Genomic DNA, 115343 nt, shown 5'->3' on the forward strand with positions numbered 1-115343 from the left:
AGGCTGAAGCTATCTTTATAGTGATGTTGAAATATGGAAAACCCAGCCCACTATCAGGCACATGTTTCCCACATTCCAACATCTTCAACAATTATTACTGACACAGTTTATTTTACAGACCCTGAGATTATACAAAGGATTTCGTTCAAATAATGCTCGTTTAAATGTGGTAACAGTTACGCCTTCGATAAGAGTCCTCGATTTTACAGAGTGTCGTTTGATTACACTGTCGAGTACTTCTTTAAGATCCTCCTGTTCGTCCTTCCAATCCTCATCTGTGTAATCCGCTGTAGTATCCTCATCTTCCTCCGCATCGTCAGCCTCGTCTTCTCCGAGCATAGCGCTTATCATCTTGTCTACCTGTCGTTCTTGTGTTTCTACCGCTGATTTTACAAAGTCTAAATCGTCCGCCGGATTAAACGAAATTTTGAACCCTTCAATTTTTGAAGAGTCAGAATATTCTAGTCTTAGGGAATCTGGCCGCAGACTGAAATACGTCGTTACGAGTTCATCATTGGTCTTTGGTTTATCAAGGGATAGTGCGACGAGGCTCTCTGCACTGAACTTGAAGTACGGAACGTCTGTCACAGAGATGCTATTAAGAAGTGAGCCAGGCATGCTTTGCTGTATTGTCCAATTTATACTACTGGGCCGTATTAAAAGAAAATTAAGATTCGGTTCAAAATAAGCCTCTTTTGTGTCGGGTACAGCGCCTTTTTTAATCTCGATGTCATTGACGTTAAATGATACCGTGACCCTGTCTGTTTTTGAAATTAGCTTCTCGATTATCCATGGAGCATCTGTCCCGAGGACACTTGAAACGATTGTCATCACCAGTCCACCTAAGAGTGTGCTCGTTGAGATGGCTAGCCAGTTTTTTGTTTTTTTGTTTTTTGTCATTTTGATCAGCAATAAAATAAAAAGCCCATCCCGTCAGTCGCAGCAACTGACGTGGATGGGCTCATTACTTAAATATAATAAAAAAATTAATGGAGAAAAATAGGCGTCGGGATTGAAGTTTTAGACCTTGTGCATGCTATAATTTAGTGGATTGTCAGCTATTCACAGCTAGGATTATGATACTGAACAAGTTCGTTCGGCTCGTTCCGGTAGCGCCATGAAAGTAATCTTACTCTATGTTGCCGGAATCTTGCTAGCGGATAAACCTGTCGTCATTGCCAGTGGTAACGAAGGCCTAGCTTATAAACGAAATCACCCCCAAATTCTCATCTCCAGCCTTTTTATAAAACTCCTTCATCGCTACAAAATATTCCAATAGATATTCCTTTCCGTCTTCGCCTTCCCAGATTTCCGGATAGACGCCGTGGTCGGTCATTTGTTGGCCGTCGTAGTGTTGGGACAGGTGGTCGGCGGTTATTTTGTCGAGTTCTTTGTTTAGTTTTTTTACCTGGTCGGGGGTGATGTATTGGGCGGGGCCATAGCCCATGTCCTGGTCTTCGCTCACGGTTTTGTCGCCGAACACGACCCAGGCCAGCGGGGGAGCGGCTTCTTCAATTTGTGCGAGGGTGAAGCCGGTGATGGCATAGAAAATTCCTTCCCAGGCTTTGTCGAGGTAGAGGAGGCCTTCAATTCCGCTTTCATCGTCGGCATACACTTTCTCTTCCAGCAGTGTGGGGTTGTTCAAAATGTCTTTCAGTTCTTTTTCTGTCACCTGCAAAAGGTTGCCGATCATGCTCATGGTATTTCTTGGGTTTTGGTTCTCAAATAAATTACTATTCCAGGAGACTGCAAAGATAAAAAAAGTGCGAAATGAACAAACCAATATGGTTAGATAAATAAACTAATTAAATTAGTTGACTTGCGTGCCGCCAGATCCTTCTTTTACAGCATGAAAATGGCAGCGCTGGGCCCGGGCATGTATAAGATCAGGCGGAAGGAGTATCAATCGGGTGGGAACAAGGCGGGACGCAAGAATGTGAACACCATCCACCTGCTCACCGTGCGCGGCGTGGGCGACGGGTTGCGCTATCACATCGACCACGATCCGTTTGGCGCGCATCCCCGCGACATGAACCTTCTTGACGATTACGAAATTGTGAGCCGCTACGACGGTCCACCCCAGATCGACCACTGCCTCATCACACTCACCTTCACCGACGCTGCAGGCGACACCTTCAACTTCCAGGTGAAAAGCCTGTGGACGTTGCGCGCGTTGATGGAGTCGATGGAGTTTTTGAAGAAGCCGTTTGATTTTGTGGTGCGGAAGCGGAAGTGAGTGCCTCTTAGGGGTTGGTTTTGAGAAATGTACGAAACAGAAATAGATTAAACAGGATCGCTGAAATGGCGACGCTTAACGATAGCGATTTGAAGCATTGCCAAAAAGATCCAGTTGCCGGAAAAGCGTAAAATTCCGCGGTACTTTATTATGCTTCCTCCATCACTTTGATCAGCTTGTCAATTTTCTCCAGCCGTGGAATGAATTGTGTTTTCACAGCGCGTTTGTTCAGGTAATAGATAACCACGCTCAGCCCGACAATGCCTGCGCTGGTCTTCATTATTTTGGGCAGACGTCCGGCCACGCCGGGCCCGAGCACGAACAGGATCATGAGGATCATGGCGGGCAGGATGTACCAGTAGAGAATGTTGTCGAGCATCTGTTTTTGGATGTTCAGGTATTCTCTTGACTTGTACAGGTATTGCAGGTAGGTTTCGGTGAATGCCGTGGGTTTGTGTTTCCGGGCGCTGCGCAGGCGGTAGATCACGTAGATGCCCCACACGATGATGAGCACCGAGGCAATTTTGGTGAGCACAAACGGGAAGTGATAGGCATAGTAGGCAAACACGGGCATGCCCAGAAGTGCGGCGATCTGTTCGGCCCAATCGCGGGTTTTTATCTTCCGGTGAAAGGTGTCCAGGTTCGATTGCACGTCGATCATCAGGCGGGATTTCTCAAACTTCACACGCTCCTGGTTGGGCGACGACTGCCAGATTTTTACCAATTCATCCTCTATCATGACCTTTCGATTATACAGTTCAGTAGTTTGTCTTTGATTCTTTTCACCATCACGGCCACGTGATTTTCGGTGAGGCCGGTGATTTCTGAGATTTCCCTGTAGGGCAATTCCTCCAGATACAATGTGATGACGGCCCGGTCGGCATCGTTGAGTTTTTTTATGCAGGCCCTGAGTTTGATGAGCCGTTCGTGATCTTCGGTGTGTGGTGCTTCGGGTTCGATGTTTTCGATGGTGATGCTGTCCATCTTCAGAAACCGCGTTCGCTTTTTTTCCTGCTTCGACTGCAGCCGAAGGCAAACGTTGAGTGTGATGCGGAACATCCAGGTGCCGAGCGATGCCTTTTCCTGAAACGAGGGCATGGCTTGCCAGATGTTGATGACGGCTTCCTGGAAAAGATCTTTTTTGTCGTCGGCATCTTCGGCATAGACAGAACAAATCCTCAGCAGCTTTTGCTGATGCTGTTCCAACGCCCTGAGAAAGGTGTTTTCAAGTTCCTGATCCATGTGCATGTTTGGTCCTTACCTTCTTGGTGACAGGAGGGTGGAAAATATGACAAGTAATTTAATTTTTTTTTATTGAAGTGGTGAGGGGAGGTGTAGTAAGACGTGGGCGTCGCGAACGACGCATAGTCCCGGGGCGGAGACTATGCTGCTGCGTGGTGTGAAGGAATTGTGGGTGATAAGTGGGCAGTGTGAAAGATAGTGAGACTATGCTGCGATGCGGGGAGTCACAACGTGACTTTCGCGCCAAGCTTTTCGGTTGCGAAAGATTTGAATTCGGTCAGGCGGTTTTCGCTGATCAGTTTGCGGAGGGGGAACATTTCTTTTTTGGATGAGGCATAGGTTATATTCACCACGATGCCGGTTCTTAGTGAGTTGTATATGAAATAGATTCCGACACAAGGGATCAAAAGGAAAAGCATCATTTTCACATACCGCTCGGCGTGTTCTTTGTTTGCCAGAATGTCGAACGTGCGGAAGCTCAGGTATGTGCCTACGCCCACGAGTATGGTTCCGATCAGCAGAATGATCCACCAGTTGTAGAGTTCTTTTCTTTTTTCGAAGCGCATCGCGTTTATCTGGCTCCAGCGAATGGTTTTGTAGTTGAAGCCGCTGCGCAACAAGTGAATGCCGTGGTCGGTAATTCCAAACTCACCGGTTTCCAATAGATAGTGGCTCATGGCATGCTTTCTTTATGTGAATCGTGTTTCGTCGAATCGCCGGGCGTTTGCGAAGGACGCCAGCCGTTTGGCGAAACGTTGAATAAAGATACAGATTTCAGCATGCTTTGATAGGGCGACGCTGGAAAATTTCGTACTGAGCTTTTTTTGCTCAGTACGTGAATTGCTCCAGCACAATGCGGCCATCTTTCACTTCATAGAGCATGATTTGATTGATCACTACTTTGCCATGGCCTTCCACCGTGATGTCAACTTCGCGGCCCACCGCAAAATGATTGCCACCCACAATGGGGGTTGTGGTCGACAATTTGTGAACCTCCTGCACACGGGCCACCCAATCTTCGCCTTTTTTTCGCACGGCACTTTTGCCTTGAGCATCTTTGAAGTAGGGCGAGTCGGCGGGCTCAACACTTCTCACGTTGTCGGCAAACAATTCGTCCTGAATTTCGAACCACATTTCTTTTTGGGCCAGGGCGTTGAAACGATCGGCCACCTGCTGGGTAGTGAGCGTTTGTTTTGTTTCGGTTGTCATGCGAAGGTTAGTTGTTTTTGTTGTCCAGTTTGTTGTTTAATAGCGTTTCCAGTTTTTTCAATTTCGAAACCCAGAATTTGTCGAAGTAGGAAATGAATTCCTGGAGCTCGTTGAAGCCGTCTTGCTTCAGTATGCAATAGCGTTCGCGGCCAATGTCCTGGATGGAGATGAAGCCGGCGGTGTGCAATATTTTCACGTGCTTCGAAACGGCGGGGCGGCTCATGTCGAAGTTGTCGGCCAGGTTGTTGATGGTGAGGCTGTTTTTCGAGAGCAGCTTCAGCATCTTGCGCCGGCTCGGGTCGGCAATGACCTGAAAGGTGTCAAGCGTGGGTTGTGCCATGTTGTGTGGTGTTTATGTAATTGGCCATTTTCTGCAGGTTTGTGAGCCAGCCGTTCATCATGCCTTTGTAGATGTCGTGGTTTTCGGGATCCCGGAAGCCGCTGTGTTCGAGGTGAAGTTCGGTGCCGTTGGCGATGGGGCGCAGCGTCCATACCACAAGGGTGTCGAGTTCAATCTTGCCGTTGCCGGGGCCCGCCTTCCAGGTATAGGACAACTTTTTGAAGGGAACAATTTCCAGCACCGTGCAATGCATAATGCCGTCGATGTTGAGGCTGGGGATGGGGTTTGTTTTGAATTGAAACGCATGACCCACGATGGGCTTGAAATCGTTTTTCATGAGCCACTGCGCCATCAGGTCGGGGTCGGTCAGAAATTGCCAGACTGCTTCCGGCGGATGGGAAAAGGTGAAGGTGTGGTTTATGCTGTGCATGGATATGTAATTTTTAAGTTACGTAAATGTATGGGTAACTTTTGAGTTACACAAATGATTTTGAGGAAATGAACGGCGTGGTGCTTCTTTTGAAGATTAAACCCTCTGTTCGATGGAGGCCGGTACCGGTGATGATGGAGCCATAAGGATTGCTTCGCGGCCCTATCGAATGATTGCGGCCTGGAGTCATTCGGGGCGCGGCCGGACATTCATCCGGCGTTGTGGTGGCTCAACTCCGTTTCGTGTTGCTTGGCTTAAATGCCCTTTCGTGGCAGCGCAAACCTTCTATTTTTAGGTACGCTAATGCAGACCCTATGGAAGTTCTGAGGTTCATGTTGTTTAACAGGCTTACAAATTCCTATCTCATTTCGGACCACCGGTTTTTGCGGTGGAACAAACGGCTGCAGACTATGGCTGCGGAGATGGGGTTCACGCCTTCTATTTTTATTCCCTATCTGGTGGTGTTCATGATTCCGCTGGTGCTCTTTGCGGTGAGCCCGATCCCCAAACATTTTGGGGTGCTCGAATTTTTGAGCCTGGTTCCGTTCGGGCTGTTGGTGATGGCGCTGATGAACAAGGATTTTTTTAATGGCCAGAGCGTGGTGCACCGGCGATTTGGGTATTGTGTGGTTGATATTAAAACGAATCAACCGGCCGGTCCTTTGAAATGCATGTTGCGGAACGTGACCAATCCGTTGTGGCCGATAGAAGCTATTTTTGTTTTGGTGAATCCCCGAAGACGACTTGGTGATTTTATAGCCGGGACGATGCTGGTTGATGTTACGCCGTCTGATCCGGAATTGATTCTGGATGAAATCCGGAGTGCGAAGTTTGATAAACAGACGGTGTTGACGTTGTTGTGTTCGATTTTTTGGGTGGTAATTTTTATGATCTCGTTTGATCCGCGGATGCGGTTTTGGTGAGCGATCTTTTTGACCGGTGGTATCGGTTCGCGACAACCTGAATTTCTTGGACCGGGTGATAATTTTTTTTTAATTTCTGAATGTGTCGTTCCATTGATGCGTGGATCGCTGCTCGGGGTGAGTGTGCGTGGGTGCCAAGGGGGGATTGGAGATCGATTTGGGGTGTGCTGTGGCACTTAAGGTAAATGTGGTTTTGAAAAAGCCGCCGGCAGAGCCCGGCGGCTGTCATGTTTTTTTGGGGTGATGGGATTTGTGTTTGGTGTGTGGTGAATATTTTAAGCGCGCTTAGCGATTTTAGTTTACGGTTTGGGTCTTTTGTTCTTTGAGGGTTGGGTTGCCTTTGCCGGTGTTGATTAGGTTGGCGAGGCTTTGCTGGAGGTATTCGGCCCATGCTTTGGAGCAGTCTTTGAAGCATTCAATTTGGGGGATGAGGCCGAGGTGGGTGAAGTGGATTTGGGTTTTGTTGTTGTGCTGGGAGATTTCGAACGTGATTTTGGTTCCGGTCCATTCGTCTTGGTCGGCAATGAAGTTGAGGGTGCTGTGGGTGACGAGCCAGACTACTTTTTTGTCGGGCACGAGTTCGATCAGCTTTTGTGTTGACACGTGGATGTCGTCGAAAAAGCGAACTGTGAATTCGTCGTTTAGTTTTTGGGAGTTGCCTTCCAGGTTGTCGGTCCACCATTGGGTCACGTTGTTGATGGCCGTGAAAGCTTCGTGCGGGGTGGCGTTCACGGTTATGGTTTCGGCATAGTCTTGTTGTTTCATTTTTGAGTTGGGTTTATGATGTTTATCTCTAAGCGCGTTCGCGCTTGTGTTTTTGCCGATGGGCATTGCCTTTGCAAGCTCCGGTGTGGCTTTGTCTCACGGCGAAAGCTTGCCCCGACTGTTGAGATTGCAATCATGCCGGGGCAGGCTGTTTAGCTGCGGGTCAGGAATTTTTCTTCGTGTTTGGTTCGGGGTGGTTTGCTTTTGCCGTTGGGCAGGCCTTTGCCGGTGGTGATGAGGGCTTTCAGACTTTTCTGGATGTATTGCGTCCAGCCGTCGCGGCAAACGTCATAACATTCGTATTCCGGAACCAGGCCGATGTGGGTGAACACGATCTGGGTTTTGTTTTCCTTCTGTGAGATCTCGAAGGTGATGGTTGTGCCCGTCCATTCGCTGCTGTCTTTGGTGAATTTGAAGAAGTTGTTTTTGACAAGCCAGCCAACCTTCTTTTCAGGAACCAGTTCCACTACCTTGATCTGGCAACGGTGAATGTCTTCGTACTGATAGTTGAACGCTTCGTTTAGTTTGTTGGTGTTGCCTTCAACGTCTTCCGACCACCAGCCGCGAACGTTGGTGATGGCGTTGAATGCTTCCAGGGGCGTGTTGTCTACCAGAAGGGTTGTGGTGAAATCTTTTGTGGCCATACGTGTTTTTGTTATTGTGTTGAAGTGCGTTTGTTTGTCAGGGGTTCTTCTTTGGAAAGTTGGGGTTCTTCATCACCTCGTCTATCTGCGCGGTGTGGCGGATGCTGTGGGCGGTCATGAGGAGAATGGTTTGGTAGGCGTCTATTTTGCCAAAGGGGAAATCGTTGTAGTGGTTTCGCAGGTCGTCGGTTGTGGTCTTCAGGTAGTATATGTTGTTGTCGCGCGCGGTTTTGAATTCGCGGACAATTCCATCGAACGATCCAAACTTGCCGTTAGGCACAAGCTCGGGTTCTGCTTTTCGTTTGGTGCTGCGGTCCGAAACCATTTTCACGATGTCGATGTCTGTCACCTTCACTTCGCTTCGTTTGGAGGGATCGGCGGGTTCTTTCAGGCTTGCTTGCGACTGGGCGAAGATTTTTGTTTCGGAGGTGGCAATATGTTCCAGGCACTCTGCTATCGACCAGCTGTTGGCGTCGGCTTTGAAGTTTAGTTGCTCCGCCGTGAGGCCGTTCACCTTCTGAAGTATTTTGTCTTTGTTTTCCTGAAGCAGGTCGACGGCGTATTTTCGTTCTGCACTGGTGAGGCGTGTATCGGGGACGATGAAACTCATGGACAGAACAGCAACTGTGAGGAGAAAAAATTTGATTGTTTTCATGCGCGATGGGGCTTTGTGATTTTTTTGTTGTTGGAATTTTGATGTTGGTAAAGTTCAAATGTACAGTCTTGATAGGCTTGTTGTAGGGTGTGATTCAGACGTTGTGCTGGGTTGATTTGGACAAGCTATCCGGATAGCTTTGTTGAAAAAAAATACCATGAAACAGGTGATCATCGTTGTTCCCGAAGGGAACGCCACAAATCTGAGCAGCATCACAGGCTCGTTCGAAATTCTGAATGGTGCCAATGAATACTGGAAGATGATGGGCCACGCGTCGGTGATGGACATTCGCCTTGCGGGCTTTGTGCCGGAGTTGAAAATGGATGTCGGTTTCTTTTCGGTTTTTCCGGTGAACATTGGCGACGTGAAGAAAGCCGACCTTGTGATCATTCCTTCTGTGTCGTCTGATTTTGAGAACGTGGTGAACAGCAACGGCAACCTTGTGGACTGGATTCGGGAGCAGTATAAAGGCGGGGCCGAAATCGCCAGCATGTGTGGTGGCGCTTTTTTGCTGGCGGCCACGGGCCTGCTGGACGGGAAGAGTTGTTCCACGCACTGGAATGCCGCGGCCGATTTCAGACGATTGTTTCCCAATGTCGATCTTCACATCGACAAACTCATCACCGTGCAACACGGCATCTACACCAACGGCGGCGCCTTTTCATTTTTGAATCTTATCCTTTTCCTGGTGGAGCGATACTTCGACAAAGAGACCGCCGTCTTTTGTTCCAAGATGTTTCAAATCGACATGGAACGCGCATCGCAATCGCCCTTCGAAATTTTCCAAACCCAAAAGAATCACGGCGACGAAATGATCTGCAAGGCGCAAACGTACATCGAAGAAAACCTGAAGGAAAAAATATCCTTCGAAGCGCTGGCCTCCATGCTGGCCACAAGCCGGAGAAACTTCGACAGACGTTTCATTAAAGCTACGGGCAACACCCCGGTGGAATATTTGCAACGCGTGAAAGTGGAAGCTGCGAAGCGAACGCTGGAGAAGGGAAGGAAAACTATTTTTGAGGTGATGACGGAGGTGGGCTATTCGGATGACAAAGCGTTTCGCGAAGTGTTTAAGAAGATCACGAGTTTGTCGCCGTTGGATTATCGGGCGAAGTATAATCGAGTAGGGGCAGGGGTTGGTGGTTATGTTTGAGAGATGATGTGAATCATTTCGTTATTCTCCCCACACATGATAAATTTCCATTTCCGTATTCTCGTTTCCTAAGATCACAAAGCCATTGATGTCTGTTGAGTTGTCTGTTCCGGGTTCAATCGTCACCCAGCCAGTTTTGAATCTGTAGATTTTTGTGTTTGATTTTATCCAACGTGGGAATTTTTCATACATGGAGATTTCATGCTGTGTCATTGCGTGACTACTATCGGGTACGTTGTTGGAATGCTCTGTTTTCGAATTGCCCGAAGGATACTCCAAACTATCAACCAGGACCCATCCGTTTTGTTTTGCAAATTCGATGATTTCGTCTGTGTCGAATGCGCTTCCCTTATTCGATTTCCAATACATTGCCCTATGCCCACCGTAGGGTCCTTGGTCATTAATTGATTTCTGTTGGAACTCCTTTTTGAAATGCGCCCAAAAGCCACTTGGAGTCGCATTACTACATGCGAAGAGCATCATCAGAAAAGCGGGCAGGGCAGTTTTGCTCAATGTTTTTTCTGTTTTATGATAACGGTTCGAAGGGGCTGGTCCACGTGCAGGTCATACACAAATTTTCGACTGGCCTTCAGACGGTGGCCGATGTCTAAGCGGAGCGCATGTCCTTTTATACTCCCTATGTTTATTTGAAGATGTTGTAGTTCGCGGCTATTATTTTATACTCGGGCAGAATCTTTTCATACAACGCTTCGTCTACTTTTTTGAGAGAATTGAGGAGCACGCCGATGCCCGAGTCTTTCATGGTGACGCGTTGGGCTTTGATGTCTTCCATTTTGGTTCGGATGGTGGCTTCCAGTTTTCGCAGTTCTCTTTCCGTCATTGCCGTAAGGGTTTGGGCTGCAAATTAGTGAGTTATGATTCAATCTAATAATGCTTGGCAAAACTTCGGTGATGGAATGTTAGATAAGGATGTTAGAATGAGGATGTGGTAATTGCACGCCGGGCATAAGTAAAAAGGAGGAGTCTACGGATAGACTCCTCCTGTTATAGATGAACATGTTGTGATAGTCACCCTGCTGCGAGGGTTTTGTATCGCATCTTTCTCAAACCGTCACCGTCACGCGCAAGAATGTGGCGGGAATGGAGGTGTTTCCTCCGGTGCCTTTGTTCTGGGTTTCGAAAAGTGTTTCCAGTTCGCGTTGGAGGTCGGCGGTTTTGCCGTTTTTTTCGGCGGCGTCGAAGGCGTTCATGGTGGGACCGTAGTAGTTTTTGAAGCGGTCCACAAATTGGGAAGGCGAGAAGGGTGCGTTGAAGGTGTAGGTGTCGCGGGTGCAGGAGATGTTTTCTTTGGGTACGCCAGCGCTGGCGAAACGTTCCACCACGTTTGTTTCTACGCCCCACAGCATCGGGCTGATGAAGCCGTCGGGGGGTGGCGGTGTGTAGGCGGAGCTGATTTTGAGTATCTGGGCCACCAGGGTGGGGTCGCCCGGAATCCAGTTGCCCATCACGATGCGGCCGCCGGGGCGGGTCACGCGCACCATTTCTTTGGCGACGTCAAGCGGGCGTGGCGCAAACATGGCACCGAAGATGCTCACGGTGAGGTCGAAAGTGTGGTCGGGCAGGTCCTGTAGGTTGGTGGCGTCGCCTTCCTGGAACGTACAGTTTTTGAGGCCTTCTTTTCTGACACGGGCGTTTCCGGCTTCCACCAGGTTGCTGGCAATGTCTACGCCCAGCACATTGGCTCCCGATTTTGCCGCGGGTATGGCCGTGGTGCCGTCGCCACAGCCGAGGTCGAGCACGTTAAGGCCTTTGGTGATGCCCAGTTTTGATACCAATTCGGCTCCGCTTTCGCGCATGGTTTCTGCCAGTCGGGTGAAGTCGCCCTTCTCCCAGAGTTGTTTGTTAGGATTCATCTGTTTGTGATTTAGAGAGTTAATTTTTTTGACAAAGCTAGTCACTTTGCCGGTAGGGCGTTTTACTGTGCGGTCCATTGATATGCCCAGACGGTTCATTTGTTGGTTTTTATCTGTATTTTTAGGATGTGTTGCTTCGTTAGCCTGCGGGGTTGACGATTTTTTTGGCCATCTCTCTGCAACGTCTATGGTAAATTTCTATGAAAGGGTTCTGCTGAACCCGAGCTACTACCGGCAGTTCAATTGCAGCGATTCGCTGATCACGGTTTTTAATTGCCCGCTCGAAGCCCGCCTCATGAAGTCGCGGTTTGCCGATCTGTGGACACACTACAACTACCTGTTTTATGTGATCGACGGAAGGAAGATCTGGCACACGGCGCACCAGGCCTACGACATCGGCAAAGAAACCTGCGTGTTTGTGCGGAAGGGTGCCTGGATCTTCGAGAACTTTCTGGACAATGGCTTTTGCGTGGTGCTGTTTTTTATCCCCGACGATTTCATTTGCAAGACGCTGAAGGCACGGTCGCGTCCTTTGCAAACCACTACCCGCCACATCCCACCCGTCATGATCCTCGACAAGAGCGACACCCTGTCGGCATTCTTTCTTTCGATCTCGTCCTACTTCAGCGAGGCGCACGAGCCCGACAGTTCGTTGCTGGAACTGAAGTTCAAAGAACTTATCCTCACCATCGCCGGCAATCCCAACAACGCGGAGCTGGTGTCCTACTTCTGTTCGCTGCTCGACGAGCCACAACATGTGTCGCTGCAGCGGGTGATGGACGAAAACTATTGTTTCAACCTGAAGCTGGAAGAGTATGCGCAGCTGAGCAACCGAAGCCTGTCGACGTTCAAGCGAGACTTTCAGAAGGTCTACAAAACTGCTCCGGGCAAATGGCTATTGGAGCAACGCTTGAATCATGCAGTGCGCTTGTTGAGGGAGCGTCACAAGACTATCAGTGAGGCTACGTTCGAGAGCGGGTTTGAAAGTGTGTCGCATTTCAGTCGTTCGTTCAAGGAACGGTTTGGTGTCACGCCCTCTGCATTCAGGCAGGAGGGGTCGTTGCATTCTTAACTGCTGTAGAGTCTCTGCGAGTTTCTCGTACGAGTTTTGCGTAGGCGTTTTGCTTACGATTTTCATCAAAACTTACTTCTGCGATATAGCGTCGACGATTACTTTATTACAAGGGTAAATGAGGAATGTCAAGCGTATCTATTCTTCGAACATAAGTCTATTCTGATTTGAATCTAAATCTATCGATGCTTCGTTGTATGTGCATAGTCAATTCAAGTCATGTGGGTTTACGGTAAGTTTCTTTTAATTCACACATCAAATTTATGCCAGCGGTGGAAAAGTTTGGCCAGCGAGAAGCCATTGCAATCGTTCGCGTCTGTTGTTGATAGAAGGTTATTTGTCTGGTACACCATCTTTATCTACATTTGACCACCCGATGAAGAAGTTTGGTTTTTTTCTTTCGCTGATACTAGTCCTCTTGAGTGGCTTCAACACCCTGTTGGATGCTCATGTGGATCGCGATTGTGACCTTGCTTCATCAGAACTTTCCCAGACTTTACGAATTTCCACAGAAGATGCCGAGTGGCCGAGGCTGATCTTTGATCGCGCGGCTTCCGACAGAGAGCGTCACGTTTTTAAGGCCCATGCCGAGCGGGAAGCCGAAGAGGAGGAGAGAGACGAACACGAGTCGATCTCCCCGAAGAAGAAAAAATCCGATAGCAGCCACTACCTCATAGCGATTTCAGGCAGCCCTGCGCCCGACGCTTTTATCCGTGTTCATCAAGAAGGCCTGCCGTTTGGGAAGGACCTTTCGTTCGCTTCGTTAACCAAGCGATATCTCGTATTCCAGGTTTTCAGGATTTAGTATTCTAGTCCCCCGACCGGCCAGCGATCTGCTATCCGGTTTTTTGGTACACCATTTTTGCTATCACAGCCGATTGTTTTTTTTGCCAGCGGCGCATGTGCGTGTATCGTGAAATAGCCTTTCAATTAGTCCTATATAAATCCCCGTCGTTAAAAATTCAAAGTTATGATGAGTAAAAATCTCATGTTCATGTTGGCCAGTGTGTGTGTTTTACTAAGCTACACAGGCTGCCATTCGAAGAAAGAAGAGAAAGAGGAGGCGACAGAATTTTTGGTCACCAATCCTTTAAAGAGAGACACGATCGTTACCCGCGAGTATGTGTCGCAAATCCGGTCCATTCAACACATCGAGCTGCGTGCCCTGGAGCGCGGCTATCTGCAGAAAATTTACGTTGACGAAGGTCAGTCTGTGAAGCAAGGGCAGCTTATGTTCCAGATCATGCCCATGCTCTATAAAGCCGAGTTGCAAAAGGCCGAAGCCGAAGCCAACTTTGCCGAGATCGAGTATAAAAACACCAAGGTGCTGGCCGATAGCAACGTGGTGTCGGCCAACGAGCTGGCCATGGCCCAGGCCAAGCTCAACAAAGCAAAAGCCGAACTTGCCCTGGCTGCCGTGCACCTGGGCTTCACCGAAATTCGCGCACCGTTCAATGGCATCATGGATCACTTCCAGGTGCGATTGGGAAGCCTCGTGGATGAAGGCGACCTGCTCACCACCTTGTCTGATAACAGCAAGATGTGGGTCTACTTTAACGTGCCCGAAGCCGAATACCTGGAATATAAGAGTCACGCCAGAAAAGACAGCCTGATCAAGGTGCAACTGATGATGGCCAACCAGCAGATGTTCCAATATCCGGGCGTGGTCGAAACCATTGAAGCAGACTTTAATAACGAGACGGGAAACATCGCGTTCCGCGCCACATTCCCCAACCCGAACGGATTGCTCAGACACGGCGAAACAGGAAATATCCGCATCGAACAACCCATCAACAATGGCCTGCTCATTCCGCAGAAGGCAACGTTCGAAGTGCTCGAAAAGAAATATGTGTATGTAGTGGATAAGGACAACGTGGTGCGGTCGAGAGAAATTACGATCGCCGCCGAGTTGCCTCACATTTTTGTGGTTCGAACCGGTTTGACGGCGGGCGACAGAATTCTTCTGGAAGGATTGCGCCAGGTGCACGAGAACGAAAAGATTGCCTGCAAGATGGTGAAGCCGGATTCGGTTATCTCGCACCTGGAGTTGTATGCCGAATAATCACATCCTAAAAAGCAGAACACATGTTTAGTAAGTTCATACGCAGACCGGTATTCGCTATTGTGATATCGATCGTCATAATCTTTGTGGGGGTGTTGGCTATCAAGAAGCTTCCCATCTCCCAGTTTCCCGACATTGCGCCCACCACGGTGAACATTTTCATCGCCTATCCCGGCTCGAGTGCCGATGTGTTGGTGAAGTCAACGCTCATCACACTGGAGCAGGCCATCAACGGTGTTCAGGACATGCGCTACATTGCCACCGATGCCACCAGCGCCGGTGAGGCCACGCTTCGTATCATCTTTGAGCCGGGGACCGACCCGAACGATGCCGTGATCCGGGTGAAGACCCGCGTGGATCAGGTGATGCCGCTGTTGCCGTTGCTGGTGCAACGCGAAGGGGTTATCATCACCCCAATCCAGCCGAGTATGTTGATGTATGTGAACCTCTACTCGAAAGAGAAGAGCATGGACGAAAAATTCCTGTTCAACTATGCCACGGTGAAGATGATTCCCGAGATTCAACGCACCAAGGGCGTGGCCCGTGCGCAAATATTGGGTAGCCGTCGCTATGCCATGCGCGTTTGGTTAAACCCCGAACGCATGCGTGCCTACAATGTGTCGGTAGAAGAGGTGATGGATGCCATTGGCGAACAAAGTATTATCGGTCGTCCTGGCCGGATTGGTCAAAGCTCGGGTATTGCTGCGCAGTCGCTTGAATATGTGCTTACCTACAAGGGGCGCTACAACAAGCCGGAGGAATATGAGAGTATCATTATCCGCGCCAATGCCCAGGGTGAAAGCATTCACTTGCGCGACATTGCCACGGTGGAGTTGGGTAGCGAGTTCTTCGACATCTATTCCAACCTCGACGGTCGTGCGTCTGCCGCCATCGTGTTGAAACAAAACTACGGAAGTAATGCCAGCGACGTTATCGAAGAAGTGAAAGCGAAACTCGAAGTGATGAAAGAGTCGTTCCCTCCCGGAATGGACTACAAGATCAGCTACGACGTTTCTCAGTTTCTCGATGCGTCTATTGAACAGGTAATAGAAACTCTGCGCGATGCCTTCATCCTGGTGGCCATTGTGGTGTTTGTGTTCCTGGGCGACTGGCGCTCTACGCTGATCCCCATCCTGGCTGTGCCGGTGTCGTTGATCGGTGCCTTCTTTGTTATTCAGTTCTTCGGACTTTCCATCAACCTCGTAACCCTCTTCGCCCTTGTGTTGGCGATCGGCATTGTGGTCGACGACGCGATTGTCGTCGTCGAGGCGGTCCACGCCAAAATGGAAGAGGAGCCGAACATCACGCCGTATAATGCGGTGAAGAAAGTGCTGGGTGAAATCAGCGGTGCCATCATCGCGATCACCATGGTGATGGTGTCGGTGTTTGTGCCGATTTCATTCATGTCGGGTCCTGTGGGAACGTTCTACCGTCAGTTCTCGATCACCATGGCCAGCTCTATTGTGATCTCGGCCCTGATCGCCCTCACGCTCACGCCAGTGCTTTGTGCCATGTTGCTGAAAAATCACCATGGTCATCCCAAGAAGAAAAACATCCTCACCAAGTCGCTCGATGCCTTCAACAATAGTTTCGAAAAACTGACCGGCAAATATGTTTGGTTATTGAAACTGATTGTGAACAGACGCGTGGTCACCTTTGGTATCCTGTTGTTGTTTTGCGCGGGCATTTACTACGAAAACAAGATTGTGCCATCGGGCTTTATTCCCAACGAAGATCAGGGAACAATCTATGCGATCATTCAAACACCTCCTGGTTCCACCCTTGAAAAAACAAACCAGGTGTCGCAACGACTCCAGAAGATTTGTGAAAAGATCGATGGTGTGGAGTCTGTGTCGTCGCTGGCCGGCTATGAAATCATGACCGAAGGCCGGGGCTCCAACGCAGGTACCTGTTTGATCAACCTCAAGAACTGGTCGGAACGCCATCACACCGTGAAAGAGATCATGGAAGAACTGGAGGAGAAAACAAGAGGTCTCGGCGCCGTAGTCGAATTCTTCGAACCTCCTGCCATTCCCGGCTTTGGTACATCGGGCGGTTTCTCCATGCGTTTGCTGGACAAAACCACCGACACCGACTATCACCAGTTCGACCAGATCAATAAAGAGTTCATGGAGAACCTGGGCAAGCGCAAAGAGCTTACCGGCTTGTTCACCTTCTTTGCCGCCAACTATCCTCAGTATGAACTGGAGATCGACAACAACCTGGCCATGCAAAAAGGTGTGTCTATCGGCAAAGCGATGGAGAACCTCAACATCATGATCGGTAGTACCTATGAGCAGGGCTTTATCAAGTTCAACCAGTTCTTCAAGGTCTATGTTCAGTCCGATCCAAAATTCAGAAGACTGCCGTCGGATCTGCTCAGCCTTTTTGTGAAAAACGATCAGGGTGAAATGGTGCCTTACTCGGCCTTTATGAAACTGAAGAAGGGTCAGGGGCCGAACGAAATCACGCGCTTCAACTTATACAACTCGGCGGCCATACAAGGGCTTCCGGCCAAAGGCTACACCACGGCCGATGCCATTCAGGCCATTCGCGAAGTGGCGGCCAAGACGTTGCCCAAGGGCTACGACATTGCGTTCGAAGGGTTGTCGTATGACGAATCGATTCGCGGCAACGAAGCGGTGTATGTATTCCTGGTGGTGTTGCTGTTTGTGTACTTCGTGCTGGCGGCACAATATGAAAGCTTTATCATTCCGTTGGCGGTGGTGTTTTCGCTTCCCGTCGGGGTGTTTGGTTCGTTCTTTATGCTGAAGATGATGGGACTTGAAAACAACATCTATGCGCAAGTCGGGTTGATCATGCTCGTGGGCTTGCTGGGTAAAAACGCCGTGCTTATTGTGGAGTTTGCCGTGCAGAAACGGCAACAGGGAGAAACGATTCTGAATGCGGCGATCGAAGGTGCGCGGGTGCGTTTCAGACCTATCCTCATGACGTCGTTTGCCTTTGTGGCAGGGTTGATACCGTTGATTATTGCCACGGGCGCAGGGGCCATCGGTAACCGCACCATTGGTGCATCTGCCCTTGGCGGTATGTTGTTCGGAACCATCTTTGGGGTGATCATCATCCCCGGCTTATACTTTATTTTTGGTAGCCTGGCCGATGGTCGCCATCTGATTAAACATGAAGACGAAGATTCGTTGACCGAAAACCTGGTGCACCAAATGGACACCTTCCCCCAAACCGAAGAAAATGACCAACATGCGTAAGAAGAGAATAGTTATGTATCTGGGGATTGTATGTACGTCCCTGTTATACACCGCGTGCACGCTACCCTCATCGTTGGTGCCGCGCGCAGAAAACAAAAGCACACCGCCGGCCTACTACGCATCGAAAGATACGGTGAACACGGCCTCGGTGAAATGGAGAGAGTTTTTTACCGATCCCTATCTCGCCGCCTTGATCGACACGGCCCTGAAGAACAACCAGGAGTTTAACATCATGGTGCAGGAGATCAACATCGCCAAGAACGAGATACGCGCCCGCAAAGGAGAGTACCTTCCGTTTGTGGATATCCACGCCGGTGCCGGTGTTGAGAAGACCGGACGCTACACCCGCCTGGGTGCCGTGGAAGAAACCGACGAGATTGCGCCCGGCAAAGCCTTTCCCGATCCGCTCACCGACATCATGGTGTCGGCAAATGCATCGTGGGAACTTGACGTGTGGCGGAAGCTGCGCAATGCCAAAAAATCGGCTGTGCTGCGTTATCTCTCTACGGTGGACGGCAGAAACTTTATGGCCACCAACCTGATTGCCGAAATCGCCAACTCATACTACGAGTTGGTGGCGTTAGACAACCAGCTGGAAATTCTGAAACACAACATCGACATTCAGCAGGACGCGTTGGAGATTGTGAAGCTGGAGAAACAGGCCGCGAAAGTGACCGAGCTTGCCGTGCGCAAGTTTGAAGCCGAGGTGCTCAAGAACCAGAGCCGCCAGTATTATATCATTCAGCAAATTACGGAGACCGAAAACGAGATCAATTTTCTGGTGGGAAGATTCCCGCAGCCCGTGCCCCGAAACTCTCAGGGGTTCACGGCCATGGTGCCCTATGCGGTTCAGGCCGGCATCCCGTCGCAGTTGTTGGCAAACCGTCCCGACATCCGTCAGGCCGAGCAGCAGTTGATTGCATCGAAGCTGGATGTGAAGGTGGCAAAGGCAAATTTTTATCCTTCGTTCCGCATCACCGCCGGCATTGGCTATCAGGCCTTCAACACCCACTACCTGTTTCAAACACCTGCGTCGATGTTGTATTCGGCCGCGGGAGAGTTAGTGGCACCGTTGATTAACCGGAATGCGATAAAGGCATACTACTATTCTGCGAATGCCAAACAGATCCAGAATGTCTACAATTATGAGCGCACCATTTTGAATGCCTACATCGAAGTGGCCAACCAGGTGTCGAACATCAGCAACCTGGAGAAGAGCTATGATCTGAAAGCAAAGCAAGTGCAGGCCCTCACGCAGTCGATCAACATTTCGACCGGCTTGTTCAAGTCTGCCCGTGCCGACTACATGGAAGTGTTGCTGACCCAACGCGATGCCTTGGATTCGAGATTTGAATTGATTGAGACCAAGATGCAGCAGATGCATGCCGTGGTAAACATCTACCGCGCGCTTGGCGGTGGCTGGAACTAAACGATATCGCCAACCTGAATAGAGAGGGGTTTTAGGGTTCAGGGGAAGCGAAAGCCCGCAGGTCGAAAGGCTTGCGGGCTTTATTTTTTTGGTGGTTTGTCAACCGGTGATCAGATCACACCAGGAGCGTAGCACAAATTCCTCCGGCCACAATGAGCCAGGCTGCGGCGAGAATAAAAAATACCTGCGCGGCCTTTTTGTCTTTGGGGCGTTTAACGAGTCCAATCACCAGGAGCAGAAACGGTGTGCCAAAGGAGAAGAGGAGGGCAAGGATGATTAAGGTTGCGAGTCCGTCCATAGGGGTTCGGTTTGTAGTTTTTGAAGGCGTTCTCTTTTTTCGTCGCGATAGAACAGGTTCATCGTTTCGAATGGAATGATTTTATAGTCTTTGTTCACAATGTGCACACACGATTTTTTGACAGACCGCACATCGAAATTGTAGGCGTCTATGAATTGCATGATGATGACGCGGAACAGGTTGTTGTAGCTTAGTTCGGGCGCATGAATCTGCGGCAGGCAACACAGCAGCGAATGCAGCTTTTCGGTGGCGCCCTCAATAGAGTTTCCGGTGCTGAACAGGTTTATCATTTTGCTGTGAAGTTGTTCGTCCTGTTCGTAGACGATGGTGTTGCGGCTGTTGTCGAGCAGGTCGGCGGGGTTGACGTAGCGGGTGAGCGGAAATACTTGTCCGCTCAGCTTCAGGGCATAGCCCATCACCAACGCGTCGGGATTGCATGGCACGGGAATGAGGTCGTCGGCATTGAAGACGTCTGTCTGTTCCAGAATTTTTCTCCGCACTTCGGTGAGCGTGATGCGGTCGGTGAGCGTATCGAAATTTTCGAGTCGCCCGGCGATTTGTGTGGGTTGCAGGGTGACGCCGCGCACACAGGGTTGCAAGAGCGCAAAGTCTATGATCTTGCCGATCTCGTCGTCGTTGAGATTTTTTTGAATGGTCACCACCAGGGTAGTCGACAGGTTGAGGGCATTGAGGTTTGCCAACGCCTGTTCGCGGATGGAGAGGAGATTGGCCGCGCGCATAGACTGCAACACTTCCGGGCGGAACGAGTCGAACTGCAGGTAGATCTCGAAGTCGGGTGCGTAGGTGGCCAGGCGTTTTGTGAATTCGAAATCCTTGGCGATGGTGATGCCGTTTGTGTTCAGCATCACGTGTTTGATGGGCAGCGACTTGGCGTAGTCGAGAATTTCGAAAAGTTGTGGGTGCAGGGTGGGTTCGCCACCGCTGATCTGGATCACGTCGGGCTCGCGTTCGTTGGCCACCACGGCGTCGAGCATTTTCTTTACTTCCTCCAGGGTGCGGTGGCGTCCATAGGTGGGCGAGGAGCCGGCGTAGCACGTGGGGCACGTGAGGTTGCAGCGGTCCGTAATTTCCACCACCGTGAGACAGGAGTGCTGCTCGTGGTCCGGACAGAGGCCGCAGTCGTAGGGACATCCGAAATGCGTGGATGTGTTGAAGGTGTAGGGGGTTTCGGAAGGTTTGTTGTAGTTCCGGATGTTCTTGTAGTAGGGTACATCGTCGGCAATAAGAACTTTGGATGCGCCGTGTTCGGGGCAGCGCTTCAGCATATACACCTTGTCGTCTTCGAAGACAATTTTGGCATCGATGCGTTTCAAACACTCCGGGCACAGGCTCAGCGTGAAATCATAGTAGGTATACTTTCGGGTTGGCATGCGACAGGGTTGTTAACGTTCGGCGGTAGTATAGAAAGCAAATAACACAAAGCCATTGAATGGTGCTCAGTCCCAGGAAAAAGAAAACATTCGGCTTGATAAATTCGAGGAGAAACCTGAATCCGAAATAGCAAAGCATAAAGAGTTTGAATAGAAGTCCGTTTGGCATTTTCTTCCGGCGATAAAGTCTATGCAGTGCCAGGAACAATATCGCTAAAAATACAAGCTCATACAATGCCAGGGGATGGCGTTTCAGTCCGTCGCCCAGATTCATGCCCGTGATGAATGTGGTGGTGGTTCCATAGGTAAATTCATTCGTGCCCGACAAAAAACACCCGATGCGGCCAATAAATATTCCCACGATGATGGGCAGCGTGAACAGGTCGCCCGATGATTGTTTTTCGCCAATGATGCGCTTGGCTGTTTCCACCCCCAGCAGGCCGCCAAACAATCCGCCCATAATGGTCTTGACATTGAAGAGAACAAGCAGGCTGACGTTACTGAAATCGACCAATGGATTTTCCAGAAATCCCACCACGCGCGACCCCAGCAGTGCACCAAGGGAAGCGCCGAGAATGATGGTGAGCCGGTTGGCCGAAGGAATGGGATCGGTTGTTTGTTTTTTCAGGAAAACATAATAGCGGTAGCCCAAAAAGAAAGCCACATACTCAAGGATCAGGTGAACGTTGATAGTCCAGCCCGCCAGTTGGGGTTCGAACGGAATTGACAACAAGGCTTTCGTTTAGTGATCGGTTGCCAAGGTAGTGATTTGCTTCTTCGTGCGCATGCGTTTTTTTTGTAGGTTAGCAGCCTGTTAAAACAACACGACATTAAAACCAACTGTATGATCGCCACCCTTGTCCATGTGTTTGTGAAACCGGAATTCCGCGAAGCGTTTGTTGAGGCTACGCGCGCGAATCATGAACGGTCTGTTCAGGAGCCGGGCAACCTGCGCTTTGATATTTTACAGGATGCAGGCGATCCGGACAAGTTTGTCTTTTATGAAGCTTACGCGAGCGAACAGGCTGCGGCCAACCACAAGGAAACCGAGCACTACAAAGTTTGGCGCGACACGGTGGCTTCCTGGATGGCCAAGCCGCGTGAGGGCGTGAAACATCAGATGCTGTTCCCGGTTTCTAACGCCTGATGCCATGGTGGATGCTTTTGCTATTGCGGCTACACCACAACTTCACTTCGGTGCAGGCAAACTTTCCATACTTCCCTCTCTTGTGAAGACCTATGGAAAAAAGGTGGCGCTCATCACCGGCGCGCATTCTTTTTTGCAGTCAGAACAGGGCACAAAACTTCTGGCGCTCTTGGCCTCACAAGGTTTTGATGTCTCTCTTGTTTCGATCGCGAAAGAACCCACGCCCCAGCTGGTCGACCATGCTGTTGAACAATGTGTGCGCTTTCAGCCGGATGTGTTGGTGGCCATTGGCGGAGGCAGCGTGCTCGATGCGGGCAAAGCCATTGCGGCTATGGTGCCGTTGCAAGCGGGAGTGAAGGATTACCTGGAAGGCGTGGGCACAAAAAATCATCCCGGTGTGAAGGTGCCGTTTGTGGCTGTTCCCACCACGGCAGGAACCGGAAGCGAAGCCACCAAGAATGCTGTGATTTCGGAGATTGGTGAGCATGGGTTCAAGAAATCACTACGACACAATAAGTTTGTGCCCGATGCGGCTATTGTTGATCCCGCACTCACATTGTCGTGTCCGCCGTCGGTAACGGCGGCAAGCGGCGTGGATGCGTTCACTCAACTGTTGGAGTCTTATCTGTCTACTCAGGCCAATCCCGTAACCGATGCGCTGGCGTATGAGGGGTTGAGGCGAATTGCCCATTCTCTTTTGAAAGCCTACCGCGAAGGTTCGGACCTTGACGCGCGCACAGACGTGGCGTTGGCTGCCTACCTTTCCGGGGTGACACTGGCCAATGCGGGGTTGGGTGTGGTGCACGGTTATGCATCGTCTATCGGTGGCTACTTCGACGTGCCGCACGGTGTGGTGTGCAGTTCGGTGATGGCCGCCGCGAATGCCGTAACGGTGCGCAAGCTGCGCGCAACACATGGCCATGATGAAGCCCTTTCAAAATATGCCACTGCCGGAAAAATATTCTCGGCCATCGCGCATAAGTCAAACGACTACTACATCGACTTTCTGTTGGACCTCATCGCCCAATGGACCCGCGACATGAACATTCCGTCGCTGCAGACCAGCGGCGTGCAGCGCGATTATTATGAACGCATCGCTGCGCGCACCGATAACAAATACAACCCTATTGCGCTTGATGCCAGCGAACTGATGGAAGTGCTCACACTGAGCTAGTCCGTCACAATTCTTCGCGCGGTGTGGGCTTGCGTTTTTCGAGCTCTTCTTTTGTTATAGATTTCGATTTGGCATCTTCCGGACGTTTGCCGGGCGAGGGATGCGTTGAAGGGTCCATGTCTTGTGGCGGTTGAGGCGTATTCACATTGTGGCCTTGCGATTTCTTTGACGGATTTTCCTTTTTAGCTTCTTTCATGATCGATTGTCGTTAGTGTGACACAGTAGCTACCAGGAAATTCGTGCCGGAAGGAGAACGGTCGGGAAGCGGGCAGGAGCGGCGATGGGGTGAGGGAGTATGTCGTCAGGTGTGTAGTTTATACTCACCCCGCGCTACACGTTCACCATGTCGCGGGCGCGATCCAGAAACACCACTTGTTTGGGATTGATCATGATGGCCGCCTCGTCGTAGCGCATCCATGCCCCGCGATCCACCTCGGGAGCCTCTATGAATTTGCCGGAGCGAGGTGGCCACTCCAGCGTGAAGGTGTTTGACGAAACACCTTGTGCGGCGTCCCACGCGCCAAAGAACAGCCAGGCATAAATGGTCTTTCCGCTCTTTAGTTTTGTAGAGCCCAGTGCATGAAAAGGAGGTGTGGGTTGGATACCGGTTTCTTCGAAGAACTCCCGTTGTGCTGTGGCTTCGGGGGCTTCATCGCCGTCGGGCAGTCCTTTGGGGATGCTCCACACACCTTCGTTCTTTTTTGCATAGAAGGGTCCGCCCGGATGCACCAGAAAAAATTCCAGATGCCCGTTTTCTTTCCGGCACATGAGCATGCCTGCGGAGACTAATGCCATTTTGTATTTTCTTTAGGATGATGGTATGATGTTATAAACGAATAGTGGACGTGAGGCACTACTTCTATTTCTTATGGCCCAGCAAATATAACACCACACCAGGCCCGGACTTTAATCGTTTGATTTCCCAGACGAACGTATCCTTGTTTTGGAGACTGTCTACCAGCGATTGCATTTCGCGCACCGAATAGGTTCGCAGTGCCGACACAATGCCGTCCCACCAAATGAAGAGCGGCACCAGGGGAATGAAGTATGTGAACACTATGCGGCCGATCCGGAACGGACGAATGAACGGCGTGACCAGCAACACCGTGATGGGTGAGAAAAGCATGGCCACCACACTTTGCACGCTGCGCTCCTGTGCTTCGAAGATGGCAATGGGACTGCCCGTGTCGACCGCGTTCTGTAAGATCTGTTGTGCCTGCTCTGGTGTGAAATGATGGAACGATAGAAACTGTGTGCGAAGGCCCACAAGGTTGGTCGGCACGTTGAGCGCATTTACCGGATGTTCTTCGTAGCGAAAGCAGGGAAGTTTGGCTGCCGTATAGCGAAAGGCATCGAGGTTGGGAAAATAGTCGGTGAGCACAATGTCGATGTCGGGGCGTCGCGTCATCAGATGTTTTGCCAGACGCACCAGTCCGCCACCACCGCCCGACGCGAGGTCGATAATGGTGTTGCCGCCGCTGTGATCCAATCCTCTTTCAATGACGGGCACAACGGGCTTGAAGAAATCGGAAAGGTTGGCGAGCGTTTGCAGGAAATCGGTCATGTAGTTCCGGAGAAATTCGGGGAACCAGGGGAAGTCTTCAAATTCAAAAGCGTGGATGCGCGACATGGCAACTGGTTTTAGTTTTTGGCGTGGCATGGAGGGATCAATGTCCTGCCTTGTTAAAAATACAGGTTGCGCCATTCCTTTGCAACGGCAAAGCTATCCTGGTTTGGTGTGCAACTGTTGCTGCGTCAGATCTTCAAAGTCCTAAAAACTAATGTGAAAAAGAACTATTCCCTATCCGATCAGGGTTTTATAACCGTAAATATTCCTCCTAACTTTGCCCTGCATGACACTACACATAAAAAACATGGTCTGTAACCGTTGCATCACTGTGGTGGACCAGGAACTTACCAAACTGGGTTTGCATGTCGACAAGATCGCGTTGGGCGAAGTGAGCCTGAAAGAAGAAAACCTCTCCGAATCCCAACTGCACCAACTCGACGACGTGCTGGTGCGCAACGGCTTCGAACGCATCGACGACCGCAGGGCGCGCCTTGTAGAGAGCCTGAAGAACAGCATCATCAAACGCATTCACCACAGCGACCGTGTGAGCCGCAAGTTCAACTGGTCCGATGTGCTGGCCGACGAAGCTCATCTGGAATATAACTACCTCAGCAACCTCTTCTCTTCCATGGAGGGCATCACGCTGGAACAATACATTATCCGCCAAAAGATTGAGCGGGCCAAAGAACTGCTGTTCTACGACGAACTCACCCTCAGCGAAATTGCCGACAAACTTGGCTACAGCAGCGTGGCCCATCTCTCGGCTCAATTCAAAAAAGTGACGGGTCTCACACCCTCCGAACTCAAAAAATCGCGCACCGTCGATGCCGCCCGGAAGCCCCTGGATTCAATTTCTTAAGCAACATGCCTGGATTCTATGACCTGGGATGGCCTTTTTGGGCAGGGGACTTGTAAATCCTGTAACGCAAAGTGGCAATTGTATAAAACTAACCAGGCGATTTGCGTGTAATGTTGTAGTGTCGAAACAGCGACAGGAACTTTAACACGAAATCAGTATGTCAGCCCCAACCATATCCACCGCCGCCACCCGGAGCGGCAACGCCGTGAAGCAATCTTTTCCCGTTCTTGAAATGACGTGCGCTGCGTGTGCCGTCAGCGTTGAATCCATTCTCAAAACAGCTCCCGGTGTGAAAAACGCCGCCGTCAATTTTGCAAACCAGTCGGCGTGGGTGGAGTTCGATCCCACCCAAACCAAACCCGCCGAACTTCAAAAAGCCGTGCAGTCTATCGGCTACGATCTGGTGGTGGATGTTGAAGACCCTCACGCCGTGCAGGAAGAGGCACAGCGCCAACACTATGCCGATGTCAAGTTTAAAACCATAGGCTCGATAGCCCTGGCTCTGCCGGTGGCCATCATCGGAATGTTCTTTATGGACATGCCCTATGGCACCTACATTTCATTGCTTCTTTCCGCGCCGGTGGTGTTCTACTTCGGTCGTAGCTTTTTTGTGAATGCCTGGAAGCAGGCCCGTCACGAGAAGGCAAACATGGACACGCTGGTGGCGTTGTCGTCGGGCATCGCGTTTTTGTTTAGCGCGTTCAACACGTTCTTTCCCGAGTTCTGGCATGCACGGGGTGTGCACCCGCATGTTTATTTTGAGGCGGCGGCCGTGGTCATTGCCTTTGTGTTATTAGGAAAATTGCTGGAAGAAAAAGCAAAACGCGGAACGTCGTCGGCATTAAAAAAACTGATGGGCCTGCAACCCAAGACCATCCGCATCCTGGTGAACGAGGTGGAGCAGGAGGTACCCGTAGCCAACGTAACTCCCGGCATGATCGTACTGGTGCGCCCCGGCGAACGCATCCCGGTAGACGGTGTAGTGCGCAGCGGGGCATCGTTCATCGACGAGAGCACCATCACCGGCGAGTCCCTGCCGGTAGAAAAAATGGTGGGCGGCAAAGTGTTTGCAGGCACCGTAAACCAAAAAGGAAGCTTCACGTTTTCGGCAGAGAAAGTTGGTGCCGACACCGTGCTGGCGCACATCATCAAAATGGTGGAAGAAGCGCAGGGCAGCAAGGCGCCCGTGCAGGCGCTGGTCGATAAAATTGCAGGCATCTTTGTGCCCATCGTTCTCGCCTTGTCGTTGCTCACCTTTGCTGCGTGGATGATCTGGGGTGGAGAGCAGGCGTTCACACATGCGTTGCTCACGTCGGTCACCGTGTTGGTCATCGCTTGTCCGTGTGCGCTGGGCCTGGCAACACCCACGGCCATCATGGTGGGCGTGGGCAAGGGCGCAGAGAACAACATCCTCATCAAAGATGCCGAAAGCCTCGAACGTGCCCACCAGGTCAACGCCATTGTGCTCGACAAAACCGGCACCATCACAGAAGGCAAGCCCACCGTCACAGGTTTGCAATGGGGCACCGATGGCGTGAACGATCAACCTAAAAATATCTTCTATTCCCTCGAAGCACAGTCAGAACATCCTCTGGCCGAAGCGGTAGCCGCCCGGTTAAAGGCTGACGGCGCAAGCCGTGTTTCACTCACCGACTTCAAGAGTCTCACAGGCCGCGGTGTGATGGCAAAGGTTGGAGATGAAACGTTTTTCGTGGGCAACAAAAAACTGCTGGCCGAACAAGGCATCGCCGTCGATCGTGACCTGGAGGCTGCGGCCTCGCAGTGGCAGGCGGAAGCGCGCACGGTTGTCTATTATGCAAACACCAGACAGGTGCTGGCCATCGTGGCCTTTGCCGACACCATCAAAGCCACCGCCGCACAGGCCATCCAAACCCTGCAGCAACGCGGCATCACCGTCTACATGCTCACCGGCGACAACGAACAAACGGCTCGCGCCGTGGCCGCCCAGGTGGGTATTGAACACTTTCGCGCCGAAGTGCTTCCGTCAGACAAGGCCACGTTTGTGAAAAGCCTGCAACAACAGGGCAGGGTAGTGGCCATGGTGGGCGACGGCATCAACGACTCGGAAGCGCTGGCCCAGGCCGACGTGAGCATCGCCATGGGCAAAGGCTCCGACATTGCCATGGATGTTGCCAAGATGACGCTCATCACGTCCGACCTGCTCTACATTCCCAAGGCATTAAACCTCTCCACCAAAACCGTGCGGGGCATCCGCCAGAATTTGTTCTGGGCATTCATCTATAACCTCATCGGCATTCCCCTGGCGGCCGGCGTACTCTATCCAATCAACGGATTTTTGCTCGATCCCATGATTGCCGGTGCGGCCATGGCCCTCAGTTCGGTGAGCGTGGTGGGCAACAGCCTGCGCCTCAAAGCAGCAAAGATCTGACGCGGGAATTATATAAACCTTTCCCGAAATTATGGAACACCCCAATGCAGCACCCTGCGTTTACTTTGTAGTAACAAATCAAAACACAAATCTTAACATTTAGACCAAACATGAAAACAACGACGTTTAAAACCAACATAAAATGCGACGCCTGTGTGGCCAAAGTGACCCCGGCATTGAACGAGGTCGTAGGCTCCGGAAACTGGAGTGTAGACCTCACCAACCCTGCGCGAACCCTCACGGTGAACGAAGAAACTTCGGAGGAAAAAATCAACGAAGCCTTGCAAAAGGTGGGCTATAAAGCTCAGAAAAACTGATCCCCTATAGGCCTTCACGTGCTTTTTCAAGTCATTAAGAACGAAAAAGCACGTGATCACTTTCAATTTTCAGCCCGTCGCGCCAACCTCCATTCCATAAAATCCGTTATCTTTGCTCAACACATGAAAGCCATCCGCTCCATCGCCGCCATTGCCTTCAGCCTGCTGGTGCTCGTTTCGTCGAGCAGCTTCGTGGTGGGCATTCACTGGTGCGGGGGGCATATCAACAGCGTGGCCGTGCTGTCGAAAGCCGAGGCCTGCGGCATGGAACAAAACGTTCCGCCGTGCCACCGCCACATGAAGGCGTCGTGCTGCCAGGACGAAAACATTGTGCACGAAGGCCAGGGCTTCAAACTTTCGCATAACGACCATCACATCGGCCATGCGCCGTTGCTCAGCATCGGGCAACCCCTCGTGTTGCTGGCCGAAATCATTCCTTCTTCTCCCGTTGCCATCACCCCATTCCGGAACTATGATCCGCCGCTGCGATCGTCCGACATTCTTGTCGACGTGCAGGTTTTCCGTATTTAAGTTTTCTTTCTAAAGAAGGCAATATCCCTTTGTCTTCCGCTCGCTGTCTGCCTCTTCGTGTAGCAGCAAACACTTCCATCATTTTCATTTTCTCATTACGTTTTCAATCATGATTGAAAAAATAATTTCCCTGTCGCTAAAGAACAGGTTCCTGGTGTTGCTCACGGCGGGCGGCCTGCTGGCCTGGGGTGTGCACGCGGTGCGCATCAACAAGATCGACGCCATTCCCGACCTGTCCGAAAATCAGGTCATCGTGTTCACCGAGTGGATGGGACGAAGTCCGCAGATCATCGAAGACCAGGTCACCTATCCGCTGGTCACCAACCTGCAGGGCCTACCGCAGGTCAAGTATGTGCGCGGAGCGTCCATGTTCGGCATGAGCTTCGTCTATGTCATCTTCAACGACAACACCGATGTGTATTGGGCCCGCGAGCGCGTGCTGGAGAAGCTGAACTATGCGTCGCGTTTGTTGCCGCAAGGTGTCACACCCACGTTGGGTCCCGACGGCACCGGTGTGGGCCACGTGTTGTGGTATACGCTCGACGCCCCCGGCATGGACCTTGGCGAACAACGCGCGCTGCAAGACTGGTATGTGAAGTTTGCCTTGCAGAATGTGGCAGGCGTGAGCGAGATCGCGTCGTTTGGCGGCTTTCAGAAACAATACCAGGTCACACTCAACCCCAACAAGCTCACCTACTATAACCTGTCGTTGCAAGACGTGATCCAGGCCGTGCGTCAGAACAACAACGAGGCGGGTGGGCGCAAGTTCGAGATGAGCGACATCGGCTACATCATCAAAACCTCGGGCTATTTGCAGTCGGTCGAAGAAATTGAAAACATCCCGCTCAAAACCGTCAACACCGTGCCCGTCAGCATCCGCGACGTGGCCACCGTGCAAACGTCGGGCGAAACACGCCTCGGCATCTTCGACATGAATGGCGAAGGCGAAGTGGTGGGCGGCATCGTGGTGATGCGCTATGGCGAAAATGCCGACGAAGTGATCGGCCATGTCAAAACCAAAATGGCCGAAGTGGCCAAAGGATTTCCCGAAGGCGTGAAGTTCAACATCGTGTACGACCGCAGCCAGCTCATCGAAGAGTCGGTGTCGTCCATCAAAAAAACGCTGGTCGAAGAAATGGTCGTGGTGTCGCTGGTGGTGCTCATCTTTTTGTTTCACTGGCGCAGCGCCGTCAGCATCATCATCCAGATTCCCATCACGCTGGCCACAAGTTTCATTTTGCTGAACGCGTTTGGCATCACGTCAAACATCATGTCGCTCACGGGCATCGCGCTGGCCATCGGCGTCATTGTCGACAACGGCATCATCATGGCCGAAAACGCCTATAAGAACCTGTCGCATCGCTACGAAGAATTGAACCCCGACGCATAACCGAACAAAGCTCATGGCGAAGAAAAATTATCAACCCATCCCCGAAGCCGAACGACTGTCGATCATCGAACAATCGTCGCGGCAGGTGTCGCGCGGCGTGTTCTATTCCACGGTCATCATCATCACATCGTTCCTTCCGGTGTTTATGCTCGAAGGGCAGGAGGGCAAACTGTTTCACCCGCTGGCGTGGACCAAAACGTTCATCCTGCTGGTCGATGCTGTGCTGGTGGTCACGCTGGCCCCCGTCATCATCTCGTTGTTCATGAAAGGAAAATTCAGGAACGAAAAACATAACCCCATCACCCACGGTCTCGAAAAACTATACGAGCCCATCATCCGTGCCTGTCTCAAATGGCGCAAGACCACGCTGGCCGTGAACATCCTCGCGCTGGCCGTGAGCGTGCCGTTGCTCATGAGCCTCGGCTCTGAATTTATGCCGCCGCTCGACGAGCAGTCCATCCTCTTCATGCCCGTCACACTGCCCGACATCGGCAACGAAGAAGTGAAACGCATTTTGCAGGTCCAGGACAAAATCATCAAGTCCGTTCCCGAAGTCGACAAGGTGTTGGGCAAGGCGGGTCGCGCCAGCAGTGCCACCGACAATTCGCCCATCAGCATGATCGAAACCATCATCATGTTGAAACCAAAATCCGAATGGCGCGCCGGCATCACCAAGAAAGACATCATCAACGAACTCGACGGCAAGCTGCAAATTCCCGGCGTGGTCAACGGGTGGACACAGCCCATCATCAACCGCATCAACATGCTCTCCACCGGCATTCGCACCGACGTGGGCGTGAAAGTCTACGGCCAGCAATTAGACAGCATCCATGCCCTGTCCGAGAAAGTGAAAGCGGCCCTTGTTAATGTTCCGGGGGTGAAAGACCTCTATGTCGATCCCATCACAGGCGGCAAATACCTCACCGTGCAAATCAACCGCGAAGCATTGGGCCGCTATGGTGTGAGCGTGAGCGATGTCAACACACTGGTGGAGTCGGCCATCGGCGGCACGGCCATCGGCCAAACCATCGAAGGGCGTCAACGCTTCACCATCAGTGTTCGTCTTGCGCAGGACTTTCGCAACAGCGTCGATCAACTCAAACGCATTCCGCTCAAGACACCCGCCCTCGGCATCATCCCGCTGTCGAGCGTGGCCGACATAAAATTTGAAGACGGCCCGCCCATGATCGTTTCCGAAAATGCATTGCTGCGCGGCGCCGTGCTCTTCAACGTGCGCGACCGCGACCTGGGCAGCACCGTGCAAGACGCCATTGCCACCATCAACCAACAGCTGGGCACGTTGCCCAATGGCTACTACCTCGAGTGGAGCGGCCAATACGAAAACCTCATCCGCGGCAAGCAAACGCTCATGATCATTTTGCCCGTGGTGCTGCTCATCATTTTCATTTCGCTCTACCTGGCCTTTCACTCGCTGCGCGAAGCCTTCCTCAGCCTCATCACCGTGCCCTTCGCACTCATCGGCGGCGCCTACATGGTCTACTTCTACGGTGTCAACTTATCTGTTGCCGTGGCCGTGGGCTTCATCGCGCTGTTTGGCATCGCGGTCGAAACGGGCGTGGTCATGGTCATCTACCTCAACGACGCCATGCAACAACTGGTGAAACTCCGCGGCAACAGCAGCGAAACCATCACGCGCGAAGACCTGCGGGAATATGTGGTGCACGGCGCCGCCAAGCGTCTGCGTCCAAAAATCATGACGGTGTCGGTGGCGTTGTTTGGCCTGGTGCCCGTGCTCTGGTCTACCGGCGTGGGCAGCGACGTGATGCTGCCCATTGTGCTGCCCATGATCGGCGGCGTGCTCACCTCGAGCACACACATCCTGCTGGTGACACCCCTCATCTTTTTGATGACCAAAGAATATGAACTCCGAAAGTTTGGAAAACTGGAAGTATATGAAAAACATTAAACAGGGCGGCCCCCTCGTGCCTCGGGTCGGGCTATCCGCTACAAGTCCTCGCCCCACCGCGCAGCCCAATCCTGCGCTCCGGGCTTTCCGCTGCTATCCCTGCCGCGTGGTGTTGCTATGGGCTCTGCTCATCGCGTCGTCGTCGGCCTTCGCACAAGTGATGTCGCTCGACACGGTGCTGGCCACCATCGACCGGCGCAATCCCATGCTGCAACAATACAACGAGAAGGCAAGTGCCTATCGCGAATACACTGCGGGCGCCAAAAGCTGGATGGCCCCCATGGTGGGTGCAGGAACCTTCATGACGCCCTACCCGGGCCAGCAACTCATGGAAGCGCGCGACAAAGGATCGATCATGATTTCGGTCGAGCAGCAAATTCCCAACCCCGCCAGGCTACAGGCCAACCAAAACTATCTGGCCTCGCGCGCCGCCATCGAAGAGAAAGGCCGCGCCGTGCAATTCAACAGCCTGCGCGCCGAAGCCAAAACTCTCTACTACCAATGGCTGGTGGCCGAAGAGAAAGTGCGCGTGCTTCGCGAAAACGAACGCGCGCTGCAACTCATGTTGAAGCTGGCCCGCCTGCGCTATCCCTACAACCAGGGCTCGCTGGGCAACATCTACAAAACCGAAGGCCGCCTGCTGGAAGTGCAAAACATGCTGCTGATGGCGCAAGGCGACATCGACGAAAAAAGTTATCGCCTCAAGTCGCTCATGACCTTGCCCGCCCAAACGCCGCTGCAAGTCGACACCACGCTGCAAATAACTTTCCAACCCTTTGCATCGCCTTTCGACACGGCCGCGCTAAGCGCACAACGCAGCGACATCCAGCAGCTCGACCGCACCATCGAAGCCATGCAGCTCAACCAACAACTGCAACGCTATCAGGCCAAGCCCGATTTCAAAATCCGCTTCGACCACATGCAGCCGCTTGGCGACATGCCGGTGCAATTCACGGCCATGGCCATGATCTCCATTCCCATCGCGCCGTGGTCGTCCAAAATGTATAAGGCCGAAGTGAGAGGCATGCACTACGACATCCAGGCCATGAAGCGCGAGCGCGAGTCGGTGCTGGTGGAAACACAAGGCATGCTGGCCGGCATGAGCGCGCAGATCGCCCGCATGCAACAGCAGGTCGACAACTATCAGCACAAGATTGTGCCCGCCCTGCAAAAGAACTACGATGCCGCCCTGCTGGCCTACGAAGAAAACCGCGAGCAACTGCCCGTGGTCATCGACGGCTGGGAGGCCCTGAACATGGCGCAGGTGGAATACCTCAACAAACGCGAAGCCCTTTACATCATGATTGTGACCTATGAAAAACAAGCGGAGAAATAACCCGAAACGTTTTGTGCTGCGTGCCGCGCTGCTGTTCATGATGGTGGTGGCCCTGGCCGCCTGCAAACACCAGGAGGAATCGCACGACGAATATACCTGCCCCATGCATCCCACCGTGCTGGCCGACAAACCCGGCACCTGCCCCGTGTGCGGCATGGACCTGGTGCGCAAAGCCCGCTCCGGCGAAGAAGTAACGATCAACAACGCGCTGGTGCCGCTGTTGAAGTCGACCAACGAGTCGGTGGTGAGCTCGGTCAAGACCGTGAAAGGCGAATACCGCACGGTGCCCCTCACGTTGCAAACCAACGGCATCATCACCTACGACACACGCAAGAGCTACACCATCGCCGCCCGCACCGGCGGCCGGTTAGAGAAAGTGTATCTGAAGTATGCCTTCCAGCCGGTGAAGAAAGGACAGAAGATCGCCGAACTCTACAGCCCCGAGCTGCTCACAGCTCAGCGCGAGTTGCTGATGCTGGTGGAGAGCGACGCCGGCAACACCGACCTGGTGGCATCGGCCAAACGCAGACTGGAACTGCTGGGCATGTCGTCCACCCAAGTCCAGCAACTGACGACTCGCAAAACTATTTCCAACACGTTCCCCATCTATAGTCCATACGACGGCTATGTGGTGTCGGAGCAGAAGCCCGCCACCGCACCCTTGCCCGACGCGACGGCGCAAGCCGCACCAGCCGACGGCATGGGGGGTGGCATGGCCGGTTCAGCCGGTAGTGCATCCGTTGCTTCTGGCGCTGCACAATCGCAGAGCACTGTGTTGTTGCGCGAAGGCAGCTATGTGTCGCAAGGGCAAACGCTGTTCAACATTGTGAGCCACGACGCGCTGCGCATCGAACTGGATGTGCCCGCGTCGCAAGCCGGCACTATCCGCACGGGCGACCAGCTGACCCTCGACTTTGGCAACGGCACACAAGAGCAGGCCACGGTCGATTTCATTCAGCCCTTCTTTTCGCAAGGGCAGGAGTTTCTGAAACTGCGCGTCTATGCCAAACACCTGCGCGACCTGCACATCGGCCACCTGGTGCGCGCCGCCATTCAGCTCAACGCCGTGGCCTCGCTGTGGGTGCCGCGCGATGCCGTGATGGACATGGGACGCGAACGCCTCGTGTTTGTGAAAGCGCACGGACTCTTCAAACCCAAAACCGTCACCACCGGCGTGCATGCCAAAGGCTGGATCGAGATCAAGGAAGGCCTCGCCACCGCCGACGAAATTGCCGCCAACGCGCATTACCTCGTAGACAGTGAAAGCTTTGTTAAAACCACACCCTGACATGAGAACACTCGCCTGTTTTATGTTGACGTTGTTGCTCGCGGCCTGTTCCACAAAGGACGCCTCGCACCAACACGCGCACACGGCAGAAGCGCCCGCCGCGCCCGCAAAATATACGTGCCCCATGCACCCCGAAGTGATTCAGGACGGCCCCGGCAAATGCCCCGTGTGTGGCATGGACCTGGTGCTCAAAAAGGAGGGTGTTGCCTTGATGCTGAACGAAAGCCAGATGCGGCTTGCCAACATCACCACACAACCCGTGTCGATGCAGCCTGTTGGGCAGACCGTGTCCATCAATGGCAAACTGGTGCTGAACGAAGAAGGCTCTTCAGTCATCAGCAGCCGCGCAGCCGGAAGAATTGAAAAGCTGTTTGTGAAGGAGACCGGCCGGGCCGTGAAGAAGGGTGAACCGCTCTATGAACTCTACAGCGAAACGCTGCTCACGCTGCAACGCGAATACCTGCTGGCCAAAGAACAATACGAGACGTTGGGGAAAGATCATCCGCGCTATGAGTCGTTTTTGAAGAGCGCCGAACGCAAGCTGTTGCTCTATGGCCTCACCCAAAACCAGGTAAACAAACTGGCCACCACCAAAACGTTTGCCGAGCGCGTCACCTTTGTGGCGCCCACCAGCGGGTTGGTGACCGAGCTAAAGGTGGCCGAAGGACAATATGTGGCCGAGGGCGCGCCGCTGTTCAGCATCGAGAATGTGAATACGCTCTGGCTCGAGGCCGAAACCTATCCGCAGGAAACGGCGCTGGTGAATGTGGGCGACAAAATTGCCGTGCGCGTGAGTGGCTATGAGTCCACCCCGGTGGAAGCAACGGTCATGTTTCTCAGCCCGGAGTATCGGGCCAACACGCTCATCACTGTGCTGCGTGCCACGTTGCAAAACGAGCAGAACACATTCAAGCCCGGCATGCAGGCGCAGGTGCTCTTCACGCATTCGTCGCGCAGAGCGCTGGCGTTGCCTTCGGATGCAGTGATACGCGACGGCTCGGGTGCGCATGTCTATGTGCAAACCGGCGCGCGCACGTTCGAACCGCGCGAAGTGAAAATCGGCCTGGAGAATTTTATGCAGGTCGAGATCACCGAAGGGCTTGCAGAAGGTGACACCGTGGCCGTGTCGGGCGCCTATTTATTGTATAGCGAAATCGTGCTCAAGAAAGGGGGCGATCCCATGGCCATTCATCAACACGAATAATCAGCATAGTTTAAAACATAAACCGTATAACCACTCAATTTTTATGAACCTGCACAACACAACACCCAACATGAACTTTCGAAACCTTGCCGCATCGCTGCTCCTGGGTGGAGCGCTGCTGTTGTCGGCCTGCGCCGGCAAAAAGGAAACCGCCGAACATCACCACGAAGGCCACGACACCGCAGCCGCGAAAACCGAGACGGCTGCCGCACCGGCCGGTCCGCAGTATGCTGTGGATGCCGCTTTTCAGCAACAACTGTCGACGGTGTTTGCCGCCTATGTGAAATTGAAAGACGCCTTTGTGTCGACCGACGCCGCCAAGGTGAAAACGGAAGCGGCGGCCACGGCCCAGGCGCTGGCAGCCGTTGACATGAAATTGGTTACAGATGCTGCACACCACGATTGGATGAGTTATCTTCAGGGTCTGGAGGCATCCCTGAAACAGATCCAGGGCACCGGCGACATCGAAGCCCAACGCAGGGCGTTCAAGAGTCTGTCGGACGTGTTCTACAAAGCCATTAAGGCCTATGGTTTGGGAGGCACGGCGGCGTTCTACGAATACTGTCCCATGGCGTTCAACAACGAAGGTGCATTCTGGCTCAGCGATCAGGAAGCCATTCGCAATCCCTACTTTGGCGACAAGATGCTGACGTGTGGCGAAGTGAAAGAAAAGATGCCATAGTTTTTTAGTACCGAAAACTTAACTCTGGAGAAATCCGGAACCCCAATCATAAACTCAATAACTCAAAACGATTCACCTATGAAAACAACACTCATCCTGCTCGCGACGCTTTGTCTGAGCCTCTCGTCTTTTGCACAGGCACCCACCTTTGCCGACAAAAACCTGGGCGATGCCTATCAACAGTATGTGAAAGTGAAAGATGCGTTGGTCGCCTCGAAGAGCGCCGATGTGAAAACTACGGCGGCCACACTGCAAAAAACACTGGCCACCGTGTCGAACGGAAAAGCGGCTGCCGCCGAGGCCCTGAAAGTTTCTTCGGGCGCCACACTCGACGATCAGCGCAAAGCCTTCTCGACGTTGAGCAATGAAATGGCCACGCTGGTGAAGGCCGGCAAACTTTCGGCCGGCACCCTGTATGTTGACTATTGCCCCATGGCCAACAACAACGCCGGTGCCTTCTGGCTCTCGAACGACAAGGACATCAAGAATCCCTATTTTGGCGACAAGATGCTGCACTGCGGCATGGTGAAGGAGACCTTGAAATAGATGACCAAATCGTTATTGCTCCGCAAAGCACACCGCTATCTCGGACTCTTCATCGGCATTCAATTTTTAGGCTGGACCATCAGCGGCTTGTACTTCAGCTGGAACAACATCGACAACGTGCACGGCGACCACCTCCGAAAACCCGCCCGCTACCTGGCCGGTGGGGTGGAGGTGGTGCCGCCGTCGGCGGCCATCCGAAACCTGGCCGCCACACAGGCGGTCGATTCGCTGCACTCGGTGCAGTTGATCAGCCTGCTGGGCAAGCCGGTCTACCAGCTTCAATACTTTTCAGGCCATGTGGGCGAGGGCATGCACCTGCATGTGCACCACGCGCTGGCCGACGCCACCACGGGCGCGCTACTGCCTGCACTCAACGAAGCCCAGGCGGTGGCCGTGGCGCGTGAGAACCTCGTGGCCGGTGCCAAGGTTGCATCGGTTCAATATCTGGCCAGCACCGATCCCAAACACGAGTATCGCGAGAAGCCTTTGCCGGCGTGGGCCGTGTCGTTTTCCGAACCGGCCTGCACGGCCTATGTGAGCGCCGAGTTGGGAACCTTGCAAGCCGTGCGTCACGATCAATGGCGCGCGTTCGATTTTCTGTGGATGTTTCACACCATGGACTATGCCACCAAAGACAATTTCAACAACGTGCTGCTCAAGATTTTTTCATTGGCAGGACTTGTCACCGTGGTTTCGGGGTTCGCGTTGTTCATTGTTTCGTCGCGCACGCTGAAACGCATCACCCGTTGGGGATAACCAGACGACGCGACGCAGAGAAATCTCATTCCAAAGAAATCCCACCAGGGGTCGCATTGCGTATGTGATCCTGGGTGGGATTCTTCACTGGAAAAATCTGCCGGGTTTGCGCCATTTTTTATATCTGGGTGAAATGTATTTCAGGCGACATTATGCCGCAAACCAAACGGAGACGATTAGCGTTTTGAATGTAAACCAACAAAAAGTCATGCAACGATTCATGTTTATTGTGAGTGTCGCCCTGTTTGCGGCCTGCACGGGCAACGGCCAGAACCGGGCGGCCGAAAAAGCGAAGATTGCGAAAGACACGGCCAAAGTGATTGAGCGCACCGACGCAGAATGGCGGAAGATTCTCACCTCCGAGCAATATCACGTGCTCCGCGAAAAAGGAACCGACGCGCCCTACATGGGCGAATATTACCTGCACCACGAAAAGGGTGTGTATACCTGTTCGGGCTGTGGCACCGAGCTGTTCACGTCCGATATGAAGTTTGATTCAAATTGCGGCTGGCCCAGCTTCGACAAGGAGATTGCCGGCAACAAGATCATCAAAATAGAAGACCGCTCGCATGGCATGTTGCGCACCGAGATTGTGTGCGCGCGCTGCGGAGCCCACCTTGGCCACTTGTTCGACGACGGCCCCACACTCACCGGCAAACGCTATTGCGTGAATTCGACGTCGTTGAATTTTGAGTCGGCACCGAAGAAGAAAAAATGATAACATCGCCATGCGATGGGAGAGGGATGCCTGACAGGCATCCCTTTTTTTTTGAACTCCTGAACCGCGTCATGCGCCTGTAGGCTTATGGCCTGCTTTGCCTTTGAATGTGCCGCTTTTTTATATACCTTGACCGCGTGTTGACTCCCCACTACACTTTCAAAATACCGGTTCTTGCATGAAGCTACACTTACGCACACCTCTCCGTTATCAGGGAATTTTTGCACTGCTATTCATCCTCTTTTCACAGCACGCGAGCCTCGCGCAGTCGTATGACTCGTTGCTCTATTCAGCCGATTCTTCAAAGACCTATAAAGCCACGGTGGTTCCCTATAAGGACCAGCTGATGATTTACAAAACACCCAAGCCGTTTTCGTTTATCTGGCAAGTGCCCAAAACCATCGGCTGGTCGGCCAAGGACGCGTTCCGGAAAAAGGCCTTGCCGGCGTGGGGAATTATTGCGGCCACCACCTTGATTTTTATTCCGCTCGATCACCACATGCAGCGGGGCGTGCAGAATTTTTGCGACTACACCAGCATCAGTCCCGACACCGAATACAAAACACTGATCGGCTTCAAGCTTGGCTCGAAGGATGTGCCGGTCTATCAGCTTCCGCAGAATGTGAACACGGCGTTCTATTCCATCGGCGAAGGGTTCACCAGTGTGGCCATTTCGGGGGGGCTTTGGGTCTATGGCAAGATCAAGCGCGATCGCCGCTCGGTGTCTACGGCCAGCCAGATATTGCAGGTGCAGTTCACGGTGGGTGTGCTCACGCAGGCCATCAAGCGCATCACGGGTCGCGAGAGCCCGTTCATGGCCACGTCGCCCACCGGTGTGTGGCGTCCGCTGCCGGGATTCAAAGAATTTACAAACAACACTCCGAAATACGACGCGTTTCCTTCGGGCCACATTGCCACCATGATGGCCACTGTGACCGTGCTGGCCGACAACTATCCGGAGAAGCGCTGGATCAGACCGGTTGGCTACACCCTGATGACACTGGTGGGCGCTGCTATGGTGAACAACGGCGTGCACTGGGTGAGCGACTATCCGCTGGCCATTGGCATCGGCTATGTGTGTGCCAAGGCCACCGTGAAGATGAACCGGCTGGTGCAATACCGCCCGGAACGCAGACGCTAGCGTCGAAGCCTGATTTTCGAAATCCAAAAACTTCGCGTCGTTTCGTTCGCCCGACAGCCGGTGGGCAGATTGGTTTACCGGGGTAGCTTCCTTATCTTTCGGGAATGGTGTGTGATGGCTTCGGTTTTTTTTGCCGGCCGGATCGCCTGATTATTTTGTTCAAGCTATTTTTTACATGATTACAACATTTTTTAAGGATGGCCGCGCCTCGAAATATCTCTACGGACGCTTCGGATTGGCCATTGTGCTGGTGCTCCTGCTGGTGAGCATTTCGTTTCTGACACGTCTTGTGTTTTTGATGTATTCGTGGCCCGATGTGGCGGCCTCGTTCGGAAATTTGCTCGGCATCTTTTTCCTGGGATTATTTTTCGACCTGATCAACAGCGCCTACTTTGTGATTCCGGTGATGCTCTACCTGTGGCTGATTCCGCAGCGCGTGTATGGCAAGCGATGGCACCGCGTGGTGCTGATGGTGCTGCTCACGTTCTTCACGTTTCTGTTGCTGTTCAACGCCGTGGCCGAATGGTTTTTCTGGGAAGAGTTTAATACGCGCTTCAATTTTATTGCGGTTGATTATCTGGTCTATACCAACGAGGTGTTGGGCAACATTCAGCAGTCATATCCCATCGGCGCCATTGTGGGGGCATTGGTGGTGGTTTGCGGATTAATTCTCTATCCATTGTGGCACATTGTGAAGCGGCTGCCGGCAGCAGAGCCTGTGCGCTTCCGGAAACGGAGCACGGTGTTTCTGGCCTATGCTGTGTTGCCCGTGTTGTTTTTCTTTAGCGTGAACAGCAAGTATCACCAGTTCAGCAGCAATGCGTTTGTGAACGAGTTGGCCGGCAACGGCATGTATGAACTGTTTGCCGCCTACCTGAACAACGAACTCAACTATGATCAGTTCTACGCCACCATCCCGCAAGACAAAGCCTTTGCCGAACTGCGCGACATGATCAAAACACCCGAAGCCACATTTGTGACCAACGACCCCTTCGACATTCGCCGCCGCATTGTGCACACCGGCGAAGAGAAGAAGCTGAACGTGGTCATGATTTCGGTAGAAAGCCTGAGCGGCGAATTTCTCACGGCCTTTGGCAGCACGGTGAACATCACACCGTTCATGGATTCGCTGGCGCAACACAGCCTGTTCTTCACCAACCTCTATGCTACGGGCACACGCACCGTGCGCGGGTTGGAAGCGCTGTCGCTTTGCGTGCCGCCCACACCGGGGCAGTCTATTGTGCGCCGGCCCCACAACGAAAATCTTTTTTCGCTGGGCAAAGTGTTTGAAGAGAAGGGCTATGAGTCAAAATACATCTATGGCGGCTACGGCTACTTCGACAACATGAACTACTTCTTTGCCAACAACGGCTACACCGTGGTGGACCGAAGCGAGCTGGCCGATACAGAAATTGACTATGAAAACATTTGGGGCGTGGCCGACGAAAACCTGTTTACGCTGGCCCTGCGCGAGATCGACAAAACGGTGAAGAGCAACACGCCCGCGTTTGCGCACATCATGACCACCTCGAACCACCGGCCTTATACGTATCCGGAAGGAAGAATTGATATTCCGTCGCACACCGGCCGCGAGGGCGCCGTGAAGTATACCGACTATGCCATTGGCGATTTTATTAAGCGCGCGCGTCACAAGCCGTGGTTCGACAGCACCATCTTTGTGGTTGTGGCCGACCATTGTGCGTCGAGTGCGGGAAAAACAGAACTGCCCATCAACAAGTATCACATTCCGTTGCTCATTTATTCGCCTGCCAACATTGCGCCCGCAAAGATGGAACGCCTCATGAGCCAGATCGACCTTGGGCCGACGTTGCTGGGATTGCTGAACTTCAGCTATGAGAGCAAGTTTTATGGCTACGACATTTTTCAACTTGAGCCCGGCCGCGAGCGCGTGTTCATCAGCACGTATCAGAACCTCGGTTTTATTCGCGACAGCAAGATGGTGGTGTTATCGCCACAGCGAAAACAGGAGACTTTCAACATCACGTTTGGCAGCGACTCGGTGACGCGCACCAACGACGACAAGGCCCTGGCCGCCCAAGCCATTTCGTGGTATCAGGCCGCGAGCTATGCGTTTCGCGAAGGGTTGATGAAGTAGATGAAAATTCTGAACGCCTGGTTTACTAAGCGGAACACCGTTTAGTTAAGCGCCCACGTCATGCTGACCGCCATGGTTTTGTTGCCATAGGTAGGCATGATGACGGGTGCATTCTTTTTCTTTCCCCATTTGTTTTTGTGCGTGAGGTAGACCAGGTTGGTAGACAGGATGCCTACACCTGCACCGGCCACCACGTCGGTGATCCAGTGGCGGTTGTTCATGACCCGTAATGCTCCGACGCCCGTGGCGGCTGTGTAGGCCAGCACGCTATAGAGCGGATGTCTTTTACCGTATTCCTTGTGCAGGAATGTGGCGGCAACAAACGCTGTGGCGGTGTGGCCCGAAGGAAACGAATTGAGCGCGCCCGAGTCGGGACGCGGCACCTTGGTGATGGTTTTGATAGGGAAGACGATGGCCGCCATGAGCAACTCGGACTTGACGAGCAACACCGTTTGGTTGAGCACGTCGTGTTCGCCTTTCACTTTAAGGAGGTCGAGCACATAGACGGCGGCCGCGGGGCCGTACTGCAAAAAGTTGTCGATCGACGTGTGGAAGTCGGGCATGTGTTCGTCGCGCTCTTCTTTTATTTTATAGCGTTCCAGCACCACCGCATCTTTGGTTCCCAGGGCACCCATGGCGATGAACAACGAAGGCACGGCCACGGCCCGCGTGAGATTGCGTTTGAAGAACGGAGGCGCTATGCGCGGCTCTTCCGGCAACGACATGGCCGGCAGCGTGCGGAAGTTCACAGGCATGGCCTCGGCGAGCGACCGCGGTGTGGCAAACGAAATCCGAAACGGCGACGCTTGCTGCTCGCGAAACTCCACGGCTTGTCGTTCAACATCCGTGCGCGACGACCGCACAATTTGTGAAGGGTAGAATGAACGGGATGTGCCCGGGTGTGCCACCTGTGTGAGATAATGCTGGGCGTCTTGCTGAGCGCATGCAGGCCTAAAAAAACAAGCCGCCACCAGCGCGGGGAAAAGTATTTTCATTAAAAAAATGTTATCCAAAAAAGTCTGCACAACGAAATCATTCCATCAACATTCGGGGGCCGCCTTACACCAGCGTTATGCATCTCTAAAGTACAATTTTTTCGATGATATGTACATTGACCGGTGCGCGATTCTTTGGAAAAAGGTACACCGGTCAGGGAATGTTTGACAACGCAGATGACGCCGTATACAACAGAGGATGATTGTGCAGTTTCAGATAAAGCCGTGCATCAATAATACATGTTTGAACGTGGGCTTTTATCGGAGATACCGCGCTGTTGTCCGGATTTTTTTGTCGTGCTGCGCCACTGCAGAATTTTTGCAGTGAGGGCCGGTAGCTTGTGGTGAATTTCAAAAACCACAACATCACATGAAACAATTTTGCTTGATGGGTTTGCTGCTGCTGGCTCTTGGCCCGGTGCACAGCCAAACGTATCGCTGGACCTGGAAGGGCGGCTCAAAGAATTTTGAAACGTCGCCCACCTGGGGCGTGCGCGGTGTGGCATCGGCCACCAACACGCCGGGTGCCCGGCAGGAGGCCCTGACCTGGACCACACCCGACGGTGCGTTCTGGCTGTGGGGCGGAAGAATAAAACAGAATTTATATAGCGACCTCTGGCGTTTCGATGCCACCACCGGATGGTGGACCTGGATGAACGGACCCAGCGGACTGAACGCCGCCGGGACCTATGGAAACCTGCGCGTTGAAACTCCAGGCACAAATCCCGGCGCGCGACGCGGCGCCGTGGGTTGGGTGGACGACCAGGGAAACCTGTGGATGTTTGGTGGCCGCGGCAAAGCCTCGCTCGATGTGGACCCCGCAAAACAGGAGGGCTACCTGAACGATGTCTGGAAATATGTGCCGGCACAAAATCAGTGGGTGTGGATGGCCGGTGCCAAGCGCGCCAACGAAATCAGAATACTGGGCAATGGCAACGGCGGCGAACCCGGTGGCCGCATCGGATGCACCGCGTGGAAGGGCAAAGACGGAAATTTCTATTTGTTTGGCGGCGGCTGGGCCGATGGCTGGGCGTTGCCCAACGTGTTTTATAACGACCTGTGGCGCTATGACCAGACGCGCAATGTGTGGATGTGGCAATGGGGCGATCCGCCGCAACGCAACTGGGGCGATTATGGAACGCTGGGTGTGGAAGCTCCCTGTTCCGGAAATGCATCAGGCCCCTGCAACCTGCCTCCCAAACAGACAAACGCAACGGGGTGGACAGACGCCGAAGGCAACCTCTGGTTTTTCGGCGGCGAACCCAATGGCAACCCGTTGTTCTCGCAATACACCACGCACCTGTGGCGCTATCGGCCAACGTCTAAACGCTGGACCTGGATGGGTGGCCAGGCCGCCGACGTGCGCACCAAACTGGAAGGGCAATATGGCACACGCGGTGTGGCCTCGACCAACAACCTGCCCATGGCGCGCTCGCGCGCAGCCACCTGGACCGACGCCACCGGCAACCTCTGGCTGTTTGGCGGCGATGTGCTGGGCACCTATGGCAACGATGTGTGGAAGCTGGATGCGAAAACACTGGAGTGGACGTGGGTGGCCGGCGCAAATCTGAACGTGACCTCCGAACCGCTGGCTGTGTTTGGAACACTGAACACAACTGCCGACACCAACCAACCCGGCGCACGCACCGGCGCGGCCACTTGGGTGGATGCAAAAGGCAACCTGTGGATCTATGGTGGCGCCGGTCTGGGTGAAACGTCGTTTGCCTACGGCACACTGTCGGACCTGTGGATGCTGGATGCCGCCACGCCGATTGTTACACCACCACCAACACCACCCGTGACGCCACCGGTCACACCGCCCACGACACCACCTACTGACCCCGGCACGGTGACTGCGACGGAAGAAATGGAACAGCAAAGGATTCACATGTTTCCCAATCCGGTTAGTGAGGGAAATCTTGTGCTGGAACAAATGCCGCGTGAGGTGCGTGTGGAGGTGATGAATATTGATGGCGCAATGGTGTGGCAGCGCGAGGCAAGCGTGGTGGAGGAAGTGGTGGTGCAGGGATGGCCCGCGGGCGTGTATTGTGTTCGTGTGAAGGCGCGGGGTGAGGTGATTTATGTTGCGCGGTTTGTGAAACGGTAGAGGGGAAAGTCGGAGACTTTGAAGATCAGGGGCGCGGGTCGCAGACCCGCGCCAGGTTAGTGGAGGGCTTCTTTCTTTTTGGAATAGACGGCGTTTAGCCTACGGGTGAAGTTGTCCATTTCCTGGGAGACCACCTTGATGTAGTTGATGTATTCCAGCAGTTGGTCGTGGTTGGGCTTTTCCATTTCGATGACGGATGTCAGGCCCAGCATGGTGGCAACGGGGCGGCGGAGCACGTGTGAAATGTCGTGGGTGATTTGTTCGAGGGCTTCTTCGTAGGCCTTGCGGTTTGAGATGTCCTGGAAGGTGCCATACCAGAGTACGTTGCCGTTTTGCATTTTCTCGGGCTTGGCCTTGGCCCAATACCACGACGTTTTGTTTGGGTCCGCTTCGGTCATTCTGAATTCCACACTTATGTCTGAAAGATTTTTGTAGGATTGGTCTATGGCGCTTCGGACTTTGGCTTTGTCGTCGGCGTGCATAAGGTCCATGATCGAGACGGTTTTGCTTTTGATGGCGTCGGGGGTGAGCAGGGGGTTTAGGGAAGTGATGCCGTTGCTTATGAAATGAAAAAAGAAATCGCCGGTCTCGTTCATTTCAAATTGGTAGATGCAGCCCGGTGCCTGGTCGGTCAGTTTTTTTAGCAACACGGCGCTCGATTCAATTTGCTCTTCCTGATCGTGCAGGAGTTTTCGGGCGTTGAGAATGTCCATCACTTTTTTGGCCAGCAGTTGAAGGGCGCGCTTTTGTTCTTCGGAGATTTCGCGTGTTTTGTCGTCGATGACGCAGAGTGTTCCCAGCACGTTTCCTTTTGGCGTCTCCAGCGGTGCGCCTGCATAGAACCGGATGTTGGGTGTGCCGGTGACGTAGCGATTGTTTTTGAACCGTTCGTCGTTTAGCGGATCGTTGACTACCAGCAATTCTTTTGGTTTTGTTAATGCGTGTTGACAAAACGAGTCCGAACGGAGCGTTTCCTTGTCGTCGAGACCTTTCACGGCTTTGAACCATTGCCGTTTGTCGTCGATGAAGGTGATGAGTGAAATGGGAGTGCCACAGATGGCGGACGCAATGTCGACGAGATCGTCAAGGCCCTTTTCAGGAGGCGTGTCTAAAATGTGGTACTCAAGTAGATCGATAAGGCGCGAATGCTCATCCATAACTTTATTGTGACAACAGTTGTGAAAAACGACAACATTAATTTAAAAGTTATTTGGAAGAATATCCACTAAAAATCCTGAATTTATTGCCGCGTCAGAGGCTTGGTGATAGTGATGTTGAAAACTTATAGCTTAATAAATATGAAGCTGATCGATTTAATAGAGTACCTAATCAATCCCGAAAAATTAAAAGTGTTGTATGAAAATGAAAAGTTAAGTGCAGACTCAGAAGGTTTGTTAGCATACATGCAGGAAAGATTGAGCCTTGATTCCGAGATTGTTTTTTTTAAGATTGAAGAAACTGAGGATATGGTTTATGAACACGGCGGAGTGCGCTATGTACAGTTTTTTCCAATTGACTATGCGGTTGAACTTGTTCGAATCTGATCTGGCGTTGAAGGGAAAAGGATATACGAATCTACAAATAGCAGAGCGGTTGCTGCACTACAGAATTTATGATGCTTAACAGTTTGTATTTGGGAATTGTAATCATTTAGATCATCATACTGAAAGCTTCTGAAAAGATTATCAAAGAATGACCACGCCAGTTCAGCAATTCTTAGATGTCTTCGCTAACAACAGACGTTTTTCGTTGCCATGCGCTGATCAAAGTTGCGTGAGCGCGCGGGTTGAAATTTCGCCGATGTTCAATTAGAAGGAGAGTGTGCGTGAGCGATGGGAACGGCACCCCACAGCAGGGTGGGATGTGTGTGGCGCGAGGAGTATAGTGGACAGCGCGGCCGCCAACTGGCGGACACGCTCTGAAATAAAAAATCCGGCTTCGGGCCGGATCTTTTTTATCGAGTTAATATTATTTCTTAATCCACTTTTTCAATACACCCTGCGATCCCATTCTCACATGGATAAGATACAACCCCGCCGGCCACGTGGAGGTGTCGATCGCGGTGCTTAACGTGGGCGTGTCCTTTAGCAGCGACTGGGGTGCCATCACATCCTGGCCCAGCATGGACTGGGTGTGCAGGGTTACCTGGCCCGCATAGTCGTTGGCGATGGTGAGGTTGAGGCGGGTGGTGCCGGGGTTGGGGTGGAGTTGGATGGAGGCGTTGAGGTCGGCGCGCTCGGTGGGCGTGGGGGTGCCACTCACGTATACCGTGGCCGTTGCGTTGGGGTGGCAGAGTTCGAGGCCGGAGCCAGTGACGGTGTAGGTGGTGGTGCGCACGGGGTTGACGGTGAGTTGCGGACCGAGCACATCGCTGATGGTGTTGTCGCTGGAACTCCAGGAGAAGATGCTGGCGCCGCGGCCGTTGAGGATGACCTGTTCGCCCGGCTCGATGAGCAGCTTGGACGACGACACCTGCACCGAGGGGTTAGCGCCCACAATGGGCACGATGTTGAGGGCCACGTTGGCACCAAAGGCGATGGTCATGGAGCGCCACTCGCCGTTGTCGTCCTGCACCCACGAGGTGGAGTTGGTGGCTTCGTTGTTGGCCGAGGTGATGACGGCGAGTTTATAGCCCGCGTCGTTCACAATTTCGATGCCCACGTGGAAGGGTTTGCCAAAGGCTGCGGGTGTTTCGCGGTCGAGGGTCACTTCGGTGAAGCGGTTGTTGGCGATGTCGTCCTGCACTTGTTTGAGCAGGAGTTCTTTGCGTTCGAGCACGGCGCCGGGTCCGCTTTGGTAGCCCAGCGCATTCCAGACGGTGACGTTGATGGTGGCGTCTTCGCTGAGGGATTCGAGATGACCGAATTTGATTTTGACGCCGCTGATGTATTTATAGCCACACGTGTTGTTGAACAGTTCGGAGTAGGCCTTGGCTTTGGTGCTGTTGGTGCCGGCGAGGTAGCCGGTGTAGGCGCCGAAGTCGGCCGCGTCGAGCACAGTGGGTGTGTATTCGGGTTTGAAGTTGGAGAAGCTGGAGCAGAGGCCTTCAGACGACACGGTGATGTAGCCAGCCACCTCCAGGGTGTCGGCCCATCCGATTTTGTTTTTGGCGCTGTGCCACACCTTGTAGACACCGGCCACGTTGTAGCGGATCTTGGGGTTGGCTTCGGTTGAGGAGGCCGGGTCGCCGCCTTCGAACTTCCAGTAGTATTGTGTGGGGAAGTTGGTAGACAGGTCGGTGAAACGCACTTCGCTGCCCGACAGCACACAATTTGTTTTGTCGGCAATGAAGCTGACCACCGGCGGGTCGGTGACGTTGGGCGGCGCGCAGAGCGAACCTTGTGCATAGAGCGCTTTGCGTCGTGGACTAACGGACAACACGGCGCGGATGCGTGCCTTCTGGCCGATGGTGAAGATGTTCATGCAGTCGTCGTCGGTGTAGTCCATGTAGTTTTGGGGCATGAGCAGGTTCACGTTGTCGCAGCTGAGCTTGGTGGTGGGGCAGCCTCTGTTGGGACCCTGGGCAGGCGGTGTGTCGTCTACAAAGTCGGTGGCGCAGGAGCCGTCGCCCCAGATGTGGCGCAGGCCGAGCCAGTGGCCGGTTTCATGGCTGAGGGTGCGGCCTTTGTTGTAGGGTGGCGACATGATGGGGAAGCTTCCTTTCTGAGCCGAGCCGAAGGATGTGTATTGAATGACCACGCCGTCGGTTTTGTCGGAGCCGCCCACGTCGTTGAGACCGGAGAGGCCCGACTGGTCGGGGAATTGCGCATAGCCCAGGAGGTTGGCATCTTCGCCGCCGAACTTGAGGGTCCACACGTTGAAAAATTTGGCGGAGTTCCAGATGGTTGTGGGCTTGAGCGAGTTGTCGATCTGTGCGCGTGTCCAGGTGTCCTGGCCGCCGTTGTAGCGGTGGATGCCAGGTTCGGTGAGGAGGTTGCCCTGCTCGTCTACAGGCGAGAGGCAGAATTCAATTTCGATGTCGGCACCCACGGGGCTTGTGTTGAAGCCGTTGGTGCCCGCCTTGCGGCGGAAGTCTTCGTTGAGCACTTCGATCTGCGATTTTATCTGGGCCTGGCTCAGGTTCATGCCCGTGCCCACGGCTTCGCCTTTGTGCACCACGTGCACGATGATGGGGATGGTGATGAGTTCAGCCTGGGGGCGGCCGTTGGGACTCTGGTGTTGAAATTCTTTCATCTTGGCCTGGATGGCCTGCTCCAGGTCGTCGAAGTTTTTGCGTTCGGGATAGCGCCGTTTGTTGATGCTGTCCTGTTCCATGGTTGCGCACTGGCGGATCGATGTCTGGGCCAGGCCGGAACCGAGGGCTGCGGTGAGGAATGCTATTGTCAAAAAAACGCCACGTGTCATGCCTTGTCGTTAGTTAGAATTGGTAGCCTTGAAAACCATGCGATAGCTACTGGTATTATTTTCGTCGAGGAAGATTTCGATCTCCATTTGCGAGTCGTCAACATTGCGCACAAAGTAGGGGAGGCGCACATCGGCCAGCACCGGAAACACAAACGACAGCGTGGCGTTGGCATTGGAAAAACTCCAGGTGTCGGTGAGGTAGACCTGCGGGTCGCCGGGTTTGCAGGTGGTTGCGCCTTCGAGCACTTCGAATGTTTTTTGTGGATCGGCGTGAAAGGTGTAGAGGTCGTCGGCCGCGCAGGCGCCCAGCGCCTGGCGGAGGTCGGCTTCATTGAAGTTCACATCGCCCTTGCCGTCTTCTTTGATGGTGAGGCGCGTGAGCTTCCACGAGCGGCTGCTTTCGCCGGTGAACACCTGCGTGTAGGTATAGGGTTTGGGCTTCAGCTCTTCGTTGCAGGCCGAAGCCAGCAGCAGCAGGGCCAGCGATTGCAATATGGTGTAGCATGTTTTCATTTCGCGTTGGTTTAGTCCCGTACGAGCTTAAATGAAAATTCGGGTTGCCCCTTATAGTCCACCAGCTTCACCTTCATGTTGATTTCGCGCGTGAGCGGATTCACAAAGCCGGAGCCGTTAATGGTGGCCGAGTCGGCCAGCAGGGTTGTTTCTTCTTGGTCGGGAATGGTGAGCGTGTTGTCGCCGTTGTCGACAAAGGTGAGGTCGCGCTCGCGGGAGAATTGAAACACACCGATGTCCCAGTTAGACAAGGTGTAGGTTTCGCAGTCGGTGCTCACAATCGAGATGCCGGTGACGGGCACCGTCAATTCGTTTTTGATGCCGGAATAGGAACCGCCCAGAATGCAATCGTCCTGGATGGTGAGCATAAATTTTTTGCCGATGGTGCTACCGGCCTGTCCCACCTGAATCTCGTCGTTGCTGGTGGTGTTGAGGGTGAACACCAGGTTTTGGGAGCGGAGAATGTTGTTGGCATTGTTGATGAGTTGCACGGTGATGTAGCCAAAGCTGTTTTGCTTGGCGATCTTCACCACGCCCCGTGTGCCCACAATGGTGTAGTCGATGCCTTCGCGTGCCGTGCCGCTCACGGTGTAGGTGGCCGTGATGTCGTCGGCGAGTTGAGGGCCCACGAGGTGCACTTCTACCTGCAGGGGTTTGCTATAGCTTTCTTTCAGCACCTGCACGGTGTCGGAGAACCGCACGTGGTAGGGGCCTTCGAAAATGACCCGTTCGGTTTCACAACTCCACACCAGCGCGGCGAGCGCCACCAGGGTCAAACACAAATTCCGTATCGTCGTGTTGCGCATCATAGTTAGTAGCCGGGATTTTGATTGCCGACCAAAGCCGGGTTGTTTTGAATTTCACGCTGGGGCACAGGCCACAGTTCATATTTCGATTGCCAGTTGGGCGACGCTGCGGCCATCACGGCGGAGGCGCGGCCGGTGCGCACCAGGTCGTACCAGCGATGGCCTTCGAAGGCGAGTTCATAGCGGCGCTCGTTTTCAATGAGCTGTATCATCTGCGATTTGGTGACGGCGCCGATCTGTGGTGCTTTGGCGCGTGCCCGCAACACATTGATGTCGGTTTGTGCTGTGTTGTCGCCGGTCACCTTGTCTTGCTGCGCGCGGGCTTCGGCGCGGATCAGATACATTTCGCCCAGCCGGAAGAATATCACGTTGTTGTTGTCCTGGTCGGCGGTGCCATATTTGGCTACAGACCAGCCGTTGTCGTTTCCTTTCAGGTTGTCGGCATTGAAGCTGATGGAGCTGAAGCGGTCGCCCGACTCGTCTGACGCCAGCGCCACAACGGTGGGGTTAGACGGAATGATTTCGCGCCGGCCCACAAACAGGTTGTTGAGGCCGATGTTGCCGTTGGTGCCGGGATCATCAGTGAGTGTGTAGGCGGCTTCGAGGATGGACTCCGCAGGAAAATCGCGGGTGACCACATTCACAAAAGCCGTGTCGAGCGAATATTGTTTGGAGGTGATGACCTGTGTGGCAAATTTTTCGGCGTCGGCCCAGTTTTCCTGGTAGAGATGAAAGCGTGCCAGGGCGGCTTGCACGGCATACTCTCCGGCAAACCCTGTGTTGACAGGTTTTGTAGGAAGTTTGCCCAGCGCGGCGGTGTAGTCGGCCAGCACAAACGCCAGGATTTCGTCGCGCGAGGTGCGACCGATGTTCCGGTTGTCGTCAATGGCCGTGGTGGTGACCAGGGGCACGGCGCCAAACGAATAGGCCGCGATGAAGTAGGCATAGCCGCGCAGAAAGTGAGCCGTGGCCATCACCTTGTCGCGCTGCGAGGTGGGCACGCCTTCCACTTTGGGGAGCCGCTCGAGAATGAAGTTGGCGATATACACTGCCTGATAGATCGAAGACCACAGCGTGGCCACCGATGCGTTGGCCGACGTGATTTGTTTTGTTCCCAACTCCTGATACTGTGTGAACGTGCCGTTGTTGATGAGCATGTCGGCCGTGGCGTCGCCGGCGATGACCGTTGCCGGGGCGATGGTGCGGAAGGCGTTGTATAGACCGATCTCCACGTTGTTTACATCAGCCGGTTCGTTCAGCACCACGTCGTCGGTGAGGATGTCGACGGGCTTGGGTTCAAGCGTGTCTTTGCAGGCGGGCAGGAGGCCGATGCAGAGCGCTGTCGTGAAGAGGATGCGGTATAGATTTTTCATCGGAGTGCAGCGTTAATACCCACAGAGAGCGTGCGCACTTGCGGTAGGGTGAAAAAGTCGATGCCTTGCGAGGCCGTGGAGCCGTCGAGCGTGCTCACTTCCGGATCGCCGCCGCTATACTTGGTGTAGGTCCACAGGTTTGTGGCAGAGGCAAACACGCGCACGCGTTCCATGTGAAGCCGCGCCGTGAGGTTTGGCGGAAGCGTGTAGCCAAAGCTGAGGCTCTTGAGGCGCAGATACGATCCGTCTTCGAGGAAGCGGCTGCTGTGCAGATTGTTGTAGGTGTTGCTCAGCTCATAGCGCGGCACGTCGGTGATGTCGCCGGGTTTTTGCCAGCGTCGCAGGGCTTCTACCAGCTGGTTGTTCTGAATGTCTTGTCCTGAATTGACCAGCGTTTCTTTTGAGAAGTTGAGCACCTTGTTGCCCAGCGACCATTGAAAGAACACCGACAGGTCGAAGCGGCCATAGTTGAATTTGTTGGTGATGCCGCCAATGAGTTTGGGTTGGGCATTGCCAATGACCACGGCATCGCTATTGGTGATTTTGCCGTCGTGGTTCACGTCGTCGTAGATGGCGTTGCCGGTGCCGGGGTCCACGCCCAGAAAGCGCAGGCCGGTGAAGGTACCCAGCGGCTGGCCAACCTGCAGCACGTTGGTGCCGTCCACACCGTTGGCCTGGTAGCCAGTGTAGACGGGGATGGAGTCGGCCAGGAACAGGATCTTGTTCAGGTTGCGCGACAGGTTGATGATGGTGGTCCACTTCAGCTGTTTGTCGATGTTCACGGTGGTGAGTCCCAGTTCAACTCCTTTGTTTTCCAGCTCGGCAATGTTGTCGAACACGCTGGTGAAACCGGTGGTGGAAGGATAGGGGCGGGCAAACAAGAGGTCTGATGTTTTATTGTAGTAGCCGTCGGCCGTGAGCTGGATGCGTCCTTCGAGCAGCGACACGTCGAGGCCCACGTTGAGTTCGCGGGTGGACTCCCACTTCAGGTAGGGGTTTCCGATTTTTTCAGGACTCACACCCGAGTTGCCGTTGTAGGTGGCGGCGCTCCAGGTGCCCAGGAATTGATAGTTGGTGATGCGCTCGTTGCCCGTGAGGCCGGCGCTGATGCGCAGTTTCAGGTCATTCACAACCTCATGGATAGGCGATGCTGTGAAGAAGCTTTCTTCCGAAATCCGCCAGGCGGCCGACACAGAGGGGAAATAGCCAAACCGGTTTCCAGGTCCAAAGTGCGACGATCCATCGCGGCGCATGCCGAGGGTGAGGAGGTATTTGTCTGCGTAGTCGTATTTCACTTCACCAAACAAAGAGAAGAGGCCCGATTGCGCTTTGAACGAAGTGCCCTGGTCGACAATGCCGGCCGAGGTGATGTAGGTGAAGTCGTCGCTGGGGAAAATGCGGCCCTGCACACTGCTGTTGCGCGAGTTGGTGCGGATTATCTCTGTGCCCAGCAAAGCCGACAGGTGATGTTTTTCGTTGAGGGTTTTGTTGTAGGACAGCGTGGCGTTGGAGATGAACGACGAGTTTGTGGTGGTGCTATAAACACCATAGCCTTTGCCGCCCACGCTTTCGAGCACACCGCCTATGGCCGTTTGAGTAGACTCATATTGATCTTCTTCCACGCCGTTATAGTCGATGCCCGCCTGCACACGGAAGAGCAGCTCCTTGCTGAATTCGTAGCGAAGGTTCACGTTGCCAAGAATTTTTGTGGTGAACGCATCGAACCGCGGCAACAACGCCTGGCCCACAGGGTTGAAGTTGGGAAAGCCTCCATACAGTGCCGATCCTGGGCCAACGATCCTGCCGTTTTCGTCATAGGGTGTATAGTAGGGGAGACTTTTCACGGCGCCGGAATACACCCCGTCGAGGAAGTTGTCGCCCTTCACGCGGTTGTTGATGGAGCGCGCCAGGGTGAGGTTGGTGCCCAGTGTAAGTTTGGGGTTGAGCTTCTGTTCGATGTTCATGACCCCCGACAGGCGGCGGAAGCGGTTGTTGAGTTGCACACCCTGTTCGTCGCGATAGCTGCCGCTGAGATAGTAGGTGGTGTTGTCGCTGCCACCCGAAGCCGACATCTGGTATTGTTGCATGATGCCCGTGCGAAGCACCGCGTCCTGCCAGTTGGTGTTCACGGCGTCGGTCACGCCGGGGATCAGACCAAGGCCATCGGGATTTTTGCCGGCGTTGCGCACGGCTTCACGTTGCAGCTCCAGCAATTGCGTGGAGTTGAGCAGGTCTATTTTTTTGGTGATGTCAACAATGCCGCGTTGAATGTCGAACGTGATAGACGATTTGGCTTTGCGGCCGCGTTTGGTGGTGATGAGCACCACGCCGTTGGCTGCGCGCGAGCCATACATGGCTTTTGCCGAAGCGTCTTTCAGCAACTGCCAGCTTTCGATGTCGCCGGGAGGAATGAGCGCGAGGGCGTTGTCGTCCTGGCCGCCAAAGTCGCGCTGCGATAAGGCACCAACCTGAACCGGCACACCATCGATGATGTAGAGCGGGCGGTTGGAGGCGTTGATGGAGGTGCTGCCGCGGATGCGCACCGCGATGCCGCCACCGGGTGTGCCCGACGATTGCACCACCTGCACGCCGGCCACTTGCCCTTGCAGCGCCTGGTCGACACCGGTGATGGAAATGTCTTTAATGTTATCGGCTTTCAGTGTAGCCACCGAACCCGTGATGTCTCTTTTCTGAACGGACGAGTAGCCAATCACCACCACTTCGGTGAGTTCGGTCGATTCTTCTAGTAACAGAATGTTGAGCCTGGTTTGGCCGGCGTAAACAATCTCCTGGGTTTGATAGCCCACAAACGAAAACACGAGGGTGGCGCCGGGAGGAACCTGCAACGAAAATTTGCCCTCAATGTCGGTGATGGCGCCGTCGGACGTGCCTTTGATCACCACACTCACGCCGGGCAGGCCGTCGGTTTCCGTGGAAGAGGTCACCAGGCCCGTCACAAGCTGTCCTTGTGCAAGGGTGAGGGAGGAAAGCAATATGAAGAAAATGCCCGGTAAAAATCTTCGCATAGGGTATGGTTAGACTAGTATTCTAAAATTAAAAATTAAAGGTTAAACAACAAGGTTAGGATGGAGAAAGAACGCTGGAATGGACAGATTTAAAGATCAATGCCGCAAATGCGTAGCGCAAACTCAGGTGTTGATGAATTTCACCATGTCGTCGCGTTGTTTTTCGGACGGCAGTCGCCCCAGGCCTGCGCCGAGGTTGTCGAGCATGTGTTGAGGTTTTGAAGTGCCGGGTATCACGCAAGTTACGGCAGGATGCGAGAGGATGAATTTCAGAAAAAATTGTCCCCAGCTGTGGCAGTTAAATTCTTCGGCCCACAGCGGCGGCACTTTTCCCTTCACACGCTGAAACAGCGCGCCTTCTTCGAACGGCTGGTTGACCAGCACGGAGATTTTCTTTTCCTGCGCCAGTGGAAACAAGCGGTCGGCGGCCTTGCGGCTGAGCAGCGAATAGTTTACCTGGATGAAATCCAACGGTTCGCGCAACATGACCTGCTCCATGGCGTCGTAGGCGCTTTCGGTGTAGTGTGTGATGCCGATATAGCGAACCCGGCCTTGTTCTTTCCAGCCGCGCAGGGTTTTGAGATGCGTTTGCCAGTCGACCAGGTTGTGGATTTGCATGAGGTCGATCTTCTGGCGCCGCAGCAGGGCGAACGACTGGTTCATTTGTGCGATGCCTTCGCGTTCGCCACGCGTCCACACTTTGGTGGCCACAAAAAGTTTGCTGGCCAGGTTGAGTTCGGATGAAAGATCGCCCACCACTTTTTCGGACTGGCCATACATGGGCGAGCTGTCAATGACACTGCCGCCGTTTTCGACCAGGGTTTTCAGCACAGCTTTCAGGGGTTCGCGTTCGGGTGTGATGTCACCCACGTCAAAGGTTTGCCAGGTGCCCACACCCACGGCGGGCAGCCATTCAGACGTGCCCAGTATGGGTCGCTGCAAGAGGTTGTCTTCCATAAATTTCCACCCCGAAGAGAGGGAAAGTAAACCTAATGCAGAAAGTTGTTGAAGCCAAGTTCTCCGGTCCATACGGTCTTTTTTTTGAATGTAGTCGAAGACCGTCGCGCGCGGGCATGACCTTGCGCGACGAAGTTTTTTTGAACACCTGTTCCGGTAAGTAAAGTCACGATGAACTTAGGCTCTTAAGATCAAGATGACGGATGTATGCTAAAGTTAGCCGTTACCCGGGCGTTTACCAAAAAAAGTGATGCATAATTTGCTGTCATTTTCGCAGGAGTAGGTTGGTCTACAGTGTGTTGTAGAGAAAATTCCCCCGCAAAAACAAGGTGACAACGTTAGTTTCGTTTTGCGGGCAGCTGCAAATAGAACGTGGCCCCCTGGTTTGGGATGGACGACACCTTGAGCGTGCCGCCGTGCAACGACGCAATTTGTTTGGAGAGGCTCAGACCAATGCCGGATCCTTCTTTTTTTGTGGAGAAGAACGGCACAAAAATTTCCTGAAGTTCTTTTTCGGGGATGCCTTTGCCGTTGTCGGTCACCTCGATGCGAAGGGTGTTGTCTTTGGCGTGCGCTTTCAATTCAATGCGTTTGTCGGGGCGGTTTTCCAGCGCGTGGCGGCTGTTGGTGATGAGGTTGATGAGCACCTGTTCGATGAGGGTGGGGTCGAAGGTGGCGTTGAGGTCGGAGGGCTCAACCAGAATCGTGAGTGCAATGTTGTCGCGCACCAGCGTTTGCTGCATGAGCTTTTCGATGGTGGAGAAAAACACATGGAGGTTCACCTGCTCCGGAGCGGGTTTGGGCACGCGCGTGAGCTTGCGATAGTTTTCTACAAAGTCGAGCAGGCCGTCGCTTCGTTTGTGGATGGTGGCCAGCGAAAAAAGAATGTCGCCCACGGTTTCCTCGTCAATGTCGTGCAAGGATTTTTGTCGGCCTTCCTTGTCTTTCAACATCGTTTGCATGGTTTCCGTGAGCGAGGCAATGGGGGTAACGGAGTTCATGATCTCGTGCGTGAGAATGCGGATGAGTTTGTGCCACGCTTCAATTTCCTTTTGCTCGATTTCGGAGTTGATGTCTTGTAGTGTGATGAGTTTGTGTGGCTGGTTGAGGATGACCAGTGTGGTGACATCGACCGACACGATTTTATTTCCCGCGTCCGAGCGCACCTCAATGACCTTGCGGCCCGCGTCGCCCAGCGATTCAATTTCCTGCACCAGCGCGGGGTGAAGCTGTCGGATGAGTTTCCAATTCTTCAAACCCTGTATGCCCATCAAACGCTCGGCGGTAGAGTTGATGAGCGACACTTCGTCGCGTTGCAGGGAAACTACGCCCACGGCCAGTTGCGACACCAGCAGTTGCAGAAAATGATATTGCGCCTCCTTCTCAATCTTCACCTGTTTGTAGGCGTCTATGATTTCGGCCATGCTGTTTTGAAGCTCGGAAAATGAACTGCCTAGCGGCGTGCGTTTGAAGGTGACGGAGAAGTCGTTGTATTTGATGGCGAGAAAAAAACGCGACAGTTCGCGGTTGGTGTGATTCACAAAGCGGATCAGCTCCACCACCTGCAACACCAGCACCAGAAACACAATGATCTGGTTGAAGAACAGGCGGTCGTCGCCAAAAATCCACGTAAGCAACAACACGTTGGCCACGAGCAACAGCACGCGCAAAACGGTGAGCCAGGTGAAGCGTTGGTAGATCATGCGTTGGTATGTGGTTGGAGTGTCAAGATGGTTCGCGTGTTTGTCTTAAATGCCGTGCTTTTTCATGCGCCGATATAACGCGGTTCGTGTCATGCCCAGGGTTTTGGCCGTGTTGCTCACATGGCCGTCGTGATCGTGAAGCGACTGGAGAATGAATTGTTTCTCCATCTCGTCGAGCGTTTGGGGTGGCGTGTCTTTTTTGGGTGAATAGCCCGCGTTGTTGATGAGCAGCTCGGCCGAGTGAATCACCTTGTCTTCATTGAGAATGACGGCGCGCTCCACGGCGTGTTGCAGTTCACGGATGTTGCCGGGCCAGTTGTATTTTTTTAGTTTGGCCACCACCGCTTTGTCAACACGGATGTCGGTGCGTTTATATTTTTGGCCATAACGTTGCACAAAGTGATCGAGCAGGGCGGGCAGGTCGTCGAGGCGTTCGCGCAACGGTGGCACGCGCACTTCCACGGTGTTGATGCGGTAGAGCAGGTCTTGTCTGAATTTTTTCTCGTAGACCATTTCGTGCAGCGGCATGTTGGTGGCGCAGAGCAGGCGAAAGTCTACAGGTGTTTCTTTGCCGCTGCCCACCCGTTGCACTTTCCGGTGTTGCAGCACGGTGAGCAACTTGGCCTGCAAGGGAAGCGAGAGGTTGCCGATTTCGTCGAGGAAGATGGTGCCACCCGAAGCCAGCTCGAAGCGGCCGGGCTTGTCTTGTTTGGCGTCGGTGAAGGCACCTTTCACATAGCCAAAGAGTTCGCTTTCGAAAAGCGTTTCGGTGATGGCTCCGAGGTCTACGCTGATAAACACGTTGTCGCGTCGCGCAGACTGCCGGTGTATGGCGCGCGCCACCAGTTCTTTGCCCGTGCCGTTTTCGCCGAGAATGAGCACGTCGGCATCGGTGCCTGCCACACGGTCTATCATTTCGTGCACCCGTGCGATGGCCGGCGAGGTGCCGATGAAGTCTGCGTAAGGATGGTCGATTTCGTCGCGCAGTTTCTCTTGTGTGTTTTTGAGTTTCTCCACTTCCTTGCGCGAGTGGCGAAGTTGCAGGGCAGAGAGCAGTGTGGCGAGTAGCTTCTGATTTTTCCAGGGCTTCAGCACAAAATCGACGGCGCCGTTTTTCATGGCTTTCACGGCAAGATCCACTTCGCCATAGGCCGTCATGAGCACCACCACGGCGTGGGGGTCGAGTTTCAGAATCTGGTCGAGCCAGTGAAATCCTTCTTCGCCGTCGTTCACACCTTTCTTGAAATTCATGTCGAGCATGATCACATCAAACTCTTGTACCTTCATGAGGGCGGGGATTTTGGTGGGATCGTCTTCAATCTGCACAGTGGCAAACTCTTGTTTCAAAAACATGCGCGCTGTTTCCAGCACATCGCGGTCGTCGTCTACCATCAAAACCTTTGCTGCATTCATATCTTAAGGCAATGTGTTTTTAGTTTGTATCCCCTTCGCTGGCTCGGCCTGGCACCACGGGTCTCCGGCAAGCCAGTGACCATGCAAACCCAGCCCCGGCATTCAAAAACGGGCTGCTAACGTCCTTAAACATAAATCAATTGTATCAATTTCAAACATTATTGTGTATCAATTCCGATACAACCAGTATCTTCAGGTTTTTGAATTGGAGTTGTAATGACTTGATATTCAAAGTCTTGATAGAATGGCACAACTTTCGTAAAGGGCTTAGGCATTATGATAAAAAACTATCTCGTTATCGCGCTCCGGAATTTTCTGCGGAACAAGAACTACACCATCATCAACGTGCTGGGGTTAACCATCGGCATCACGTCGTGTGTCGTCATCTTTTTGCTGATCACCTACGACCTGGGCTTTGATAAATTTCATTCGAAATACGACAACATCTATCGCGTGGTGCAGGGCGCAAAGAGTGCATCGGGCACGGAGTATAGCTCCACAACGCCTTATCCGTTAGCGCCAGCCCTTCGGAACGACTTTCCTGAAATTCCTTTGGTGACTCAATTGCACTACCAGGATGAAATGCTGGTGCGCATCGGCGACGAAAAACAAATGGTGGACAACATCATCTTTGCCGACTCGCTGTTTTTTCAGGTTTTCGATTTTAAGGTGTTGTCGGGTCGGCCTGAAGTAGACCTGGGGCAGCCCGGCAAAGTGTTCCTGACCGAATCGCTTGCCAAAAAACTGTTGAAGGACGATAACATCACTACGCTGAAATTTGGCAAGGATCAGTCGCTCGAAATCGCGGGCATCATTGCCGATCCGCCCGCGGCCTCGCACGTGAATTTCTCGATGGTGGTTTCCATGCCGTCGCTGAATTCAGACCTGCTCGGAGGTTTGCCGCTGGACCAGTGGGGCATGACGGCTTCGGGTTACGTATACATCGTGCTTCCTTCCAACATCACGGCGGCATCGATGACCCCGCGCTTCAAAGGGTTTGTTGATAAATATTTTGACAAGGAGGATGCCACACGCAAATGGTTTTCATTGCAACCGCTGCGCGAGATTCACTTCAGCAAAGACTATGTTGAAAATCCAGGCCCCAGCGCCAACGCCGAATATTCCGACCTGGTGGTGATGGGCGTGCTGGGATTGTTCATTCTGATCATCGCCTGCATCAACTTCATTAACCTGTCTACGGCGCTCGCCATTCGGAAATCGAAAGAGATTGGCATACGCAAAACGCTGGGCGCAAAGCGCGGACAACTCACCCTTTATTTTCTGGGAGAAACGTTGCTCATCACGCTGGTGGCCGTGCTCATCTCTCTGTGTGCCACGGAGTGGCTGTTGCCCTGGCTGAACACGTTCCTCAGCAAGGCGCTGGTGCTTAATCTTTTTTCCAACGGCCTGCTGGCGCTGTTTCTGGTGGGACTGATCTTTATCGCTACATTCTTTTCAGGATTTTATCCTGCCGTTATTCTTTCGGGTTTTGATCCGGCCGCTGTGTTGAAGAACAAAATCTCGGCGCAGGGAAGCTCCGGTGCCACCGTGCGAAAAGTGTTGGTGATCTTTCAGTTCATGATCGCGCAGGTGCTCATCATCGGCACGCTGGTGGTGGCCGACCAGATGGAATATTTCCGTAGCAAGCCCCTTGGCTTTTCGAAGGATGCCATCATCGACATTCCTATTCCCGACATCACAAAAGAAAATTTGCAATCGCTGCGCGCGCGGCTGGAAGCCATTCCCAATATTGAGCATGTGTCGTTCACGCTGGGACCTCCAACATCGTCGAACAATTTTAATACAGGCTTTCAACTGAGCGAAAAGGGTTCGGACGAAAGTTTCCGCATCACCGTGAAGCCGGTGGATGTGCACTATATGGAAGTGTATGGCATTAAGTTGAAAGCCGGCCGCTGGTTCACGGAAGCAGAAGAACGGCAGGCCGACTCGGACTTGCCGAAAGAAGAGCGGGTCTTCAAATACATTCTCAACGAGTCGGCCGTGCGCACGCTCGGTTTTCATGATCCACAAGAGATTCTTGGGAAAATGATTACCACCGGTGTGCGACGCATCAGCGCAGAAGTGATTGGAGTTGTAGAAGATTTTCATAGCGCTTCCCTTCACGAAGCGATCCAGCCCGTGGTGTTGATGCACATGCCCGACTTTTATTATGTGGCAGGCCTGAAAGTGAAACCCGAAAATTTTTCAGAAACCATTCGTGCCATCGAGAAGAACTGGACAGAAGTGTTTCCCAACTATTTCTTTAGCTACGAGTTTCTGGATCAGGAACTGGCCGCCCTCTATCGCCAGGATGAACGCACCTTTACGCTGTTCAAGATTTTTGCGGGCATCTCCATCTTCATCGGGTGCCTGGGATTGTATGGACTCATATCATTCATGGCCAACCAGAAGATGAAAGAGGTGGGCATTCGCAAAGTGATGGGCGCCTCTACGGGCAGCATCCTGATGTTGTTCTCGAAAGAGTTCATTAAACTGATTGTGATCGCGTTTGTGATGGCCGCACCGCTGGCGTGGTATTTCATGCACACGTGGCTGGAAGGCTTTGCCTATCGCGTAGACATTCAGTGGACGGTGTTTCTGATCGGTGTGATCTCTACCATGGTCATTGCCCTTGCCACCGTGAGCTATCGTTCGCTGCGCGCGGCAGTGTCTAACCCCGCAGAAACATTGCGCACCGAATAGAAAATAGTGAACAAAGACATCGGCATTAATAAGCATTAGAAACGATTAATCTCTTCTGGATATGTTGAAAAATTATTTCAAAACCGCGCTTCGAAACATACTTCGCGAACGCCAGTATGCCCTCATCAAAATCGGCGGCCTGGCGTTGGGACTGGGCACAAGCCTTGCGTTGTTTTTGTATGTAAGAAATCAGTTGTCCTACGACGAGATGCACCCCGATGTAGATCGGTTGTATCGGGTGAATCAAACCAACATCTGGGACACGAGCGGTGGATACTTTGGGTCCACTGGCCCTGCCGTGGCATCGGCACTGATGGCGGAATATCCCGAGATTGAAAGCGTGGTGCGCGTGAACACTCCCGGTGCGCAGACCGTGCGCTACACAAAGCCCAACAAGCAGGTGGTGGCATTCAACGAAGACAAAGTGATGGCCGCAGACTCCATGTTCTTTTCGTTTTTTGCCTTCACGCTGAAAGAGGGCGATCCTCAAACGGCTTTGCAGGGAAAAAACAAAGTGGTGCTTTCCGACAAAGCCGCAAAGCGCCTTTTTGGCGACGAGCCTGCCCTGGGAAAAATCATTCAGGTGGGTGACAGCCGCCAGGCCGTGGAAGTGACTGGCGTGACGACCGAGCAACCCGTGAACATGCATTTTCAATTTGATTATATGTTGTCCATCTACACCAACCCCGCCATCAAAAACATGGAGTGGAGCTGGATCTGGACACAGGTGGTGACCTATGTGAAGTTGAAACCCAACACCGATTTGACCGCCCTCAACGCAAAGCTAAAAACGTTACCCTCGCGCTATGCGCCCGCCACGTTTAAAAATCTGGGCATCGACTTCGACGAGTTCCTGAAGGAGCGCGGCCACTGGGAAGTATACCTGCAGCCGGTGCGCGACATTCGTCTGTATTCTGCAAAGCTGGGCAACCGTCTGGGCGCGGTGGGCGACATCACCTATGTGTATGTGTTCAGCATTGTGGCGGCGTTTATTCTGCTCATCGCTGTGGTGAACTTTATCAACCTCTCCACAGCACGCGGCGCCAATCGTGCCAAGGAAGTGGGTGTGAAAAAAACGCTCGGGCTTTCCCGGCTTTCACTGATCGCCCAATTCCAGGTTGAACACATCATGGTGACGCTGGTGGCCATGCTGTTGGGGCTTGGTGTGATGGAGTTGTTACGCCTGGTCATACAGCCGTTGACGGGGCTGGAAATTCCTGTCGCGACGTGGAACAATGGAACGTTTTTCGCCATCGTGTTGCTGTTGCCGTTGGTGATCGGTTTTTTGGGTGGACTTTATCCGGCATTCTATCTCACATCGTTCCGGCCCGCACAAGTGCTGAAAGGAAAAACAGTGTCGGGGTTGCGCACGTCGCAGCTTCGGAATGCCCTGGTGATTTTGCAGTTCACCATTTCCATCACACTCATGGTGGCCACGCTGGTGGTGTTTGATCAGCTGGATTATTTTCAGTCGACAAGCCTGGGCTATGAACACGACAACATTCTGATTTTGAACAACGCCGAAAAACTGGGCGATCAGTTGAAGTCTTTCCGCGATGAGGTGTCGGGCTATCCCGGCGTGCAAGAAGCTTCGGCGTCTATGGACATGCGGACAAGTTATGAAGACATCTTCATGCGCGAGGGCGACAACCTGAAGCTGCCCATCACGCAAATGAAAATTGATGAACATTTTTTTGCGACCACAAAGCTCCAACTCGCCGCCGGTCGCACCTTTGAAGAAAACCGTCCGTCGGATGTAAATGCTGTCATCATCAATGAAACCACAGCGAAGCTCTATGGCTGGACGCCCGAAGAGGCCGTGGGGAAACGCATTATTTATCTGGGCGACGACCTTGACAAGCAGGAAGTGATTGGTGTGGTGAAAGATTTTCATTTTCAATCGCTCTATCAGAACATCGCACCGTTTATGTTCTTCAACATGCGGTCGCACATGTATGGTCAGCAAAAGATGGTGATGTTAAAATTCAACGCCCACGACTTGCCTGCGTTGCTGAGCAGCCTTGAAAAACGCTGGGGCCAGCTGGTTGAAGACACGCCGTTTGACTACACGTTTCTGGACGATCGTTTGAAGATGCAATATCAGGAACAGCAACGTTTGGGCGCCTTGTTTTCCATCTTCACGCTGCTGTCCATTTCCATCGCCATCATTGGCCTGGTGGGATTGGTGGCCTACTCGGCCGAGCAACGCAAAAAGGAAATCGGCATCCGTAAAGTCTTTGGTGCATCGCTGTCGCGGATCTATATCATGATGAACACGCAGTATGTGAAACTGCTGCTGGTGGCGCTGGTGTTGGCCACACCGTTGTCGTGGTGGATGATGCAGCAGTGGCTCGACACGTTTAAGAACAAGGTAACCATCAACCCCTGGCTGTTTCTGTGTGCGGGAGGCGCGGAGCTGTTCCTGGCCATGGTGTGTGTGGGCTACCTGGCATTGCGCGCAGCGTCGCTTAACCCGGCCGTGGTGCTTAAGGATGAATAGTTGACGGCGGCGTCTGGTGTGCCGGGTGCCTCAGTTTCTCCACAACATCGTGCAGTGCCAGCAACGTGGCCTCATCCGAAACCTCTCCATTCTTGAGTTTCGCCCTCACGAACGGGATGAGCAGTGTGGCCACCACGTTGGCCGAAATGGCCGACAGCGTGAGCAGGAGCGAAGCGTGGGCCTTGTCGCCGCCGGTAGAGGCCGTGATGAGGCCCACGGGTTTGTCCATGAAGTCGGCTGTGGACACGGTCCAGTCGAGGGCGTTCTTTAAAGAGCCCGGCACCCCAAACGCATATTCAGGTGTGCAGATCAGCACGGCGTCGGCCTCGCGTATTTTGGTGCGGAAGTGTTGAACTGTTTCCGGAGCCACTTCGCTGTCGTCGAAGTGTGGAAGCGTGCCCAGGCCGTCATAGATATCGAACACGACGTCCGCAGGCAACGTGCGCGACACATGCCGGATGATGGTGTGGTTGGACGATGTGGCACGCAGGCTGCCAATGATGACGAAGATATTAGTGGGTTGCATGGCGGTGCAAAAGGGTTTGAATCGATTGCAGTTGAACCCCTGTGTCTTCACAAAAGTTCAACAGGCATCTGCAAGTTACAGTTTCTGCTGCGATCAAAATGCCCTAGCGCTTTGATGAGTCTGTGGAGGGCAACTTGAACTTCAGCTAACGTCCGCCAGTGAACACTGAACTATTTTTTGCGTTCGCCACGCTCCATTCTTTAAAACCAACCATATAAGTTGTAGTTTGCATTGTGGGCTGTTATGACAATCATAGCAGACGATTTGGAGCCTATGATAAAATTTTACAGCGTAGCGTGGCTATTGCTGATCGCCACGGTATCGCTAGGGCAAGGCAAGCTTGTGCTGGTGGGTGGCGGATCAGAAGAGGAGGGAGGATGGAGCGACACGCCCTATGCCTGGATTGTGTCGGAAGCGGCCAACAAAAAGGTGGCCGTCATCAGCTACACCGACGAAGACAATTTCATTCCCGACTATTTCATTTCGCTGGGTGCCGCAGAAGCCCGGAATATAAAAATTGATACCCGTGCCGTTGCCGATCTCCAGGCTACGTACGACGCGCTGATGACCTACGATGCCTTCTTCTTTAAAGGCGGCGACCAATCTCAATACTATACTTTATATAAGGACACGAAGACGATGCAGGCTGTCATCGACAAATTCGGCGCCGGTGGCGTAATGTCGGGCACGTCGGCGGGTATGGCAATTCTGTCGAAAGTTTTTTATACGGCCGTGAAAGGATCGGTCTATCCCGACGAGGCGTTACAGGATGTGTTTGGCAAAGACATGACACTGGCCGATGATTTTCTGCCGCTGTTTCCCGGTTTTCTCTTCGACACACATTTCACAGAGCGCGGGCGCATGGGCAGGCTGATGCCGCTCATGGCACGCTGGTTTCTGGATCATGGCGAACTGCTGACCGGGATTGGGGTGGACGATCGCACGGCCATGTGCATCGACGCCGCGAAGACCGGCGAGGTGTTTGGCACGGGAACGGTCTCTATCTTTAACAGTCAGACGTTTTCTGTCGATCAAAAAGACAAGCCAGGTGCGGACTCCGTGCACGTTGTTCAGCTTCTTCACGGCCACCGCATCGATTTAAGCTCGGGCCAGATTGTGAAAGGACCCACCGATCTGTTGCCACCCCAACCCCGCCGCGAAACCGGCAACTATCAGGTGGCCCTGAGCGGCAGCGAAGGCGTTTCGACCAACACCGAACTGCTCCAATACCTCGTGAAAGAAACCGGGCTGGTGGCCGACACCGTGGTGGTGGTGACCGCGCCGGGCAAAGCAAAACCCTTTATACAAAAGATTCAGGATTTGGGTGGACGAACCTTGCTGGTTGAAACCTCGGCTCCATTTAACGACACAGAACAACGCGACCTGCGAAACGCGATCCGCCGCGCCAGGAAAATTCTTTTTGTAGAAAACGACGACGATGCCCTGTTCAACTTCCTGGCCAACGGACCCACCGGATTGCTTCTTAGCAGCCACATGCGCAGGAATGGGATGATCACTGCCTTTGCGGGAGAAGACAGCCGCTATGCGGGCAAATCGTTTGTGACCAATCATCTCACCGATCAGTATGCGGCATACTATGGCCGGCTTAACTTCCGTAAAGGTCTTCGACTGTTGCCATCCTCTATCGTGATGTCGAACACGTTCGATCTTAATACATCTGATTATTATGAGAACACCACCGCCTCGGTGTCTTATGCCATGGTGGCCGACAGCACGGCGTTTGGCATCTATCTGAACCGGAACGGCTGTCTGAAATTTTCACAGACTGCCGGGCGCAATGTGTTTAAAGCAAAAGGAGACTTGTCAGCTATCATTCTCGTGAACCGGGGCACTACGGCTGCTTTGGCTTCGCAGCCCGTGTCGGCAGGCAAGGCGGCACGCAACTATGCGGGCTTTACGTCTATGCGACTGGTGATGTTGAATAACAACAACACGTTCGACGCGGGTGTGCCCATGCCAACGGTGGATGCACCCTACGTATTCGAAAATCTGGTGGTGGGCACAGCGCCCGATTTGAACCGGCCATCCTTAAAAGTATTTCCAAATCCGTCGGCGAATGGTATCTTTAGTTTGTTGTGGAATGTCGCACCCCCCGGAAAAGTGGAGCTTTCTGTGGTGGATGCCATGGGCAGGACACTCGTGCAGGAGAAGCGTTTGATGGAAGATGAAAACGTCGTGAATGTGTCGGCGTTGCCGGATGGTGTCTACCTGCTGCGCGTGAACACCGGCACCGGCATTGTCACACACAAAGTTATGAAGCAACCTTGACCCAGAATTCAAAGGCGCCGGCAAATTCCGGTGCATAACCCAGTAAAAACAACCAAACCAACTATCTGCTTATGAGGAAAACGCTACTGTTTTTAATTTTTTCATTTTTATCCTGGTGCTCGCTGGCCCAAGAGCGAATGGTTCGCGGAAAGGTGACCAGCGCCGAAGACGGTTCGGAACAGCCAGGTGTGAATGTGGTGGTGAAAGGTACTGCGAAAGGTACTGTCACGGATCAGGATGGTCAGTATTCGCTGCAAATCACCGCGGCCGACGAAGTCCTGGTGTTCACGTTTATCGGCATGCAACCCCAGGAGGTAGTGGTGAACAACCGCGACCGGATTGACGTGGTGATGCAAGCCGACACAAAACAACTGGCAGAAGTGGTTGTGGTTGGCTATGGCACAGAACAGCGGCGACTGATGACCGGCTCGGTGGGTGTGGTGAAAGCCGACGCCATCAAAGATTTGCCCGTGCCCACCATAGACGGTGTGTTGCAGGGACAAACCACCGGCGTGCAGGTGAGTCAGAACTCGGGCACACCCGGCGGCGCCATGTCGGTGCGCGTGCGCGGAACAACGTCGCTGAGCGGTTCAGGCCAGCCGTTATATGTCATTGATGGCATTCCGTTGATTACGGGCGACTTTGGACAAATTGGATATGAAGGGCAGGGCATCAACGCCTTATCGGATCTTAATCCCAGCGAAATAGAATCGATCAGCGTTTTGAAAGATGGCGCCGCGGCCGCCGTGTATGGTGCGCGTGCATCAAACGGTATTGTGCTCATCACAACCAAACGCGGCAAAAGCGGCAACTCGGTGGTGAACGTGAATATGTATCAGGGTTTTCAACAGGTCTGGAACAAACTCGATATGCTCAACACACAACAGTGGATGGAATATCGCAACGACCTGGCCGGAACCACGGTGTTTACAGAAGCGCAGATAAATGATCCCAACAAGGTTAACACCGACTGGCAAAAAGAAATTTTTCGCACCTCGCCGATACGCAACTATGAAGTGTCGACACAGGGCGGAAATGACAAGACCAAGTTTTTTATATCAGGAGGGTATTTCGATCAGAAGGGCATTCTTATCGGCACGGGCTTCAAGCGTGTGAACGCACGCATGAACGTGGATCATAAAATCAACGACCGCCTGAACATCGGTGCCAGTGTGGGGCTCACGTATTCCACCAGCGATCGTGTGGAAAGCGACCAGTCATTGCACGGACCACTGCCCAACGGCATCTCTACACCTTCCATCATTTCTGTTTACAATGCAGACGGCTCGTATAACCAGAGCGGTCCATACTCCAACGCGGTTTCCATCGCCAACGAAGCCACGAATAAAAACTTTACCTATCGCACACTGGGCAACGTGTTTGGTGAATACAAAATTCTGCCGGGGTTGAGTGTGGTATCGAAGTGGGGTGCCGACTTTTACAACCTTCGCGAGCATGCGTTTGAATTTAACACCGTGCAGGGGCAGAAGTATAACGGTCTTGGATTTGAAGCCTATACCAACGTGCTCAACATTGTGAGCAACAACATGCTGAAGTATGACGGATCCATTGGCAAACATAATTTTGATGTTGTGCTGGGCTACAGCTTTGAAAAATATCAGTCGCGCGATTCCTATATGCGTGGCCAGGACTATGCCGACGAAAACCTGCAATACATCAACTCGGCAGCCACCAAGGTTGATGTGACGGCAAGCGCACTCGACCGGGGCATTCGCTCATACTTTACCCGGATCAACTACAACTTTGATGGCAAGTATATCCTATCGCTTTCCGGCCGTGTGGATGCATCCACAAACTTTGGTCCCAACAACCGGAACGGATTTTTCCCGGCAGCATCGGCTGCGTGGCGTGTGAGCCAGGAAGATTTTTTCCGCGACAACGTGACCGCCGTGTCGGAGTTTAAGATCAGGGCGAGCTATGGCTTGCTGGGGAACGACAACATTCCGTCGTTTTCGTATCAGGCGTTGTATAGCAACGGTTCGTACAATGGAAAACCGGCCATCTATCCCCGCAGTATCCCCAACCCAGACCTGAAGTGGGAAACCACCGCACAGCTGGACATTGGTGTGGATGTTGGCTTCTTTGCCGACCGTCTCACACTGGCGGTTGACTACTACAACAAACAAACACGCGACCTCTTGCTGAGCCGTCCGCTGCCTCCCAACTCAGGATTTTCCAGCATCACCGAAAATGTGGGTGAACTTCAAAACAAGGGTGTAGAAGTGACGCTTGGCTACAACGGCCCGTTGGGTCCTGTGAAATGGAGTTCTTCACTGAACCTGTCGGCCAACCGAAACAAAGTGATCAAACTCTACAACGGTCAGGTCATTGACGATGGTCGTGGTGGAAACCGCATCATGGAAGGTGAGCCTGTGGGCGTTTTCTATAACTTCAAATCGTTGGGCGTTGATCCTTCAACAGGCGACATTGTTTTTGAAGACACCAACCACGATGGCGAAATCACAACCGACGATCGCACCATCATTGGCAATCCCAATCCCAAATTTATTGGCGGGTTCACCAACACCTTCAACTACAAAGGTTTTGACCTGAGCGTGTTCCTGCAATTCTCCTATGGCAACGACGTGTTCAACGGCTCGCGACTGTATCTTGAATCGTTGCAGGGTGGCGACAACCAGATTGAAGCTGTGACCCGTCGCTGGCGCAAGCCCGGCGACATCACCGACATTCCGCGTGCCACGTCCGATCCGGTGAAAGCCGCAGAGAACAAGCGCGCATCGTCGCGGTTCATTGAGGATGGATCGTATATGCGGGTGAAGAACCTCACGTTGGGCTACACCTTCAACAAGATCTTCACCAGCAAGGTGATGCTGTCGAGCCTGCGTGTTTATGCCAGCGCCCAGAACCTGTTCACGTTCACGAACTATACGGGCCTTGACCCTGAAGTGAATTACAGCGGCAACGACATCCGGGTGGCCGGAACAGACTTCTTCACGTTTCCGCAAGCACGTGCCATCACTTTTGGTGTTAATCTTAAATTCTGACACACATGAAAAAGTTATCGATATTACTACTCGCCCTGTTGCCCCTCGCGTCGTGCGATGTGCTGAATGTTGAATCGCAATCGGCAGTGGAAGAAGAACAGGCCATAAAAGACAAGACGGGAATCGAGAAAGGAATTCTCGGAGCCTACACCTCGTTTCAGGCGCTGAGCTACTACGGACGCAGCTACCTGATTTTTTCTGACCTCGCCGCCGACAACCTCGATCACCCGGCCGATGCTACTGCACTTGAATATGCACAGATTGACAACGACGTGATTCTGCCCGAGAACGGATCGGTGGACGGCATGTGGTCTTCGGCCTACGAAGGCATCAACATCGCCAACAACATCATCGCGAAGGTGCCCGACATGGCCGACATGACGCCAGCCGAAAAGAACGCGGCGCTGGGAGAACTGTATTTTATTCGCGCATTGAATCATTTCAACCTGCTGAACTATTGGGGATCGGTGCCGGTGAAAACATCGCCCACCATCGGAACCAGTGGTTTGGATGTGCCCCGCGATCCTGTGGCCAAAGTATATGAACAGATTATTGCCGACCTCACGTTTGCCGAAGCAAACCTCGGAGCCGGATCCACAAAAGTGCGCGCGTCGAAAGATGCAGCCACCGCGTTGCTGGCCCGCGTGAACCTCTACAAAGGCGACTATGCACAGGCAAAAGCAAAAGCCACAGCAGTGATTGAAAGCGAAAACTATGATTTGATTGCCTACGCCGATGTGTTTGCCGATGGCTCTGACGAATCTATCTTCGAGATCGATTTCACAGACCTGAACCGGAACCGCATTGCCGAATACAACTTTCCGAAAACATTGAACGGAAGACGTGAAGTGGCACCTTCGCCCACATTGCTAACGGCCTATGAAGTGGGCGATGCCCGCTATCCAGTGTCGGTGGCGTTTGCCGGAGCGTTGCCCTATGCAAACAAGTATAACGACCTGAGCGTGGGAGCCGACAATGTGATTGTGTTGCGTCTGGCCGAAATGTATCTTATCCGCGCCGAAGCCGAAGCCAAATTGCAAGGCGATGTGGATGCCATCCGGCAAGACATCAACGCGGTGCGCACCCGCGCCAAACTTCCCGACACAAACCTGAGCAGCTACGACGGCTTGCTGAATTTTATCGAGAAGGAACGACGTGTGGAGTTTGCCTTCGAAGGACACCGCTGGTTCGACCTTGTGAGAACAAACCGCGCCGTGGATGTGCTTCCCAATGTGAACAACGTCAATCAAACGCTGTTCCCCATTCCCTTAACGGAGATTGTCACCAATCAGAATCCGGGCATGAAACAAAATCCTGGCTATTAACCGACCTGAACCTGAAAAAATAAAATGCATATGAAATCAAAGTTATATTCATACCTCATACTCTTCCTGATGTTTGCCTGCGTGGTGTCGTGTAAAGAAGACGACGATGTGGCTCCTCAGGCCGCTGCCACCTTCACCGTCGACAAGCAGACTGCTAAAGTGGGAGAGGACATCCAGTTCACCAACACCTCTCAGAATGCCACGGCGTTCAAATGGAGCTTTGGCGATGGCACAACTTCGAAAGATTTGTCGCCCAAAAAATCGTATGAATCATCCGGAACGTTTGTGGTGAGCTTGCTCTCTTCGGGAGCGGGTGGCGCTACCATTTCGAGCCTCACCATCACAGTGGTTCCCAATCCGTCGTTTACGGTGGAAGGCGATGACAACCTGGTGGCCCTGACACCGATCAAATTTACCAACGCATCCAAAGGAGCTACATCGTATCTCTGGTCATTCGGCAACGAAGCCGCATCCACCTCGACCGATCCGAGTCCAACCTTTACCTATCTGAAAGCCGGTAGCTATAAGGTGACCTTGAAGGCTATCAGCGCATCGGGTGAAAGCACGTTTGAAAAACAGATCACTGTGAAAGCAGCGACACCGGATGTCTATTTTATCGAGAACGGATCGGAGTTGATGAAAAAACTTTCGCTTGATGGCAGCGGAACTGTTTCAAATTTTCTTGACCTCGCCGGTAAAATCGGTGTTGGTCTTGCCTATGATGATGTGCACGGAAAGATTTATTTCAGTGATTTTAACGAGGCGGACGCAGGCAAAATCTGGCGCGTAAACCTGGATGGCACTGAACTTGAAGCTGTTGTTTCTGATCTGGTCGATCCTTATGGCATAGCCCTCGATGTAGCGAGCGGGAAAGTCTACTGGTGTGACGGCGCCGACGCTAATGGAATAGGACATATCTCACGAGCAAACCTTGACGGTTCCGGCAAAGAAGATGTGGTGTCGGTGGATGGCGCCGGATTTCGTGCCATTGCGCTGGATTTGAAAAACGACAAAATGTATTTCTACGAAGTGGAAAACGAAGATCTATACATCGCCAATCTGGATGGAAGCAATGCTACTCCCATTATTTCGGGAGTATACGGCTATGCGATTCTGGTAGACAGCGAACACGACAAGATATACTTCGACGAGCAAAATGATGAGTTGTTGAAGCGCGCTAATCTCGACGGAAGCGGCATTGAAACCGTGGACGACAACGGCACGCGTATCTACGGAATGTCGATTGATTCGGAGACCGATAAACTCTATTGGTCGGGCAGAGACTCGGGTACCATTTTTGAAGCGGACCTAGATGGATCAAACAAGATCACATTGAAATCAGGTTTGGCGAGTCCACGTGGAATGTTCTTAAGAAAATAAGCCGTATCGTATGAAATACATACTCTTTATATTATTCGTGGGAATAACAACTTTTTCCCTGCACAGTTGCTCCGACGACGGCTTCCCTGTGCCGCCTGCCAGCACAGTGCCCAAGTTTACGAGCACGGTCAACAACGAGTCGTTTGCACCGGCCACGGCCACCTTTAAAAACGAATCGATCATTCCCGAGCGCGCCGGCGACGTGGTGTATACCTGGAGCTTTGGCGATGGCACATCGTCGTCTGAAGCCAGTCCGACGCACGAATACACAGAGCCAGGAAGCTATAAGGTGAACCTGGTTGTGGTGACCACGAAGTCGCAGGAGATCAATGACTATAGTGTGACGTTGGTGATCAAGGACCCGAATGCGGTAGGTATACCGGTGTTTTTTTCGGATAAGAAATTGATCTATTCGTCAATCATTAACGACCAAGCTCCCGTGGCTTCGCAGTTAAATATTCCCGCACTTCAGGAATGTTATGGAATGGTGGTAGACACGGTGAATAGCAAATTGTATATGGCCGACTACGGAAGATTGAAGATTTTGGTTTCTGACCTTGATGGCAAAAATCAGCAGGACTTCAGAACCAACATCGGAGCGCCTACATCATTGGCTATCGACTATAAAGACGGTCTGATTTATTGGGACACAGGCAGCGCCATCAGAAGAGCCAAATTGAATGATGCTTCGGTTGGTCAATATGAAGATGTGGCAACCGGACAGGCCGATCCCGAAGGCGTGGCCATTGATCCGGCGAACCGTGTGGTATATTGGAATTGCTATGATGGTGGCGTGTGGAAAAAAGGCATGGATCAGGCGGGCGGTGAACAACAGATTATAACAACAGAAGGCGGCGGAAGCATTTTCGTGGTGAAGGATAGAATTTATTTCGATGCTTATTTTGCGGCATCAGATGATTCGTCCATTAAATCTGCCAAGCTTGACGGAAGCGATGTTTCGACAATCGCTTCGGGCCTTGGAAGTGTTGTCTATGGTATAGCCTATGATCGTGTAGATAACAAATTGTACTGGGTGGACCGATATGAAGAGAAAATCATGCGGGCTACACTCACCGGTGAGAATACAGAAACATGGCTCGATGCCTATGCTACCGGTCTGACCTTCGGTAAACGTAAATAATGAATTCACTTTAAATGTTCATGCCCGGAGAACGTATCCTTCGTGGCATGAACATTTTTATTTATTTCTAAAATCTTATGAAGAAAATACTGTTTTGCTTTTCGCTTCTCGTCGCGTTTCATTTTTCAAGTGCACAAAAAACAACGCCCAAAGGCAAACTCGTCATCATTGGCGGTGGCTCGCGGCCCGATGCCATGGTGGATCGCATCATTGCCGAGGCAGGCTTGAAGCAGGGGGGCTACGGCATCATTCTCCCCATGTCAAGCGCCGACCCTGATTCAGCGGTCTATTATGCGAGTCAGCAGTTTGTGAAAAAAGGAATCAACTCGATCTATGGTGTGATCTTCAAAAAAGGAGAGACCCTGACCCCGCAAAAAGTGGACTCCGTTCGCAATGCAAAACTGATCTACATTTCCGGTGGCGACCAGACCCGTTTCATGGGTGTGGTGCAAGGCACAGACATTGAGAAGGCCATTCGCGACGCGTACATGAAGGGAAGCATTGTTGGGGGAACCAGTGCCGGTGCTGCCGTGATGAGCAAGATCATGATTACGGGCGACGAATTGAAGCATCCCGAATATTCATCTACGTTTCGAAACATTGAAGAGGCAAACATCGAAACAAAACCCGGGCTGGGTTTGGTTGAGGGAGTCATCATCGATCAGCATTTTGTGAAACGAAGCCGCTACAACCGGCTCATCAGCGCGATCATAGAATATCCGCTGGAAAAAGGAATTGGTATTGATGAAGCCACGGCCATCATTGTGTCGGGCAACACGGCCGAGGTGATCGGCGATTCGCAGGTGATCGTGTTTGAGAATCCCAAGCGATCTAAAGTGGTCACCAACGGCAAGCTCAGCGCGAAAGGATTGACGTTGAACATCTATGTGTCGGGAGAGAAGTTCAGCCTTAAATAGATTCAGAAGGTCCATTGGCACACAAAACTGTCCCGGCGTGTAAAGTGAGAACCCGCGTTATGCATTTCAGGCAAAGAAGCAGTATCTTCATCCTGTAGACGACCCACTAAAATCTTTGCTGCTATGAAAAACCGGATATTGTTTTTTGTCATCACCCTCATGACCGCCTTTACCATGCAAACATTCGCACAAGCCAAATTGAAAGTCGGCGACAAAGCTCCCGACTTCACCGCCACCGATCAGGATGGCAAATCCATCAGCCTCTCGTCGTATAGCGGGAAGAAGGTGGTGCTCTATTTTTATCCCAAAGATCAGACTCCGGGCTGTACGGAAGAAGCGTGCAACCTGCGCGACAACATCACGCAACTGGGAGATGCGGGCTGGGTGGTGTTGGGCGTGAGCACTGACGATGAGCTTTCTCACAAAGAGTTTCAGAAGAAATACAATCTTCCCTTCTCACTGGTGGCCGACAAAGACAAAACCATCAACCAGAAATATGGCGTGTGGGTAGAGAAGGAACGCGACGGCAAGAAGTATATGGGCACAGCCCGCACCACGTTCCTTATCGATGAAAAAGGTGTGATCACCAGTGTGATCGACAAAGTGGACACGAAACAACACGCGTCGCAGATTCTGACCTATTGAGAGCGCGTACTATAATTAAAGAATAGGATAGTGGCCCTGACTTGTCGGGGCCTTTATTTTTTTAGGCCTTCCAGGAAGGTGATGAACTCGTCAATCACTTCGTCGTTGAGGGAGTATTTGAGGTTGCGGCCTTCCTTTTCGGAATGGATGAGGTCGGTGTCGAGGAGTTGCTTCACGTGGTGGCAGATGGACGGTTGGGCGAGGTTCACCACGTCGGGGATGTCGGCGCAGTATAGACAATCTTTCTGCTTTTTGATTTCCCGAAGAATCAACAACCGGTTTGGGTCCGCCAGGGCTTTGGCGACCTTCTCTGCCTTCTTTGCGTTCATAAGACCTTCATTTCACTCAAAATTAATATTTATTTATTTAAATGTTTCAATTCAATTAAACAAGTTGATCGTCTGCTGTTTACCTATTGTTGTCTAGACAATCTTCTACGCTTGAAATCGATTGTGGTAGTCCCTTTTGACCACTCATCCTCCTAAAAATCTTTGAAAAAAACATAACCGTGGAACTAAACCTTACGTACTAACGATTTATAGATACATTTAAATATATCTATAAATGATTTTTCCCTACTCACCTAAAAACAAGTTTGCCATGAAAGAGAGAGACACCCCCCGAAAAGAACAGACACATCAGGAGAACAGAACAGGTTGCAGCTGCGAAGAGACATTTTGCTGCTGATTTTATTTGCCCTTAAATATCGAAATATTTCAATAAATCAATAAACAAATCCATGAAAATTAATTTTGAACATACTACTTACGCCGGTGTATCATCGCTGCTGGGGGCTCTCGTTGTCGGAGCTATTCTGGCGGGATGCACATCGCAGGCGGCCGAAAATAAGACTGAAACAAAAGCTGCCACCTTACCTGCACCGGTAGGAACACCCGTTGACGCTGTGGTGGTGCAACCTGGTGTTGTGAACGAAGAACTGGAAGTGACCGGCACGCTCATCGCCAACCAGCAAGTGGACCTGGTGAGCGAACTCACCCGCCGGTTGGTTCGTGTGAATGTGAAAGAAGGAAGCTTTGTGAAGCAAGGCGCCCTGTTGTTTCAACTTGACGACGCCGACCTGCAAGCGCAACTGGAGCGCCTGCGTCAACAGGAAAAACTCGCGGTGTTGAATGAGAAACGTCTGAAAGATCTGATTGATCACGACGCCGTGATTCAACAAGACTACGACGAAGCCCTCACAAACCTCCGTGTGCTGGAAGCGCAGATCACCGAGCTGCAAGTGGCCATCGCGAAGACCCGCATCCAAGCGCCGTTCGACGGTCAGATTGGGATGATCAATGTGCACCCCGGTGCCGTGGTTTCCGTGAACACGTTGCTCACCAACATCGAAGACAACAGCGTGGTGAAAGTTGAATTTTCCGTTCCTGAAAAATACAGCCACATCATCACGCCCGGTAGCGAGCAATCGTTCACCATCGCCTCCGACGACAAACGCTATAAGGCCCGTGTGGTAGCACGCGAGTCCAGCCTCGACGAAGATACACGCACCTTGCGGGTGAGGGCGGTTGCCGCCAATCCCGGTCATGTCTTGTTGCCCGGACAAAGCGCACGCATCACGCTTTCGCTTAACACTTCGGGTGCGGCGCTGGCCGTGTCATCACAAGCGTTGCTGCCTTCATCGCAGGGCTACAACCTCTATGTTTCGCGTCACAACACCGTTGCCATCGTGCCCGTCCAGATCGGACAGCGCAGTGCCGCATCGGTCGAAATTCTCTCGGGTCTTCACCAGGGCGACACGGTCATTGTCAGCAACCTGCTGCGCCTGGCCCCCGGTGTGCCTGTTCATTTTGTGACGCTGAAATAATTACCCCATCATTTTCCCTACTGTAACACTACAAATTTCATGAGTGCAATTTCTCAAATAAGTATATCCCGGCCCGTGCTGGCCGGCGTTATGTCGGTGCTGCTGATTCTGTTCGGCATCGTCGGCTACACCTTTCTCGGCACGCGCGAATATCCCGTCACCGACTCACCGCTTGTTACGGTGACCACCGTGTATCCGGGTGCCAGCGCCGACATCATTGCGTCGCAGGTAACCAAACCGTTGGAAGAAGCCATCGCCGAAGCCAACGGCATCCGCGCCCTGTCGTCTACCTCGCGCGAGCAGGTGAGTATCATCACCGTAGAGTTTAACCTCGACGCCGACCTCGAAGCCGCAGCCAACGATGTGCGCGACAAAGTTTCGAAGTCACGTCAGCAACTGCCCGCCGACATTGAACCCACCATTGTTGAAAAGATGGGACCTCCGGATTTCCTCGTGTTCCTGACCGTGCAAAGCGACACGAAGAGCCTCGAGGATGTTACGGATTTTGTGAACATCAACATTAAAGAACGGCTGCAGTCTATCCCCGGCGTTCGCCTCGTAGATTCGTATGCCGGCCGCAAGCGCGCCATGCGTCTGCGAATGGACCCGGTTAAGTTGGCATCGTATAAGTTGACCCCCGCCGATGTGCAAAACGCTCTGCAACGCGAGAATGTGGATTTGCCCAGCGGACGCATCGAAGGCCAGAACACAGAAGTGACCCTGCGCACCTCGGGCCGCCTCGTTACCGAAGAAGACTTCAACAACATGATCATCGTTGAAAAAGGTGGTGCTATTGTGCGCTTCAAAGACATCGGCTCGGCCATCATGTCGTCGCAAAACGAACGCACGGCCATGATTGTGGGCGAAGGCAACACCGCGCGCTATGGCGTGGGAACGGGTGTTCAGCCACAACGCGGCGCAAACTCGCTCGCCATCGTGGAAGAATTCAAAACTCGCTTCGACGACATCGTGAAGACCGCTCCTAAAGACTACATCATTTCGTTGGGAAAAGATTTCACCGTGCCGGTTCGTAACTCTTTGTCGGAAGTGGAGGAAACCCTGCTGCTGGCGTTTGGCCTGGTGGCGTTAATCATCTTCATCTTCCTTCGCGACTGGCGAAGCACCATCATTCCCTTGGTTGCCATTCCGGTATCCATCATCGCCGCCTTCTTCATCATGTACATCGGCAACTTCTCCATCAACGTGTTGACGTTGCTTGGGCTTGTGCTGGCCATTGGCCTGGTGGTGGACGACGCGATTGTGGTGTTGGAAAATATTTATAGTAAGATAGAGCAGGGGATGAGCCCCATTGAAGCCGCACGCAAAGGTTCGGATGAAATTTACTTCGCCGTAATTTCCACGACCGTGACACTGGCTGCTGTGTTTTTACCGATCCTCTTTTTGGGAGGCATCACGGGCAAGTTGTTTAAAGAATTTGCTGTGGTCGTGGCCGGATCGGTGCTGGTGTCGGCCTTTGTGGCCCTCACACTGTCGCCGATGATGAGCGCCTACTTGCTGAAGCGCGATGCTTCGCAAGGTTGGTTCTATCGCAAAACCGAACCGTGGTTTGTGGCCCTGAACCGTGGCTATGAAAAATCGCTGCACGCCTTTTTCAAAGTGCGCTGGCTTGGGTTTGTGATCCTGGTGGCGTCGTTTGGTGTGGCCTGGTATCTGTTGCCCATATTGCCCTCTGAGCTTGCGCCGCTGGAAGATCGTTCTATGATTGGCCTCGCCGTGATTGCGCCCGAAGGCACATCGTATGAAAGCATGGAAGAGACCATGAAAGAAATCAACATGTATGTTTCAGACTCCGTGCCGGACCTGAACGGCAACCGCACCTACGCGGGCATCGCGGCATCGATCGGCACGCTGGTGCAGCCGGTGAACGGCGGCTTCCAATGGGTGTTCTTAAAAGATCCGAAAGATCGCAAGAGCGGTCTCACGCAGCAGCAGGTCTATGAGAAGCTTGTGGCGGCCTCGGCTAAATTCAGAAACGTGATCATCATCCCGATACAGATTCCAACAATTGGTGGTTTCTCCAGCTCGCAGCCGTTGCAGTATGTTGTGCAGGCGCCCGACCTGAAAAGCCTCATCGATGTGATGCCGAAGATTATGGGTGAAGTATATCAAAGCAAGAAGCTGAGCTTCCAGGATCCAGACTTCAAAATCAACCGTCCTGAAATTGGTATCACCATCGATCGTCAGCGCGCGGCACAGGCCGGCATCTCTACACAAGAGATTGGCCGCACATTGCAGCTGGCGTTGAGCGGAAGACGCTATGGATACTTTATCTACAACGACCGTCAATACGAAGTGATCGGTCAACTGGACCGCGAAGAACGTTCGGCCCCTGCCGACCTGCGCTCGCTGTTCCTGAAAGCCGGCAACGGTGAAATGGTGTCGCTCGACAACCTCGTGAAATTGACAGAGAGCGTGAGCCCTCCGGCCATCTATCGCTACAACCAATCGTATAGCGCCACCATCTCTGCGACACCCGCACCCGGCGTGAGCCTCGGAGAAGCCATTGCTGAAATGGATGGCATTACACAAAAAGTGTTGCCGAAAGGATTCAGAACAGCATTGGCCGGACAAAGCCGCGACTATGCAGAAAGCAGCTCGAGTCTCGTGTTTGCCTTCATCTTCGCCATCATCCTCATCTATCTGGTGTTGGCTGCTCAGTTTGAAAGCCTCATCGATCCGTTCATCATCTTGCTCACGGTGCCGATGGCCTTGACCGGTGCGCTGCTGAGTTTGTGGATCACAAACCAGTCTGTCAACATCTTTAGCGAGATCGGTATCATCATGCTCATTGGGTTGATCACCAAAAACGGTATCCTCATTGTGGAATTTGCTAACCAGCGTAAAGAAGAAGGAGAGTCGGTTAGTGAAGCTGTGCTCAGTGCAGCCACGTCGCGCTTCCGTCCCATCCTGATGACGACGCTGGCCATGATCTTCGGCACGTTGCCCATCGCGTTGTCGCTGGGCACGTCGTCGGGCAGCCGCACGTCGCTGGGCATAGCCGTGGTTGGCGGGCTGGTGTTTGCCGGCTTGCTCACGCTCTATGTGATCCCTTCGGTATACTCTTATTTCTCACGCCCCTATGCCAAGAAGGCACATGCCAACACGTTGCCCACCCAACCCGGTGCGGAAAATGTTGTTGTGGCCTGACCTGCATTCACACATCATCCAATTTTATGAAACGAACTACATTTTCTTTTTATAGTATACTTCTTCTGGCGCTCACGGCTTTCACAGCCGTGGCGCAGGAGCAGAAGTTGTCCCTGCAAGAAGCAGTCTCGCAGGCCATGGCCGACAACCCCGAGTTGAAAGCCAGTAAACTTGACATCGACAAATCGCAGCAGCAATTCATTGTGTCGCGCGCATTGTTCCTGCCGTCGGTGAATGCCACAGCAGGGGTGAACCACTACTTTCAGTTGCCGCCCTTCTTTGGTTTCGGGGGCAATGATCCCGACAGCAAGAAAATAGGCTATGGTCGTTTTGGTGGTGAAGACCAGGGCACCGCGGCAATCACAGCGATACAGCCGTTGTTCAACCCGCTTGCCTATCCGTCGCTGCAACGCGCACGCCTGCAGGAACGCGAGAGCGGCATTGCCCTGAACGGCAAACAAACAGAAGTGATCTCGCAGGTGAAACAAACCTACTTGCAGTTGCTGGTGGTGAACGAACGGCTGCGCTTGCAGAAAGAAAGCATCAGCCGGAACGAACGCGCGCTGAAAGATTCGCGCTCGTTGTTGTTGCAAGGCAAAGCCCTTCGCGTGGACACGCTGCGTGCCTACACCTCGGTGAAAAATCTGGAACCGGAGTTGTTGAAACTGAACTATGCGCTCGAAACCGGCAAGCTTCAATTGAAAGCCCTGCTGGGCCTGGACTCGACCAAGCAAATTGCGTTAACCGATTCGCTTGTGGTGCCTTCGCCCGGTTCGCTTCCCGACGAGGAAGAAGTCTATAACGCGGCGCGTAACAACAATGCATCCTATCGCCTGTTGGAAGTGCAACAGCTCATGCAGGAACAACAAGTCAAGATCGCATCGGCGGCCCGTAAGCCAACCGTTGCAGCTATTGGTCAGTATCAGGTGCAAACCCAAACCAACAGTTTTGAATATGGCAACGCATACTATCCGACGAGCTCATTTGTAGGGCTTCAGGTGTCGGTGCCGCTGTTTAATGGTTTCAGCAACGCGGCCAAAGTGAAACAGGCATCGTTGACCAAATCGCAATCGGCATTGCGACTGAACGATGCCTATGAACAACTGCGCGCCCAAGTGCACAAGGCTGTGGCCGACTGCGACGCGTCGGTGGACCGGATTCGCACCGCCGTGGTGGTGAACGAAACGGCCAAGCTCAGCTATGACATGATTCAGTTTCGCTACTCACGCGGCGTGTCGTCGCGGCTCGAGCTGACGGACGCAGAACTGGCGTTGACGGTATCGCAATCAAATTACCTGGAAGCGGTCTACGACTACTTGTCGGCCCGCATCGCCCTGTTCAAACTGATGGGTCAGGTGGAATAATATCAACCAAAGGACTCTCTTTGGCTGGAAGGCTGCCCAATGCAAAAAGGGCGGCCTTTTTTTGTGGGTGGAAAGTGTTTCCTATTTGGAATCTCGATGTGCGGCAAAAAAGTGATGTTGGCCGGTGCAAACCCGGAGGGTGTTATTGGGTTGGGATGGCCGTTTGCAGAAGTTACGCAGGGAGTTAGTATCTTTACTTTTCTACTTTCTTCAACGGCATGCAACCTCACCGGAACGCGCAGCTCATCTTCAGTTTCCTGATTGTCTTCACGGCTGTTTTGCATACACCCGGCCTTGCCCAAACCCGCGCCATCGCACGTTGGAAACTGGCGTTGGAGGCGGCGCAACAACCCGAAGAAAAAGCCGACTATTGTTATCAGCTGGCCGAGGCGTTATACAGTCACAACCTGGAAGACGGCTTGGCCTATGCGCAGCAATCGCTTCAGTGGGCTCAGGATGGGGACTATAAAAAGGGAGAGGCACAGGCGTTAACATCCTTGGGAAAATATTATTTCTTCCGGGGCGACATGGTTGCGGCCGGGCAGCACTACCGAAAGGCACTGGCGCTTGCCGCGGGAAAGAATTGGGATGAGTATCCAGCCAAGACCTACCTCCGCCTCAACACCCTGCACCGCGTGATGGCGAATTTTGATTCTGCCCGTTTCTATCTCGACAAAACCGAACCCCTGCTGGCGCAACGCGCACCCGATGCGTTGGTGTCCAGTCTGTGGGAAAACCGGGGCTTGCTGGCCAACGCGTTTGCTCACAACGACGAAGCCCTAGTGTGGCTGAAACGCGCCGCCCGTCTCAACCAAAGCCTGCGCGACAGCGTGAGGCTGGCCGATGTGTGGCGGGCGATCGGTGCTGTGTTCAAAGACATGTCGTCAAACGATTCTTCGTTTTATTATTACGACAAGGCCGAAGCCCTGGCCGTGAAAGTGAACGATCCGGTCATCCTCATGCTGCTGAACCTGAACCGTGGCGAGACTAATTTTTCTACGGGCGCGTTCGAAAAGTCGATTCAAAACTATACGACCGCCGTCAACCTGTTGAAGGATCACAACTATAGCCTGTATTATGGCATCGCCTTGTTCAAGATCGGAGAGGTTCACGAAAACGAGGGCTCCTATCACACGGCCTATGAATATTTCTACAATGCGATCAAGGAATACGAACGCATCAATGCCCGCCAGGAAATTCAGCGGACCTACACACAAATCGGGTGGTGTTATGTGTACCAGGACAATTTCAGCCAGGCCATGGAAAATGCGCAACATTCGCTGGCCATCGCGCAACAAATCGGCGACTCGGCCAGCATTGGGCAGAACCAGAACCTGGTGGGCTACATTCACTACAAGACCAAAAAATATGACGACGCCCTCGCGTCATTCGAGCAAGCCATTACCATTCGCAAGAAAATAAAAGACTGGTATGGCTATGGGTTTTCACTATACAACTCTGCGCTCACCTATCTCGAATTGCATCAATACCCCAAAGCACACGCATTGTTTCTGGAATCCATAGAAGTGGATAAGCGAGTGGGCAAGAAGATCGGTATTTTGTTCACCAGCAACACATTGGGGTTGCAATATGCCAAGGAGAGAAACTTCGCCTTGTCGGCCCACTATCTGGCGGAAGCCAATGCGCTGGCAAAATCAATTCCGGTAACCACACAGTTGCTCAGCAACTATCAGAATTATATCTACCTCTATGAGGCAAAAAACGATCAGCGCAATGTCATTGTTTATTACAAGCTTTTTACGAAACTGAAAGACAGCCTGAACAATGAAATCAACGCCGGTCGCATAGCCAAAGCCGACGCGTTGTTCCAATTGCAAAAGAAGGCGAACGAAATTTTGCTGATGAACAAAGAGAGCGAATTGCAGCAGGACAGGATACGCATTCAACAGCGCGAGATCGTGTTTCAGCGGATGGTGATCGGTCTGGGCATCGTGGGCATTCTCATTCTTGGGATAGTGATCTTTGTTATCTACAGGTTGTTCCGCGCCAACAAAAAGTCGAAGGAACAACTGCACAAACAAAACTCCGAAATCATAGAACAGAAAGAAGAGATACAGGCACAGTCGGAAGAGCTTCAGGAGTCGAATGAAAAACTGTATGCGCTCAATGCAACGTTGAGCGAGAAGAACGAGGAAATCGAGATGCAGTCGGAAAAATTGAAAGTGGCCAACGACGCCCTCGAAGACGTGAACAACTCATTGGAAAAAAGGGTTGACGACCGCACCAGGGAACTGAACAAGGCCTATCACGAACTGGAAACATTTTTCTATCACACCTCGCACGACTTCCGCAGACCACTCACTACCTATCTGGGTTTGGTAGAACTGGCCAACGCGACGCTCACCGACCAACAAGCGCTGTATTTATTCGACAAGATAAAACAAACCACCATCGGGCTGGACAGCATGTTGATGAAACTGCAATCTATCAGCAATGTGAACTATCATGACCTGGAGGCCGCGGTTGACCTGGAGCCGTTGCTGAAAGCCTGCGTTGCCAAGTTTGGCGACGACATCGACTGCAAGCAGATCGCAGTGTCGGTGAGCACCACGGCGAAACACGTGCAGTCCAACCCATTCCTGCTCACGGTTATTGTGGAAAACCTGGTGGACAATGCCATCCAGTTCAGCCATCCCCAAAATCCACAACTCACGGTGCTTGCCCGGGCCGTGAGCGATGGCGTGGAAATTTTGGTGAGCGACAACGGGCAGGGAATCGATGATCGGTTGAAGCCCCGTATCTTTGAAATGTACTACCGCGCCAACGCGTCGTCAAAGGGCAACGGGTTGGGGCTGTACATTGTGAAGCGGGCGGTAGAAAAGATCGGGGGCACCATTTCGTTCACCAGTGTGCTGCATCAGGGCTCGTGCTTCACCGTGAAGGTGCCGTCGAAAAAGGGTTAGGCCTCCTGTATCATCTTGCGAAACAGGGCCAGGTCTTTCTTCATGGCGGCGATCACTTCTTCTTTGGGTTTTGTCAGTGTCGTCCCGCCATTCTCAGCGCCTCCCAAATCATATTCATAGTGAAGCGATGCCGGCACGCGCACACCGTAGCGTTTCAGCAATGCAAAATATTTTTTGAAATCGATCAGGCCTTCGCCAACCGGGGTGGTTTGGGATGCCCACTTGCCGTCTTTCTTTGTCCACTGAAAATCTTTGAGGTCTATGGACCGGATGTAGGGCGCGATCAGCTTCAGGCCCGTAGACCAGGCGTTAAACCCTTCCACGCTGGCGTGCATGATGTCATACTGCGACCCGAGCCATGCAGAGTTCACCTCGGCCAGCACGCGCTGCAAATCCCAGATGGCGGCACCGAAGTATGTGCCGGAGTGGTTTTGATATTCTCCTGAGATGCCATACTTCTCATTGAGTTGTGCCAACGCTTTGAGTGTGTCGCGTTTTGTTTTCAGATCGTCGTCGATGGTTTTTTTGTCGTCGTAGCTGAGCCAACCCATGCGGTAGTGGCGGATGCCCAGCGCGCTGGCGGTCTTCAGGATCTTTTCGGTGTGCGGTTCGTCGGCGGCCCCGATGGCCGTTGTCATCATATAAACTTTCAGGCCGGCTTTCTGGACGGCTTCTACAGCCTTGGGCAAGTCGGTTTCCACATTTTCAGGAAGCACGTGACCCAGCGGGCGAACGGTGAGATCAACACCATCGAAACCTATTTCAGCAGCGGTCTTTGCCATGGCCGTATAGTCGAGCCATTGAAGATTCTTTGAGAAGATGCTTATCTTAAATGCTTCGTCTGCTTTTGGCACAGGCCGTGCGGGTGAGCTGTGTTTTTCCGGTGCAGCGGTTGCTTGCAGGGTGGACGTGATGCCGGCCGTGGCCATGAGCGATTGTGCGATGAAGTTTCGTCGTGCTATTTTCATGTGATGAAAATAGCAAGTTTAAAATGAAATGCGAAAGGTGTCGGGATGACGCGGTGTAAAGTTTTTTGTGATGACAGGAGAATTTGCTGCCGGTGACCACTCAACCTTTGTATTGACTGATGAAATAAAATAATCCACCGTCCCGGCTTCGTTGAAGATTTTTTGATGAGAAACACTGGGCGACTGTCTCCTGAGAACGAAGACGGGTCTGTGACGTAGCGATCAACCTAATCCAGAATACATGAAACCGGGCATCAAGCTTTGTATTGCACTAGTGTTAGTCACCCTCCATGCGGCCGCCGGCGACCTTGCTGATTTTCAAAAGCATTTCAGAATTTTGCCACACCCCCAGAAGATCGAACTGCTGACGGGTGCAGGCCTGAGCGCTACAACGCTCCGGGGATTTTACCTGGCCAACGGTGGCGAACGCCCCATCCTGCCAACGGCGCTGGCGGGCCTGCCGTTGCGAAAAACGGGAGGGGCAGGCATGTTGACATTGAAACTGCAACCCGACCTGGCGCTGCCCTCGGATGAAGGGTATGTGCTGGAAATTTCCGGCGGGCAAGCAACCATCCTGGGTCGGCAAAATGTGGGATTGTTCTATGGCCTCCAAACGCTAGGACAACTGCTGGAAGATGCCCGCGATCAGCAACTGGAAATTCCTGCGTGCCGCATCACCGACTATCCCGAGATCGCCTACCGCGCCATTCACCTCGACATGAAACACCACCTGGAAGCAGGACATTATTATTATAGTATCATCGACCGCCTGGCCAGCATAAAAGTGAATGCCATCATCATCGAATTTGAAGACAAGCTTCGTTACCGGAAAGCACCGCTGGTCGGCGCCGCCAACGCCATCTCTATTGAAGAGTTTGCCGCCATCAGTCAGTATGCACACGAGCGGCATGTAGAGATCAGTCCGTTGGTGCAAGGACTTGGTCATGCGTCGTTCATTTTGAAACATGAGGCTTATGCAAAGCTGCGTGACGACCCCGCATCCGACTGGGTGTTTGATCCGCTGAACCCCGAAACCTACGATGTACAGTTTGCTTTATACGAAGATGCCATGAAGGCAACACCCTATGGAAAATACCTGCACGTGGGAGGCGATGAAGTGGGATCGTTGGGAAAATCAGAACGCAACAAACAGTCGGGCATGAAGCCGTTGGAGCTTCAAATGTTGTGGCTGAAAAAAGTAACAGACTTTGCCGTGGCACACAATCGTATTCCCATTTTTTGGGACGACATGGTGTTCAAGCTCGCCGACCTTTATGAAACCACATATGACGCCAGCATCCCGGTGGAGCAGGTAAATGCGCGGTGGCAAAACAATCAATCGTTGCTGGAAAAGAACATAGCCTTGTTTCCAAAAACCTGTGTTTACATGCGTTGGAACTACGACGACCCGACGCTTCCCGGAAACCAACGGGCCATCGACTGGTATAACGCGCATGCGTTGAAAGCCATGGCGGCCACCTCAGCCCAACCCATCTACCCGATGCTGCCGCGGAACCAATCAAACTTCAAACCCATCAAAGACTATTGTCGGCTCACATCCGAAAAAAAGATGGCGGGCATTCTCTGCACAGCGTGGGACGATTGCGCTGTGCACTTCGAAACCATCTGGCGCGGTCTCTACGACTTTGGGTTGTTCAGCTGGAACTATGAAGACGTGCCCATGGCCGAAGCGCATGCCGACTTCCGTCAACGTTTCTATTCGCCGGCGCTGGCAGAGCCATCTGCCGATTTTCAGGATGCTTTGGAAGACGCGCTGAAGTTTTGGGAAACAGCTTTGTTGAAAGAGGGCGATCGCGACAACTATCACAAAGATTTTAAACTGGTGGATCTTCCGGACGCAAAGAAGCCGGGCGCGTGGAGTGCGGCCTACAAAACAAAACTGGACGGTGCCCGGCAGGCGGTTCAGAAATACACCGTTATCCAGGACAAAATCAGGAAGGCGCAGGAAGTGACCAACCGAAACCAATATGCGCTCGACGTGATGGAACAGATCAACACTCTGCAGATCTTTTCGGCGCGGCAATTGATTTTGCTGGAACAGCTTGACAAAGCCCCGGCCAACCAACGCAAAGCCGTCGCGGCGCAATTGATGGCCTACACAAAAAGTTTTGAAGCGGTGCGGAAGCAGTTCGAGAAGGTGTATGGTGAAACCCGCATACTCGGCAATCCGGAAGGTTATCAGCTCGATTCCAATTTTCACCATCACCTGGCCAACGGTACCAACAACACCGACTGGATGTATGTGTATGAGTTGGCTATGAATAAGAAAGTGGAAGAGTGGCTTTCACGTCAGGCGTTGACAAACGACTAAACCCCAGGTCTATCATGATTCGTATTTTTTTATTGCTTGTTGTGTTGTCGGTAGGGCTGCACGCATGCCGTCCTGTAGAGAAAGCCGCTCCCCAAAGCGAAACACCGGCGTGGACAAAACTTGGTCCCGGCGGTGGCGGCGCAACCTATATCCCTACCTTTTCATACGACACGCCGGAACATTTCCTGGTGCGCTGCGACATGACCGGTTCCTACCTGACACGCGATGGTGGCGCGTCGTATGCACAATTCAACTATCCCAACGGCGCCTCATCCTATGCCTACGATCCCAACAACCCGAACACGATCTACATCGGCGCATCGGCGTTGCATCGTTCCACCGACGGGGGCACGACCTGGGAACAGATCTTTCCCGCGAAAGCGGATGTGGTTCGCGAAACGTTCATGGACGACCATGCCAACTATACCCTGGAAGCAAAAGACACTACGCTCTACAATAAGAAGTATGGAAGAATCAACGCCATCCACGTTGACCCGCGAAACTCGGCAGCACTCTATTTCAGCATGGGCCCGCGTTTCTATTATTCGAAAGACGGTGGCAAAACACTGAAGCAAAAAGACCTTGGTGAGCGCATCACCTATATCTATGCCCCAACCGGCGAAGGTGAAAACGATATTCTCATTTTTACAGCAAACACCTCGCACACCTTCACACCTTCGAACGAAGCCTTTCAAAAAACAGACTTACCGGTGGCGATGGTGCCCGCGTTTTCTTTCACCGGAGGCGCAACGGCAAAAGACAAACACACCATTCTGTATGCGTTGCACCACGACGTTCACCAGAAGATTGAGGAAGAGTTTGGGCACAGCGAAGTGTGGCGCTCCGACGACCTTGGCAAAAACTGGAAGCCGATGCTGAATCCCGAATTGATGAACAAGGCGGTCGGTATCAAACCAAGCTACTCCATGATTGCTTGCGCAGAGCGCGATGCCGAAACAACCTACCTCGTGACCAACCGCTATGAAGAAAAGCAGGGCAAGGGAATGATCTATTGGTACGGTGCGCTGAAAACATCTGACGCAGGGAAACATTGGGATTGGGTTTGGAAGGGCGGCGGAGGCTCGGGGCAGTATGGCGTGAAAGATGGAAAGGGTGTGACCAACCTGAAGGATGCGTGGGCCGAAGAAGCGTTTGGAGGAGAATACATCCGCCTGATGGATGTGGGGGTGTATCCAAACGATGGCAACGTGGCCATTGTCACAGACTGGTATCGCACGATGAAAACGGTTGACGGAGGCAAATCGTGGAATGAAATTTACAGCGTCGCGCAGCCCGATGGAACATTCATCAGTCGCGGCATGAACGTGACCACAACCTATGGCGTTCATTTCGATCCCTTCGACAGCAGCCACCTGGCCATCAGCTATACCGACATCGGCTATCATCATTCTTACAACGGTGGCAAAAGCTGGAAACGATCCACGGCAGGGGTACCTGTCGAGTGGATAAACACGTGCTACTGGATGGTGTTTGATCCGGAAGTGAAAGACAAAGTGTGGTCTGTGTGGTCGGGGCTTCATGATTTTCCCAGAGGCAAAATGACGCGTAATCCCAAATGGAAAACCTATGGCAAAGGCGGCGTTTGTGTGTCGCACGACGGAGGCAAAACCTGGACACCCAGCAACGAAGGCATGGGGTTCGATTCGCCCACCACAAGCATTGTGCTCGATCCCACCACTGCGGCCAACCACCGGACACTCTATGCAAGTGTGTATGGCAAAGGCGTTTTTAAATCGACCGACGACGGAAAAACATGGACACTGAAAAACAAGGGCATCGGTGAAAACACCTGCGCATTTGAGTTGACACTTGCAGGCGATGGAACACTATACCTCACCGTGAGCCTGACGCCGATGCACAAGGATGGCAAGAGCGGAAGAGGCTACTACTCCGGCGAAGTCTATCGCTCCACCGACGGCGCCGAAAGCTGGACCAGGTTGCACGTTGCCGACGGCATTTTGTTTCCCAATGGCCTGGACTATGATCGGCAGAATCCAAAGCGACTCTACCTGGCCGGATGGGCAAGCATTGACCTTGCCGATCTGGTGGGCGGTGATGTGGCGCGCGCCACCGGTGGCAACGAAGTGTTGAAGATACCCGGAGGAATTTTTATGTCGGAAGACGGAGGAGATTCATGGATATCGGTTTTTGACAAAGACCAATATGTCTATGATGTCACCGTGGACCCGCATCATCCGGGTCGGCTCTATGCCAACACGTTTAACCAGGCTGCCTATCGCAGCGACGATGCAGGGAAGACCTGGAAGAAAATAAAAGGTTATGATTTTCATTGGGGACAGCGCGCGGTGGTAGACGAAAACAATCCTGAAAAAATTTACCTCACCACGTTTGGCTCCAGTGTGTGGCACGGAATGCCGGTGACGGAATAGATAAACCCGAACATCAACCCTAAAAGCAATCCCATTGGCAATGCGCAACACCTTGCAAACGACCGGATTTATAATGTTGCTGTGCGCTCTCATGGCATGCAGTCGCGACAAGCATACGGTCGAGGTAAAAAATGATACAACAACAAATCCGAATGGACGCAACGACGCCTGGGGATTTGCAGGCTATGGGGGAGGGGGAGCCATGTTCTATCCGGCGGTGAGTCCGTTCAACCCAAACCAGGCACTGGTGGCGTGCGACATGACGGGCTCATTCATCACCCTCAATGGCGGGAAGACGTGGCGCATGTTTAACCTTCGTGGCCCTGTGCATTATTTTGTTTATGACCCGTTGGACTCGAACACGATGTATGCAAACTCCATCGGCCTGTTCAAGAGCAGCGATGGTGGCACCACCTGGAGTTTGCTCTATCCAAACCCCGCAGCGGTGACCGCCTTGATTTCCAAAGGCGACCACGCATCCGAAGAACTTGTGACAAACGACAGCACCCAACGCCATGTGCCTGCCTTTGCCGTTGATCCGGAAGATTCAAAAAAACTCTATGCCGCGATTTCCATTGATAAAGCCATTGGCTTTTACGCTTCGCGTGACGGTGGTTTGCAATGGACAAAGGAAACCGATCTGCCCATCGATGTTAAAAATATCTATGTGGTGCCTGGCACACCACGCAATAGCAGGACGATCTATGTGGCCACCAGTCAGTCTGTTGTTGTGCGGCAGAACGGACACTGGAAGACCAACCCAAGCCCGCAAGGTGTACATGGCCTCACCACATTTTCGGGTGGCTTTGACAAGGCTACTGAAAAATTCGTGCTCTATGCCATTGCCGGAAAATCGTACTTCGATGCAGAAGGCACGGGCTCCGGAATATTCTACACCGACGACGGAGGCGCCACATGGCAAAACCGCGAGTCGGGGTTGTTGAAGTATCAGGTGTCGGCAGCGCCCTTGCCTGAATATAGAACCGTGGCCACAAGTGCTGCACATCCAGAAACTGTATACATTTCCTACAACAGCCTGAAGGTTCACGCCGACACCACCTGCATCGGTGTGGCCCGAAGCGATGACTTTGGAAAGACGTGGACGTTGGCCTGGAAAGACAAACTCACCAAGGGTGGCAACATCGTGTCCGCAAATTTTGAGGAAGAGTGGATCAACAAAAGGTTTGGCCCCACCTGGGGAGAGAATCCATTTTCCATCGGCGTTTCACCCGCTGATCCGTCGGTTTGCTACGCCACTGATTTTGGTCGGACGGTGCGCACCACCGACAAAGGCCGCACATGGCAACAAGTTTACACCAACGAACAACCTAGTGGTGGCTGGACATCGCGCGGGCTTGAAGTGACCACGGGTTATGCCGTGGTGTTTGATCCTTTAGATATGCGCCATGCCTTCATTGCCAACACCGATGTGGGCCTGATGGAAAGTGGCGATGGTGGTGCGAGCTGGCAAAGCGCCACACAAAACAACGGTGTGCCCAAGCGTTGGGCAAACAGCACCTATTGGCTGGCGTTTGATCCGGAGGTGAAGGGGCGCGCGTGGAGTGTGATGAGTTCGACACACGATTTGCCACGACCAAAGATGTGGCGAAGAAACGGCGTGACCGGCTATGAAGGCGGCGTGCTGGTGACGGACGATGCCGGCAAAACATGGCAGCCCGTGAGCCACGACATTGGCGAAGCCGCCATGACACACGTACTCATCGATCCTTCCACCCCGAAAGATTCGCGGACGCTGTATGCCTGCGCGTTTGGAAAGGGCGTGTATAAATCAAAGGACGGCGGCAAACACTGGGAACAGAAAAATGATGGCATCGAAGGCAAAGAACCGTTTGCCTGGCGCATTACACGCCGGGACTCGGATGGCGTCTTATTCCTGGTGGTCTGTCGCAGGGGCGAGAGCGAAACTGTGGGAGGCGAACTGGATGGCGCCCTCTATCGTTCGGACGACGGTGCGGAACATTGGAAAAGAGTTTCGATGCCCGAAGGAACCAATGGCCCCATGAGTCTGACGACGGTGGCGGGCCAACCGCATCGGCTCCTGCTTTCGGCCTGGGGAAGAAACCTGAAAGCACGTTTTGCGGGCGACGAAGGCGGCGGCATTTTCCGCTCCGACGACGATGGCCAGCACTGGACTGCCGTGTTGCCACGCGACCAGCACATCCACGACATCACGTTCGACGCGCGCACCAACATTCACTATGCCTGCGGCTTCAACGGGTCGGCTTATCGATCAGGTGATGAAGGAGCAACCTGGACCCGCATTAAAGGCTACAATTTCAAATGGGGCAAACGCGTAGACCCCGACCCCGCGGACACCTCGCGCATCTACATCGTCACCTTTGGCGGTGGTGTGTGGCACGGCCCCGCGCGTGGCGACACAGACGCCGTGGAAGACATCACGACACCCTTGTTCGGACGGCACTAGTATCATCTTCCGGCCAGAGCCAATCTTTTCTATTCTAATGAAGCCGCGACCCGCGTCCGAAAAAAAAACGGACACGGCGATGAGATTGGTTGTGCCGTAGTCTCTTTTCACTAGAGAGACGCCAACCCAAACGCAGCATGGAACTGTTCAACAACACTGTCAAAGACTATTTGCTGGACGAATCTTTCCAGCGCTGGGTGCTTCATCCGGATGTGGACCGGGAGTCGGTTTGGGATGTGCGGCAGCGCGATCATCCGGAATGTTTTGATGCCATGGAAGAAGCCCGGCTGCTGCTGTTGCAGTGGCACACGTGTGTAGAACAAACCGTAGAGGAAGATGAACAGCAAGTGTGGAGCAAGCTTGCCGCACACCTGGATGAAGACGAGGAAGAAACCTTGTCGTTTTCGAAGCAACCCGAACACAAATCATAACTACCAACAAACCAAAACACAGAACTATGATGGAACGACTACAAAAGACGGGCACCGCATTCCTCCTGGGAATGTTATGCCTGACCGGCTTCACGGCGCAGGCGCACGAACCGCCGCTCGCGAACGCAGGTCGAAGCACGGTGCTGCTCACCTTGGAAAAGCAGATCAGTGGCAAAGTGACTTCCGACGATGGAGAAGCATTGCCCGGCGCCAGCGTGGTGGTGAAAGGAACAGCCATTGGCGTGACCACCGACACCGAAGGTGCATTTCGTTTATCGGTTCCCGACGATGCCGCCGTGCTGGTCGTGTCTTATATCGGCTACGCACCGCAGGAAATTTCCATCGATAACAAAACCGTTATCAACGTTGTGCTTCAGCCCGATGTGGCCACGCTCAACGACGTTGTGGTGGTGGGCTATGGCATTCAACGAAAGAGTGACCTCACCGGTGCCATTGCCACAGTGAAGGGCGACGAACTGGCGCAACTACCTTCGCAGCGTGTGGACCAGGCGTTGCAAGGCCGTGCAGCGGGCGTGATGGTGTTGAACCAGAGCGGTGCCCCCGGCGGAAACACCACCATACGCATTCGCGGCTCAAGCTCCATTCTTGGTGGCAACCAGCCTTTGGTGGTGATCGACGGTTTGCAGGGCGGCGATCTGAATTCACTGAATCCAAACGACGTGGAATCGATGGAGGTGTTGAAAGACGCATCGGCCACGGCCATCTATGGTTCACAAGGCGCGAACGGCGTCATTATCGTGACCACGAAAAAAGGGAAGAAGGGCAGACCCATCATCAACTATAGCTACAACCTGGGGGTTCAAAAACTCCGGAACAAACTTGACCTCATGAACGCCGGTGACTTTGCACGCACCATCAACGATTTCAAAGCCACGCAAAACCAACCCGGCAATGTAGTGATCACCCCAACCCCGGTGTTCAGCCAGAGCGACATTGCGGGCTACGACAAAAACGGCGGCACCGACTGGCAGAACGAAGTTTATCGTTCAGCCCCCATGCAGAATCACCAGTTGTCGGTGAGCGGTGGTGCCGAGAACATTCAATACCTCGTGTCGGGTGGATTTTTAAATCAGAAAGGTATCCTGATCAACTCCGCGTTTCAACGCTTCAGCCTTCGTGCCAACGTGAATGTTGACATCACCAAATGGGCAAGCTTTGGTTTGAGCTGGGCGGGCATCAAGGAAAAAGGAAACACGCCACCGTTTGGTGAAGGATCGGGCATCATCGATCCCCTGGGACAAGTGGTGAGCCTCGCGCCGCGTTGGAGTGCAACGATACCTGTCTATGACGAAATGGGAAATTACAGCAAGCACCCTTCGGGATTTGGAGAACCTAATTCGTGGAACCCGGTGGCCAGCGGTCTGGAACCCCTCGTGGAAAACAACACCATTCGCAACAACATCAATGCCTACCTGGATTTTAAGATCGCAGAAGGCCTAACGTTCCGCGTCACGGGCGGTGCCATCACACGCAACATCGACAACTTCCGCTATCTGAATAAGAACACCTATGCCGGTTATCAGAAAAACGGATTGGGCACGGTGGAGAACAGCATGTACACACGCTATCAGAATTCCAACATTCTCACGTACAATAAGGTGATCGCGCGTCATCACTTCAACATCACGGCGGTGGCAGAACAACAGATCGAACAAACCAAAGGGTCGGTCATCAATGCCAACGATTTCCTGGTGGACCGCTCGGGTGTTTACGATCTTGGTGGTGCAGGCACCGTCACATCAACATCGTATAATACAAAGCGTGTCATCAACTCCTTTCTTGGCCGGGTGAATTATTCCTATGCGGATAAATATCTGTTCACCGCCAGCTACCGTGCCGATGGTTCGTCGGTGTTCGGAGCCAATAACAAATGGGGATATTTTCCGTCGGCATCTGTGGCCTGGAGAATTTCTGAAGAATCATTTCTGCAACCGGTCGATGCCATCACCGACCTGAAGCTGCGCGTCAGCTGGGGTGTGACGGGCAACCAGGCCATTTCGCCTTATGCGTCTCTGTCGCAGATTGTATCGAACACAAACTATCCCTATGCGGGGGGGGATGCAACCAACATCGGCTATGACATTGCGCGTGCAGCCAATCCCAACCTGAAGTGGGAGAGCACTACGCAAACCGATATCGGCCTCGACCTCGGGTTGTTTAATGGTCGCCTCAACCTGAGCGCCGACTACTATGTGAAAACAACCGACGACCTGTTGCTGAGCCGCCAGCTTCCTACCTACACTGGTTTCCCAAACATCATAGACAACGTTGGTTCTACACGCAACAAGGGTATTGAACTGTCGCTGGGTGGCGACCCCCTGGTGGGACCGCTTCGCTGGAACACCAGCATCAACATTTCGGGCAACCGCAGCAAGGTGATCACGTTGTCGGATGCCAACAAGTTGCCTTTCCGTACCACACCCGGCGCGGGCTACGGCATCAGCTCCAACAACAACACGGCCTTGCTCTACCTGCAGGAAGGACAACCTTTCGGACAAATGACCGGCTGGATCACGGAAGGCACCTGGAGCACCGACGAAAAAGACAAAGCCGCAGCGTTCGGTCAACTTCCCGGCGACATCAAATACAAAGACATGAACAACGACGGCTTCATCAACAACCAGGACCTCACCGTGATCGGCAATGCCTTTCCGAAGTTCATCTTTGGCTGGAACAACCGGTTGTCGTTCAAAAACTTTGACCTGAGTTTCCTCATCCAGGGTGTGCAGGGCAACGACCTGTTCAACCTGGGCAGGGTTAGGTTGGAACGTCCGGGCGAAGGCACCAGCACCGCGCTGCTGAATCGCTGGACACCCACAAATCAAAACACCGACGTACCGGCCTTCACGCTGCAAAGCGAACGCAAAGCTGCGGGCCTCGTGAACAAAGTAACAGTGGGCGACAGTCGCGTGAGCCGTTGGCTGGAAGATGCGTCGTATGTGCGGTTGAAGAACATCATGCTGGCCTACAACGTGCCACAGGCTTTGACACAAAAGGTGGGCATGACCCGACTGCGTACCTATGTGTCGGCGCAAAACGTCTTCACCATCACACACTACACCGGCTATGACCCGGAGGTGAGTTCCTTCAATTCGAACGATGCCAACATCGGCGTGGACTTCGGAAGCTATCCAACATCGCGCACGTTTACAGTCGGCATTGATTTAACATTCTAACGGTATGAACATGAAGAAGAAATTCAGTTTCAAAAGATACATCGCGCCGCTGGCGCTGGTGGGTGCACTGGCCTGCCAGGACCTTGAAGAGAAACCTCAGGGGTTTGTGAGCACCGACAATTTCTACGCCACCATCGAACAAGGCGAAGCAGCGCTCACGGCGTCTATGAATGCGCTGTGGGAAGCATGGGCGCCGGGCTATTCGTATGGCTACGGAAATTTTATTTACGACGATCAATTGCTCGATGGCGATATGGTGATCCCCAGTGATTTTGGTGGCTCGCTGTGGGACCAGCACTACAAGGCACTCAATAACGTGAACGGCGTGCTGCGCGCCATCAAGCGCGGCAACTTCGAGGGCATTGCCCAGGATGAGATCGATGGCCTGGAGGCGCAGGCAAGATTCCTGAGAGCCTACAACTACTTCGCTCTTGTGCGATTGTTTGGCGACCTGCCGCTGATCACCGAAGACACCCCAGATCCAGTAATCAGCCCAATCCGGCAGCGAACACCCATTGCCGACGTCTACGAACTTATTGTCAGCGATTTTCAGTATGCGGTGGAAACGCTTCCCCAAAGCTGGCCCGGTGCCCCCGGCAAACCGGCAAAGGCGGCTGCAAAAGGATTGCTCGCGAAAGTGTATCTGACTATGGCCACCTCGCCTCTGAACAAGACCGAGAACTACGCCAAGGCGAGAGACATGGCGGCCGATCTGATGGACGATGGCACAAACTCGCTCATCGAAAATGTGGGCGATGTGTTCAAGCCTGAAAATAAATACGGTCCCGAAGTGATGTGGGGTTTCAACTCAACCTCCGACGATCCCGCCACCGATGCACACATCTGGACACCCGAGATCATGGACGGCTGGGGCGACGCGAGCATCGACCCTACATGGTCGGACGAATGGTTGAAGACACCCGAGCCGCGTCAGGATGCGTATTTGATTCTGGAGTTTGATGGAACGCCCTACACCGAGTTTGACGAGCAACGGCCCTTTGTGAGAAAATTCACAGTGCCCTACATTTCGCAAGACGAATACGAGAACGGCCAGACCACGGCCAACCTCCCCATCATTCGCTACGCCGATGTGTTGCTCATCTATGCAGAAGCAGCCAACATGGCCAACGGTAGCCCTACCCCCGAAGCCTACGAGGCCATCAACCAAGTTCGTCGCCGCGCGCACAACCTTCCGATCAACACACCCGATGCGTCGGTCGACCTCAGTGGTTTGTCGAAAGATCAATTTGATGATGCTGTGATACAGGAAAGAAACGTTGAACTGTCGTTTGAATACGACCGCTGGTTCGACATTATAAGGAAGCGCCTGCTGGTGAAAATAAACACGTTGCCGCATCCCGACTACTTGCCCAATATTACCGACGACGACTACCTGTATCCCATTCCGACCTATGATGCCAGAATCTTAGGCAGTCAGAATCCGGGTTACACAAGCGAATAGTTCTTCAGTAGTGTAGTTTTCAGTTCCCTCTCTGAAAGCCGGCCTTCGCGCTGGTTTTTCAGAGAGGTTTTTTTTGAACATGTTGCAGGCAGCGAAAAGGAATTTGATCGAATGGGTCAAACAAACAAGAACGGATTGCCGGAAGGCACATGCTGTACCTTGATGCCCGGCACCTTGGGTTGAAGAAAGGTGACCAGCCATTCGAGGCCGGGTTCTTCACTGACGGCATGTCCAAGAACAAGTAGCGAAATGGTGTCGCCTTTCAAACGGGCGTCGCGGATGTATTCAGCGGTTTCCCATTCGCTCAGTTCGCCGATGATAAGCAGATCGGGTTTTTCATTTTCAATGCCCTGAATGTGGCTGCGTCCGCCACTGGCCCCGGGGAGGAGCAGGATGCGGCGACAGCTCTGATTGAGATCGCCGATGATTCTCACGGTAGGGATGCCGAGTTTTTGTTTCGCGGTGGCCGCGATGTTTTTCAGCGACAGCCCGGGCAACGTGAACACGTGTGGATTTTTGTCGTCGTAATATTTCTCCCAGCCCAGCGCCGTCATCACCCCCATGCGCACGCCGTCGGGTTGGTGACTGTGGATGTAGTCGTGAAAGCGCCACACGGCGATGTTGTGTTTTTTCAGTAGCGCACTTTTATATTGATAAACCGCGTCGTTCTCCAGCCAGTTGGTTTCGTCGAGGTGGTTATAGAAGGTGGGCTCGTGGGCGATAATAAAATTGGCGCCGGTGGCTACCGCTTTGTTGATCACCTCGATGGTGGCAAACATGGTGGTGACGATGCCCGTCACCTTTTGGTCGGCGCTTCCCGATTTCAGCGTGTCAACGGTCTTGGGGAATGGTGCGCCGGGAATGGTTTTCAGAATCAGGTTCATCACATCGCCAACGGTAAATCCCTCGGGCACCACGGCGGGAAGTCCAGGTGTGGTGGAGTGTCCAGCCAAAGCCTGCGTGCTCACACTGCCGGCCAGTGCAGAAGCACCCAACACCTGAGACACCGTCATTAAAAACTCCCGTCGTCCGGATTGCTTTTTCATAAGTCAAGAATTTTAGAGTGGTTTGAGATAGGCAACCATGGGTCGCCTTCACCAAACTACAAAAAAAATCCCAGCCCGAAAGAAGTGTTTAACCGTGGGCCTCCGGTTTTAAAATTCTCCGCTCACGCCGAATATCCGCTTCCGCGTTTTCCAAAGCCCCTTTGTGAAATCGGGAATCTCTTGCAGTTGGCCCTTCTCCGCGATCGACTTTTCGCTCAGTGGCGTAATGGCATAAAGCGTTGCCAGGTCATAAACATCCAGGGGAAATTCGACGTCGCGTTTGATGCATTCTATGAACGCGTTGTCAACAAAGAAATCCATGCCGCCGTGACCCGACGTGGTAGATTGCGATTCGTATTTTTTCCAGAGAGGATGGTCGTGTTCTTCGATGTATTTCTTTGGATTTTCCCATTCGTGATGCGGGCTCTTGTCGGCAAAATGGATGAAGCCTGCTTCGGCTTCGCCCGAATGAAAGTCCTGCCAGAGACCGTTGGTGCCCTGCACGCGAAAGCCGAGGTTGTAAGGTCGCGGCAACGAGGTGTCGTGGGTAAGCACAATGGTCTCACCGTTTTCGCATTGAAGTTGGGTGGTCACGATGTCGCCTTGTTTGAAAACCGTTTTGGCATTGGGATGGTTGGGGCCGCCCTTCGGACTTTTCACAATGTAGTTGTGAAGGCCGCGCGCTTTCGAAGCGATTGACGATAGCCGTGTGAGACGGTTGCCGCGGTTGATGTCGATCATGGTGGCCACCGGTCCCAGGCCGTGTGTGGGATAGAGTTCGGCGTTTCGATCCACATAGTGTTGTGTTCGCCATCGCGCTTCGCTGAATCCTTTCTCCCCAAAGTCCACACCTTCGTTTTCCGTTTGGCCGTCGGTGAACAGCACGTGTCTGAGATCGTGTTCATAGCCACCTTGCAGGTGCAACAACTCCCCAAACATATCTTTCCGCACCATGTTCAGCACCGCCATGATGTCGCGACGGTAGCAAACATTTTCCAGCATCATGATGGGCGTCTTTGTTTTTTCATGAGTGTTCACAAAGTCCCAGCAGTCCTGGAGCTTCAGCGCACCACACACTTCCATGGCTGTGATCTTTCCGGCTTCCATGGCGTCCACGCCGTGTTGCAGGTGCCACTCCCAGGGCGAGCAAACAAACACCGCGTCGATGTCGGTTCGTTTCAGTAGGTTGCGATAGTCGTAGGGACCATTCGTATATTCTGCCGGCGCTTTCTTTTCGTATTTCTTCACAAGGGCTTGTGCCATGGCCATCATGTTTTTGTCGGGGTCGGCCATGGCCACAATTTCCACGTCGGATCGCTTCAGCAATTCCAGCAGGTGGTCTTGTCCCCGCAGTCCCACGGCGATCATCCCAATCCTGACCTTTGTCTTTTTTTCTTCCGCGAACGAAGGCAACATGGGAAGCGTGAGCAACGACCCTGCAGCCACGGACTGGCGTATGAAATTTCTTCTACTGTAGAGCATACGTTATAGGTTTGTAGTAAATGATTTTATAAGAAAAATTAATCCGACAAGAGGTAGATGCCAATCATGGCCAGCACCATTCCCATGGAAAGTACCGTGCCGGGCACAACGCCATATAATACTAAAGAAAGCACCACGGTGATCAGGGGCGATAGTCCCGTCATGGGCACCACAATGATGGCTTTGCCATAGCGAAGGGCATACACCAGCGTTAGGGCACCAACCGCATTCAACACATGAATCAGGGCCGCGAGGTAAGGACCTTTAAATCCCCAGTTAACGGGTTTAGAAAAGTCCGTCATCAGCAACGCCACCGGGATGAGCAACACCGCCGTGATCATCATGTAGAAGAAGATGCTTTCTGCTTTCATCGTCTCATTCGAAAACTTCATCACATACGCCTGCAATCCCCACAGCACAAATACAATCACGGAGAGGATGAGCCAAGTATAGGTAGACGTGCCTTGTCCTGAGGCCGGTTGGTAGGAGAGGAGAAGGATGGCCACCAGCGAAACAACAATGCCCATCCAATGCTTCCGCGACGCGCGCTCTTTTAATAATGTCATCGACAGAAAAATGGTGAGGATGGGAAACAGGGAAATGAGCGGAAACACAATGTAGGCAGGTCCCTCGCGCAAAGCCTGAAACAAGATTAACTGACCACCCGCACCCAGCAGTCCGATGGCCGAACCAAGAAAAATGGAGCGACCGTCGTGTTCAAGTTTCCAACGGATGAGGTAGAGCGCGACCAGCGAACATGGGATCATGGTCAGTGCCCAGACCGAATACCCCAACGTAGCGGGGAAGCCCACCTTTTCGGGGAGTTCAATAAGCGCACCCCAGATTCCCCAGAACAGCGTGGTGATGAGGGCATAGATCAGCCAGGTCTTCTTTAGCATAAGTAAAACAATGATACGAAAGTATATTGTTTGTTTATGCTTACGAAATAAGAAAAACAAGGAAAAAAGCGCCCTGAAATCAGACGGCAACCGGGTTTTTACACGGTGATCACTTCTACGCCGGCATCCTGAAGCCGCTTTTTGTCTTCGGCCGAGATGTTGGTGTCGGTAATCACTTTGTCGATGTCGGCGATGGAACAGATGAACGCCAAGCTTCGCTTTTTGAATTTGCTGGAGTCCACCAGCAGGATTACTTCTTTGGAAATCTCGATCATGATTTCGTTGAGGCGCGCTTCTTCCACGTTGGGCGTGAATACACCCTGACGTGTATCAAAACCGTCTACACCAAGAAATGCTTTGTCAACATTGAAGTTGCGCAGGCTTTTTTCGGCCAGGGGCCCCACAAGCGAAAGCGAATTTTTGCGCAGGTATCCACCGGGCATAATCATGTTGATGTTGGGCTTGGTGATGAGCTGGTTGGCAATGTTCAACGCATTGGTAATCACCGTAAGGTCTTGAAAGTCAGGCAGATTTCTGACCAACTCCGACGTTGTGGAGCCGGAGTCGATAATGATGGTGTCCGACTCGGTGATGAGCTGCGCGGCCATCTTTCCGATGCGTGCTTTTTCCTGGAAGTTGATGCGACTCTTGTCGGCAAGTCGTTGATCGTTGGCCACACCCGTCTCAAATTTAAGCGCTCCGCCGCGGGCGCGTATGAGTGTGTTTTTTTGTTCGAGCTGATCGAGGTCGTTGCGAATGGTCACCTCACTCACCTTAAAGATCTTGCTCAGCTCTTCTACAAATACTTCACCCTTTTCGGAGAGCATATGAAGAATGTCTTTTCGCCTGCCAACGGTACTGTCTCTTTTTTTGGCCATGGGGTATGGTTTAGCGCTTCGTAAAGATAATAATATGGATAACTTATTTTAAAAGCTCGTCCATACCGATATCCTTTCAGTGACGGCTTCTGGTGTCTTCAAAAACCGGGTTCTATTTCGATTGTTGTCGTAATCACTTTGTTTATGTTTCATTTCCTTATTTTTTATTGAAAATTGTTTTCGATTTGTGATCGAAATGAAAAATAAAATTTTATTTTTGTTTAGAAAGCAAACGAAACATAAGATAGGGGCTTTTTGATTGCCTGCCATGGAATGTTTGGTGTTTGCGCTCTTGCTAAAGGATTTGAAAGCCTCTAACCCTGACCTATGAAACCAAAGCCTGTGCAAACTGCTGACTACGATCAGGAATGTGATGAAGCCATCTGGAGCACATTTCAACTGGGAAACCGCGACGCCTTTGCGGCACTCTATCATCGCTACTTCAAGATCCTCGTGAAAAATGGTCTTCGCATTTCCAGCGACAAGGACCTGGTGAAGGATTGCATTCACGACCTCTTCATGGAGATCTGGAAAAACAAACTAAACCTCGCCACACCGGCATCGGTGAAAGCTTACCTGATCAGTTCCATTCATCGCAAAGTGATCCGCCAGGTAAAACGCATGCGGACGCGCGAGAAAGAAATTCACCACTTGTCGGTGCACGAGTTTGCGCATTCCAAAGAAGACCAGATCATCTCGCAGCAACGACAGGAGGAACAACAACATAAAATCAACAAAGCCTTGTGCGCACTCACAAAACGTCAGAAGGAGGTGGTCTACCTGAAATTTTACGCTAACCTCAGCTACGCCGAGATTGCCAACCTGATGGCGATCAGCACAGAGTCGATCTACAATCTCGTGTCAAAAGCCATCGACAATTTGCAAGGCGAGCTCACAAAAATGCCGGAACATAAATTTCAATAACGACAGTTTGGGTTGACAGATACCCGGCGGTACGAACGCAACGTGCATCGTTGCGTTCACCGCGGGTTCTGCAAAAGAAACGATCCATCCCAACCCCGCATGCAGGGTTAGGATGGATCGTTTTTGTTTTAGAACACCAGGTGTTGCAGTTTTTGTATGATGGTGAAGTAGGGATTGCTTTCCAGCGATTTTGCCAACGTGTCGCGTGCCGATGTGTCGTTTGTTGCGCTGGCCACCACCCAGCGGTGGGGTGGACGTTGGGAGCCATAGGCTGCCAGTTTTTCTTTCCAGGCGTCGGCTGCAGCCGCGTCGTGGCGCTGGGTGAATATCCAAAGCGGCAGAATGTTGTTGAAGTTTGGTTCCAGCGGTTGTTGCTGTGAATAGTCGAGCACAGCTTTTAACAACGCTTCGGCTTCGGCCAGCTTGTTCAGCTTTTTCAAACAATAGGCTTTGGCATAGTCCTGCATGCGCGTGTCAGCGTCATAGGGTTTGCCTACACCGAGGCTTTCGGGCCACGCTTTTGATTTTTCGATTTTCACGATGGCGTCTGCAAATTTCTTTTTGTCCATGAGTTCCAGCGCCCACAGCATGTAGGCTTGCTCGTAAACTGTTTTGCCATCGCTCGAACCTTCGAAGGGAAGAATAATCATGCCCTCGAGCACCTTCACACTGTTTGCATAGTTGCCGGTGTGTAACAGGGCTTTGGCATATGAGAGTCCCAGCGAAGAGTTGCCTTTAAATTTCTTCGTCGCGTCCAGCGAGAGCGACAGCATTTTAGGATAGTCGTGGGTTTGTTCGTAGTGTTCGATCAATGCGGCCCAGTTTCGCCAGTCGGTGGGGGCGAGTTGTTGCGCCCGTTCAAGGTCAGCCTTCGCCTGTGCACTGTTGGTTCGTTTCAGCAGGAAGGCACGCGAGGCATAGAAGGGAGCGAAGTCCGGTTGCTGGCCACACGATTGAAAAAGGGCGATGGCATCTTTGTCGCGTTGAATGCCCCAGTAGTTCAGCGCCAGGTAGTAGGTGAATTTCCAGTGTGCATGCTGCTCTTTGGCCCACAGCAGCACGTCCACGGTCTCGGAGCGGAATGGAAACACGAATGCAGCCGATTCAGCGGCAATGCCCGCCAGTGCTCCAGTGTCTTTCTTCAGGTAGGCTTGCCACAGGTGAACCAACGAATGGGCTGGTGATTTTTCCAGTACACGCAAGGCATCGGCGGTCCGTCCCAACGAATTGTAGTGTATGGCGATTTCCAGAAAGGTCTGATAGGGAAACTCATTTTTGATGGAAGCGGCAAAGGCATCGTATCGCGCAGGTGTTTCCTGCAACAGATATCCTTCGAACGCCGCGAGGTGATTAAGCGGATCGAACGACAACATGGTGTCGACAATCTTTCCCGCTTCGGCGGCTTGTCCTTTGATGCGATAGACCGCTGACAACACACTCAGTGCGCTAAAGTTGTAGCGGTTAAAATCCAGAGATTGTTGTGCATATTTTTCAGCCAGGGTCAGGTCGTTGCGTTGCACTTCGATGGCGGCCATTTGGGCAAGCGCGGCCGAGCGATATTCCGGTGAGCGCGCAGCCCATCCGAAAGTTTCCAGCGCATTGAGCAGGTCGCCTTGTGCACGATAGGACACGCCGGCGAAATAGTTTATCGAGGGATCGTAGGCATCAAGTTGCAGCCCCAGGGTTGCATAGTGCAATGCCGAATCATAGCGATGGCTACGGTAGTGCAATTCGGTTAATGCCGCAAGCGCATCAATGTATTGTGGGTCTTTCGCAAGACATTTGAGGAAGCTGGTTTTGGCTCCGCTGTAATTGCGGGATTCCTTTTCTTCCATGCCTTCATAATACAAATAGGCCGCGCTCGTGGGATCCGCTTTGAACGTTGACGCGAAAGGCCGCTTGATTAGGTTTTTATTTTCTGAACTGTATCGCAAATCCATTCCTTCCACTAAAACGTCGAAGGGTGCATCAGCTGGCAGCGTAACGGTGGTTTGAAAAACCTCCATCGGCTTTAAAGCTTTGGTTTCCGTATGAATCGTTTTTCCGCCCGACAACACAACAAGTTTCGCTTGTGCGTTGGAAAGCGCATTGATGCCGATCGTCAACGTGCTCTTGTCGCGCGTCACGTGCAGCACACCGGAAGGAGAGACATCGCTCAGTCCCCCGATTGTTTTCACAGGAAACCACAATTCGCTCCAGCGGTCGGTGAGGTTTGGCGCGAAAGGTACTTGCGTGATGGGCGTACGCAGCGAGGATGCCTGAAACTGGTTGAACATGCGGCCCGCCTGAAACTCCATATATTGTCCGTCGCTGTCGGTGAGCAGGTCTTCCCAGATGCCGCCGTTACGCGACAAGGCCCACAACCAAAGTTTGTGTCCGGGCATATCGTTGTAGAGTGCCCAGTGACCAAAACCGAAATTCGATTTGTGATAGTAGCCGCCCATGAAGTCGGTGTATTCGCCCACGATGTGCGAGGAGCGATGTGATCCGAAATTGCTGTTCACATATTTTGAGATGTCACGTCCCGCAGGATCAACGGGCCAGGGGCCGTTGGCTCCGTCGTGGCCAAGTTCCTGGTTGCCAGGATAGAAAAATTCAAGATCGTCCGATACCACGGCTGCGCCCGTCATCCAGTTGTAGTAGGATTGGGGGAGCGGGGTTGGGTTGCTCCACGTGGCATGGGTTTCGAAGAAGGCCTTGTCTTTGGGCAACCGAATCTCCACGCGCCACTGTGTGCGCGAAGGCAGATCGATGTTTCCCACAAAACAGCTCACGCTGCCGTCGGCATTTTTTTGTGTAGTATAATCAACCGGGGTGGACGTGGCCGGGCTGTGACCGATGTATCCAAAATTAAACTCAATGCCACCCGAAGTCCACGGCCCGCGCATGGCGATGTTTCTGAATTTCATCACTTCATTGCGATAGATAAATTCTTTACCGGTCGACTTCTCAATAGCACCCCACACTTTGCCACCTGCTTGCGGGAGAATGTATACCTCAATAAACTCGTTCTCAAGCTTCACCACGTTCCACTTTTGTTTTTTTGCTTCGGTAGCATAGCCATCGAATGTGTGGTAGGGATAGATGCGATTGTTTCGTTCGGTGAGAATGGGCACCGGGTTTGGTTCGCTGAACGCGTAGGTCAGCAATTCCATTTCTGTTTCGGTGACTGTGGCCTGCTGTGCATTTGCGGCGAAGGCCAGCAGCAGCAATCCATGTAGCAGTAGGATGCTCCTGCGTGTATGCAGGCTTAGGATGGATGTGAAATGGTCTGCGGTCTGTTTGCCGAGGTGGCGAAGGTGTGCAAGAAAATAGAGGATGAAGTGTTGTCGCTCCCGGAATACTGTAAATTGATAGCGCGGGTGGCCGTTTTGGGTTAGGTGTCTATTCATTCCTTTAAAGTAAGATTTTGTAAGATATAATGTGATTAAACTATTATTTACTGGTGAATTTTAGTTAATAGTAAATAAAAGAAAGTAAAAAACAATAAAAAAGTAATAAAACGAAAGTGTGATTTAGTTTTATTATTACTTTTGCCTGACTACCAGCTAAACGAAAACAGACTATGAAATACTTGGGGATAGAGTCATCTGACCTCGTGAAACTAGGAGGCATTCACACCGCCCGTGAAATTTGCCAGCAGCCGGAACTGTGGCGCAGGGCTTGGGAGGACGTCAACCAGCAGGAACCAGCGTTACTGAAATTTATGGACGAAGCCCTGGCCAACACACGTCGTATCATTCTGGCCGGTGCAGGCACCAGTGCCTTCATTGGTTTGTCGCTGCGCGGTGTTTTTCAACGCGCTACCGGCCTGCCTACTGATTCGGTGGCCACCACCGACATTGTGTCGCACCCCAAAGACTATCTTCATCCCGATATTCCCACGCTGCTCATTTCGTTTGCGCGCTCCGGCAACAGTCCCGAAAGTGTGGCATCCATTGCGCTGGCCGACGAGATTTGCAAAACATGCTATCACCTCATAATCACCTGCAACCCCGACGGCAAGCTGGCACACTACTCGTCAAAATCGCGGCACTACATCTTTAATCTTCCACCCGAAGCCAACGACCAAAGCCTGGCCATGACCAGCAGCTATTCCACCATGCTGCTCGTTGGGTTGCTCATCGCCAAGGTGCGCCAGTTGAAATCGCTCGCGCCCGATGTAGACACTCTTATTCAATATGGTCGCAAACTGATTGAGCTTTATGCCGGCGACTTTCGCGAGATCGCGCAGAAGAACTTTAACCGCGCCGTGTTCCTGGGGTCCGGACCGTTTTTCGGAACGGCCACTGAGTCGCACCTGAAGTTGCAGGAGTTCACCGATGGCAAAGTGATTTGCAAAAACGATTCATACCTCGGCTTCCGCCATGGCCCCAAAGCCGTGGTAGACGAAAGCACGCTGGTGGTCTACCTGCTCACCAACAACACCTATGCGCTGCACTACGAAAAAGATCTGATTGAAGCCATGAAGAAGGGCCGCCCTCCGTTGCTGGAGATCGGTATTTCAGAATCGGCTATAAAAGACCTGACCCTGCAGCACGCGTTTCAATTGTCGGAGAATGGAAAGAAGATCGAAGAAGAACTGCTGACCGTGTGCTACATTCTGCCGGCGCAATTGCTCGGCTTCTACAAGTCGATTGCCCTGGGGTTGATGCCCGATGCGCCGTCGGCCACAGGGGCCATCACCCGCGTGGTAGAAGGCGTGAACATCTATTCACTCACATAATAGTGCTTTACAATTTGAAGTTGTCTTTCTATACTGGGCATTAATCCCCCTGAAAAGAATTATGGAGAAGCGTTTCGATGTATTGGTCGTTGGAGAATTGAATGTTGATCTCATTCTGAACACGATCGATAAATTTCCGGAAATGGGCAAAGAAGTGCTGGCGCAGCAAATGACCCTCACGTTGGGGAGCAGCTCGGCCATTTTTGCCAGCAACCTCAGCACGCTGGGCGCGTCCGTGACCTATGCCGGAAAACTTGGCTACGACAATTTTGGCGAACACATTCTTTCAAGCCTGAAAGCAAAAGGCGTAGACACGGGCAATATCATGCACACCACAACGCACAGCACAGGCGCCACCATTATTCTCAACTTTTCGGAAGACCGTGCCATGGTCACTTATCCCGGGGCTATGAGCGCATTGGCGCTGGTCGATGTGCCAGAAGCGAAAATGAAACAGGCGCGTCACCTGCACGTGAGCTCCGTGTTTTTGCAACCCGGCATACGCAAAGATATCGTCGCGCTTTTTCAACGCGCCAAGGCGCTGGGGCTAACCACGTCCATCGACCCGCAATGGGATCCATCCGAAACCTGGGACCTTGACCTGAAGGCGTTGTTGCCGTTTGTGGATGTGTTTCTTCCCAACGCCGTAGAGTTGAAAGCCCTGGCCCGCGTGAACAACTTGCCGGAGGCACTTGAATACGTGCGTCAATTCGATGGAGCCTTTGTGGTAAAGAACGGGAGCGAGGGCGCCTACTTGTGGGATGGCAAATCGATGCATCATCAACGCGCATTTCTCAACACACAGGTAGTGGACAGCATCGGTGCGGGCGACAGCTTCGACGCCGGGTTCATTTATAAATTTCTGCAACACAAGTCATGGCAGGAGTGCCTGGAGTTTGGTGCGCTCACCGGCGCGGTCAACACCACACGTCATGGGGGCACGGGCGCTTTCGAAGACCTTAACCTTGTCAAAACCATTGCAGCGTCAACCTTTAACTACACATTCTGAACATGCGGCTACAGCATAAACTGAAAACATTAGGACAAACTGGCAAGGCATTGCTGGCCACAAATTTCTATAACTTCGAAACGTTGTCGGGTGTGTTGCAGGCTGCCAAAGCCAACAACCAGGCAGTGATTCTTCAACTTTCGGAAAGCTCCATTCAATACCTAGGTTTGCCAATAGCCACGGCGTTGGCAAAGCAAGGCCTAGCCGAATATGGCGTGGAAGGCTGGCTTCACCTTGACCACGGCAGCTCGCCGGAGATGGCGCACCGTTGTCTTGATGCGGGCTTTGATTCGGTAATGATTGACGCCAGTGAAAAACCTTTCGACGAAAATGTGAAGATCACGTCGTCGGTGGTGAAACTGGCAGAGCGTTATGATGCCAACGTGGAAGCGGAACTGGGATACGTGGCAAAGTTGGGACAGGTGCAAAAGGTGAGTCAATACACACAACCCGAAGAAGCGAAGCGTTTTGTGGAAGAAACCGGCGCACACGCACTCGCCATTGCTATCGGATCGGCACACGGATTTTATAAAGAGACACCACAGCTTCAGTTGGAATTGCTCTCGGCCATTCACGCGGCCACACCGGCAGCACTGGTGTTGCATGGCTCATCGGGCATCCCCGACAATCAGATACGCGACGCCGTGAGCCGTGGCATCACCAAAGTGAACCTCGCCACCGAAACAAAAAACATGTTCATGAAAACGTTGCAGCAAGTGCTGCGCGACAACGATGAGATCGATTTGCGAAAAGTGTTTCCGCAAGCCACCCAGTCGGTGGTGAAGTTGATCCGCGAAAAACTGGAAGTGGTTTCACCTCACTAAACCCTATACGCCATGTTCGATATGAAAAAGACATTCACAATTCTATTGATGTGGCTTGCCACGGGGGCACTGGCCCAGACTCCGGACCAGCTGTTGCTCAAAAATTATCGCCCCAAGTCCATATACAACATTCCCGTCACCAAAATAGAGAAAGCGAAATATCCGGTCATCGACATGCACTCGCATCCCTATGGCAAAACAAACGAAGACCTGAAGCAGTGGATAAAAACCATGGACAAGATGGGTATCGAAAAAACGCTCATCCTGTCGTATGCCACAGGCGCGAAGTTTGACTCGATCTATCAGGTCTATTCCAAATTTGGCGATCGATTTGAGGTGTGGTGTGGGTTCGATCACACCGGCTTCAAGGAACCGGGATGGATCGATCGCGCGGTGAAAGAACTGGAGCGTTGTGCGCGCGTAGGAGCCAAAGGCGTGGGCGAGCTTGGCGACAAAGGCCTCGGTGAATTCTATTCTTCGCCAACACCAGCCTGGGGTATGCACATCGACGATCCACGCATGCGCCCGTTGTGGAAAAAATGCGCGGAGCTGAGACTGCCTGTCAACGTGCATGTGGCCGAGCCGATGTGGATGTATGAAAAGATGGACTCCACCAACGACGGCCTCATGAATGCGTACATCTGGCGCGTCGACCAGACGAAACCAGGCTTGTTAACGCACGCTCAATTGATCGGTACGCTGGAGAAAGCCGTGCGCGAAAATCCCGCTACCACGTTTGTGGCGTGTCACTACGCCAACTGCGAATACGACCTTAGCATCCTCGGCAACCTGCTTGGCAAATACCCGAATCTCTATGCCGACATCTCTGCGCGCTATGCGGAGACGGCCACGATACCACGCTACATGAACACCTTCCTTGAAAAACACCAGGACAAGATTGTGTATGGCACCGACATGGGCGCAGATCCCGAAATGTATGCCTTCACCTTTCGTATACTCGAATCAAAAGACGAACACTTCTACGCCACGGAAATGACCGGCTATCACTGGCCCCTTCACGGGTTTGGGTTGAGCGATGCCGTGCTGAAAAAAGTGTATCAAACCAATGCCAAGAAAATATTGAAGCGATAGACCGTCGCGGTTAAAAGACATTACCATGAATTTGTGACAAACGATGGAGTGGAACAGTTTTAAGAAAATCATTTTTCCCCGCGGCTTCGCGGTGGCCATCGACGACCTGGGTTGGAACGAGGGCAGCAATCTTTCGAAGGGCACACCACCGGGACCACACCGGGCGGGCGTGAAGCGCATATTCGACCTGAACGACTACAAACACGTGGTGGCCGTTGGCAAAGCAGTGGGGGCTCGCATTCAGAGTCTTTTTATCCTCAGCGAAATGGACCGTGAAAATGTGCTCGCGAAATATCCCACCACCACCTATCAACGTTCGCGCTGGAACAACGCACCCCGCGTGAGCAACAAGGAGTTTGTGATCATGGACTATGTGAAGCAACAAGCCGCGTTCATGGAATTCGGCTTTCACGGCACCGGTCATGAGTATTGGGCCGACGATGGCATTCAGCGCCGTGCCGAATGGTATAACCTCATCGATCGGAAACCCTGGCCCGAACATGAACTGCGCAATCATATTCAGGGCTTCATCGAGATCATGGCGCAGTATGACATCACGTCTGCAAAAGGACATTCTTTTCCGGAAAGCTTTGTGCCGTGTGCGTACAGCTATTACTGGAACCCGAATGGAGACTATAGCCTTGGAAAATTATTGTCGGAAGTGGGCGTGAAATATGCCAACACCGATTTTGCACAAATTCCCGAGCTGTGTCCTCCATCCGAAACCAACGGCGGCGGTTTCGATCATGGCACGCATGTGATCAACCGCATGAACTACGGCAACCTCTGGTACGAGCTACAGTCCTTGCCCAAAGTGCTCATCGACATGCAAAGCACCGACATGGTGGAAAGTCACTGGGTGAACTGGCTTGCCCCCGACGATTTTGTGCAAGCCGATGTGACCCAGCAGTGGGTTCAATATTACAAGCGGTTTCAGCGAGAGGAAGACCGCTATATTGCCAAGAACACAGAACAGCTTCACTCGCAATGGCTCTATCGCCGCCACACCCGTGTGCAGGAAGTCACCGAAGGCACCGTGGAAATCGACAACACCGCCATGCCGGACGATGCATACGCGCGCGACATACTCGGCAACATGGTGTTGAAAATCAAATTGCAAAAAGACCAGCACGTGTCGTCGGCCACGGTGAATGGAGAGTTGATGCCGGCCTATTTTGAAGACGAGGGCTTTGGCTTTTTATATCTGCCGCCCTTGGAACAACAACAGTATACGCTCCGGTATTCATTGGGCACGTCATCCCAGCCGGTTCATGTTTTCAACGACGGCACCTACAACATCTACAGCCTGCGTAAAGAGCAGAATCAGATTTCCATCGTGTTAAAAATGTACGGGCAACAGGTCGTGAAGATAAAATGCCCCAAACCCGACAACGTAATTTCGCTGGAGCCGGGTCTTTCCGTTCTCAGCATTGGATACGAAGGCGACATGCTTCACGTCACACTGGAAGCATCCGACATGCAGGGGAAGCGGGGAGAGATTCGGATCGCGTATGCCACACTTCAACCTTAATTTTTTTTTACAGATGAGATTCCTGCTCCTGCTTTTTGCATTCACGTCGACCGTTGCGTCGGCACAATCCTTTAAAACTGCGGGTATCTTTGGTAACAACATGGTTGTTCAGCAGAAGATCAACGCACCCGTGTGGGGTCTGGCTGCACCCGGCGAGAAAATAGAGATCGAATTTGCCGGCACGCACAGCGCCGGACATGCCGACGGCTCCGGTAAATGGATGATACGGTTGCCACAGCTTGAAGCCGGTGGTCCGTATATCATGATCATTAAAGGAGGCCGCGAGACGCTGACATTTTCCAACGTGATGGTGGGTGAAGTATGGCTGGCATCGGGGCAATCCAACATGAGCTTTTCGGTGGATGGAGTAGTGAACAAGGACGCTACAGTGTCGTCTGCTGATTTTCCCAACATTCGGGAAGTACACGTTCCCGAGCAGGTGAGCGGCACACCCTTGCGGGATTTGGATGGGCTGCAATGGAACGTGTGCACACCTCAAACCGTCGGCAACTTTTCGGCAGTGGCATTTTTTTTCGCGCGGGCGTTGCAAAAGGAAAAGAACATTGCCGTAGGCATCATCAACTCTTCCAACAGCGGCACGCCTGCCGAGGCATGGACCAGCGCCGACATGCTGTTCACACATCCCGATTTCAAAACAAGAATATTAGACCTGCGACACCACCCGGAAGATTGGGCCGCGTTGGACAAAGAAGGGCTTGTCATACAAAAGGAATATCGCCGCATCATCGAGACCACAAAGGCAGGGCAGGAGATGGGCGTGCACAAGCTAAAATACAATGACGCGGCATGGCCGCAGGCAAACTATCCTATCGTTGTTTCGAAGCTCGGTTTGGGTGGATACCGCCTGCTGTGGTTTCGTAAAAACATCACCCTGCCCTCAAAACCAAAAGGCGATCTTGTGTTGTCGCTGGGCAAAGTCATTCAACAGGACATCACCTATGTGAATGGCATAGAAGTGGGACGCACCAACCACCAGGGAGAAAGAACCTACACGGTGCCCGCAAAAGTGTTGAAAGCAGGAGTGAATGTGATTGCGATTCGTTTGTTGTCGGAATGGGGTTATGGCCGCATTGGCAACCCCGCAGATGTGCCGCGACTGCATTCGTTAGATAAAAAAACAGACATCAATCTGAGCGGCGCATGGTCCTACAACAGCAATCTCGAACCAGACTTGCCCGTGGCGAAGGATTATTCACTGGAACCATCGTCGTTGTTCAACGCCATGATATCACCCATCATTCCCTATGGCATTCGTGGCGCGTTGTGGTATCAGGGCGAGGGTAACTCAGGCAAGCCTGCACAGTATGAAACATTGCTCCCACTGCTCTTCACCGATTGGCGCACCCGCTGGCAACTTGGCAATTTTCCGTTCCTCATCGTACAACTCCCAAACTACGCGCCGGGAGGAAACAATTGGGTTAGGATGCGCGACGTGCAGGCAAAAGCCTTGCAGTATCCCAACACTGGCCTGGCGGTGACCATCGACCTCGGCGATCCAAACGACGTGCACCCCCGCGATAAGGAACCGGTGGGCGAACGCCTGCACGCCGTGGCAGAACATGTGGCATACGGTGAAGACCGGGTTTATACAGGGCCGATATTTTCGGCTGCGAAGCGATACGGAAACAAACTTCGTATAACGTTTGATCAGACTGGAAGTGGTCTGGTATTGAAGAGGAATACGCCCTCGGTGTTTCTTGTTTGTGGTGAAGACCGTAAATTTCATGAGGCAACAATGGTCGCGATCGAAGGCAACACGGTGGTGGTAACCTGCGATGCCGTGCCAGACCCCATCGCGATTCGTTATGCATGGAGCGGCAATCCCGACGCATCCCTCCACAACAATGAAGGATTCCCCGCAGCGCCGTTCCGCAGCGACACGTTCGAACTCAACTGACATTTTTCGATGAACAGAATTTCATCCTCTTTCCAACGCGCAACAGCCATGATGCTTCTCTGCGCGGCACTGCTTTCGTGTCGCCGCGCGGAACCGCCTTTTACCACATGGTCGGTCTATCGCGGCGACGCGGGCAGCACAGGCTATTCGGCGTTGCATCAGATCGACGCCGCTTCGGTGAAACACCTGGAGGTGGTGTGGACCTATCACACAAAAGATGCACGGGAAGAAAATCGGTCGACCATGCAATGCAATCCCATCATCGTGAACGGGAAGATGTATGTCACGTCCCCACGGTTGAAACTGATGGCGCTCGACCCCAAGTCGGGTCAGGAGCTTTGGAAGTTCGATCCTTTTGCCAACGCGGAAGCCACCGGCGTGAATCGCGGTGTCACCTATTGGCAGAAGGGCAACGACAAACGCATCTTCTTTTCGGCAGGGCCATACCTCTATGCGCTCAACGCCGACAATGGATCACTAATTTCCACGTTCGGCACAGCAGGCAGAATTGATTTGCGTGTTGGATTAGGTCGGGACCCTTCCGCCCTGGCCGTGTGGGCAACTTCGCCTGGCATGATCTTCGGCGACTTGCTCATACAAGGCACGGCCCTTGGTGAAGGTTATGATGCCGCGCCGGGATTTGTACGCGCCTATGATGTGCTCACCGGAAAAATAGCGTGGACCTTTCACACCATTCCACAGCCCGGAGAATTT

Annotated in this window: 92 protein-coding genes (1 of these 92 running past the window's edge); 54 read left to right on the forward strand and 38 right to left on the reverse strand. The window is 52.7% G+C overall.

What is annotated here, in order from left to right:
• Positions 1-84: 84 nt before the first annotated feature.
• A complete protein-coding gene (locus tag JI741_RS28520; protein ID WP_202015536.1) occupies positions 85-900 on the reverse strand; it encodes a hypothetical protein in 816 nt (271 codons plus the stop codon).
• Between the two features lie 295 nt (positions 901-1195).
• Positions 1196-1699, reverse strand: coding sequence for a YfbM family protein (locus JI741_RS28525; RefSeq protein WP_202015538.1), 504 nt, complete (start codon positions 1697-1699; stop codon positions 1196-1198).
• Between the two features lie 150 nt (positions 1700-1849).
• Here JI741_RS28525 and JI741_RS28530 point away from each other — a divergent pair, with 150 nt between their 5' ends.
• Entirely contained in the window at positions 1850-2236 is a 387-nt protein-coding gene (locus JI741_RS28530; RefSeq protein WP_202015539.1) for a hypothetical protein, read from the forward strand.
• Between the two features lie 148 nt (positions 2237-2384).
• On the opposite strand, the gene JI741_RS28535 is transcribed toward JI741_RS28530, so the two are convergent.
• The 6 genes from JI741_RS28535 to JI741_RS28560 form a co-directional block, all read right to left on the reverse strand.
• Entirely contained in the window at positions 2385-2975 is a 591-nt protein-coding gene (locus JI741_RS28535) for a hypothetical protein (protein ID WP_202015541.1), read from the reverse strand.
• Positions 2972-3478 (reverse strand): RNA polymerase sigma factor, encoded by a 507-nt coding sequence (locus JI741_RS28540; RefSeq protein WP_236676321.1) that lies wholly within the window; start codon positions 3476-3478, stop codon positions 2972-2974. The genes JI741_RS28535 and JI741_RS28540 overlap by 4 nt, the downstream gene beginning before the upstream one ends.
• 224 nt (positions 3479-3702) lie before the next feature.
• A complete protein-coding gene (locus JI741_RS28545) occupies positions 3703-4155 on the reverse strand; it encodes a hypothetical protein (RefSeq protein ID WP_202015545.1) in 453 nt (150 codons plus the stop codon).
• A gap of 151 nt (positions 4156-4306) precedes the next feature.
• Positions 4307-4687 (reverse strand): SnoaL-like domain-containing protein, encoded by a 381-nt coding sequence (locus JI741_RS28550; protein ID WP_202015547.1) that lies wholly within the window; start codon positions 4685-4687, stop codon positions 4307-4309.
• 7 nt (positions 4688-4694) lie between these two features.
• Entirely contained in the window at positions 4695-5027 is a 333-nt protein-coding gene (locus tag JI741_RS28555; RefSeq protein ID WP_202015549.1) for an ArsR/SmtB family transcription factor, read from the reverse strand.
• Entirely contained in the window at positions 5008-5457 is a 450-nt protein-coding gene (locus JI741_RS28560) for an SRPBCC family protein (RefSeq protein ID WP_202015551.1), read from the reverse strand. Before JI741_RS28560 ends, JI741_RS28555 begins: the two co-directional genes overlap by 20 nt.
• A 224-nt stretch (positions 5458-5681) precedes the next feature.
• Between JI741_RS28560 and JI741_RS28565 the strand changes: the two genes are divergently transcribed.
• Positions 5682-6380 carry an RDD family protein gene (locus JI741_RS28565; protein ID WP_236676322.1) on the forward strand — a complete coding sequence of 233 codons (699 nt, stop codon included), beginning with the start codon at positions 5682-5684 and terminating at the stop codon, positions 6378-6380.
• 294 nt (positions 6381-6674) lie between these two features.
• Here JI741_RS28565 and JI741_RS28570 read toward each other — a convergent pair whose 3' ends face one another.
• The 3 genes from JI741_RS28570 to JI741_RS28580 all read right to left on the reverse strand — a co-directional run bounded on the left by JI741_RS28570 (position 6675) and on the right by JI741_RS28580 (position 8444).
• Complete coding sequence (locus JI741_RS28570; RefSeq protein WP_202015554.1) at positions 6675-7145, reverse strand: SRPBCC family protein; 471 nt, start codon at positions 7143-7145, stop codon at positions 6675-6677.
• 152 nt (positions 7146-7297) lie between these two features.
• Positions 7298-7789, reverse strand: coding sequence for an SRPBCC family protein (locus JI741_RS28575; protein WP_202015556.1), 492 nt, complete (start codon positions 7787-7789; stop codon positions 7298-7300).
• 37 nt (positions 7790-7826) lie between these two features.
• Entirely contained in the window at positions 7827-8444 is a 618-nt protein-coding gene (locus JI741_RS28580) for a DinB family protein (RefSeq protein WP_202015558.1), read from the reverse strand.
• A gap of 157 nt (positions 8445-8601) precedes the next feature.
• Between JI741_RS28580 and JI741_RS28585 the strand changes: the two genes are divergently transcribed.
• Positions 8602-9597 (forward strand): GlxA family transcriptional regulator, encoded by a 996-nt coding sequence (locus tag JI741_RS28585; RefSeq protein ID WP_202015559.1) that lies wholly within the window; start codon positions 8602-8604, stop codon positions 9595-9597.
• Between the two features lie 21 nt (positions 9598-9618).
• On the opposite strand, the gene JI741_RS28590 is transcribed toward JI741_RS28585, so the two are convergent.
• The 3 genes from JI741_RS28590 to JI741_RS28600 form a co-directional block, all read right to left on the reverse strand.
• Positions 9619-10110, reverse strand: a complete 492-nt coding sequence (locus tag JI741_RS28590) for a hypothetical protein (protein ID WP_202015560.1) — start codon at positions 10108-10110, stop codon at positions 9619-9621.
• A gap of 130 nt (positions 10111-10240) precedes the next feature.
• Entirely contained in the window at positions 10241-10438 is a 198-nt protein-coding gene (locus tag JI741_RS28595) for a hypothetical protein (protein ID WP_202015561.1), read from the reverse strand.
• A gap of 223 nt (positions 10439-10661) precedes the next feature.
• A complete protein-coding gene (locus tag JI741_RS28600; protein ID WP_202015562.1) occupies positions 10662-11471 on the reverse strand; it encodes a class I SAM-dependent methyltransferase in 810 nt (269 codons plus the stop codon).
• 187 nt (positions 11472-11658) lie between these two features.
• Between JI741_RS28600 and JI741_RS28605 the strand changes: the two genes are divergently transcribed.
• From JI741_RS28605 to JI741_RS28625, 5 genes are all read left to right on the forward strand, one after another.
• On the forward strand, positions 11659-12543 hold the full coding sequence (locus JI741_RS28605; RefSeq protein ID WP_202015563.1) for a helix-turn-helix transcriptional regulator: 885 nt from the start codon (positions 11659-11661) through the stop codon (positions 12541-12543).
• Between the two features lie 376 nt (positions 12544-12919).
• Positions 12920-13348, forward strand: a complete 429-nt coding sequence (locus JI741_RS28610; RefSeq protein WP_202015564.1) for a hypothetical protein — start codon at positions 12920-12922, stop codon at positions 13346-13348.
• 168 nt (positions 13349-13516) lie between these two features.
• Positions 13517-14605: an efflux RND transporter periplasmic adaptor subunit gene (locus tag JI741_RS28615; RefSeq protein ID WP_202015737.1), complete on the forward strand. Its 1089-nt coding sequence runs from the start codon at positions 13517-13519 to the stop codon at positions 14603-14605.
• Positions 14606-14628: 23 nt separating this feature from the next.
• Positions 14629-17832: an efflux RND transporter permease subunit gene (locus JI741_RS28620; protein WP_202015566.1), complete on the forward strand. Its 3204-nt coding sequence runs from the start codon at positions 14629-14631 to the stop codon at positions 17830-17832.
• Positions 17825-19261: a TolC family protein gene (locus tag JI741_RS28625; RefSeq protein ID WP_202015568.1), complete on the forward strand. Its 1437-nt coding sequence runs from the start codon at positions 17825-17827 to the stop codon at positions 19259-19261. Before JI741_RS28620 ends, JI741_RS28625 begins: the two co-directional genes overlap by 8 nt.
• 115 nt (positions 19262-19376) lie before the next feature.
• Here JI741_RS28625 and JI741_RS28630 read toward each other — a convergent pair whose 3' ends face one another.
• The 3 genes from JI741_RS28630 to JI741_RS28640 are packed head-to-tail and all read right to left on the reverse strand — an operon-like array spanning position 19377 to position 21680.
• Positions 19377-19559, reverse strand: a complete 183-nt coding sequence (locus tag JI741_RS28630) for a hypothetical protein (RefSeq protein ID WP_202015570.1) — start codon at positions 19557-19559, stop codon at positions 19377-19379.
• Positions 19538-20950 carry a radical SAM protein gene (locus JI741_RS28635; RefSeq protein ID WP_202015571.1) on the reverse strand — a complete coding sequence of 471 codons (1413 nt, stop codon included), beginning with the start codon at positions 20948-20950 and terminating at the stop codon, positions 19538-19540. The genes JI741_RS28630 and JI741_RS28635 overlap by 22 nt, the downstream gene beginning before the upstream one ends.
• Positions 20922-21680, reverse strand: a complete 759-nt coding sequence (locus tag JI741_RS28640; RefSeq protein WP_202015573.1) for a prolipoprotein diacylglyceryl transferase — start codon at positions 21678-21680, stop codon at positions 20922-20924. The genes JI741_RS28635 and JI741_RS28640 overlap by 29 nt, the downstream gene beginning before the upstream one ends.
• A gap of 114 nt (positions 21681-21794) precedes the next feature.
• Here JI741_RS28640 and JI741_RS28645 point away from each other — a divergent pair, with 114 nt between their 5' ends.
• Both JI741_RS28645 and JI741_RS28650 read left to right on the forward strand, forming a co-directional pair.
• Positions 21795-22097: an antibiotic biosynthesis monooxygenase gene (locus tag JI741_RS28645; RefSeq protein WP_202015575.1), complete on the forward strand. Its 303-nt coding sequence runs from the start codon at positions 21795-21797 to the stop codon at positions 22095-22097.
• A 4-nt stretch (positions 22098-22101) separates the two neighbouring features.
• On the forward strand, positions 22102-23271 hold the full coding sequence (locus JI741_RS28650) for an iron-containing alcohol dehydrogenase (protein WP_202015577.1): 1170 nt from the start codon (positions 22102-22104) through the stop codon (positions 23269-23271).
• 4 nt (positions 23272-23275) lie between these two features.
• On the opposite strand, the gene JI741_RS28655 is transcribed toward JI741_RS28650, so the two are convergent.
• From JI741_RS28655 to JI741_RS28665, 3 genes are all read right to left on the reverse strand, one after another.
• Positions 23276-23467, reverse strand: coding sequence for a hypothetical protein (locus JI741_RS28655; RefSeq protein WP_202015579.1), 192 nt, complete (start codon positions 23465-23467; stop codon positions 23276-23278).
• 134 nt (positions 23468-23601) lie between these two features.
• Positions 23602-24066, reverse strand: a complete 465-nt coding sequence (locus JI741_RS28660; protein ID WP_202015581.1) for an NUDIX hydrolase — start codon at positions 24064-24066, stop codon at positions 23602-23604.
• 64 nt (positions 24067-24130) lie between these two features.
• Complete coding sequence (locus JI741_RS28665; protein WP_202015583.1) at positions 24131-24901, reverse strand: class I SAM-dependent methyltransferase; 771 nt, start codon at positions 24899-24901, stop codon at positions 24131-24133.
• Between the two features lie 223 nt (positions 24902-25124).
• Between JI741_RS28665 and JI741_RS28670 the strand changes: the two genes are divergently transcribed.
• From JI741_RS28670 to JI741_RS28740, 15 genes are all read left to right on the forward strand, one after another.
• Positions 25125-25700 carry a helix-turn-helix domain-containing protein gene (locus tag JI741_RS28670; protein WP_202015585.1) on the forward strand — a complete coding sequence of 192 codons (576 nt, stop codon included), beginning with the start codon at positions 25125-25127 and terminating at the stop codon, positions 25698-25700.
• A gap of 157 nt (positions 25701-25857) precedes the next feature.
• A complete protein-coding gene (locus JI741_RS28675) occupies positions 25858-28110 on the forward strand; it encodes a heavy metal translocating P-type ATPase (protein ID WP_236676323.1) in 2253 nt (750 codons plus the stop codon).
• A 110-nt stretch (positions 28111-28220) separates the two neighbouring features.
• Positions 28221-28427 (forward strand): heavy-metal-associated domain-containing protein, encoded by a 207-nt coding sequence (locus JI741_RS28680; RefSeq protein WP_202015587.1) that lies wholly within the window; start codon positions 28221-28223, stop codon positions 28425-28427.
• Between the two features lie 123 nt (positions 28428-28550).
• Complete coding sequence (locus JI741_RS28685; protein WP_202015589.1) at positions 28551-28958, forward strand: HYC_CC_PP family protein; 408 nt, start codon at positions 28551-28553, stop codon at positions 28956-28958.
• 109 nt (positions 28959-29067) lie between these two features.
• On the forward strand, positions 29068-30348 hold the full coding sequence (locus JI741_RS32910) for an efflux RND transporter permease subunit (protein ID WP_202015591.1): 1281 nt from the start codon (positions 29068-29070) through the stop codon (positions 30346-30348).
• A gap of 13 nt (positions 30349-30361) precedes the next feature.
• Positions 30362-32275, forward strand: coding sequence for an efflux RND transporter permease subunit (locus tag JI741_RS32915; RefSeq protein WP_202015592.1), 1914 nt, complete (start codon positions 30362-30364; stop codon positions 32273-32275).
• Positions 32262-33611, forward strand: a complete 1350-nt coding sequence (locus JI741_RS28700) for a TolC family protein (protein WP_202015593.1) — start codon at positions 32262-32264, stop codon at positions 33609-33611. Before JI741_RS32915 ends, JI741_RS28700 begins: the two co-directional genes overlap by 14 nt.
• Complete coding sequence (locus tag JI741_RS28705; protein WP_202015594.1) at positions 33589-34899, forward strand: heavy metal-binding domain-containing protein; 1311 nt, start codon at positions 33589-33591, stop codon at positions 34897-34899. The genes JI741_RS28700 and JI741_RS28705 overlap by 23 nt, the downstream gene beginning before the upstream one ends.
• A gap of 1 nt (position 34900) precedes the next feature.
• On the forward strand, positions 34901-36103 hold the full coding sequence (locus JI741_RS28710; protein WP_202015595.1) for an efflux RND transporter periplasmic adaptor subunit: 1203 nt from the start codon (positions 34901-34903) through the stop codon (positions 36101-36103).
• Positions 36104-36146: 43 nt separating this feature from the next.
• Complete coding sequence (locus JI741_RS28715) at positions 36147-36785, forward strand: DUF3347 domain-containing protein (protein WP_202015596.1); 639 nt, start codon at positions 36147-36149, stop codon at positions 36783-36785.
• 78 nt (positions 36786-36863) lie between these two features.
• Positions 36864-37331: a DUF3347 domain-containing protein gene (locus JI741_RS28720; RefSeq protein ID WP_202015597.1), complete on the forward strand. Its 468-nt coding sequence runs from the start codon at positions 36864-36866 to the stop codon at positions 37329-37331.
• Entirely contained in the window at positions 37332-38087 is a 756-nt protein-coding gene (locus JI741_RS28725; RefSeq protein WP_202015598.1) for a PepSY domain-containing protein, read from the forward strand. It begins immediately after the preceding gene.
• Positions 38088-38295: 208 nt separating this feature from the next.
• Positions 38296-38805 (forward strand): peptide-methionine (R)-S-oxide reductase MsrB, encoded by a 510-nt coding sequence (msrB, locus tag JI741_RS28730; protein ID WP_236676324.1) that lies wholly within the window; start codon positions 38296-38298, stop codon positions 38803-38805.
• Positions 38806-38983: 178 nt separating this feature from the next.
• Entirely contained in the window at positions 38984-39946 is a 963-nt protein-coding gene (locus tag JI741_RS28735) for a phosphatase PAP2 family protein (protein ID WP_202015600.1), read from the forward strand.
• A 175-nt stretch (positions 39947-40121) separates the two neighbouring features.
• The gene (locus tag JI741_RS28740; RefSeq protein ID WP_202015602.1) at positions 40122-42062 is read left to right on the forward strand and encodes an LTA synthase family protein; all 1941 of its coding nucleotides are present in this window, start codon (positions 40122-40124) and stop codon (positions 42060-42062) included.
• A gap of 41 nt (positions 42063-42103) precedes the next feature.
• On the opposite strand, the gene JI741_RS28745 is transcribed toward JI741_RS28740, so the two are convergent.
• Positions 42104-43057, reverse strand: coding sequence for a phosphatase PAP2 family protein (locus tag JI741_RS28745; RefSeq protein ID WP_202015604.1), 954 nt, complete (start codon positions 43055-43057; stop codon positions 42104-42106).
• Positions 43058-43427: 370 nt separating this feature from the next.
• On the opposite strand from JI741_RS28745, the gene JI741_RS28750 reads away from it, so the two are divergent.
• On the forward strand, positions 43428-45164 hold the full coding sequence (locus tag JI741_RS28750; protein ID WP_202015605.1) for a T9SS type A sorting domain-containing protein: 1737 nt from the start codon (positions 43428-43430) through the stop codon (positions 45162-45164).
• A 56-nt stretch (positions 45165-45220) separates the two neighbouring features.
• Here JI741_RS28750 and JI741_RS28755 read toward each other — a convergent pair whose 3' ends face one another.
• On the reverse strand, positions 45221-46321 hold the full coding sequence (locus JI741_RS28755; protein ID WP_202015606.1) for a GAF domain-containing protein: 1101 nt from the start codon (positions 46319-46321) through the stop codon (positions 45221-45223).
• Positions 46322-46462: 141 nt separating this feature from the next.
• On the opposite strand from JI741_RS28755, the gene JI741_RS28760 reads away from it, so the two are divergent.
• Positions 46463-46708, forward strand: coding sequence for a hypothetical protein (locus JI741_RS28760; protein ID WP_202015607.1), 246 nt, complete (start codon positions 46463-46465; stop codon positions 46706-46708).
• A gap of 424 nt (positions 46709-47132) precedes the next feature.
• Here the strand turns inward: JI741_RS28760 and JI741_RS28765 are convergent, their stop codons facing one another.
• The 8 genes from JI741_RS28765 to JI741_RS28800 form a co-directional block, all read right to left on the reverse strand.
• The gene (locus JI741_RS28765; RefSeq protein WP_202015608.1) at positions 47133-49529 is read right to left on the reverse strand and encodes a M43 family zinc metalloprotease; all 2397 of its coding nucleotides are present in this window, start codon (positions 49527-49529) and stop codon (positions 47133-47135) included.
• Between the two features lie 9 nt (positions 49530-49538).
• The gene (locus JI741_RS28770) at positions 49539-50042 is read right to left on the reverse strand and encodes a DOMON domain-containing protein (protein WP_202015609.1); all 504 of its coding nucleotides are present in this window, start codon (positions 50040-50042) and stop codon (positions 49539-49541) included.
• Positions 50043-50053: 11 nt separating this feature from the next.
• Positions 50054-50851, reverse strand: a complete 798-nt coding sequence (locus JI741_RS28775) for a hypothetical protein (protein WP_202015610.1) — start codon at positions 50849-50851, stop codon at positions 50054-50056.
• Positions 50852-50853: 2 nt separating this feature from the next.
• Positions 50854-52221, reverse strand: a complete 1368-nt coding sequence (locus JI741_RS28780) for a RagB/SusD family nutrient uptake outer membrane protein (RefSeq protein WP_202015611.1) — start codon at positions 52219-52221, stop codon at positions 50854-50856.
• A complete protein-coding gene (locus tag JI741_RS28785; RefSeq protein ID WP_202015613.1) occupies positions 52218-55247 on the reverse strand; it encodes a SusC/RagA family TonB-linked outer membrane protein in 3030 nt (1009 codons plus the stop codon). Before JI741_RS28785 ends, JI741_RS28780 begins: the two co-directional genes overlap by 4 nt.
• 123 nt (positions 55248-55370) lie before the next feature.
• Entirely contained in the window at positions 55371-56276 is a 906-nt protein-coding gene (locus tag JI741_RS28790) for an aldo/keto reductase (RefSeq protein ID WP_202015614.1), read from the reverse strand.
• A gap of 266 nt (positions 56277-56542) precedes the next feature.
• Entirely contained in the window at positions 56543-57907 is a 1365-nt protein-coding gene (locus tag JI741_RS28795) for a sensor histidine kinase (protein WP_202015615.1), read from the reverse strand.
• Between the two features lie 45 nt (positions 57908-57952).
• Positions 57953-59320, reverse strand: coding sequence for a sigma-54-dependent transcriptional regulator (locus JI741_RS28800; RefSeq protein ID WP_236676325.1), 1368 nt, complete (start codon positions 59318-59320; stop codon positions 57953-57955).
• A gap of 276 nt (positions 59321-59596) precedes the next feature.
• Between JI741_RS28800 and JI741_RS28805 the strand changes: the two genes are divergently transcribed.
• Both JI741_RS28805 and JI741_RS28810 read left to right on the forward strand, forming a co-directional pair.
• Positions 59597-62023, forward strand: coding sequence for an ABC transporter permease (locus JI741_RS28805; RefSeq protein ID WP_202015616.1), 2427 nt, complete (start codon positions 59597-59599; stop codon positions 62021-62023).
• Positions 62024-62084: 61 nt separating this feature from the next.
• Entirely contained in the window at positions 62085-64523 is a 2439-nt protein-coding gene (locus JI741_RS28810; protein WP_202015617.1) for an ABC transporter permease, read from the forward strand.
• Here the strand turns inward: JI741_RS28810 and JI741_RS28815 are convergent.
• The gene (locus JI741_RS28815) at positions 64510-65049 is read right to left on the reverse strand and encodes an NADPH-dependent FMN reductase (RefSeq protein WP_202015618.1); all 540 of its coding nucleotides are present in this window, start codon (positions 65047-65049) and stop codon (positions 64510-64512) included. The two genes, JI741_RS28810 and JI741_RS28815, sit on opposite strands and share 14 nt — an antisense overlap.
• Positions 65050-65322: 273 nt before the next feature.
• Here JI741_RS28815 and JI741_RS28820 point away from each other — a divergent pair, with 273 nt between their 5' ends.
• The 7 genes from JI741_RS28820 (at position 65323) to bcp (ending at position 75772) form a co-directional block, all read left to right on the forward strand.
• Positions 65323-67338, forward strand: coding sequence for a T9SS type A sorting domain-containing protein (locus tag JI741_RS28820; RefSeq protein WP_202015620.1), 2016 nt, complete (start codon positions 65323-65325; stop codon positions 67336-67338).
• 71 nt (positions 67339-67409) lie between these two features.
• A complete protein-coding gene (locus tag JI741_RS28825; protein WP_202015622.1) occupies positions 67410-70364 on the forward strand; it encodes a SusC/RagA family TonB-linked outer membrane protein in 2955 nt (984 codons plus the stop codon).
• 5 nt (positions 70365-70369) lie between these two features.
• Positions 70370-71689, forward strand: a complete 1320-nt coding sequence (locus tag JI741_RS28830) for a RagB/SusD family nutrient uptake outer membrane protein (RefSeq protein ID WP_202015624.1) — start codon at positions 70370-70372, stop codon at positions 71687-71689.
• 30 nt (positions 71690-71719) lie between these two features.
• Positions 71720-73069 (forward strand): PKD domain-containing protein, encoded by a 1350-nt coding sequence (locus tag JI741_RS28835; protein WP_202015626.1) that lies wholly within the window; start codon positions 71720-71722, stop codon positions 73067-73069.
• 10 nt (positions 73070-73079) lie between these two features.
• On the forward strand, positions 73080-74210 hold the full coding sequence (locus tag JI741_RS28840) for a PKD domain-containing protein (RefSeq protein ID WP_202015628.1): 1131 nt from the start codon (positions 73080-73082) through the stop codon (positions 74208-74210).
• Between the two features lie 77 nt (positions 74211-74287).
• The gene (locus tag JI741_RS28845) at positions 74288-75127 is read left to right on the forward strand and encodes a cyanophycinase (RefSeq protein WP_202015630.1); all 840 of its coding nucleotides are present in this window, start codon (positions 74288-74290) and stop codon (positions 75125-75127) included.
• 159 nt (positions 75128-75286) lie between these two features.
• Complete coding sequence (gene bcp, locus JI741_RS28850) at positions 75287-75772, forward strand: thioredoxin-dependent thiol peroxidase (protein ID WP_439647558.1); 486 nt, start codon at positions 75287-75289, stop codon at positions 75770-75772.
• A 53-nt stretch (positions 75773-75825) separates the two neighbouring features.
• Here the strand turns inward: bcp and JI741_RS28855 are convergent, their stop codons facing one another.
• A complete protein-coding gene (locus tag JI741_RS28855) occupies positions 75826-76101 on the reverse strand; it encodes an ArsR/SmtB family transcription factor (protein ID WP_202015631.1) in 276 nt (91 codons plus the stop codon).
• A 410-nt stretch (positions 76102-76511) separates the two neighbouring features.
• On the opposite strand from JI741_RS28855, the gene JI741_RS28860 reads away from it, so the two are divergent.
• From JI741_RS28860 to JI741_RS28875, 4 genes are all read left to right on the forward strand, one after another.
• On the forward strand, positions 76512-77597 hold the full coding sequence (locus JI741_RS28860; protein WP_202015632.1) for an efflux RND transporter periplasmic adaptor subunit: 1086 nt from the start codon (positions 76512-76514) through the stop codon (positions 77595-77597).
• A 39-nt stretch (positions 77598-77636) separates the two neighbouring features.
• Positions 77637-80765 carry an efflux RND transporter permease subunit gene (locus JI741_RS28865; protein ID WP_202015633.1) on the forward strand — a complete coding sequence of 1043 codons (3129 nt, stop codon included), beginning with the start codon at positions 77637-77639 and terminating at the stop codon, positions 80763-80765.
• 26 nt (positions 80766-80791) lie between these two features.
• Positions 80792-82129: a TolC family protein gene (locus tag JI741_RS28870; RefSeq protein WP_202015634.1), complete on the forward strand. Its 1338-nt coding sequence runs from the start codon at positions 80792-80794 to the stop codon at positions 82127-82129.
• Between the two features lie 218 nt (positions 82130-82347).
• The gene (locus JI741_RS28875) at positions 82348-85053 is read left to right on the forward strand and encodes a tetratricopeptide repeat-containing sensor histidine kinase (protein ID WP_202015635.1); all 2706 of its coding nucleotides are present in this window, start codon (positions 82348-82350) and stop codon (positions 85051-85053) included.
• Here JI741_RS28875 and JI741_RS28880 read toward each other — a convergent pair.
• Positions 85050-86021, reverse strand: coding sequence for a sugar phosphate isomerase/epimerase family protein (locus tag JI741_RS28880; RefSeq protein WP_202015638.1), 972 nt, complete (start codon positions 86019-86021; stop codon positions 85050-85052). The two genes, JI741_RS28875 and JI741_RS28880, sit on opposite strands and share 4 nt — an antisense overlap.
• A gap of 241 nt (positions 86022-86262) precedes the next feature.
• Between JI741_RS28880 and JI741_RS28885 the strand changes: the two genes are divergently transcribed.
• The 6 genes from JI741_RS28885 to JI741_RS28910 all read left to right on the forward strand — a co-directional run bounded on the left by JI741_RS28885 (position 86263) and on the right by JI741_RS28910 (position 98300).
• A complete protein-coding gene (locus JI741_RS28885; RefSeq protein ID WP_202015640.1) occupies positions 86263-88353 on the forward strand; it encodes a glycoside hydrolase family 20 zincin-like fold domain-containing protein in 2091 nt (696 codons plus the stop codon).
• A 14-nt stretch (positions 88354-88367) separates the two neighbouring features.
• Positions 88368-90764: a beta propeller repeat protein gene (locus JI741_RS28890; RefSeq protein ID WP_202015643.1), complete on the forward strand. Its 2397-nt coding sequence runs from the start codon at positions 88368-88370 to the stop codon at positions 90762-90764.
• A gap of 91 nt (positions 90765-90855) precedes the next feature.
• The gene (locus JI741_RS28895; RefSeq protein WP_202015645.1) at positions 90856-93210 is read left to right on the forward strand and encodes a WD40/YVTN/BNR-like repeat-containing protein; all 2355 of its coding nucleotides are present in this window, start codon (positions 90856-90858) and stop codon (positions 93208-93210) included.
• Positions 93211-93347: 137 nt separating this feature from the next.
• A complete protein-coding gene (locus JI741_RS28900) occupies positions 93348-93641 on the forward strand; it encodes a hypothetical protein (RefSeq protein WP_202015646.1) in 294 nt (97 codons plus the stop codon).
• A 26-nt stretch (positions 93642-93667) separates the two neighbouring features.
• On the forward strand, positions 93668-96838 hold the full coding sequence (locus JI741_RS28905) for a SusC/RagA family TonB-linked outer membrane protein (protein WP_202015648.1): 3171 nt from the start codon (positions 93668-93670) through the stop codon (positions 96836-96838).
• Between the two features lie 10 nt (positions 96839-96848).
• The gene (locus tag JI741_RS28910) at positions 96849-98300 is read left to right on the forward strand and encodes a RagB/SusD family nutrient uptake outer membrane protein (protein WP_202015650.1); all 1452 of its coding nucleotides are present in this window, start codon (positions 96849-96851) and stop codon (positions 98298-98300) included.
• Between the two features lie 116 nt (positions 98301-98416).
• On the opposite strand, the gene JI741_RS28915 is transcribed toward JI741_RS28910, so the two are convergent.
• The 4 genes from JI741_RS28915 to agaR form a co-directional block, all read right to left on the reverse strand.
• Complete coding sequence (locus JI741_RS28915; RefSeq protein WP_202015652.1) at positions 98417-99346, reverse strand: Nif3-like dinuclear metal center hexameric protein; 930 nt, start codon at positions 99344-99346, stop codon at positions 98417-98419.
• 108 nt (positions 99347-99454) lie between these two features.
• Positions 99455-100828 carry a Gfo/Idh/MocA family protein gene (locus JI741_RS28920; protein WP_202015654.1) on the reverse strand — a complete coding sequence of 458 codons (1374 nt, stop codon included), beginning with the start codon at positions 100826-100828 and terminating at the stop codon, positions 99455-99457.
• Positions 100829-100866: 38 nt separating this feature from the next.
• Positions 100867-101727 carry a DMT family transporter gene (locus JI741_RS28925; protein ID WP_202015656.1) on the reverse strand — a complete coding sequence of 287 codons (861 nt, stop codon included), beginning with the start codon at positions 101725-101727 and terminating at the stop codon, positions 100867-100869.
• 98 nt (positions 101728-101825) lie between these two features.
• Positions 101826-102605, reverse strand: coding sequence for a transcriptional repressor AgaR (gene agaR / locus JI741_RS28930; protein ID WP_202015658.1), 780 nt, complete (start codon positions 102603-102605; stop codon positions 101826-101828).
• A 327-nt stretch (positions 102606-102932) separates the two neighbouring features.
• Here agaR and JI741_RS28935 point away from each other — a divergent pair, with 327 nt between their 5' ends.
• Complete coding sequence (locus JI741_RS28935) at positions 102933-103529, forward strand: RNA polymerase sigma factor (RefSeq protein WP_202015659.1); 597 nt, start codon at positions 102933-102935, stop codon at positions 103527-103529.
• Positions 103530-103657: 128 nt separating this feature from the next.
• Here JI741_RS28935 and JI741_RS28940 read toward each other — a convergent pair whose 3' ends face one another.
• Positions 103658-106921, reverse strand: a complete 3264-nt coding sequence (locus tag JI741_RS28940; protein ID WP_202015660.1) for a DUF5107 domain-containing protein — start codon at positions 106919-106921, stop codon at positions 103658-103660.
• A 173-nt stretch (positions 106922-107094) separates the two neighbouring features.
• Here JI741_RS28940 and JI741_RS28945 point away from each other — a divergent pair, with 173 nt between their 5' ends.
• The 7 genes from JI741_RS28945 to JI741_RS28975 form a co-directional block, all read left to right on the forward strand.
• On the forward strand, positions 107095-108255 hold the full coding sequence (locus JI741_RS28945; protein WP_202015661.1) for an SIS domain-containing protein: 1161 nt from the start codon (positions 107095-107097) through the stop codon (positions 108253-108255).
• Between the two features lie 61 nt (positions 108256-108316).
• Complete coding sequence (locus JI741_RS28950) at positions 108317-109264, forward strand: carbohydrate kinase family protein (protein ID WP_202015662.1); 948 nt, start codon at positions 108317-108319, stop codon at positions 109262-109264.
• 2 nt (positions 109265-109266) lie between these two features.
• Positions 109267-110088, forward strand: coding sequence for a class II fructose-bisphosphate aldolase (locus tag JI741_RS28955; protein WP_202015663.1), 822 nt, complete (start codon positions 109267-109269; stop codon positions 110086-110088).
• A gap of 21 nt (positions 110089-110109) precedes the next feature.
• Positions 110110-111180, forward strand: a complete 1071-nt coding sequence (locus JI741_RS28960) for an amidohydrolase family protein (protein ID WP_202015664.1) — start codon at positions 110110-110112, stop codon at positions 111178-111180.
• Positions 111181-111223: 43 nt separating this feature from the next.
• Positions 111224-112711, forward strand: a complete 1488-nt coding sequence (locus tag JI741_RS28965; RefSeq protein WP_202015665.1) for a hypothetical protein — start codon at positions 111224-111226, stop codon at positions 112709-112711.
• Between the two features lie 13 nt (positions 112712-112724).
• Positions 112725-114629: a sialate O-acetylesterase gene (locus JI741_RS28970; RefSeq protein ID WP_202015667.1), complete on the forward strand. Its 1905-nt coding sequence runs from the start codon at positions 112725-112727 to the stop codon at positions 114627-114629.
• 48 nt (positions 114630-114677) lie between these two features.
• Positions 114678-115343: the 5' portion of an outer membrane protein assembly factor BamB family protein gene (locus JI741_RS28975; protein ID WP_236676326.1), read on the forward strand. The gene runs 1437 nt beyond the window's last position; the window shows 666 of its 2103 coding nt (coding positions 1-666); the start codon lies at positions 114678-114680; its stop codon lies beyond the right edge, outside the window.

The sequence above is a fragment of the Chryseolinea lacunae genome (assembly GCF_016735595.1).
GTDB classification, from domain to species: Bacteria; Bacteroidota; Bacteroidia; order Cytophagales; family Cyclobacteriaceae; genus Chryseolinea; species Chryseolinea lacunae.

Coding starts and splice junctions, on each gene's coding strand:
- JI741_RS32915 (WP_202015592.1), top strand. CDS start 30,362: ATGGCGAAGAAAAATTATCAACCCATCCCCGAAGCCGAACGACTGTCG.
- JI741_RS28805 (WP_202015616.1), top strand. CDS start 59,597: ATGATAAAAAACTATCTCGTTATCGCGCTCCGGAATTTTCTGCGGAAC.
- JI741_RS28595 (WP_202015561.1), bottom strand. CDS start 10,438: ATGACGGAAAGAGAACTGCGAAAACTGGAAGCCACCATCCGAACCAAA.
- JI741_RS28615 (WP_202015737.1), top strand. CDS start 13,517: ATGAGTAAAAATCTCATGTTCATGTTGGCCAGTGTGTGTGTTTTACTA.
- JI741_RS28535 (WP_202015541.1), bottom strand. CDS start 2,975: ATGATAGAGGATGAATTGGTAAAAATCTGGCAGTCGTCGCCCAACCAG.
- JI741_RS28890 (WP_202015643.1), top strand. CDS start 88,368: ATGATTCGTATTTTTTTATTGCTTGTTGTGTTGTCGGTAGGGCTGCAC.
- JI741_RS28520 (WP_202015536.1), bottom strand. CDS start 900: ATGACAAAAAACAAAAAAACAAAAAACTGGCTAGCCATCTCAACGAGC.
- JI741_RS28600 (WP_202015562.1), bottom strand. CDS start 11,471: ATGAATCCTAACAAACAACTCTGGGAGAAGGGCGACTTCACCCGACTG.
- JI741_RS28835 (WP_202015626.1), top strand. CDS start 71,720: ATGAAATCAAAGTTATATTCATACCTCATACTCTTCCTGATGTTTGCC.
- JI741_RS28560 (WP_202015551.1), bottom strand. CDS start 5,457: ATGCACAGCATAAACCACACCTTCACCTTTTCCCATCCGCCGGAAGCA.
- JI741_RS28895 (WP_202015645.1), top strand. CDS start 90,856: ATGGCATGCAGTCGCGACAAGCATACGGTCGAGGTAAAAAATGATACA.
- JI741_RS28525 (WP_202015538.1), bottom strand. CDS start 1,699: ATGAGCATGATCGGCAACCTTTTGCAGGTGACAGAAAAAGAACTGAAA.
- JI741_RS28775 (WP_202015610.1), bottom strand. CDS start 50,851: ATGATGCGCAACACGACGATACGGAATTTGTGTTTGACCCTGGTGGCG.
- JI741_RS28815 (WP_202015618.1), bottom strand. CDS start 65,049: ATGCAACCCACTAATATCTTCGTCATCATTGGCAGCCTGCGTGCCACA.
- JI741_RS28655 (WP_202015579.1), bottom strand. CDS start 23,467: ATGAAAGAAGCTAAAAAGGAAAATCCGTCAAAGAAATCGCAAGGCCAC.
- JI741_RS28915 (WP_202015652.1), bottom strand. CDS start 99,346: ATGAAAAAGCAATCCGGACGACGGGAGTTTTTAATGACGGTGTCTCAG.
- JI741_RS28720 (WP_202015597.1), top strand. CDS start 36,864: ATGAAAACAACACTCATCCTGCTCGCGACGCTTTGTCTGAGCCTCTCG.
- JI741_RS28830 (WP_202015624.1), top strand. CDS start 70,370: ATGAAAAAGTTATCGATATTACTACTCGCCCTGTTGCCCCTCGCGTCG.
- JI741_RS28825 (WP_202015622.1), top strand. CDS start 67,410: ATGAGGAAAACGCTACTGTTTTTAATTTTTTCATTTTTATCCTGGTGC.
- JI741_RS28670 (WP_202015585.1), top strand. CDS start 25,125: ATGACACTACACATAAAAAACATGGTCTGTAACCGTTGCATCACTGTG.
- JI741_RS28795 (WP_202015615.1), bottom strand. CDS start 57,907: ATGATCTACCAACGCTTCACCTGGCTCACCGTTTTGCGCGTGCTGTTG.
- JI741_RS28875 (WP_202015635.1), top strand. CDS start 82,348: ATGCAACCTCACCGGAACGCGCAGCTCATCTTCAGTTTCCTGATTGTC.
- JI741_RS28580 (WP_202015558.1), bottom strand. CDS start 8,444: ATGAAAACAATCAAATTTTTTCTCCTCACAGTTGCTGTTCTGTCCATG.
- JI741_RS28620 (WP_202015566.1), top strand. CDS start 14,629: ATGTTTAGTAAGTTCATACGCAGACCGGTATTCGCTATTGTGATATCG.
- JI741_RS28790 (WP_202015614.1), bottom strand. CDS start 56,276: ATGGACCGGAGAACTTGGCTTCAACAACTTTCTGCATTAGGTTTACTT.
- JI741_RS28715 (WP_202015596.1), top strand. CDS start 36,147: ATGAACCTGCACAACACAACACCCAACATGAACTTTCGAAACCTTGCC.
- JI741_RS28965 (WP_202015665.1), top strand. CDS start 111,224: ATGGAGTGGAACAGTTTTAAGAAAATCATTTTTCCCCGCGGCTTCGCG.
- JI741_RS28840 (WP_202015628.1), top strand. CDS start 73,080: ATGAAATACATACTCTTTATATTATTCGTGGGAATAACAACTTTTTCC.
- JI741_RS28555 (WP_202015549.1), bottom strand. CDS start 5,027: ATGGCACAACCCACGCTTGACACCTTTCAGGTCATTGCCGACCCGAGC.
- JI741_RS28770 (WP_202015609.1), bottom strand. CDS start 50,042: ATGAAAACATGCTACACCATATTGCAATCGCTGGCCCTGCTGCTGCTG.
- JI741_RS28530 (WP_202015539.1), top strand. CDS start 1,850: ATGAAAATGGCAGCGCTGGGCCCGGGCATGTATAAGATCAGGCGGAAG.
- JI741_RS28955 (WP_202015663.1), top strand. CDS start 109,267: ATGCGGCTACAGCATAAACTGAAAACATTAGGACAAACTGGCAAGGCA.
- JI741_RS28725 (WP_202015598.1), top strand. CDS start 37,332: ATGACCAAATCGTTATTGCTCCGCAAAGCACACCGCTATCTCGGACTC.
- JI741_RS28740 (WP_202015602.1), top strand. CDS start 40,122: ATGATTACAACATTTTTTAAGGATGGCCGCGCCTCGAAATATCTCTAC.
- JI741_RS28550 (WP_202015547.1), bottom strand. CDS start 4,687: ATGACAACCGAAACAAAACAAACGCTCACTACCCAGCAGGTGGCCGAT.
- JI741_RS28785 (WP_202015613.1), bottom strand. CDS start 55,247: ATGCGAAGATTTTTACCGGGCATTTTCTTCATATTGCTTTCCTCCCTC.
- JI741_RS28610 (WP_202015564.1), top strand. CDS start 12,920: ATGAAGAAGTTTGGTTTTTTTCTTTCGCTGATACTAGTCCTCTTGAGT.
- JI741_RS28540 (WP_236676321.1), bottom strand. CDS start 3,478: ATGGATCAGGAACTTGAAAACACCTTTCTCAGGGCGTTGGAACAGCAT.
- JI741_RS28940 (WP_202015660.1), bottom strand. CDS start 106,921: ATGAATAGACACCTAACCCAAAACGGCCACCCGCGCTATCAATTTACA.
- JI741_RS28910 (WP_202015650.1), top strand. CDS start 96,849: ATGAAGAAGAAATTCAGTTTCAAAAGATACATCGCGCCGCTGGCGCTG.
- agaR (WP_202015658.1), bottom strand. CDS start 102,605: ATGGCCAAAAAAAGAGACAGTACCGTTGGCAGGCGAAAAGACATTCTT.
- JI741_RS28885 (WP_202015640.1), top strand. CDS start 86,263: ATGAAACCGGGCATCAAGCTTTGTATTGCACTAGTGTTAGTCACCCTC.
- JI741_RS28780 (WP_202015611.1), bottom strand. CDS start 52,221: ATGAAAAATCTATACCGCATCCTCTTCACGACAGCGCTCTGCATCGGC.
- JI741_RS28545 (WP_202015545.1), bottom strand. CDS start 4,155: ATGAGCCACTATCTATTGGAAACCGGTGAGTTTGGAATTACCGACCAC.
- JI741_RS28680 (WP_202015587.1), top strand. CDS start 28,221: ATGAAAACAACGACGTTTAAAACCAACATAAAATGCGACGCCTGTGTG.
- JI741_RS28570 (WP_202015554.1), bottom strand. CDS start 7,145: ATGAAACAACAAGACTATGCCGAAACCATAACCGTGAACGCCACCCCG.
- JI741_RS28705 (WP_202015594.1), top strand. CDS start 33,589: ATGAAAAACAAGCGGAGAAATAACCCGAAACGTTTTGTGCTGCGTGCC.
- JI741_RS28935 (WP_202015659.1), top strand. CDS start 102,933: ATGAAACCAAAGCCTGTGCAAACTGCTGACTACGATCAGGAATGTGAT.
- JI741_RS28745 (WP_202015604.1), bottom strand. CDS start 43,057: ATGAAAATACTTTTCCCCGCGCTGGTGGCGGCTTGTTTTTTTAGGCCT.
- msrB (WP_236676324.1), top strand. CDS start 38,296: ATGCAACGATTCATGTTTATTGTGAGTGTCGCCCTGTTTGCGGCCTGC.
- JI741_RS28905 (WP_202015648.1), top strand. CDS start 93,668: ATGATGGAACGACTACAAAAGACGGGCACCGCATTCCTCCTGGGAATG.
- JI741_RS28625 (WP_202015568.1), top strand. CDS start 17,825: ATGCGTAAGAAGAGAATAGTTATGTATCTGGGGATTGTATGTACGTCC.
- JI741_RS28970 (WP_202015667.1), top strand. CDS start 112,725: ATGAGATTCCTGCTCCTGCTTTTTGCATTCACGTCGACCGTTGCGTCG.
- JI741_RS28760 (WP_202015607.1), top strand. CDS start 46,463: ATGAAGCTGATCGATTTAATAGAGTACCTAATCAATCCCGAAAAATTA.
- JI741_RS28685 (WP_202015589.1), top strand. CDS start 28,551: ATGAAAGCCATCCGCTCCATCGCCGCCATTGCCTTCAGCCTGCTGGTG.
- JI741_RS28855 (WP_202015631.1), bottom strand. CDS start 76,101: ATGAACGCAAAGAAGGCAGAGAAGGTCGCCAAAGCCCTGGCGGACCCA.
- JI741_RS28865 (WP_202015633.1), top strand. CDS start 77,637: ATGAGTGCAATTTCTCAAATAAGTATATCCCGGCCCGTGCTGGCCGGC.
- JI741_RS28675 (WP_236676323.1), top strand. CDS start 25,858: ATGTCAGCCCCAACCATATCCACCGCCGCCACCCGGAGCGGCAACGCC.
- JI741_RS28860 (WP_202015632.1), top strand. CDS start 76,512: ATGAAAATTAATTTTGAACATACTACTTACGCCGGTGTATCATCGCTG.
- JI741_RS28575 (WP_202015556.1), bottom strand. CDS start 7,789: ATGGCCACAAAAGATTTCACCACAACCCTTCTGGTAGACAACACGCCC.
- JI741_RS28710 (WP_202015595.1), top strand. CDS start 34,901: ATGAGAACACTCGCCTGTTTTATGTTGACGTTGTTGCTCGCGGCCTGT.
- JI741_RS28755 (WP_202015606.1), bottom strand. CDS start 46,321: ATGGATGAGCATTCGCGCCTTATCGATCTACTTGAGTACCACATTTTA.
- JI741_RS28820 (WP_202015620.1), top strand. CDS start 65,323: ATGATAAAATTTTACAGCGTAGCGTGGCTATTGCTGATCGCCACGGTA.
- JI741_RS28920 (WP_202015654.1), bottom strand. CDS start 100,828: ATGCTCTACAGTAGAAGAAATTTCATACGCCAGTCCGTGGCTGCAGGG.
- JI741_RS28660 (WP_202015581.1), bottom strand. CDS start 24,066: ATGGCATTAGTCTCCGCAGGCATGCTCATGTGCCGGAAAGAAAACGGG.
- JI741_RS28650 (WP_202015577.1), top strand. CDS start 22,102: ATGGTGGATGCTTTTGCTATTGCGGCTACACCACAACTTCACTTCGGT.
- JI741_RS28665 (WP_202015583.1), bottom strand. CDS start 24,901: ATGTCGCGCATCCACGCTTTTGAATTTGAAGACTTCCCCTGGTTCCCC.
- JI741_RS28960 (WP_202015664.1), top strand. CDS start 110,110: ATGAAAAAGACATTCACAATTCTATTGATGTGGCTTGCCACGGGGGCA.
- JI741_RS28750 (WP_202015605.1), top strand. CDS start 43,428: ATGAAACAATTTTGCTTGATGGGTTTGCTGCTGCTGGCTCTTGGCCCG.
- JI741_RS28735 (WP_202015600.1), top strand. CDS start 38,984: ATGAAGCTACACTTACGCACACCTCTCCGTTATCAGGGAATTTTTGCA.
- JI741_RS28900 (WP_202015646.1), top strand. CDS start 93,348: ATGGAACTGTTCAACAACACTGTCAAAGACTATTTGCTGGACGAATCT.
- JI741_RS32910 (WP_202015591.1), top strand. CDS start 29,068: ATGATTGAAAAAATAATTTCCCTGTCGCTAAAGAACAGGTTCCTGGTG.
- JI741_RS28870 (WP_202015634.1), top strand. CDS start 80,792: ATGAAACGAACTACATTTTCTTTTTATAGTATACTTCTTCTGGCGCTC.
- JI741_RS28635 (WP_202015571.1), bottom strand. CDS start 20,950: ATGCCAACCCGAAAGTATACCTACTATGATTTCACGCTGAGCCTGTGC.
- JI741_RS28585 (WP_202015559.1), top strand. CDS start 8,602: ATGAAACAGGTGATCATCGTTGTTCCCGAAGGGAACGCCACAAATCTG.
- JI741_RS28645 (WP_202015575.1), top strand. CDS start 21,795: ATGATCGCCACCCTTGTCCATGTGTTTGTGAAACCGGAATTCCGCGAA.
- JI741_RS28810 (WP_202015617.1), top strand. CDS start 62,085: ATGTTGAAAAATTATTTCAAAACCGCGCTTCGAAACATACTTCGCGAA.
- JI741_RS28950 (WP_202015662.1), top strand. CDS start 108,317: ATGGAGAAGCGTTTCGATGTATTGGTCGTTGGAGAATTGAATGTTGAT.
- JI741_RS28765 (WP_202015608.1), bottom strand. CDS start 49,529: ATGACACGTGGCGTTTTTTTGACAATAGCATTCCTCACCGCAGCCCTC.
- JI741_RS28630 (WP_202015570.1), bottom strand. CDS start 19,559: ATGGACGGACTCGCAACCTTAATCATCCTTGCCCTCCTCTTCTCCTTT.
- JI741_RS28700 (WP_202015593.1), top strand. CDS start 32,262: ATGAAAAACATTAAACAGGGCGGCCCCCTCGTGCCTCGGGTCGGGCTA.
- JI741_RS28845 (WP_202015630.1), top strand. CDS start 74,288: ATGAAGAAAATACTGTTTTGCTTTTCGCTTCTCGTCGCGTTTCATTTT.
- JI741_RS28800 (WP_236676325.1), bottom strand. CDS start 59,320: ATGAATGCAGCAAAGGTTTTGATGGTAGACGACGACCGCGATGTGCTG.
- JI741_RS28925 (WP_202015656.1), bottom strand. CDS start 101,727: ATGCTAAAGAAGACCTGGCTGATCTATGCCCTCATCACCACGCTGTTC.
- JI741_RS28945 (WP_202015661.1), top strand. CDS start 107,095: ATGAAATACTTGGGGATAGAGTCATCTGACCTCGTGAAACTAGGAGGC.
- bcp (WP_439647558.1), top strand. CDS start 75,287: ATGACCGCCTTTACCATGCAAACATTCGCACAAGCCAAATTGAAAGTC.
- JI741_RS28605 (WP_202015563.1), top strand. CDS start 11,659: ATGGTAAATTTCTATGAAAGGGTTCTGCTGAACCCGAGCTACTACCGG.
- JI741_RS28880 (WP_202015638.1), bottom strand. CDS start 86,021: ATGAAAATAGCACGACGAAACTTCATCGCACAATCGCTCATGGCCACG.